Source organism: Clostridium sp. 1001275B_160808_H3 (genome assembly GCF_015550425.1).
In the GTDB taxonomy this organism is placed as follows: Bacteria; Bacillota; Clostridia; order Clostridiales; family Clostridiaceae; genus Clostridium.
Genome location: NZ_JADNAT010000002.1, coordinates 1 through 115343, shown reverse-complemented (window position 1 = coordinate 115343; position 115343 = coordinate 1). Strand labels below are relative to the sequence as shown.

The 115343-nt window shown below is 28.2% G+C and carries 102 protein-coding genes, 1 other RNA gene, 1 pseudogene and 2 other annotated features; of the genes and pseudogenes, 6 read left to right on the top strand and 98 right to left on the bottom strand.

What is annotated here, in order from left to right:
* Positions 1–150 precede the first annotated feature (150 nt).
* The 14 genes and pseudogenes from I2A75_RS02490 to fliB form a co-directional block, all read right to left on the bottom strand.
* Positions 151–1662, bottom strand: coding sequence for a response regulator (locus I2A75_RS02490; protein ID WP_195262891.1), 1512 nt, complete (start codon positions 1660–1662; stop codon positions 151–153).
* Positions 1663–1920: 258 nt separating this feature from the next.
* Positions 1921–2916 (bottom strand): oligopeptide/dipeptide ABC transporter ATP-binding protein, encoded by a 996-nt coding sequence (locus tag I2A75_RS02485; protein WP_195262890.1) that lies wholly within the window; start codon positions 2914–2916, stop codon positions 1921–1923.
* A gap of 3 nt (positions 2917–2919) precedes the next feature.
* Positions 2920–3897, bottom strand: a complete 978-nt coding sequence (locus I2A75_RS02480) for an ABC transporter ATP-binding protein (RefSeq protein ID WP_195263009.1) — start codon at positions 3895–3897, stop codon at positions 2920–2922.
* Entirely contained in the window at positions 3897–4853 is a 957-nt protein-coding gene (locus I2A75_RS02475; RefSeq protein WP_195262889.1) for an ABC transporter permease, read from the bottom strand. The genes I2A75_RS02480 and I2A75_RS02475 overlap by 1 nt, the downstream gene beginning before the upstream one ends.
* Before the next feature lie 26 nt (positions 4854–4879).
* Positions 4880–5869, bottom strand: a complete 990-nt coding sequence (locus I2A75_RS02470; protein WP_195262888.1) for an ABC transporter permease — start codon at positions 5867–5869, stop codon at positions 4880–4882.
* A 30-nt stretch (positions 5870–5899) separates the two neighbouring features.
* Positions 5900–7615 (bottom strand): ABC transporter substrate-binding protein, encoded by a 1716-nt coding sequence (locus tag I2A75_RS02465; protein WP_195262887.1) that lies wholly within the window; start codon positions 7613–7615, stop codon positions 5900–5902.
* Positions 7616–7807: 192 nt separating this feature from the next.
* On the bottom strand, positions 7808–8773 hold the full coding sequence (locus tag I2A75_RS02460; protein ID WP_195262886.1) for an alpha/beta hydrolase-fold protein: 966 nt from the start codon (positions 8771–8773) through the stop codon (positions 7808–7810).
* A gap of 52 nt (positions 8774–8825) precedes the next feature.
* A complete protein-coding gene (locus tag I2A75_RS02455; protein ID WP_195262885.1) occupies positions 8826–9266 on the bottom strand; it encodes a DUF3237 domain-containing protein in 441 nt (146 codons plus the stop codon).
* 17 nt (positions 9267–9283) lie between these two features.
* Entirely contained in the window at positions 9284–9490 is a 207-nt protein-coding gene (locus I2A75_RS02450) for a hypothetical protein (RefSeq protein ID WP_195262884.1), read from the bottom strand.
* Between the two features lie 400 nt (positions 9491–9890).
* On the bottom strand, positions 9891–11036 hold the full coding sequence (locus I2A75_RS02445; RefSeq protein ID WP_195262883.1) for a toxic anion resistance protein: 1146 nt from the start codon (positions 11034–11036) through the stop codon (positions 9891–9893).
* Positions 11037–11063: 27 nt separating this feature from the next.
* The gene (locus tag I2A75_RS02440; protein ID WP_195262882.1) at positions 11064–12224 is read right to left on the bottom strand and encodes a 5-bromo-4-chloroindolyl phosphate hydrolysis family protein; all 1161 of its coding nucleotides are present in this window, start codon (positions 12222–12224) and stop codon (positions 11064–11066) included.
* A 205-nt stretch (positions 12225–12429) separates the two neighbouring features.
* Positions 12430–12661 (bottom strand): annotated as a pseudogene (locus tag I2A75_RS02435) (NUDIX domain-containing protein).
* Positions 12662–12790: 129 nt separating this feature from the next.
* On the bottom strand, positions 12791–13105 hold the full coding sequence (locus I2A75_RS02430) for a nucleotide pyrophosphohydrolase (protein ID WP_195262881.1): 315 nt from the start codon (positions 13103–13105) through the stop codon (positions 12791–12793).
* A gap of 92 nt (positions 13106–13197) precedes the next feature.
* Positions 13198–14346, bottom strand: a complete 1149-nt coding sequence (gene fliB / locus I2A75_RS02425) for a flagellin lysine-N-methylase (RefSeq protein WP_195262880.1) — start codon at positions 14344–14346, stop codon at positions 13198–13200.
* 373 nt (positions 14347–14719) lie between these two features.
* Here fliB and I2A75_RS02420 point away from each other — a divergent pair, with 373 nt between their 5' ends.
* Positions 14720–15259, top strand: a complete 540-nt coding sequence (locus tag I2A75_RS02420; RefSeq protein WP_195262879.1) for a hypothetical protein — start codon at positions 14720–14722, stop codon at positions 15257–15259.
* Between the two features lie 155 nt (positions 15260–15414).
* Here the strand turns inward: I2A75_RS02420 and I2A75_RS02415 are convergent, their stop codons facing one another.
* From I2A75_RS02415 to I2A75_RS17910, 23 genes are all read right to left on the bottom strand, one after another.
* Positions 15415–17097 carry a GH3 auxin-responsive promoter family protein gene (locus tag I2A75_RS02415; protein ID WP_195262878.1) on the bottom strand — a complete coding sequence of 561 codons (1683 nt, stop codon included), beginning with the start codon at positions 17095–17097 and terminating at the stop codon, positions 15415–15417.
* A 293-nt stretch (positions 17098–17390) separates the two neighbouring features.
* Positions 17391–17876 carry an AmiS/UreI family transporter gene (locus I2A75_RS02410; RefSeq protein WP_195262877.1) on the bottom strand — a complete coding sequence of 162 codons (486 nt, stop codon included), beginning with the start codon at positions 17874–17876 and terminating at the stop codon, positions 17391–17393.
* Positions 17877–17897: 21 nt separating this feature from the next.
* Positions 17898–18731 (bottom strand): urease accessory protein UreD, encoded by an 834-nt coding sequence (locus tag I2A75_RS02405; protein WP_195262876.1) that lies wholly within the window; start codon positions 18729–18731, stop codon positions 17898–17900.
* Position 18732: 1 nt separating this feature from the next.
* The gene (gene ureG, locus I2A75_RS02400) at positions 18733–19347 is read right to left on the bottom strand and encodes an urease accessory protein UreG (protein ID WP_195262875.1); all 615 of its coding nucleotides are present in this window, start codon (positions 19345–19347) and stop codon (positions 18733–18735) included.
* Positions 19348–19398: 51 nt separating this feature from the next.
* The gene (locus I2A75_RS02395) at positions 19399–20124 is read right to left on the bottom strand and encodes an urease accessory protein UreF (protein WP_195262874.1); all 726 of its coding nucleotides are present in this window, start codon (positions 20122–20124) and stop codon (positions 19399–19401) included.
* Positions 20099–20551 (bottom strand): urease accessory protein UreE, encoded by a 453-nt coding sequence (locus I2A75_RS02390; RefSeq protein ID WP_195262873.1) that lies wholly within the window; start codon positions 20549–20551, stop codon positions 20099–20101. The genes I2A75_RS02395 and I2A75_RS02390 overlap by 26 nt, the downstream gene beginning before the upstream one ends.
* A gap of 70 nt (positions 20552–20621) precedes the next feature.
* Positions 20622–22337, bottom strand: coding sequence for an urease subunit alpha (ureC, locus tag I2A75_RS02385; protein ID WP_195262872.1), 1716 nt, complete (start codon positions 22335–22337; stop codon positions 20622–20624).
* Entirely contained in the window at positions 22337–22663 is a 327-nt protein-coding gene (gene ureB, locus I2A75_RS02380; protein WP_195262871.1) for an urease subunit beta, read from the bottom strand. The genes ureC and ureB overlap by 1 nt, the downstream gene beginning before the upstream one ends.
* Before the next feature lie 18 nt (positions 22664–22681).
* The gene (locus I2A75_RS02375; protein WP_195262870.1) at positions 22682–22984 is read right to left on the bottom strand and encodes an urease subunit gamma; all 303 of its coding nucleotides are present in this window, start codon (positions 22982–22984) and stop codon (positions 22682–22684) included.
* 210 nt (positions 22985–23194) lie between these two features.
* Positions 23195–23929, bottom strand: coding sequence for an ABC transporter ATP-binding protein (locus I2A75_RS02370; RefSeq protein WP_195262869.1), 735 nt, complete (start codon positions 23927–23929; stop codon positions 23195–23197).
* 33 nt (positions 23930–23962) lie between these two features.
* On the bottom strand, positions 23963–24691 hold the full coding sequence (locus I2A75_RS02365) for an energy-coupling factor transporter transmembrane component T (RefSeq protein WP_195262868.1): 729 nt from the start codon (positions 24689–24691) through the stop codon (positions 23963–23965).
* A 1-nt stretch (position 24692) separates the two neighbouring features.
* Positions 24693–25745 carry an energy-coupling factor ABC transporter permease gene (locus I2A75_RS02360; RefSeq protein WP_195262867.1) on the bottom strand — a complete coding sequence of 351 codons (1053 nt, stop codon included), beginning with the start codon at positions 25743–25745 and terminating at the stop codon, positions 24693–24695.
* 387 nt (positions 25746–26132) lie between these two features.
* Positions 26133–27719: a glycoside hydrolase family 43 protein gene (locus I2A75_RS02355; protein WP_195262866.1), complete on the bottom strand. Its 1587-nt coding sequence runs from the start codon at positions 27717–27719 to the stop codon at positions 26133–26135.
* 649 nt (positions 27720–28368) lie between these two features.
* Positions 28369–29307 (bottom strand): hypothetical protein, encoded by a 939-nt coding sequence (locus tag I2A75_RS02350; RefSeq protein ID WP_195262865.1) that lies wholly within the window; start codon positions 29305–29307, stop codon positions 28369–28371.
* 32 nt (positions 29308–29339) lie between these two features.
* Positions 29340–30518, bottom strand: a complete 1179-nt coding sequence (locus I2A75_RS02345) for a glycosyltransferase family 2 protein (protein ID WP_195262864.1) — start codon at positions 30516–30518, stop codon at positions 29340–29342.
* A 27-nt stretch (positions 30519–30545) separates the two neighbouring features.
* Positions 30546–31463: a hypothetical protein gene (locus I2A75_RS02340; RefSeq protein WP_195262863.1), complete on the bottom strand. Its 918-nt coding sequence runs from the start codon at positions 31461–31463 to the stop codon at positions 30546–30548.
* 3 nt (positions 31464–31466) lie between these two features.
* Positions 31467–32447: a GDP-mannose 4,6-dehydratase gene (locus I2A75_RS02335; RefSeq protein WP_195262862.1), complete on the bottom strand. Its 981-nt coding sequence runs from the start codon at positions 32445–32447 to the stop codon at positions 31467–31469.
* Positions 32441–33205: a glucose-1-phosphate cytidylyltransferase gene (gene rfbF, locus I2A75_RS02330; RefSeq protein ID WP_195262861.1), complete on the bottom strand. Its 765-nt coding sequence runs from the start codon at positions 33203–33205 to the stop codon at positions 32441–32443. The genes I2A75_RS02335 and rfbF overlap by 7 nt, the downstream gene beginning before the upstream one ends.
* Before the next feature lie 20 nt (positions 33206–33225).
* Entirely contained in the window at positions 33226–33456 is a 231-nt protein-coding gene (locus tag I2A75_RS02325; protein ID WP_195262860.1) for a hypothetical protein, read from the bottom strand.
* 339 nt (positions 33457–33795) lie between these two features.
* Positions 33796–34455 (bottom strand): 4Fe-4S binding protein, encoded by a 660-nt coding sequence (locus I2A75_RS02320; protein WP_195262859.1) that lies wholly within the window; start codon positions 34453–34455, stop codon positions 33796–33798.
* Positions 34456–34799: 344 nt separating this feature from the next.
* Positions 34800–36653, bottom strand: coding sequence for an ABC transporter ATP-binding protein (locus I2A75_RS02315; protein ID WP_195262858.1), 1854 nt, complete (start codon positions 36651–36653; stop codon positions 34800–34802).
* A 2-nt stretch (positions 36654–36655) separates the two neighbouring features.
* Positions 36656–38374 (bottom strand): ABC transporter ATP-binding protein, encoded by a 1719-nt coding sequence (locus I2A75_RS02310; RefSeq protein WP_195262857.1) that lies wholly within the window; start codon positions 38372–38374, stop codon positions 36656–36658.
* A 294-nt stretch (positions 38375–38668) separates the two neighbouring features.
* On the bottom strand, positions 38669–39538 hold the full coding sequence (locus I2A75_RS17910) for a nucleotidyltransferase domain-containing protein (protein ID WP_243241954.1): 870 nt from the start codon (positions 39536–39538) through the stop codon (positions 38669–38671).
* Positions 39539–40263: 725 nt separating this feature from the next.
* On the opposite strand from I2A75_RS17910, the gene I2A75_RS02295 reads away from it, so the two are divergent.
* Entirely contained in the window at positions 40264–40662 is a 399-nt protein-coding gene (locus I2A75_RS02295) for an LAGLIDADG family homing endonuclease (protein ID WP_195262856.1), read from the top strand.
* 314 nt (positions 40663–40976) lie between these two features.
* Here I2A75_RS02295 and ssrA read toward each other — a convergent pair.
* From ssrA to I2A75_RS02280, 3 genes are all read right to left on the bottom strand, one after another.
* Positions 40977–41318: a transfer-messenger RNA gene (gene ssrA, locus I2A75_RS02290) on the bottom strand.
* A 412-nt stretch (positions 41319–41730) separates the two neighbouring features.
* Positions 41731–41895, bottom strand: a complete 165-nt coding sequence (locus I2A75_RS02285) for a hypothetical protein (RefSeq protein ID WP_195262855.1) — start codon at positions 41893–41895, stop codon at positions 41731–41733.
* A gap of 3 nt (positions 41896–41898) precedes the next feature.
* Complete coding sequence (locus I2A75_RS02280) at positions 41899–42885, bottom strand: Gfo/Idh/MocA family oxidoreductase (protein WP_195262854.1); 987 nt, start codon at positions 42883–42885, stop codon at positions 41899–41901.
* A gap of 398 nt (positions 42886–43283) precedes the next feature.
* Between I2A75_RS02280 and I2A75_RS02275 the strand changes: the two genes are divergently transcribed.
* A complete protein-coding gene (locus I2A75_RS02275; RefSeq protein ID WP_195262853.1) occupies positions 43284–44549 on the top strand; it encodes an amidase domain-containing protein in 1266 nt (421 codons plus the stop codon).
* Between the two features lie 92 nt (positions 44550–44641).
* Here I2A75_RS02275 and I2A75_RS02270 read toward each other — a convergent pair whose 3' ends face one another.
* The 37 genes from I2A75_RS02270 to I2A75_RS02090 form a co-directional block, all read right to left on the bottom strand.
* Entirely contained in the window at positions 44642–45040 is a 399-nt protein-coding gene (locus tag I2A75_RS02270) for an Rrf2 family transcriptional regulator (RefSeq protein ID WP_195262852.1), read from the bottom strand.
* A 320-nt stretch (positions 45041–45360) separates the two neighbouring features.
* On the bottom strand, positions 45361–46749 hold the full coding sequence (gltA, locus tag I2A75_RS02265) for an NADPH-dependent glutamate synthase (RefSeq protein WP_195262851.1): 1389 nt from the start codon (positions 46747–46749) through the stop codon (positions 45361–45363).
* A 2-nt stretch (positions 46750–46751) separates the two neighbouring features.
* Positions 46752–47639: a sulfide/dihydroorotate dehydrogenase-like FAD/NAD-binding protein gene (locus I2A75_RS02260; protein WP_195262850.1), complete on the bottom strand. Its 888-nt coding sequence runs from the start codon at positions 47637–47639 to the stop codon at positions 46752–46754.
* A gap of 270 nt (positions 47640–47909) precedes the next feature.
* Positions 47910–49076: an iron-containing alcohol dehydrogenase gene (locus tag I2A75_RS02255; protein ID WP_195262849.1), complete on the bottom strand. Its 1167-nt coding sequence runs from the start codon at positions 49074–49076 to the stop codon at positions 47910–47912.
* Between the two features lie 361 nt (positions 49077–49437).
* Entirely contained in the window at positions 49438–51339 is a 1902-nt protein-coding gene (locus tag I2A75_RS02250; protein ID WP_195262848.1) for a sigma 54-interacting transcriptional regulator, read from the bottom strand.
* 150 nt (positions 51340–51489) lie between these two features.
* Positions 51490–51960 (bottom strand): SsrA-binding protein SmpB, encoded by a 471-nt coding sequence (gene smpB, locus I2A75_RS02245; RefSeq protein ID WP_195262847.1) that lies wholly within the window; start codon positions 51958–51960, stop codon positions 51490–51492.
* A gap of 220 nt (positions 51961–52180) precedes the next feature.
* Positions 52181–54418: a ribonuclease R gene (gene rnr, locus I2A75_RS02240; protein ID WP_195262846.1), complete on the bottom strand. Its 2238-nt coding sequence runs from the start codon at positions 54416–54418 to the stop codon at positions 52181–52183.
* 580 nt (positions 54419–54998) lie between these two features.
* The gene (locus tag I2A75_RS02235) at positions 54999–55376 is read right to left on the bottom strand and encodes a PH domain-containing protein (RefSeq protein WP_195262845.1); all 378 of its coding nucleotides are present in this window, start codon (positions 55374–55376) and stop codon (positions 54999–55001) included.
* A gap of 76 nt (positions 55377–55452) precedes the next feature.
* Positions 55453–55683, bottom strand: coding sequence for a preprotein translocase subunit SecG (gene secG, locus I2A75_RS02230; protein WP_195262844.1), 231 nt, complete (start codon positions 55681–55683; stop codon positions 55453–55455).
* 164 nt (positions 55684–55847) lie between these two features.
* On the bottom strand, positions 55848–57143 hold the full coding sequence (gene eno, locus I2A75_RS02225; RefSeq protein ID WP_195262843.1) for a phosphopyruvate hydratase: 1296 nt from the start codon (positions 57141–57143) through the stop codon (positions 55848–55850).
* Positions 57144–57476: 333 nt separating this feature from the next.
* Positions 57477–58691: a multiple monosaccharide ABC transporter permease gene (gene mmsB, locus I2A75_RS02220; protein WP_195262842.1), complete on the bottom strand. Its 1215-nt coding sequence runs from the start codon at positions 58689–58691 to the stop codon at positions 57477–57479.
* Entirely contained in the window at positions 58692–60227 is a 1536-nt protein-coding gene (mmsA, locus tag I2A75_RS02215; RefSeq protein WP_195262841.1) for a multiple monosaccharide ABC transporter ATP-binding protein, read from the bottom strand. It abuts the gene before it with no gap.
* A 110-nt stretch (positions 60228–60337) separates the two neighbouring features.
* Positions 60338–61441, bottom strand: coding sequence for a multiple monosaccharide ABC transporter substrate-binding protein (gene chvE / locus I2A75_RS02210; protein ID WP_195262840.1), 1104 nt, complete (start codon positions 61439–61441; stop codon positions 60338–60340).
* A 177-nt stretch (positions 61442–61618) separates the two neighbouring features.
* On the bottom strand, positions 61619–62869 hold the full coding sequence (locus I2A75_RS02205; RefSeq protein WP_195262839.1) for a response regulator: 1251 nt from the start codon (positions 62867–62869) through the stop codon (positions 61619–61621).
* 2 nt (positions 62870–62871) lie between these two features.
* A complete protein-coding gene (locus I2A75_RS02200) occupies positions 62872–64338 on the bottom strand; it encodes a histidine kinase (protein WP_195262838.1) in 1467 nt (488 codons plus the stop codon).
* 19 nt (positions 64339–64357) lie between these two features.
* The gene (locus tag I2A75_RS02195) at positions 64358–65314 is read right to left on the bottom strand and encodes a substrate-binding domain-containing protein (RefSeq protein ID WP_195262837.1); all 957 of its coding nucleotides are present in this window, start codon (positions 65312–65314) and stop codon (positions 64358–64360) included.
* Positions 65315–65452: 138 nt separating this feature from the next.
* A complete protein-coding gene (locus I2A75_RS02190; protein WP_195262836.1) occupies positions 65453–66043 on the bottom strand; it encodes a protein kinase in 591 nt (196 codons plus the stop codon).
* 191 nt (positions 66044–66234) lie between these two features.
* Positions 66235–67062, bottom strand: a complete 828-nt coding sequence (locus tag I2A75_RS02185; RefSeq protein ID WP_195262835.1) for a cysteine ABC transporter substrate-binding protein — start codon at positions 67060–67062, stop codon at positions 66235–66237.
* 21 nt (positions 67063–67083) lie between these two features.
* Positions 67084–67830 carry an amino acid ABC transporter ATP-binding protein gene (locus I2A75_RS02180; RefSeq protein WP_279325020.1) on the bottom strand — a complete coding sequence of 249 codons (747 nt, stop codon included), beginning with the start codon at positions 67828–67830 and terminating at the stop codon, positions 67084–67086.
* 10 nt (positions 67831–67840) lie between these two features.
* The gene (locus I2A75_RS02175; protein WP_195262834.1) at positions 67841–68515 is read right to left on the bottom strand and encodes an amino acid ABC transporter permease; all 675 of its coding nucleotides are present in this window, start codon (positions 68513–68515) and stop codon (positions 67841–67843) included.
* Positions 68496–69161 (bottom strand): amino acid ABC transporter permease, encoded by a 666-nt coding sequence (locus I2A75_RS02170; protein WP_195262833.1) that lies wholly within the window; start codon positions 69159–69161, stop codon positions 68496–68498. The genes I2A75_RS02175 and I2A75_RS02170 overlap by 20 nt, the downstream gene beginning before the upstream one ends.
* Positions 69162–69319: 158 nt before the next feature.
* Positions 69320–69533, bottom strand: a binding site (T-box leader).
* 311 nt (positions 69534–69844) lie between these two features.
* Complete coding sequence (locus I2A75_RS02165; protein WP_195262832.1) at positions 69845–70711, bottom strand: DegV family protein; 867 nt, start codon at positions 70709–70711, stop codon at positions 69845–69847.
* 265 nt (positions 70712–70976) lie between these two features.
* Positions 70977–72365 (bottom strand): hypothetical protein, encoded by a 1389-nt coding sequence (locus tag I2A75_RS02160; RefSeq protein ID WP_195262831.1) that lies wholly within the window; start codon positions 72363–72365, stop codon positions 70977–70979.
* Positions 72366–72778: 413 nt separating this feature from the next.
* The gene (gene gpmI / locus I2A75_RS02155) at positions 72779–74305 is read right to left on the bottom strand and encodes a 2,3-bisphosphoglycerate-independent phosphoglycerate mutase (RefSeq protein ID WP_097033113.1); all 1527 of its coding nucleotides are present in this window, start codon (positions 74303–74305) and stop codon (positions 72779–72781) included.
* Between the two features lie 311 nt (positions 74306–74616).
* On the bottom strand, positions 74617–75363 hold the full coding sequence (tpiA, locus tag I2A75_RS02150) for a triose-phosphate isomerase (RefSeq protein WP_097033114.1): 747 nt from the start codon (positions 75361–75363) through the stop codon (positions 74617–74619).
* A 241-nt stretch (positions 75364–75604) separates the two neighbouring features.
* Positions 75605–76783, bottom strand: coding sequence for a phosphoglycerate kinase (locus I2A75_RS02145; RefSeq protein ID WP_142418739.1), 1179 nt, complete (start codon positions 76781–76783; stop codon positions 75605–75607).
* A gap of 181 nt (positions 76784–76964) precedes the next feature.
* Complete coding sequence (gap, locus tag I2A75_RS02140; RefSeq protein ID WP_195262830.1) at positions 76965–77963, bottom strand: type I glyceraldehyde-3-phosphate dehydrogenase; 999 nt, start codon at positions 77961–77963, stop codon at positions 76965–76967.
* Between the two features lie 46 nt (positions 77964–78009).
* Positions 78010–79053, bottom strand: a complete 1044-nt coding sequence (locus I2A75_RS02135) for a sugar-binding domain-containing protein (protein WP_195262829.1) — start codon at positions 79051–79053, stop codon at positions 78010–78012.
* Between the two features lie 376 nt (positions 79054–79429).
* On the bottom strand, positions 79430–80812 hold the full coding sequence (rpoN, locus tag I2A75_RS02130) for an RNA polymerase factor sigma-54 (RefSeq protein WP_195262828.1): 1383 nt from the start codon (positions 80810–80812) through the stop codon (positions 79430–79432).
* A 122-nt stretch (positions 80813–80934) separates the two neighbouring features.
* On the bottom strand, positions 80935–81987 hold the full coding sequence (locus I2A75_RS02125; RefSeq protein WP_195262827.1) for a BMP family ABC transporter substrate-binding protein: 1053 nt from the start codon (positions 81985–81987) through the stop codon (positions 80935–80937).
* 230 nt (positions 81988–82217) lie between these two features.
* Complete coding sequence (locus tag I2A75_RS02120) at positions 82218–83054, bottom strand: DegV family protein (RefSeq protein WP_195262826.1); 837 nt, start codon at positions 83052–83054, stop codon at positions 82218–82220.
* Positions 83055–83071: 17 nt separating this feature from the next.
* Positions 83072–83533 carry a tRNA (cytidine(34)-2'-O)-methyltransferase gene (locus I2A75_RS02115; RefSeq protein WP_195262825.1) on the bottom strand — a complete coding sequence of 154 codons (462 nt, stop codon included), beginning with the start codon at positions 83531–83533 and terminating at the stop codon, positions 83072–83074.
* Between the two features lie 280 nt (positions 83534–83813).
* A complete protein-coding gene (locus tag I2A75_RS02110) occupies positions 83814–84650 on the bottom strand; it encodes a Cof-type HAD-IIB family hydrolase (RefSeq protein ID WP_195262824.1) in 837 nt (278 codons plus the stop codon).
* Positions 84651–84807: 157 nt separating this feature from the next.
* Positions 84808–86289: a VanW family protein gene (locus I2A75_RS02105; protein WP_347707744.1), complete on the bottom strand. Its 1482-nt coding sequence runs from the start codon at positions 86287–86289 to the stop codon at positions 84808–84810.
* 272 nt (positions 86290–86561) lie between these two features.
* A complete protein-coding gene (locus tag I2A75_RS02100; protein ID WP_195262822.1) occupies positions 86562–87503 on the bottom strand; it encodes a glycoside hydrolase family 25 protein in 942 nt (313 codons plus the stop codon).
* Between the two features lie 68 nt (positions 87504–87571).
* Positions 87572–89137 (bottom strand): ATP-binding protein, encoded by a 1566-nt coding sequence (locus I2A75_RS02095; protein ID WP_195262821.1) that lies wholly within the window; start codon positions 89135–89137, stop codon positions 87572–87574.
* Positions 89127–89840, bottom strand: coding sequence for a response regulator transcription factor (locus tag I2A75_RS02090; protein WP_195262820.1), 714 nt, complete (start codon positions 89838–89840; stop codon positions 89127–89129). Before I2A75_RS02090 ends, I2A75_RS02095 begins: the two co-directional genes overlap by 11 nt.
* Positions 89841–90473: 633 nt before the next feature.
* On the opposite strand from I2A75_RS02090, the gene I2A75_RS02085 reads away from it, so the two are divergent.
* Positions 90474–91517: an IS1 family transposase gene (locus tag I2A75_RS02085; RefSeq protein WP_195262819.1), complete on the top strand. Its 1044-nt coding sequence runs from the start codon at positions 90474–90476 to the stop codon at positions 91515–91517.
* Between the two features lie 444 nt (positions 91518–91961).
* On the opposite strand, the gene I2A75_RS02080 is transcribed toward I2A75_RS02085, so the two are convergent.
* From I2A75_RS02080 to I2A75_RS02030, 11 genes are all read right to left on the bottom strand, one after another.
* A complete protein-coding gene (locus tag I2A75_RS02080) occupies positions 91962–92348 on the bottom strand; it encodes a BlaI/MecI/CopY family transcriptional regulator (protein ID WP_195262818.1) in 387 nt (128 codons plus the stop codon).
* 421 nt (positions 92349–92769) lie between these two features.
* Complete coding sequence (locus I2A75_RS02075) at positions 92770–94869, bottom strand: sodium-translocating pyrophosphatase (protein ID WP_195262817.1); 2100 nt, start codon at positions 94867–94869, stop codon at positions 92770–92772.
* A 352-nt stretch (positions 94870–95221) separates the two neighbouring features.
* On the bottom strand, positions 95222–96121 hold the full coding sequence (locus I2A75_RS02070; RefSeq protein ID WP_195262816.1) for a D-alanine--D-alanine ligase: 900 nt from the start codon (positions 96119–96121) through the stop codon (positions 95222–95224).
* Positions 96122–96503: 382 nt separating this feature from the next.
* Complete coding sequence (gene nth / locus I2A75_RS02065; RefSeq protein ID WP_195262815.1) at positions 96504–97172, bottom strand: endonuclease III; 669 nt, start codon at positions 97170–97172, stop codon at positions 96504–96506.
* 8 nt (positions 97173–97180) lie between these two features.
* Positions 97181–97885: a lysophospholipid acyltransferase family protein gene (locus I2A75_RS02060; protein ID WP_195262814.1), complete on the bottom strand. Its 705-nt coding sequence runs from the start codon at positions 97883–97885 to the stop codon at positions 97181–97183.
* A 34-nt stretch (positions 97886–97919) separates the two neighbouring features.
* Positions 97920–98909, bottom strand: a complete 990-nt coding sequence (queG, locus tag I2A75_RS02055) for a tRNA epoxyqueuosine(34) reductase QueG (RefSeq protein WP_195262813.1) — start codon at positions 98907–98909, stop codon at positions 97920–97922.
* 207 nt (positions 98910–99116) lie between these two features.
* Complete coding sequence (epsC, locus tag I2A75_RS02050) at positions 99117–99701, bottom strand: serine O-acetyltransferase EpsC (RefSeq protein WP_195262812.1); 585 nt, start codon at positions 99699–99701, stop codon at positions 99117–99119.
* A 41-nt stretch (positions 99702–99742) separates the two neighbouring features.
* The gene (gene cysK / locus I2A75_RS02045; protein ID WP_195262811.1) at positions 99743–100651 is read right to left on the bottom strand and encodes a cysteine synthase A; all 909 of its coding nucleotides are present in this window, start codon (positions 100649–100651) and stop codon (positions 99743–99745) included.
* 116 nt (positions 100652–100767) lie between these two features.
* Positions 100768–100999, bottom strand: a binding site (T-box leader).
* Between the two features lie 74 nt (positions 101000–101073).
* Positions 101074–102330 carry a CBS domain-containing protein gene (locus tag I2A75_RS02040; RefSeq protein ID WP_195262810.1) on the bottom strand — a complete coding sequence of 419 codons (1257 nt, stop codon included), beginning with the start codon at positions 102328–102330 and terminating at the stop codon, positions 101074–101076.
* Positions 102331–102728: 398 nt separating this feature from the next.
* On the bottom strand, positions 102729–103067 hold the full coding sequence (locus I2A75_RS17905) for a hypothetical protein (RefSeq protein ID WP_243241950.1): 339 nt from the start codon (positions 103065–103067) through the stop codon (positions 102729–102731).
* Positions 103068–103444: 377 nt separating this feature from the next.
* Positions 103445–104326, bottom strand: a complete 882-nt coding sequence (locus I2A75_RS02030) for a YegS/Rv2252/BmrU family lipid kinase (RefSeq protein WP_195262808.1) — start codon at positions 104324–104326, stop codon at positions 103445–103447.
* A gap of 261 nt (positions 104327–104587) precedes the next feature.
* Here I2A75_RS02030 and pssA point away from each other — a divergent pair, with 261 nt between their 5' ends.
* Positions 104588–105109: a CDP-diacylglycerol--serine O-phosphatidyltransferase gene (gene pssA / locus I2A75_RS02025; protein ID WP_195262807.1), complete on the top strand. Its 522-nt coding sequence runs from the start codon at positions 104588–104590 to the stop codon at positions 105107–105109.
* A 60-nt stretch (positions 105110–105169) separates the two neighbouring features.
* Here the strand turns inward: pssA and I2A75_RS02020 are convergent, their stop codons facing one another.
* The 6 genes from I2A75_RS02020 to I2A75_RS01995 all read right to left on the bottom strand — a co-directional run bounded on the left by I2A75_RS02020 (position 105170) and on the right by I2A75_RS01995 (position 111792).
* Positions 105170–105520, bottom strand: a complete 351-nt coding sequence (locus tag I2A75_RS02020; RefSeq protein ID WP_195262806.1) for a hypothetical protein — start codon at positions 105518–105520, stop codon at positions 105170–105172.
* A gap of 45 nt (positions 105521–105565) precedes the next feature.
* The gene (locus I2A75_RS02015; RefSeq protein ID WP_195262805.1) at positions 105566–106597 is read right to left on the bottom strand and encodes a hypothetical protein; all 1032 of its coding nucleotides are present in this window, start codon (positions 106595–106597) and stop codon (positions 105566–105568) included.
* An 11-nt stretch (positions 106598–106608) separates the two neighbouring features.
* Positions 106609–107151: a rubrerythrin family protein gene (locus tag I2A75_RS02010; RefSeq protein ID WP_195262804.1), complete on the bottom strand. Its 543-nt coding sequence runs from the start codon at positions 107149–107151 to the stop codon at positions 106609–106611.
* Between the two features lie 164 nt (positions 107152–107315).
* Positions 107316–108686 carry a SpoVR family protein gene (locus I2A75_RS02005; protein WP_195262803.1) on the bottom strand — a complete coding sequence of 457 codons (1371 nt, stop codon included), beginning with the start codon at positions 108684–108686 and terminating at the stop codon, positions 107316–107318.
* Positions 108687–108688: 2 nt separating this feature from the next.
* Entirely contained in the window at positions 108689–109864 is a 1176-nt protein-coding gene (gene yhbH / locus I2A75_RS02000) for a sporulation protein YhbH (RefSeq protein WP_195262802.1), read from the bottom strand.
* Between the two features lie 5 nt (positions 109865–109869).
* Complete coding sequence (locus I2A75_RS01995) at positions 109870–111792, bottom strand: PrkA family serine protein kinase (protein WP_195262801.1); 1923 nt, start codon at positions 111790–111792, stop codon at positions 109870–109872.
* Positions 111793–112206: 414 nt separating this feature from the next.
* On the opposite strand from I2A75_RS01995, the gene I2A75_RS18075 reads away from it, so the two are divergent.
* Positions 112207–112332, top strand: a complete 126-nt coding sequence (locus I2A75_RS18075; protein ID WP_257446478.1) for a hypothetical protein — start codon at positions 112207–112209, stop codon at positions 112330–112332.
* A 176-nt stretch (positions 112333–112508) separates the two neighbouring features.
* On the opposite strand, the gene I2A75_RS01990 is transcribed toward I2A75_RS18075, so the two are convergent.
* From I2A75_RS01990 to I2A75_RS01975, 4 genes are read right to left on the bottom strand one after another with little or no spacing between them, the layout of a single operon-like run.
* Positions 112509–113069, bottom strand: a complete 561-nt coding sequence (locus tag I2A75_RS01990; protein ID WP_195262800.1) for a hypothetical protein — start codon at positions 113067–113069, stop codon at positions 112509–112511.
* Positions 113070–113081: 12 nt separating this feature from the next.
* On the bottom strand, positions 113082–113792 hold the full coding sequence (locus I2A75_RS01985; protein WP_195262799.1) for an ABC-2 transporter permease: 711 nt from the start codon (positions 113790–113792) through the stop codon (positions 113082–113084).
* Positions 113792–114625, bottom strand: coding sequence for an ABC transporter ATP-binding protein (locus tag I2A75_RS01980; RefSeq protein WP_195262798.1), 834 nt, complete (start codon positions 114623–114625; stop codon positions 113792–113794). The genes I2A75_RS01985 and I2A75_RS01980 overlap by 1 nt, the downstream gene beginning before the upstream one ends.
* A 1-nt stretch (position 114626) precedes the next feature.
* Positions 114627–115001: a GntR family transcriptional regulator gene (locus I2A75_RS01975; protein ID WP_195262797.1), complete on the bottom strand. Its 375-nt coding sequence runs from the start codon at positions 114999–115001 to the stop codon at positions 114627–114629.
* Positions 115002–115343: the final 342 nt, after the last annotated feature.

Sequence of the window (115343 nt, the reverse complement as noted above, 5' to 3'; positions counted from 1 at the left end):
TCACATAGTTCACAATATATAGTAAACGATTAAATAAAACATTGTACAACCTAATGGTTTAATTATTCAAACTAGTATTTCAAATAATAAAACATGATATTCAAACTGATTCTTGTAATTTATTATATAAATATTTCGGCATTGTTGTAGTTACTTTATCTTCTTATAATTTAAAGGACTTATACCTACATACTTTTTAAATTTATAATAAAAATAATCAATATTTTTATAACCTACCTTTTCACATACTTCATATACCTTCAATTTATCCTCAACAAGTAATTTTTTAGCTTGTTCTATTCTCACATTATCTAAATAAGTATTAAAATTTTTACCTGTAGTATCTTTAAATAATTTGCCTAAGTAAGAGCTGTTATAATTAAATATTTCTGCTAAATCCTCTAATTTTAAATCTCTATAATATTTGCTATCTACATATTTGATTATTCTTTTAATACCTTTACCCTTAAAGTTACTTGCTACATATTTTGAAATATTCAAAAATTTATCTATTAAAAACTTAATAACTTCATTTAAGCTATTCTTACTATAGATTTCTTCAATAATTATTTTATTATCCATATCTAATGGTTCTTTTACATTATAGTTTGATATAATATTATCTTTTAATTGAATATAGTAAGTAGTTAGTAAAGCCTTTATTTGTTCTTCTTTATAATTCTTTTCTAATATAATTTTTTCTAGTAATAAAAAGCTTTTCTTTATCTCCTCTACTTCACCTATTTCTATATAGCTATATAAATTATTAATTATTTGTTCTTCAGTAATTGAGGTATTAATAGTATTTTTTATCTTATCCTTATAAATAATGCCTTGATTAAGGTATAAATACTTCTTATTCATTAACTCTTTAGCACTTTCATATGAATGATTAATTTTATTAATATTACTAACTTCTTCTCCTATTGTAATAAAAAGATTTTCTTTCATCTCTTTTTCAATTTGTATTTTCATTTTTTTTAATAATGAATAAATCGATTCAATACTTTTGTCATAAAATATTATCGCAACTCTATTTTTAACTCTAAAAACATTAGTATTATTGCCACTTAAATTTTCTTCAACTGACTCTTTTAAATCAATTATATCATCATTATCAAATTTATTTTTATCATTAGATATTAATGCTACATATAAGCTTTTATTATTTATAGAATTTAAGATTTCCCTTGCTTCTTCTAAATAATTATTTAAGCAGAGCCTTACTAAAGCGTATTCTTTTATCAATTCAAGTTTTCTTCCAATATTTGTATTTATATTTATTTTATAAAAAATTTCTTTTCTTACTTCATTAACTACCTCAAGTAGCTCATCTTTATCTATTGGCTTTAATAAATAAGATTTTGCTCCATATCTCATAGCATTTTTTACGTAATTAAATTCAGAATACTCACTTACTATTATAAATTTTCCTAAAAACCCTTTTTTCTTTACATCTCTTATAATATCTAAGCCTGATTTTCCATACATTTTTATATCCATTAATATTAAATCTGGCTTTAAATCACAAATCTTTTCATAAGTATCATAACCATCAGTACCTTCTCCACATATAGTAAATCCACATTCATTCCAGTTAATAATATTTTTTAATTCTTTTCTTACATATGGTTCATCATCTGCTATAAGTACCTTTAGCATCTTATTCTCCCCCTCTTATTGCTGGTAAAATAATAACACCTTTGCTCATAAAACCTATCTCATTATCTTACATATTAATATTATATAACATCCAATATTACCATAAAATATAAATTATATAAAAATATTCAATTACTTTTCTGAATAATTAGTGTAAGCTATTTTGCTAATAAATAAATCCCAGAGTCTATCCTCTAGGATTTATGGAAAATAATTTTTATTCTAACAAAAAAATTTCATAAGAAACCATTTTCAAAACTAACCATGGATACATCTAATAAATTGTCCAGGCTCCACTTCTCTAGCTTCTGGACATTCACTTGCGCAAATTTCCTTTGCTTCTGGACATCTAGTTCTAAATGGGCATCCCTTACTTTCAGGAGTCCACTGTCTTATTTCTGTATCTTTATCTCTTATAACTGGTAAATCAATCACTCCTTCTCTTTCAGGATCTGGAGCTGCTGCTACAAGAAGCCTAGTATATGGATGCTTTGGATTGCAAATTACTTTATCTACATCTCCCCATTCAACCATATGCCCCGCATATAATACTATTATTCTATCTGCAAAATATCTTGCTGTAGCAATATCATGAGTAATATATACAAAAGATTTTTTCATTTCTTTTTTTAGTTTATTTAATAAGTTTAAAACTCCAAGTCTTATGGATACATCAAGCATTGAAGTCGGTTCATCTGCAAAAATCACATCAGCTCCCACTGCTAGTACTCTTGCAATATAAGCTCTTTGCTTTTGCCCACCAGAAAGTTGATGTGGAAATTTTTCACCTTGATCCTTAGGTGGAGTTAATCCAACCATTGTTAGATATTCATCCATCTTTTTATACATTGTCTCTTCATCAGAAGGATGATAAAGCTCTAAAGGCCTTTTAAGATGATAATATATATTGTGTAATGGATTTAAAGATGAAAAAGGATCTTGGAAAATCATTTGAGCCTTTTGTCTATAATTTTTAAACTTTTCACCTTTTAATTCATGAATATTTTCCTTTTCAAAAAACATTTTTCCAGAACTTGGTTCATAGAATTTCATTGCAATTCTACATAATGTAGACTTTCCACAACCTGATTCTCCAACTATTGCTAAAGACTCTCCAGGATATAAATCAAAAGATATATCATTTAAAGCACGGATAGTACTTTTCTTTGAAAAGAAGCTTTTTTTAGCAACTTTAAAATCCATTGTAACATTTTTTACACTAAATATTGGTTTTACTAATTTTTGTTCTTCCATATCTTATCCTATCTCCTTTACCAATTCTAATGGATTGTGACAGAAGAAGAATTCATCATCTTTTGAACTTCTTTTTGGTTCTTCTTCAAAGCATATTTTAGTTGCTTTAAAACATCTGTCTTGGAATCTACATCCTTTAGGAATACAACTTAAATTTAATGGTGAACCAGGAATTCCTTCCATGTATTCTATTTCACCTTGCAATGAAGGGAATGAATTCTTTAATCCATAAGCATATGGATGTTGTGGATTCTTTAATATCTTCTTTGAAGATGCTTGTTCAACAATTTCCCCTGCATACATTATTGCTACTGTATCACAGAATTCCATCATTAAACTAATATCATGAGTAATAAATAAAATTGAAAAATTAAATTTTTCCTTTAACTCATATATTTTTTGTAGTATTTCTCTTTGAACTACGGTGTCTAATGCTGTAGTAGGTTCATCTAATATAAGAAGCCTTGGTTTTAAAGCCAATGCCATGGCAATTACAGCACGCTGTCTCATTCCACCTGAAAATTGATGTGGATAATCTCCTAAACGATTAGCTGGAATTCCTACCACTTCTAGAAGCTCTTCTGCCATCTTTCTTGCTTTTTTCTTATTTTTAGTTATTCCATGGGTTTTATAAAGTTCAAAAAACTGATTTTCAAGAGTAACTACTGGATTTAAACAGTTCATAGCTGATTGGAACACCATACTTATTTTATTCCATCTAAAATCTTGCAATTGATTTTCTGATAAGGATAAAATATCTTTTCCATCCATTTTTATTTTTCCACCAGTGATAAGTGCTGGAGGTCTATGCAATCTCATTAATGAATAGGCAATAGTACTTTTACCACAACCTGATTCTCCTGCAAGTCCTAAACTTTTTCCTTCTTCAATAACAAAACTTACATTATCTACTGCTCTTATATGTCCTCTTTCTGTTATATAATCAACACAAAGATTTTCAACCTCAAGTATTGCTCCCATCACTTAAGCCCTCCTTCACAAGTAGTAATTCCTGAGAACCCTTTCTTTAATAATCTTTCTTGATTCTTCTTTTCTTTATAGTATTTTCTCATAATCCTTTGAGCTCTTAATTTTGGATTAGATACCTCATCAATAGAGAAATTAATTAGTGTGAGTCCAGCTCCAAATAATATTACAAATACACTTGGTCCAAGTATCTCCCACCATACACCACTATTTAAAGCACCAGTACTTTGGGCATTATTTAACATTTGTCCCCAGGTTACTGACATTCTATCTCCAAAACCTATAAATTCAATAAAAGACTGTGCCATAATAGCGTATATTACAGTTCCTATAAAGCCTGAAGTTATCATGGATAACATATTAGGCATTATTTCAACAAATAATATACGAATTTTAGATTCCCCTAAAGTTTCAGCCGATTTCACAAACTCTCTATTTCTTAAACTCATAGTTTGTGCTCTATAAACACGAGCTCCCCAAGGCCAAGAAGTAACACCTATAATAATTCCAATTGCTAGAGGAGAAATTTTCCCTATCATTGAAGCTATTATTAATAGTAATACTGTTTGTGGAATAACCATAATTATATTTATTGTAGTTGTGATACTATTATCTACTACCCCACCAAAATAACCTGCAGTAATTCCAACTATTAAACTTAAAACAACCGCAATTGCCCCTGCAAAAATTCCAACTGATATGGATACTCTTCCACCATATAAAGTTTGAGCCCATACATCTTTACCTGCTTGTGTGGTTCCAAGAATATGGTCAGATGATGGAGCTACACGCCATAATCCATCAAATGTTTGCATAGGTTCATATGGTGTAAATAAGTTCGCTCCAAGAGTTAATATTAATACAATAAATATTAAAACCACTCCAACAGTAGTTTTAGGAGACTCCTTCAAAAAATTAACTATTTTAGAATTAAATAATTTCTTTACCATATTGCAACCTCATACCTTCCTTATAATTATTCTCCTGATTGTCTTCTAATTCTTGGATCAAGAAGAAAAACACTCATATCTGCAATAAAATTAGCTGACAGCATCAAAATAGTAGTCATAAGTAAAATACCCTGCATTAATGGATAGTCTCTACCATTAATAGCCTGAATCATTAACTTTCCTAATCCTGGATAGTTAAATATATTCTCAATAAGTAGTTGCCCACCAAGTAAAAATCCAACTGACATTGCAAATGAAGTTACTACTGGTAACATAGCATTTCTTGCACAGTATTTAAACATAATCTTTTTATCAGGAACGCCTTTTGCAACTCCCATCACTATATAATCTTCACCTAATTGATTTATCATATTAGCCCTCATACCCATTATTCCACCAAAACCACTTAAAATAATAGCAGTTACTGGCAAGAAGGCATGATAGGAAACATCCTTAATATATTCAAAACCTTTGGCATATAATAATGGAGTTACTGCATACCCCTTAGGGAAAACTCCAGTATAAGCCAATGTATAACTTAGAGTTAATGCAATAATTACAGCAGGAATATTTGCCATAATTTGTCCACCAACTGTTAACGTTGTATCTAATCTACTTCCTCTTCTCCATGCAACAAATATACCTAAAGCCGTATTAATAATAAATGATAATATTAATGCTGTTCCACATAAAAATATTGTCCATCCTAATGGTCTTTTTATTACCTCAGTAACAGGATATAGGTTATTTGTAAAGGAAACTCCCCAATCACCTTTTAATATATCAACAAAGTTTCTAAAATAAGTTACTATTAAAGGCTCATTGCTATTAATTCCAAACATTTTTTCAATAGCTTGTATAGTGGCTGGATCTACTTTACCACCTTGTTGTGCAAGCTCTCCTAATCTCATTTGGACTGGGTCTCCTGGCATAAGACGAGGAAGAAAGAAGTTTAGCGTAAATGCTCCAATAAATGCCATAAAATAAAACCATAATCGTTTTAAAATATATTTCATCTTTCTCCTCCTCTAATATTAATTAATAATTTATTTTACTGGCTCTAATTCCATTAATTGTAGTATTTTAGAGTCATGTATGCAGTTAGCTGGGTCTGGACCTTTACCTTCTTCTGTTGTCCAACCTGTAAATCTAGCATCACTATAAACATTCCACTTACCATTGAATAATATTGGTACACTAATCATATTTTCAGCAAAGAATTTTTCAATTGTTTCAATTATTTCAGCTTGTCTTTCTTCCGTTGCTATTGGTAACTCTTCTATTAAAGCTGTCATTTCATCATTTTTATAATTATTTTGACAAGTTGACCACCAAGTACTTGTTAAGAATCTTGATTGATCACCAATTGTGTCAAAGTAATACTTCCATATATTTGTATTTTGTCCATAAGCTGTATACAACATATCAAAGTCACCAGTTCCCCATGCTTCAGTAACAACTCCAAGCTCTTTAGGTGCATTTGTAGCATTTATACCAATTTTTTGTAAATCTTCTGCAACTATTTGTGCTCCTGCGTTCCAATCTGCCCAACCTGCTGGTGAAATTATTTCAAATTTAATTGGAGTTCCATCTGGATTTTCTCTGAATTTATCTCCATCTTTATCTACAAAACCTGCTTTATCAAGAATTTTTTCTGCTTCAGTTAAATCAAATTTAGTATATGGATCTGAAAGTGCTTTTGCTTCTTTATTTATATAAGATGACAACATTGATGGTAATCCAGTAACTGATGGTACCTCATCACTTAAGTAACCAAATGCTGCAGAATCATTAATAGTTTTTCTATCAGTTGCTAAAGATACAGCTTTTCTAAAATCTACTGATTCAAAAGCTTTCTTATTATTTTCATTTTTAGTCATATAGTTAAAGCTTAATCTTAAACCATCATTTTTGCCGTACCAATATTTTTTATGAGCATCACCTTTTACATAAGTGTTTTCAATATCTGGAATCATAATATAAGCCCAGTCAATATTTCCTTCTTCTAATAATGCTAAGGCAGCATCATTTCCATCAAATTGTGGTATTCTTAATTCATCTACTTTTAAATCATCAGCCTTCCAATAATTTTTGTTTCTTCCCAAAACAACCATTTCAGGAGTAAAATCTTTAACTTCTGAGAAAGATCCTGTAACGACTGGATTTTCTACTACTGCTGTTGCTGGATCTGAAATTTTAGAGAATATATGCTCTGGAACCATCCAAGTTTGTGTAAATATATCTTTTCTATTAAACACATTAGGCTTTGAAACTACAATTTTAACTGTATAATCATCTACCTTTTCAACTGATTGTAACTTTGGATTATCTCCGTTCCAATTACCACTTGTATCTATCTCTGGTTTATCTTTTGAATAAGTGTATGTGAATACAACGTCATCAGCATTGAAGTCTTCTCCATCACTCCACTTAACATCTTTTCTTAATTTTACTATAAGAGTTTTGTTATCTTCTTCACTTTTAATATCTTCAGCTAACCACATTACTTCTTTTCCACCATTATTTGCATCAAAAATAACTAATGGCTCGTACATAAATCCTTGAATAAATTGAGTTGGCTTATTGTATGGATTAAAGTTTCTTACCCATCCTTGTGAAGATTCCGCTAAAGTTGTTAATACTACTGGTTTTTCATTTTCTCCACCTTTGCCATTATCTCCTCCACTTGATTTACAGCCTATTAATAGTCCTGTAGCAACAACCACTGTACAAATAAGGCTAATGATTTTTTTGACTTTCATACTCTCATCCCCCTAAATATTTTTGTAATTAACTTTTATGATATTTAATAATTTATCAGTATACCTTTACATTGAATTCGTTTTAAATCGTTTTCAAGAGGTACTACTATGATAAATTTTATATCAAAACTATTTATAAAAACACCCTAGAGATTCTAGATATTTTCCTATATAGATTCTAGATATTTTATATTAATTAAATAAATCAGGAAGTATATTATAAATAAATTGGTTAATCCAATGCCAATTATGTATGCCACCATGACCCACAATAAAATAAAAATTTCCTTCTTTCAAATCTGATGAATAAATAAAACTATCCTTTAATTCTCTCATAGCATCTATTTGAGGCTTCATATTAGGATAAGCAATATCCAAATCTCCTGAAGCGCAAAGTAAATAATAGCCCTTTGGAGCATAGCCAGAATCTTTTGCAACTTTTGCTAAGTATTCAGCTGTTTCTTTTGCCATATTACCTTCAGCTTTTTGAGCTAATGCCCAGCAGTCACCACTTAATGGTATAAAATATTTAAAATAATCTAGACAGTTTATAAATGCATACCAAGTAGTAACTGAACCCATAGAAAATCCACCAAAAGCTCTATGTTCACGCGACGCCTTCAAGTCCTCTTTATTAGCTGATGATGTATAAGTATTATATTTAGTTTCTACAAATGGAATCAGATCATTAATCAATTCATTATGAAAATATTTAGTTTCAATTATAGGAAGTGAATGATCAATTGTTTCAACATGACAAAGTTCTTCATCATTTTTCAAATCATTTTTAACACCATAAAATGTAGGTGTAACTACAATAAGAGGTTTAATATCACAATTAGCAATCATATTATCTAATATATTCTTTAACTCTGTATTTTTACCAGGCCCTCCAAATAGTAAATTCTCATCTTCTCCACCACCATGCATTAGATATAGAACATTATATTTTTTATTCTTATCTGTAGCTTCATATTCATATGGAAGATACAGATTCAAGTGTTTAATATTATTACTCTTTTCTAAGTCTTCTACCTTATACTCTAACCTTTCTATAGTCCCCTGTTTTTTATTCTCAATTCTATATTCCTCTGGAAGAATTTTAAAATCCTTATCCTTTAATGAATCTTTTATTATTTCATAATAATCATTACCCATACAAATTTCCCCTCATTATATTTTTTTGCTTATAATATCCTTTATAATTTATTTATCTAAGTTTATATACCTTTATTGACACAATACTTTTTTCAAAAAAATTTACATCCAATGAAGCAACAAATACCCCAGTATTCAAATAGCTGTAATTACTATTTTCATCAACTTTAAATTTAGGTACAGTCTTAATAATTTTCCCCCTCGCCATATCATCTAGATAGCCTTCATTTTCAACAGATATAAATATATTATCCTCGGTTTCAATTGTATATTTAGCAAAAGCATGTGATAAAGTTTCACTTTTTCTTGTATTCCAATCTGCACCACCAGGTAATACTTTACCCATTACAAATACTCCATCATTATTTAAACATTTAAAAGTTCCTCCTGTAATTGGAATAATATTAAGATATCCATTTAATCCATTACCTACAGTCATAGAATTAGTAATTTCAACCTCTAATTCCATAGCTAAATCAGCCTCTAAAAACATTTTTAATTCCTCCCCTTTTATTTATAATTATATATAAAAAATATAAACATTAATTTAAAGCCTTTACTTAATGTTCCTATTACTTTATAATACTTCTCTTCTTCACATACTGATTCTTTAACATAATTTCTTGTTTCCTCTTTTGAAAGTTTTGAGTAATCTCGCTTTTTACCAATCCCATCCGAGTATTTGTATTCGTTGTCATTTTTAATGATAATAGACATAACTTCATTACATTATACTGAAGAAATTATATTTACAGAAATCCCACCCGTAAATCCCCCTATTTTTTTACATTTTATTGCCATCACTCGAGTGAATCCCCCGTTAAATGTACATATTTCATAAACTCAACCCTTTATTATTAAATTTTGAAATACTTTAATTATATTCTTCAGTTTATAATTTAACAATCATAATAAAACATTTATTTCCTACTATTATATTTATAACCAATGAAATGCTAAATAGAAAGCTACCACCACTATATTCCTATGCCTTGTAAATAAAAAAGAGAAAGTGCAAATCCTACCTGAATTTATACTTTCTCGCTACTGAATTTTTTTTATTTTATTATAGATCTTAAAATTTTCAAAAACTTTTTCACTTAATTTTCTAACTACATTAATATTTAAAATCTAAAAGTTTATTTTTTAATTGATCCTCAATATTTTTTAATTCTAACTCAGCTTCTCTACGCTTTTGGCGTCCTTCTGTTTGTATATTAAGTATTTCGTCAAGAGTTGAAATTAATGATTCATTAGTCATTTTAAGAGTATCAATATCAACAATTCCTCTTTCTGCTGCTTTGGCTGTTTCTATAGTTGAAGTTTTCAATATTTCTGCATTTTTACGTAAAAGTTCATTTGTCATATTCGTTACTTCACTTTGAACCTTTGCAGCATTAGTAGAATGAGCAACTCCAAGAGCTAAAACTATTTGACTTTTCCAAAGTGGAATAGTGTTTACAATTGTTGATTGTATTTTTTCAGACATTAATGAGTCATTATTTTGAATCAAACGAATTTGAGGAGCCATCTGAAGAGAAATCATTTTTGTTAATTCTAAATCATGAATTTTCTTTTCAAAGCGATTGCAAAGTGAAATAAAGTCATTTACTTCTTGAGCATCCTGAGGAAGACCACTATTTTTTGCTTTTTCTTGTAGTTTAGGCAGCTCTTCTTTTTCCAATATTTGAAGCTTCTTTTTTCCAGCTAATATATACATAGAAAGTTCTTTAAAATATACTTTATTTATTTCATACATCTTATCTAGCATAGCAATATCTTTTAAAAGCTGTATTTGATGCTTTTCAAGGACATTACACATTTTATTTATATTATCCTCTACCTTATCATATTTTACTTTCATTTGATTAATCTTATCTTTGCCTTTTTTAAAGAAACCTAAAATACCTTTTTTCTCTTCTGACTCTTCAAAGTTCTTTAACTCAAGAACTACATTGGAAAGCATATCTCCAACTTCCCCTAAATCTTTAGTTTTCACATTATTTAATGCTGTTTCAGAAAAATCAGAAATTTTCTTTTGGGCTCCTACTCCATATTGTAAGATAGAATTTGAGTTATTTATTTCTATCTTCTCTACAAATTGATCTACCATCCTTTTTTCTTCTTCTGTTAAATTGATATCCTCAATTATTTTTTCTTCTACTTTTTCTTCCTTTACTTGCACATCAAGAGCTTCATCTTGAAATGCTTCAAATGTCAATTCTGGTTTTATACTAATAGGTTCCTTAAATTCATCACTCATTTTAAATTCCTCCCTTTTACTTTAAGCTTATTTCTTAAAATCTTCCTCTGTTAACCCCTCTTGTTTAAATAAAGTCTTAAGAACAGATATATCTGTAGAAATATCTAAAACAACATCTTCATATAAATCATCTAATAAATTTTCAAAAGCAGTTTCTATAATATCTATGCTTTTTTCAATTTCTACTTTAGCATTTTTAATATTTTCACCTTGAACTAATTGATTGCTTAAATCTTTATAAGAGTTAATAAGTTTAATTGTAATAGGAAGATAATGATTTATAAATTTATTAACTTCTTGAATCTTCTTAGGATTTTTTTCAACATAATTAAGAATCTCATTTGCAATGTTTTGTAATTTATCAAGCTTTATGGCTATTTCCTCTTTATAAAGCACATTCCTTGTATTTTTTATTTGTTCAATATATTTTCTTCCCATTTCAATTGTAGAATTTAATTCTTCTTGTTCTGAATCATCTATATTCTTATTTAATTCTTCTTTTTTATTTAATTCTTCTTTAGCTATTTGCTGTTTTTTTAGATTTAAATAATCTCCATAAACATCATCATTTAACATAAGATAAGTTTCTTCTTCATCGATATGCCCTTCTAAAAACATACCTAAATTAATCATCTTCTCTAAATCCTTAATAACAAAGGATTCTTTTTCTTTTGCAAATCTAGCTAAATCTTTAATTAAGCAATAACTATTATCTTCAATAAATCTTACATACTTTTTAAATCTTCTAAGTCTTTTCCTTATATTTATTCCTCTTAATAATAACACTAGGCTTATTGCAAAGAATATAAATATAACTGTAAATCCAACAAAAGCATCGGTTATAACCTTAGTAAAAAAGGACATAAATATTAAACACATCAATACTAAAAATCCAAAAATTAAGCTTCCTATTAATCCAAAGATAGTATAAATAATTCCTGATACAGTTCCAGCTGGCCTTTTGCTAATATATGCTGATATATCATTTTTAGGCTTTTTATTTAAAACTCTATATTTACTTTCTACTTTGTCATTATATTCTTTTAGCTTTGATTTAAATTCATTTAAAGTGTCCTCTGTTTTATTACTAATATCCTTTTTTAAATTGACAAAATCTATAGCATCAAGTGCACTTTTTACTGTAGATACAATTTGGTCTTCTAAATCAGAAAAATCCTTCCTATCCATGGTCTTGCCTCCTGATTATTTTATTATAATTAAGATAAATTCGTAGTTATATTATTCATTTCTTTATTATAATATTTTAGATTTATTATATCTTATTATTAAAACAATTACAATTTACAACAATTGTATATTGTTATAAATATTAAAATAAAAAACTATACTAGCATATAAGTACTATCATAGATTTTTCCCTAATAATATTAACTTAATAAACTCCTACTAGCATTTCAACTACCTCCACATCTGCTGGAACCCAATTTTGTGATGATAATTCTTCTTTTATTTCTCGTATTAATGCTTCTTCTTGTGATTCCCCATTTTCTATCTTTCCACCTGGGAATTCCCACATATCTTTAAACTCACCATAGCTTCTGTGCGTTATAAATATCTTATCTTCTTTTTTTTATTATTGCTGCAACAACTTCTATTACCTTCATATCTTCCATTTCCTCTTATAAATATTTGTAGTTACCACAAATTTAATTATGATAACTACATTTTACTTTAAATAATTTTCAAATAACACAAGTAAATATTATACTAAGTTACCATCTAGACCCTACAAATTAAAGTTCCGTGTACTTTTTACTTGTTCCCTTAGCTTTTTCTACTGGGTATTTCTTTTCATTTTTATCCATTTTTCTATTCATTATGTCTTCTATATCAACCCCTAATGAATCCGCCATATGTAAGCAATAAATCATAACATCTGCTAATTCTTCACATACTTCTTCTTTATTGTGATTATCATCCCAAAGAAAATGCTCCAATAATTCTCCTGATTCAATGCTTATTGCCTTTGCTAAATTAGCTGGTGTATGAAATTGTGACCATTCTCTATCATCTCTAAATTTTCTTATCCTTTTTCTTATTTCTTCCAATTATATTATCTCCCTTCTTAACCTTTGTGTACTATTTTTTTTACTTATATAAAATTAAGATTTTCTTTGATAACTTTTTTAATTATTTCTATTTAAATTACAACTAATGAATATATATAATCAAATTCCAATATTTCACTTCCAAAAATATCTAATAAAAATTCTATTACTGCATCAGAGTTATTACCTATAATCCTTGAAAAAATTACAATATAATCTTTTACATCTTGGCTACTAATATTTTCTTTTATATTAATACAATATCTTAAAAATATAGCATGCCTTATAAATAAATATTCCAATATAATCATTTCAAAAGAAATAATCATTTCTTCTAAATCTTCACTAACACAACTACTAAAAACTTTTGATACAATACAGTTTTCAATTAATTTATCATATTCTTTAAATAAACCCTTAAAGTCATTCCAATCCTTAAAAATCTTTTCTATATTAGTTTCTTTAGTAAATTTATAAATATCATTTAGCGCTTCTTTGAAAATAGAAACATTTCTATAGTTTTCTATTATATCTATAAATAATGAATTTATTTCTTTCAAATATTTTATACTTTCTTTATTTTCATAGTCTTTAATTTTATTTAATTCTTCTTTTATATAATTTCTAGATTTATATTTATCTAAAAACTCTATTAAATTATCATAAGTTAAATCATCACTATCAAACATATTAAAAAGCATATTATAGGAAAGGATAAGCTTATCTTCTATTCTTATTTCATCTTTTTGAATTATATTAACTAAACTCTCTCTTATTTTTAAGCATCCCAAATCTTCAACATAAGATAGGGAATCATTAGACTCTATATACGTCTTTTCTTTCATATCACTAATTATGTTAACTACCTCAGGACAAGAGCAAGATAAAGTAAGCTCTCTCACATCTTCAAATTCATTTTCTATTCTAGGAAAGTTCTTGCAAGTTAAAGATAAATTTTCATCACCATGATTTATAACTATATTACATAGCCCTTCATTGCTTAATAAAGGACATGCTCCCTTTGTTTCCTTCTTAATTAAATAGCTATTTTCTCCATTGCTTTTTATAAACCTTACATTATCTAAAAGATAATTAAGATCATCTTTTTCTCTCCACTTATTATAAGTGTTAGTATCTACATTTATATCCCACCCCTTACAACAAGTGAACCTACATTTATCTGCTGTACACTTAAATTTTTCATATTCTTTTATCTTCAAAATATTTTCTATTTTCTTCATATAATAACTCCAAATTCAAATTTAGTTTTGATGTATTTATTGTAATAGACTTCTTTTAACTTTATTGCTTTAAGAGCTCTCTCCTTTGTTTGATTTCTTCCTGCTATTTATAATTTTAAATGTATTTTATACATAATTAATTGCTAAGCTCAGCAATATCACCTAAAAATTTATTAATGTAATCTCCTCCCAATAAGTATTTTAATATTATATCATTTATTCATTGTCTTATGCTAATCTGTGATACACATACAAATTTAATATCATATTCATATATATTATTTAATCTTCTATGAAAGATAATATTATTAATCTAGTACTTTTTATTAGATATTTAATATAATAAATATAATCACTTTTATTGAGGTAAAATATGAATTTTAATGGTTGGGGAAATTTTGAAGATTTATTAAGATCTTGTGGTTATAATAATAACAATAACAATAATACTAACAATGACAATAATACTAACAATAACAATAATAATACTACTGGATGTAATGATATACCACCAGGTCCATTCCAAACTCTTCCACCAGAACTTTTTGCAATAATAGGTGAAATAATTGGTAATATAATCGCTGGAAATATTCCTTTTAATATTCAAAATCTTATTGGAAACTGGTTAGAATTAGTTGGTCAAGTTATTTTAGTATTTAATGCTCAACAACAATATTTCGAATCAGGGCCAGGTAGATATTATGACCCAAAAAATTATAATATTAGTAATCCTTTTTGTAGTAATAATTCTACAAGCACAAATGGAAATACTTCAAGCACATCAGCTTCTTCTAGTACTAATAGTTCAAACAGTAATGATATTAACATATCTAAAATAGAAAAATTAGAAAAGCAAATAGAAGAATTAACAAAAGAATTAACTGAAATCAAAACTTTATTAAAAGAAAAATAAGAGGAAGTATCATTTATTTTGGTACATCCTCTTATTGATAATTTATAATTATTAAAAATAATTTTATTTAAAGATACCTTAACCTAAAACAATCTCTAAAGTCCTTATTTAAAATATCTATGCAAAATATGAAATAACTTTATACTATCAGCATTCTAATAATGTAGTTTACTACCTTCAATAATATTCAAAACATTTTTGTTTGTGGTAGTTACTCTTGGTATCTTAATTTGATTTTTTGAAATCCCCTTCATAAATAAAAATTCCTTTACCTTATTAAATGTTCCATCTTCAAGTATTATTACCTTTGGTTTAGCTAGTCCACTTTTTCCTCTAAATCTCTTATAAGCTAAATTGCAATTTTTTAGCTCCTCATCTAAAGTTATCTCAATATTTCTAACTAACTCCTTTGTAACATTCCCCTTGATTTCAAAGTAAAATTGATACCTACCAGGAGTTCTTGAATTATCAGCAACTGTAGTATAATCTATTAAATTAAGTTTAAGCTTATTTTTTGTATTTCTTATTGCAGATGTTAAATGCTCTTCAGTTGTTTTTTCTGACACCATGTTTAATACTTGATTTCTTCTATATAAAAATTCTATTTCAGGTGAATTATTATAGAATCCAACTACCTTAACAACATCACCTAACCTATATCTATAAAGACCTGTATAAGTTGTAATAACAAGTTCATAGCTTTTTCCTATTTCTAATTCATCTGTACAAAATGTCATTGGGTTACTTTCATTTAGTTCTTCTGATGAAATAAATTCATAAAAAACAGTGTCTGGTATTATTACATATCTTATATATTCAACATATGGATTTATACCTATAATTCCTTCTGATGCTGCATAACAAGGTGAGTGTATTGGAATTGAGCCTGAATAATAATTAACCATCTCATCATAAATTGTAAAATTAGCTCCTGTAACTGCTGCTATATATTGTAGCTCTGGCCAAACTCTTTTGCAAATTCCCTTAAATCCCTTTTTAAATTCCTTTTCTAATTCATCTGCCCTGCTAGCATTTGGAGATAAATATTTATTTAATGCTTTTCTAGTTTCTTCATCAATATTTAATGTTTTGCTTACTCTCCCTTTACGAATATCTCTTACTAATCTATCAGAATTTTTTTCCATGACCCTTAATAAATCTAATATGTTCGAAATAAAAATTCCAGATATATATAATAGCTTTTTCTCCATTAATCCAAAAAGTACATGTAAATAAAGTGATACTTCCTTATCTTTAATTTTCATAACTTCATAAGGTGATGTATATAAATATGGCAAAAAACTTTTCATGCCATTTATACCACCTGAAGTTGCTGAACAAATGGGTATTCCCCCATCAGTATAAGTATTCATAACTACATCTGCAATCATTAATCCCCTACCATAATTCCAGTTTTCTTTAAAATTATTATAAGAAAATCTAGTTATCAATAATGCCATATATTTTGCAGCTTTCATTCTACTGGACTTTGTAACTGGAATTAATTTTTGTTTACCTGTAGTTCCTGAAGTATTCCCGAAATACTCAACATTCTGTGTTGTTAATATATTTTTTTCACCATTAGCCATACGTTCAATATAATTATCATAATATGAATAGTCAGTTAAAGGGACTTCTTTCTTAAAATCACTTACAGAAAGTATATTTTTAAATTCAAATTTGTCCCCTATTTCACTACTAGCATTTTTAGATAAAATATCAAACAACAAGTCATTATTAACTTTCTTAAAGTTTTTAGTTTCTTTAATAAATTTTCTTTCTACGACTCCTCCACAACCAATAATTGTCCTATAAAGCACCTTACTTATTATGGACATATTTATACACATCCTATTATAGTTTTGCATAAGTATTATATGAAATCCACTTAAAAATGTTAATAAAGTACTTATTTTATTCTTTAGCTAATAGTTAATAATCTTAATTGTACAGAAAAGCTTATAATTTCTTATATAAAAATAAATAATCTTTCACAATACATTTCTATATTGTGAAAGATTATTTAATACAATCAGTTAATATAATTATATAATATGCTCATTTTTATATAAATTAAATATATTTTTAATTTATCACGCATATATTCAGAAAATTCAATATTACATTAGAATTACCACCTCTCAACAAGCATCAAAAATCCAGGTATCCAAGCAGTTATAATTCCTTCAAATATAGCTAAATATGGGACAAACTTTCCAAGATTTTTCTTTAGAATTATTTCTATAAAGGCTGTAGCCCAAAGTATGCCCCATAATATCCATATAGTCCCCATTCTCCAATCTAAATCTTGTGTAAAACTTAGATATGCACATGATATAGTATTTATAGCTACAAATAAGCTATACCAACCATAAGGTCTTTTATCCAATTTAAATATACCGTTTATACCTATAAATAAATATGTAAACCCAAATAATAATCCTGTCCCTACTGCATAGTAATCTTCCTGTATTACATTTACAGTATCAATTACTACTGCTAAAGCACCTGTAAATATATTCATTACAGCAGCTGATTTTTCATCTATATTGTATAATCTGCTTATACCATTATTTATTAGAACTATTCCTACATATAATAATACTATTCCTAACATATGTTTTCACAACCTATCTTATTAATATTTACGTATAGATAATTCTCTAGAATTTAAAAATTTCTTCCTTATATAGTTATGACATAACTTTATTGCACTTTCTATATTTTGGGTCAAGTTACCCAATACTCTTAATACAAAACCTTTTACTTCAAGTTCTGATATACCAAAGCAAATTGGTAAATTTAAATTTTTGATGTCATTTCTTAATTCTTCAATAATTTCCACATTAATATTTTTATTTATTACAAGTAATGTTCCAAAATTTTGATATCCTTCAAAAAAGCCTAATTTGGTAACATCATCTTCTCTTGGATTTACTAATAAATTATCTAATAGAACCATTTTATTATTTACATATACATTTGTTTTTAACTGTGCATTACTATATTGAAATGGGTTTCCTTCTTTTGACCATCCAGACGTAATTCCATCACTATATATAAGTGTTGCACTTTCATCCATATAAATATTATTTACTTGCTTATAAATTGCATTCTTATATAGTATTACACTATCTGTTATATATTCTAATATGCTGTTTTTCTCTAAATTTATTAGAGTTTCTTGTTCAGTTTTCTTTCCATTTACACATTTATATACTTTTGTAGATGATTGTGTTGTTATAATTGATCTTGAATCTTCCTTTAGATTAATGCTATATTTATACTTTTCACCTTCAACATATCCACCTCCAAGACCAACTATAAAATAAGTTGAAATCTTCTCACTATCAAGATGAATAGTTGGGGATACTTTTATTAGACCATCAAATTTTTTTTCACTTATAACAGTATTTTCATTCTTTTTCTCTAATACTATTTCAAATTCTCCAGCATACTTACTGCTATTCATATTAGTTAATTCCTTCTAATAAACAATTCTTTTTAATCCAAGATAGAACTTCATTTACACCTTCATCCTTTTTTAAATTAGTAAATATAAATGTATTTTCTTTTCTAAATGTTAGCGTATCTTTTCTCATAACTTCTAAATCTGCTCCAACATAAGGAGCTAAATCTATCTTATTAATGATAAATAAATCACTCTTTATCATTCCCTGCCCTGCTTTTCTTGGAATCTTTTCACCTTGTGCTACATCGATAATATAAATAGAGAAATCAACTAAATCTGGACTAAATGTTGCTGCTAAATTATCTCCACCACTTTCCAAAAAAATAATCTCTAAGTCATTAAATCTACTCTTCATTTCTTCTATAGCCTCAAAATTCATAGATGCATCTTCTCTTATTGCTGTGTGTGGACACCCTCCTGTCTCTACTCCAATAACTCTATCTTCAGTTAACACAGAATTCTTTACTAAAAATTTAGCATCTTCCTTTGTATAAATATCATTGGTGATAACTGCACAATTATATTCATCTTTCATTAATCTAGTTAATCTTTCTATTAACAAAGTTTTTCCACTTCCAACAGGCCCCCCGACCCCTATTATTACTGTTTTTTTCATAAAGCTCACCCTTTCATATATAATCGATTTTAATTATTTAATTTGCATATTTTAAGACATAAATAATCTAAACTCCAGTACTTCATGATTTATTTGTGCTAATTCAATGCCTGGAGTACTTGCACCAAAAAAGCTATAATCTAAACTTTTAATCTTTTCATATAAAACTTTAAAATTCTCACTGCACTTTTTAAGAATTATCTGACCATCTTTTTGTCCTATGGGTATAGCCCTAACACCATTTTGAATAAGTGTTGAAATTGTACTATACATATGGAAACTTATAGCTTCCTCTTTTGAAAAATTCAAAGTATACATAAGTAATCCAAACACTATAGCTGGATGCCCAAAAGCTTGCTTTATATTAATTTTTTCTTCATATGCTTTTAAAATATCACTATCATATAACTCAAGAAGAAGTTTAATCATTCTGCTTGCTACAAGTTTTGAAGCATTCCTAGTTTCTTTAGCTATGCTTTGAACTGTAATCATTCTATCAAGTTCTAAAATCTTTTCTAATTCATTTTTATTTAAATATTCATATAACATCCTAATTGCTAATCCATCATTATAAATAAATACATTATTTAAAAACATATCAATGTATTCTTTCAAACTTTCTGTACTATTAATCTTATTATTTCTTAAATAACTTTCCATACCATATGAATGATTAAAAGAACCTATAGGGAAGCTAGAATCACATATTTGTATAACTCGCAGTATATTTATAATATTATTTTCATTATTTTTAGTGTTTGTGTGCAAATTCAACATGTCTAAACGCCTTTTTCAAAGTTATATTTTCTCTTGAGTAATTAATATTATCTCTTTTTAATTCTTCTTCTACTAACCTGTCATATTGGATTATCATTTTATCATCCTCAAATTGTGCTTGGAGATGCCTATTTCCTAAAGCATGTGCTATTATTCCCATTTCATTTATAGTTCTTGGCTTAATAAGCAAAACATCTTCACTATTAATTTTCACAACTATCAGCTTCTTATCTACATTATAAAGAATATCACCATTTGTTAGCTTTTCACTATTTTTTAATGTTATTCCATATTCTCTATTATGATCTGAAGTTACTCTTAGAATTCTTTTAAGCATGTCTTCACTATTTAAATATATTGTTTCAACATGATATCCATTTAAATTATCTATTTGATTAATATTTCCTATTACCTCATCAAAGATCATTTCTCTATCCCTCCTATAGAATGCCATAGCATACTGTAAAACTAGTAATGCAAAATGAATAATGTAAAATTTAAAATAAGAAGTATCTTTGTGCTAATGGTAGCTCTTTTGCTGGTTCACAAGTTATTAACTCTCCATCTACAGTAACATCATAAGTTTCTGGATCAACCCCAAGTTTTGGAGTAGCATTATTTAATTTCATGTCTTTCTTTGTTAAATTTCTTATTCCTCCTACTGGTAATACTAACTTTTGCAATCCTAATTCTTCTTTTATGCCATGTTCGTATGCGTATTTGGAAACAAAAGTTGCAGAAGTTGGATATTTTGCTTTTCCATATGAGCCAAAACAATCTCTATAATATTCTGGCTGACATGTTGGAATAGATGCATTAGCTTCTCCTATTATTGATTTATTTACCATACCGCCTTTGATTACTAGATGTGGTTTTACACCAAAGAATTGTGTATCCCAAACTACTAAATCTGCCATTTTCCCTACTTCTACAGAACCTACATATTTTGATATTCCTTGTGCTAAAGCTGGATTTATAGTATATTTTGCAACATATCTTCTAACTCTATTATTATCATTTTCTCCGGAGTCTCCTTCTAATATGCCTCTTTGCATTTTCATCTTACTTGCAGTTTGCCATGTTCTAGTAATAACTTCACCTATTCTTCCCATAGCCATTGAGTCAGAACTCATAATACTAAATACACCCATATCTTGTAATATATCTTCTGCTGCAATTGTTTGCCTTCTTATTCTAGAATCTGCAAATGCTATATCTTCTGGAACTTTAGGATCTAAGTGATGACATACCATCAACATATCTAAATGTTCTGCAATTGTATTTATAGTAAAAGGCTTAGTTGGATTAGTTGATGCTGGTATTACATTAAGTTTAGAAGCTACTTTTAATAAATCTGGTGCATGACCACCGCCTGCTCCTTCAGTATGATATGTATGAATGGTTCTTCCTGCAAATGCTTCAATTGTATGCTCTACAAATCCACCTTCGTTTAATGTATCAGAATGTATTGCAACTTGAATATCATATTCATCTGCTGTTTTTAGTGAATAATCTATTGCTGATCTTGTTGCTCCCCAGTCTTCATGAACCTTAAGCCCACAGGCACCTGCCTCAATCTGCTCTGCTGTAACTTTCATATTTGCTCCACTACCTTTTCCTAAGAAGCCAAGATTTATAGGAAATGCTTCTGAGGATTCTAACATACGATGAATAGACCATTTTCCTGGTGTTGAAGTAACAGCATTAGTTCCATCAACTGGGCCAGTCCCTCCCCCTATAAGTGTTGTTATCCCACCCTCTAATGCAGCGCTAACAATATCTGGATTTATATAATGCACATGGGTATCTATCCCCCCTGCAGTTATTATTCTTCCCTCTCCAGCTAATGCTTCTGTACTTGGTGCTACTATAAAATCTACATCATCCATAGTATAAGGATTTCCACCCTTACCAATAGCTAAAATCTTTCCATCACGGATACCAATATCAGCCTTATATATTCCTGTATAATCTATAACAGTAGCTCCTGTAATGATTAGATCTGCAACCATAGGATTTTCTCTGCTTTCAATTGCATTTTGGCCCATTCCATCTCTTAATACCTTACCACCTCCAAATTTGCATTCATCTCCATATCCTGTATAGTCTTTTTCAATTTCAATAATTAAATCTGTGTCCCCTAGCCTTATTTTATCTCCTTTTGTTGGTCCAAATAATTCTACATAACGATGTCTATCTATTTCAAAACTCATTACTCTTTACAACTCCTTCCATCTAAATATCCATCAACTAAGTTACGTAAACCATAAACTCTTCTAACTCCACCAATATCTATTAAATTTATTTCCTTTTTATCTCCTGGTTCAAATCTAACTGCAGTCCCTGATGGAATATCTAATCTCTTTCCATAAGCTTTTTCCCTATCAAATTTTAAAAAATCATTTACTTCATAAAAATGATAGTGAGAACCTATTTGCACAGGTCTATCTCCAGTATTCACCACCTCAAGCTTTATTGCCTCTTTTCCTTTGTTATATTCTATAGTTCCTTCTTTTATAATTAATTCTCCTGGTGTCAATTATATCCGTCTCCTTTCTTAACGTATTGGATCATGTACTGTAATTAATTTAGTCCCATCAGGAAATGTCGCTTCGACTTGAACTACCTGAATCATTTCAGATATGCCTTCCATTACATCACTCTTGCTTAAAATTTTTGTACCATAATCCATTAAATCTTTTACTTCCCTGCCTTCTCTAGCAGCTTCTAAGAGCTCATCAGTAATTAGCGCTACAGATTCAGGATGGTTTAATTTTAAACCTTTCTTTTTTCTTCTCCTTGCAACATCTGCTGCAACAACAATCATAAGTTTTTCTCTTTCTCTATCTGTTAAATACAATTCATTTTCCTCCTTTTTTATATTACTTTGGCAAGTATTATCTATTATTTGTAGTTTTCAAATAAAGATACCTAATTTTAGAAGAAATAAGTAAATATTATGAACCTTTAATTATATTTTTTTGTAAATTCCTAGTAAAAAAGTACTGTTAAATATATTTATCAAGTAAGATTTTGTATAAATATATTTAACAGTACTTTTTTATTATATTTATTTTTTTATTAGTGATAATGGAAGCTCTAAATTACTTTCCTCCATAATTTTCTCATTACTAAGTATTGAATATGAAGATCCTTCTTGTATAATCTCCCCATTGCTAAATACTAAAACTCTATCACATACATCTAGTATCATATCTAAATCATGGCTGGCAATAACTATTGTTTCTTTTAAATCTGTTATTAAATTTATAACTGTTCGTCTAGACTTTGGATCTAGTGATGCTGTTACTTCATCCATCAAAATTATCTCAGGATTCATAACTATAATTCCTGCTATTGCTACAACCTTTTTTTCTCCACCTGATAATTTATATATCTGCTTATTTCTTAACCTTTCAATTTTAATTTCTTCTAATATCTTATCTATTTTTAAGTTTATATTCTCTTCATCTAATTTTCCGCTTCTAAGGCCAAATGCAATATCATTATATACAGTATTCATGAAAAGCTGATTATCTGACTCCTGAAATACAAAACCTACTTTTTTTCTTATTTCCTTTAAATTTTTTTTATTAAGCAAAATATCATTTACAATAATTCTTCCATTTTCTGCTGTTAAGATACCTATAAGTAATTTTAGCATAGTAGATTTTCCAGCGCCATTTGCACCTATAATTCCAAGTTTTTCTCCTTCTCTTACGTAAAAAGATACGTCCTTTATAGCTCTATATCCATCTGGATATTTGTAATTAATATTATCTACTTCTATTACTTTTTTGTTCATAAATCCTCCAAAATTAATATTCTGATCTTATTATTATAGAAAGATTAAAATTACTGCAAATGTAATTAAATATAAAAAATCCATATATCCTACTCTTTTATTAATATTAATGTATAAATCGTCCTCAAATCCTCTAAGCTTCATTGCTTCATATACTTTTTCTGATTTATCTATAGTTTTTAAAAGCATTTGCCCTATTATCTGCCCAAAATCTTTTATAGTCATAGATTTTTCTCCTAGAGTCCTTAATTCATAAGCAGATTTCACTCTATAACACTCCTCCATCATCAAAATTATATATCTATACAACATTAATATCTGCATTATTAGAATGTTAGGTATTTTTAGTTTTTTAAGTCCAGATGCTAAATTGTTAATTCCAGTAGTTACTATTAAAAGGAGTGCACCTACTAAAGTGAAAGTACATTTAAATAGAAGTAATACTGAAAAATAAATCTCTGAATAAGAAAAATCTATAATTATATTAATTATTGAAAGTCCAAATATAATAGGTAAAACAAACAATATTTTTTTGAAAATAAATTTTACTGGTACTTTCCCAAATATAAATAATATTAGAGGATATAACACTATACATATAATATCTGATATTATAAATTGATTTATAGAAAGTACTTTTATTACATAAATGATAGTGACTATAATTTTTATAGATGAATCTATTTTATGAATCATTGTACACTTATCCCCTAATTCATCTACCTTTCTAATGTTAGATATAGCTTTACTAATATCATCCATCTTATTTCTCCTCAAATTTATCTTCTATCTCATTTACCTCACCATTAATAGCATATGATTTTTTTTCTCTTGTTGAAATATAGGCTATTAATACTATAATTCCTGTTGTAATAGCAACTCCGACAACTCCAGATATTACTTTTCCTATAATTTCTTCAGTTGCAGATAGATTATCAGAGTTAAATCCATAGTCTAATAAAAACGCTGTTTTATTTTGTACATCTAATGCCTTTTCATAAATATAACCACTAACACTTAATTCTTCACTACCTGAAGTTTTTAAAATAGACCATTCAAGCCCATCTGGATGTGATGATGCTAAAAGTGAAATTCCTCCTCCAACAACTAATGCAACTGCTAGAATAATTGAAATTAATTCTTTCTTGGTCATTTTATAAATCTTTGTTGTAGCTGCTTTTTCCAAGATATCTGGCCTATTTTGATATAAAAAATTAAGAACTATTCCTGTCACTATTCCTTCTACTATACCAATAGCTAAATGTATAGGCTGCATAAAAAAAAGAAATACTTGAAATGGCAATTTAGTTACACCTGAGGCTAATGTTTCTAATACAACTGAAAATGCACCAAATTGTAATCCAAAAACCGCTCCTAAAATTGATGCTAGCATAATTCTTTTCTTAGTATAATTTTTACAAATTGTATTTTTATAAATAAGCTTATATCCTATAAAACAACCGAAAAAACCAATGTTTATAATATTGCATCCTAAAGCCAAAAGACCTCCATCACCAAAAAACAAAGATTGAACTATTAGTATGGATGTAAGTGATAAAAATCCAGCTTCTGGTCCTAAAATTGCTGCAAGCAGAACTCCACCTGAAATATGTCCACTCGAGCCTGTGCCAGGTATTGAAAAATTAACCATTTGAGCTGCAAATACAAAAGCTCCTACTACCCCCATTAGTGGTATTTTATTTTGAATATCTTCATCTTTCCTTATTTTATTAACTGAATAAGCTGTAACTCCAGCTGCTGCAACTAACATTGCAGAGCCAACGCTCGGAGTTACTAATACATCTGCCATATGCATTTTTATTCCCCCTGAATATTCTCATTAAAATATACTTATTCATTTTTACTATTTTATATGCAAATTATCAATTTATAAATGGGCTTCCAACAGTATATTTTTTGCAGCTTATTGCAATGAATTAAAAAATCTTGTAGTTACTGTATTTCTTAATAAAGTAACTACATTTATCTACTCAATAATAATTATTTATATAATACCTCTATCATTAGTCCAGTCTTACATATTATGAAAAAAACTTTGTGGACTCTAATTTTTTTTATATTATTTGAATTATACTTTATGTAAAATTTTTAAGATAAAAAAAGAAGAAATTCCAACAACTATTGAAACTCCTTCTTCCAGTTCTTATTCTATTGATTATTCAATTTAAGTCCTAAATTTTACTTAATAAATAAATCCCCAATGATCAATATTAAACAACTGACTATTTTCGTTTCCAACAAACTTAAAGAAAACATTATGAACACCACTAGCATTTGTTATACCGCACCACATATCCTTCCATTGTTGGGTACCACCTGTAGAACTTACATTAAGAGTACCAATAATCGGTCCACTTAAACTATCTAAATGTATTTCTATTTTTCCACCTACCGTTGATGCAATGTTTGCTGTAAATGATTTAGCTCCACTTCCCAAATCAACATTTGATAAAGCAATCCAATCTCCATTATTTATGTTAGTAACATTTAAATTAATACTACTTACCATACTTCCAGGTGATTGGCATTTTTCAGTTGAAACACCATTGCTCCATGCAATAGTTTCTGCCTCTATCCTTCTATATGGATAAAGATTAGCAACTTGAGCTACACCTTTCATATCTGCTTGAACAGTATTTATAAGTCCACTTGCATTATGTTCAAGCTTATTTATATGAGGGGAACGATATCCCTTTACTATTCCCATTGCCTTTCCAAGAGTTTGAGCATGGTATGTTACATACCATTGATTCTTAAAATTAAAAACAGAATGATGATTGTTGCCACCTACTCCAAAATATGATGATGGATTCTTAAGAAAAGTACCTTTATAAGTAAATGGGCCCATAGGATTATCACTTATCATATAGCCTATTTCCCCCATAGGAGGTGTTCCAGATGGGTGTGTTCCTGAAAAATTAGAACAATATGAATAATAGTATTTACCATTATATTTGTGTATGCCTGAATCTTCAAACATAAATGGAGCATCAATTACAGATGCACTTCCAACAGTATTAATCATATCACTACTTAATTGTATTACTCTACCTGTCTTTGGATTTGCAATTTGACTCTGTGTAGGATTACTACCACCTGGTATTCCTCCACCAAAATATAAATATCCAACTCCATTATCATCTATTAAAACTGCTGGATCAAAAAGCCATACAACACCGCTAACGCCTGGAGTACTATTCGTAATTATAGGTTTTCCAATCGGGTCAGTCCAAGGTCCAATTGGTGAATCTGATGTAAGTACACCAATACCGCCTCCATTATTAGCAAAATACATAAAAAATTTTTCTTTTCCATTTATAACCTTGTGTGTAACAGCTGGTGCCCAAGAATTATTTGCCCATTTAGCTGCTCCAGTTGATCCAGCTACATTAATTTCACCATGGTCTGTCCAATTCACCATATCATCAGATGATATACAAGTTATTGTTTTAATATAACTATAACTATTATTAATAATATTTCCTGAACTATCATATTCAAAAGCATCACTACTCATGTATACATATACTCTATCGTTATAAACCATAGCATATGGATCTGCTCCAAATTTTTGTGTAATAAGAGGATTAGAAGATCCTGGAATCTTTGCAAGTGCATTTGTACTAGTTATTGTTGAGATAGTGGTAGCTGTAGTATCTATATTAGTGTTAGTTGTTTTACCTGTATTAGCTTTTACTATATTAGTATTTATTCCAACACTAAATGCTAATGCTAAAATCAATAAAGGGCCTCTGTGTTTTTTTAACATTTTTATTTCCCCCTGCATAATGTTTTTTCATTTCATAATTTTTCACTTTAATATTGTTGATATATACACTACTATTAATATATAACTTATGACATCCACATTTGAAATCGTAAACATTTTTACGATTCAGATTTTATATAACACCTCCTATTATAATTATTAAATTCTTAATATACAGGATAATTATTATAACTTTAGCTCATTAATGTTGTTCTTATATACTCCAATAAAATTATTAGTTCCCTTAATTATACTATTATATAAAATGTAATTAAGGTGCTTATTAAGAAACCTCAAAATAACATTATCACAAATGGAATATTTTTACAATACGTTTTATTTCTTCTTCAACTATTATTATCAATGAATATTATAAATATAATATTCATTGGTGCCTATTCCTTAATTTCACTACTATTACAAAATAACTTTTTGAGCTTTTCATCAAAAATCCCATGTCATATGATTTTTCAATTAGTTGAGTATATGATGTTGTACTTTTTTAATTTTCCATCATTTATTATTATATAATTTTCAGATATATCTACTATAAAAATAACCGTCTGTAAATGGCTACTTAATCCACCTACAGACGATTAGTATATTTATTAGTACAATTTTAAATTTTATTTTTCCTAATTTATATTAATTATATTTTATAGTTATTCAAATTCACAATATCAGCCTTGTCAACAAATCCTTCATTAAACCATGGAAATTCTTTAATTACATTTTTTATTGATTGTGATAGCCATCTAATATAAGGATCATATATATAATTTATTAAGTTCTCATCCTCTATATGATAATAAGGACATAAGTCAAATTCTCTTGATCCTAATAACAATACACCAGAAAAATGGTAAAATAATAAAGGTGAATCATCTACATAAACAACATTATTCTTTTTTGAAACTTTATAATTTTTTATATTCCACAATGCAACATTTGCTCCAATAGAGTTTATTATATGCACATTTTTAAATATACTTGACCAATCTTCTACATATCTTTGATCTCCAAAAGTTTTATTAGCTACATCATATTCAACAGTACATTTCTTTAAACACCTATCCCCCCAAAGCCTAACTGCTGCTTTTGCTTCATCATTATTTTTAAATCCTACAAATCCTGTATTATATAATCCGCTTAATTCATAAAAGTGTTTAAACTCTTCTGAATTTCTATGCTCTGTCAAAAAAATTGATGCATTATGATTCTCATTAAAAATATAAGCTATATCCGAAAAGAAGAATAAATCCGAATCTACATGTGCATAATATTTCGCATTGTCATATTTATTAATAACATAATATAAAAAAATAGGCTTTAGAGTCCAGCAATATTCATGGAATATTCTATTAGACTTAGCTATTGCTAAATCATAATTATTTTCTTCTACATCCTTTAGTTGTATTAAAACAATGTTTTTGAAACCTATTTTATTTAATATATGGTAAACAGAATCATTCATACATAGAATAAATAACTTAAAATCACTACAAGAGTTTTCTAAAGAAACATACATTGGTATTAATTTAAATAAATTTGATTCCGATAGAATCATTGATAAATGATATTTACTCATATTTTCCCTCCTCTTCAGTACATTTTTAGAATTTAATAAGAAACATTATAAACATCTCTTATTAATGCTAGCATAGCTTCTGTAAAATATTTAATTCCAAATATATCTCTTAAAATTTTAACTTCCATAATTAACTTGTTTACATCAATATCTATAGTTGGCATAACTTTACTTATATCTGTAACACCTTCTATAACGTAGCGTCGCCTACATGTCTGAAGTAATTCTAAAAATATATCTAACAAAGGCCTAAAATAGCTTATAGCTGACATATTATTTATATCTATAGTTAATTCATTAAAATCATATTCATTAATTGATGTTAAACCAGACGTACAAACTAATATTACATCTAAAAAATAATTATTATTGTATTTTTTACATATATAATTTATATTTTCGCGACCTTCAACTATATTAATATTTGTAGGATGTTCTTGGTGAACACTTAATATATTTTTATCAAATATAAATTTACTCCCAGATTTATATAACCTTATTCCTAAGTCATAGTCTTCAAATCCGTATCCAACTATATTTTCATCAAACATTCCTACTTCTATTACTCTATTTCTTTCTGCCGAAGCATTATTAGTTATAAAAAATCTCCATGGTAGATGATAGTCTTTCAATTCTTCATTGTGATTTTTCAATATATTTTTTAGCCCTCTCATAAATTCTGCATCTAAATCAAAAGATTTATTTATATAACTCCCATCAATTATTGATTCAACATCTATTAATGGAGATTTATCTATAATATCAGGCTTTTCATCTTGTTTAGGCACAGTTTCAGCTAAATAATTCTTAATATTTGAATCTAATTCTTTATAATAAAAAGTAAAAATTCTCTTCCACGGTATTCCGCATACAACTATATCTTTTTCTTCATGATTTTTTAAATGCCTAGTTATAAAATCTCTACTAGCTATCATGTCACTATCATGAAATATTAGAATATCACCAACTGCTCTTCTTATCCCTTCATTTCTTCCACGAGCTATTCCTCTATTTTTTTCAAGTCTCACAAACTTAAAGTCAAATTTAGCTTTAAAACTTTGTAACATTTCTAGAGTATTATCATTAGATCCATTATCGACTACAATAACTTCAAAAATATTGAAGTCACAATCTTGATTATTTAAGGATATAAGATTGTAATATAATCGCTCTTTAGAATTATATGCTGGTATTATAACACTTGCTTTCATATCTTTCTTTTCCTTCCTTAATCCTTTCTAGTTATCATCAATAGCATTAATAGTAATATATTCCTTAAAATTTGGATCTATCTTTTCAACATCATCAATAATTTTCACCAGTTCTCTTTTGTATATTGAGTAAATAAACGGTATATTCACTCTATCTTGTTCATGAACCTGCCTAATATCATATTTACTAATTATTCTAAAACCACTAAAGTGATAAAATATCAATTTGTTATTATTCACCAATACATTGTCATTTGAAACTGTAAAATTATATTTTGAATAATTCCAATGTCCAATATTAACTCCTTGAGTTGTTATTTCGTAAACATTATTAAACATAAATGGCATATCATCAAGATATTTTTGATCCCCAAATTTATTATCTTGAGGATTCGAAGTACAACTATCTACACACATTTTATCCCACCAATTAACACACTCTAACCCATCAATATCCCTTTTAAAGCTAATAAACCCTGAGTTAAAATTTCCAGTAAGAGATTGCATAGTTTGATTAAACTCTTTAGAATACATAGGCAAAAATATTTCTCCACTAGATAGTAGAACAGAAGCATATTGTTGATTTTCAAATATCACATTAGGATTTTGATAAAAGAATAAATCTGAGTCTATATAAGTTACTCTTTGAATTGATTCGTCTAAAGTAAATATATACTTTATAAAACCAGGCTTTAATGTCCAACAATATTGATTTAATTTCCTTGAAGATTTTATTGCTAACAAATCTTCTCTATTCAATTCATCAATTGTTACTAACACTATTTTATCTATATTAATCTCCTTAAGAAATTCATAGCATTTTTCATCTGCACAAAGGATATATACTTTAAAATTATCCATATTTTTATATAAAGATAAAAAACATGCAATTGCCTGAATTAATCTAGTCCTTGATACAACCATACAAAAAACACTTTCTTGCATTATTTATATCTCCTTTTTAAAGAAATCCTTATACCATTCTACAGTTTTGCTTAGCCCCTCATCAATCGTATACTTTGGACTCCATCCTAATACAGTTCTTGCTTTCTTTGCAGATAAATATTGATGTATTATTTCATTACTTCCTTGATTTAATATTATAGGCTTCATACTACTTCCCATAATTTTCAATATTTTATTAACTAGTTCTAAAACTGTTAATTGTATTTCATTACTAAAATTAAAAGCTTGTCCTCCTAAGTTTAGCTCTACAACTTTTTCAGCTAAATTAATATATGCGTCTACAGCATCTTCTATATAAAAATAATCTCGAATAAAACTTCCATCACTTCTTATTACTGGAGCTTCATTATTTAATATAGATTGTATGCTTTGTGGAATAATTCTATTAAAGTTTAAGTCTCCACCACCATAAAGGTTTCCACATCTTGTAATACATACTGGTAAATTATAAGTTTCATAATAAGTTTGAGCAATTAAATCTGCACAACTTTTTGAAACATCATAAGGGTGCTTTCCTTGAAGTGGCATATTTTCATCATATGGAAGTTTTTCTTGGTCACCATAAGCTTTATCACTGGATGCTACTATTATTTGTTTAATTAATGGACTTTTTCTTGCAGCCTCAAGTATATTCCAAGTTCCTTCTATATTAGATTTAAAAGTTCCGAGTGGATTTCTATTTGCAACTCCAACGATTGCCTGAGCAGCCAAATGAAATACTGTATCTATTTCATATTCTCCAAGTATCCTTTCTATTAATAGATAATCTTCTAAATCACCATGTACGACATTAACCTTTTTATATTCCTCTCCAATATATATATTTGATTGTGGTATATAGTCTCTTACTAATATTGTTACATTACACCCATAATTTACTAATTTTTTAACTAAGTAACTTCCTAAAAATCCAGTACCACCAGTTATAAAAACATTTTTATTATTCCAAAACTTATTTACCATATTTTCCATACTCCTTTTCCTTCGTTCCAAATTTTATTTACATTATTTATATCATTTAAAGTGTCCATAGCAGTCCAAAAACCATTATGAATATATACTGCAAGTTCATTATCTTCAACTAATTTTTTTAATGGATCTTGTTCTAAAACACATGTTGTATCATTTTCTAAATAGTCAAATATTTCTGGCTCAAAAACAAAAAATCCACCATTTATTATTCCATCAATGTTCTTTTTTTCGTCGAAAGATTTAGCTAATCCATCTTCCACAGTTAAAATTCCATATTGGCTTTTCTTATATATTCCTGTAACTGTTGCTATTTTCCCCTGCTCTTTATGAAATTTTAATAATTCATCTATATTTATATCCGCTAATCCATCTCCATAAGTTAACATGAATGTTTCATTTCCAATATATTTTTGAGCCCTTTTTAACCTTCCACCTGTCATAGTTTCAATACCTGTATCAATGAAGCTTATCCTCCATGGCTCTGGTTCAGAATATATATTAATATCCCCACTTTTCATATCTAAAAGAAAACTTCTAGTTTTCCATGAATAATCTATAAAATATTCTTTTATTTTTTCCCCTTTATAGCCTAATAAAAAAATAAAATCATTAAATTCATAATGACTATATATCTTCATTATATGCCATACTATGGGCATACCCCCAACCTCACATAAAGGTTTAGGCGTATTCATTGTTAACTGACTCATTCTAATTCCTTTTCCTCCAGCAAGTATAACAACTTTCATCTTTTGCCCTCCATTATTTTTTAATTCGTTTTGTTATTTCTTAAATCTAGTATTGAATCAAGGTCTGAATATCCGCAATGTTTGTATTCGTCGTATAAAATTATAACTATCAAAATAATTACACACCTATCATACAAATTCGAAGTAGCTATCTCATGACTTATATTTATAATATTTTTATCTTTGATAAACTCATTAATTTCATGTTCTAACTTTTTTGCACTTGTACCTTTTAATATCTTTACTTTCATTTTAATTACCTATCCCTTACCGGTTTCATAATATATATTATTCATAAACATTTATTGTGACACTGATTTTGCTATCTTACATCTAAATATGCACATCTCTCTAAGATCAAAATTATAAAATTTCTTAATAAATACAGATAATATAAGAAGATATTAAAATAATTAATCAACTTTTCTAATGTCTAGAATATACTTAATATTTCTTTTTTACTGAATTTTAACTTAAACAAAAAAACACCTATGTAATCGCATTTTACATAGGCGTTTTTAGGTACTAAACTCTTAAAGACAAGAAAAATATCTAAGATATGTTTTTTTTTAAGAATCCTGTGACTATCCCTAATTAAGTTTTATATAACCTATAGATTTTTTAGGACATTTATTTACACACTTGCCACATTGTATACAATCATAGTAAGTTATACTTTCCCCTTTATATTCATGAACATTTATTCCCATAGGACATGTTTTTGTACATAACTTACATGATACACAAGCATCATTAATGCTTAATAAAATATTTTTATTCTGCTTATTTCTAAATTTTGATATAAACGCAGCTATACTTCCCATTGGGCAAAAATTACACCATGCTCTTTCATTGTAAAATGGAGCTAATATTAGTCCTATAATAGTTGTTATTACTATAAGTCTGTATATTACGAATCCCATTCCATATAAATTTCCCCAGTTTTTTATCATACCAGTAGTGAATACAGTAAGCATTAGTGCTATAGCAACTAGCCTGAAATATGCTGATTTAATAAATTTAGTAACTTTCTTTTTATTACTAAACTTAGATACTACATTGTCATAAAAACTTCCCCTAGGACATAAATTTCCACACCAAAATCTACCTTTAATTATAGCTACTATTATAGGTGCAACCATACAAATCGATGCAATCAATCCAATTCTAAAATCAAATATACCCAAAACTAAAAAAGCTATTAGAATTACATACGACCACTTTTTCCAAATTTTAAATAAACTGCTCATGCATATCCCCCTTAAATTTATTTATGACAGTTTTACTATTTAATTATACAGATTAATATATATCCTTCTGTGACTTTATTACATATCCATTTAGATACATTCATTACTTTCTACGTATCTAATGGCGAAGGGGCTTCTAGCTTACTACTAGCTATAATATATTTTTTACAATAGCACTTTTATCTTTTCCTATTAAATAAAGAATTTCTTCTATATTTTTAGCTATTATAGTGTACGGATACTTATATAGCAAATAAGCAATCCTATCAATAAATAATAAAAAGTTAGAAACTCTATTTTATATAAAGTTTCTAACTTCTTACTTCTAATTCTCCCTATATAATTTATTCATTCTCTACATTTAACTTTCCCATCTGGCTCATTACCATTTCGAAGTAATATCCTTTCTTCTCCATCAAGGTCTTATGATTTCCACTTTCAAGTATTTTGCCATTACCAATAACCATAATATTATCAGCATCTATAATGGTAGAAAGTCTATGAGCAATTAAAAAACTAGTTCTATTTTTCATTAATCGAACTAAAGCATTTTGAATCTCCTTCTCTGTCTTAGTATCAACACTGCTGGTTGCCTCATCTAAAATAAGAATTGGACTATCACACAAAACAGCTCTAGCAATGGATATAAGCTGGCGCTGTCCCTGACTTAAATTATCAGTTGATCCAGAAACCATGGTATTATATCCCTTTGGCAATTTACTTATAAACTCATGTGCATGAGCTATTTTAGCAGCATTAATCACCTCTTCATCAGATGCAGAACTTTGAGAATATCTTATATTATCCATAATTGTTCCTGTAAATAAACATGTATCTTGAAGTACTACAGAGAAGCATTTTCTAAGGCTGTCTCTTTTTAAATTTGTTATTGGCTCATTATCTATAAGAATTTCTCCACTGTCACTGTCATAAAAGCGTGTAAGAAGATTAACTATAGTTGTTTTACCTGAACCTGTTTCTCCAACTAATGCCACAGTTTCTCCAGCCTTAACCTTAAAACTAATATTCTTTAAGATAGGAGTAGATTTATCATAGGAAAAGCATACATCCCTAAACTCTACATCTCCCTTTGGATCTTCAATCTCTATTGCTCCTTCTATATCTTCTTTTTCCTCTATAGTATCTAAAACTTCAAAAACCCTTTCAGCTCCAGCAAGGGCTGATTGTATTGTATTAAACATTCCAGCTACGGAGTTTAAAGGCTGGGCAAACTGCTTTGAATAGCTTAAAAAGCTAACAACAGTACCTACAGCTAATCCGTATCCTACAGATAGTATTCCTCCAACAATGGAAACTACAGTAAATATAAAATTATTTATAACATTCATTAAAGGCATCATATAACCAGACCATATTTGAGCCTTATTACTACTTTCATAAAGATTCTCATTAATTTCTTTAAAGTTCTCTAAAATATCCTTTTGCTTTCCAAAAGCCTTAACCATTTTTAATCCTAAAATATTTTCTTCAATAACTCCATTTAAAGCACCAAGGCTTTGTTGCTGAGCTAAGAAATACACTCTACTTCTAGATGCAATTGTTTTAGTTAATAAAACTACCAAGGGAACGCATAAAAGCACAACTAAAGTAAGCTGAATATTTAAGTTAATCATTACTAAAAATGAACCAACCAAAGTTAAAATACTTGATATAAGCTGTGTAGTGGTTTGAGCTATTGTAGAGCTAATATTATCTACATCATTAGTAATTCTGCTCATAGTATCACCATGGGATCTGGTATCATAAAATTCTAAAGGTAGACGTTGCATCTTATTAAAAAATTCACTTCTTAAAGCATGAACTAGTTTTTGAGATACTTTAAGCATAATTACTCCATTGATACTTGAAATAATTAAATTAGATAACTGAAGAACTGCTATAACCATTAAAAGTGTTAGAAACATACTACTATCTACAGTTCTAGTGTTGATGTCAAGATAGTTAAAGGTCTTTCCAACAAAGTAAGGAATACTAACAGTTATTAAGGAAGCTATAGTTGTTAGAATCATGGCTAATAATATTGTTTTACCCCACCTCATATATATTTTTACAATCCTTCTTAATGTTCCTTTAGCATTTTTAGGCTTTGCCTTTGGAGCAAATCTGCTTGGTCCACCACCGCCTACTCTTCCCATTGAAGGCATTTGAATTTCTTGTTTCTTATATATTTGTCCCATTATTATGCCTCCTTACTACTTTCCATTTGAGTTCTATAAATATCTTTATAAATAGGGCAACTTTTCATAAGGTCCTCATGAGTTCCAAATCCAACCCTCTCCCCATTATCCATAACAAGTATCTTATCTGAGAACATAGCAGTCCCACAACGCTGTGTAATAGTAATAACAGTTCTATTATCTTCCAAGGAATTAAGATTATCTCTAACTCTAGCTTCAGTAACTGCATCTAAAGCACTTGTTGCATCATCTAAAATAATAATTTTAGAACCCTTAATAATTCCACGTGCAATAGAAATTCTTTGCTTTTGCCCTCCTGATAAGTTAACTCCTCCTCCACCTAAAAGAGTATTAAAGCCATCTGACATATTCTCTATAAAAGAAGCTTCTGCTCTTTCGGATGCAAATTTGACTTCTTTATTAGAGGCATTCTTATTACCCCATTTAATATTTTCACTAATTGATCCTGAAAATAACATAGGCTTTTGAGGAACAATAGCAATATTATCTCTAAGAGTATCTACTCTTATATCTTTAATATTCTTTCCATTAATTAATATACTTCCTTCATTAACATCATAAAACCTTAATAATAGCCATGCTATTGTGGACTTTCCACTACCTGTAGGTCCTATTATTGCAAGGTTTTCTCCAGGCTTTAATGAAAAAGATAAATCTTTAATAGCAGGCAAACCGCTTCCATTAGGATAAGCAAAGGTAACATCTTTAAATTCCACTTCTCCATTTAATTCTGAATCTTCTCCAATAGAAGGGAAATCCTCTTCACAATTTAAAATCTCTTCAATACGAGCAGTAGATGCTTTTGTTCTAACAAAGGTATTAAATATATTAGTTATCATTATTAAAGATGTAAGAATTTGAGCCATATAAATTGTAAATGCTGTTATATCTCCAGGATTTACAAGGTTTAAGGAAAAAAGCTTACTTCCAACAAATAGTATAAGTACAGTTCCAATACCAACAATAAAGGTCATAAGAGGTGATGTTAAGGTTATAATTATCTGAGAAGAAATCCCCTTCTCCATTAAATTATCGTTGGTTTCCCCAAACTTCTCCTGTTCTTTATCATAGGTTCCAAAGGCCTTGACTAATCTAACACCAATAAGATACTCCTGCACAACTGAGTTTACCTTGTCCATAGCCTTTTGAAGTTTATAAAAACGTGAGTAACTAAGTTTCATGCTAATAACTATAAGAATACCAACTAGAGCAACAACTCCATAAATAACTAAAGAAAGCTTGAAATTAAGAATACTTGCAAGAATAATACTTCCTATGCATGTTATTGGAGCTTTTAGGAAAATACGCATGATTCCATTTATAAATTGAACAACCTGAGAAGTATCATTAGTCATACGAGTAATAAGGGAACCACTTTCAATTTTATCAGCTCCATTTTCCGAAAAGTGTAATATCTTTTCAAATAAATCATATCTTAAATCTGCACCAACTCTTTGAGAAACCTTAGATGCAAGAATGTTTCTGGTTATAGCAAAGCAAGCCCCAAGAACTGTAACCATAAGCATTAAAGCCCCCCAGTAATAAACACTTGAAAGACTTCCTCCATCTATTCCTGAATTAATTATATTAGACATAAGGGTTGGTCCAAGCAAATCACATATTGCCTCCAGGGCTACACAAGTAACAGCAGTTAAAAAAGGAATTTTATATTTTTTGATATATTTATTATATAAATTCACTACTTCATCTCCTTTTTTATTTAATACTTTATATTTTATTTTATATTATACTCCTTAATTTATTCCTTAGGTTAAAACTGCTAGGAAAAATGTTCCTAACATATTCGTATAAATAGTTCTAACAAAGAAAAAATACCCATAACATATTCACATAAATCCATATTTCTCATCAGCAACCTCTAAAGTTATTATTGTATTAAACCCATCTATATGTACTTCTTCAATATTTGAAAGATTAGTAATTTCCTTTTAAAAAATAATAAGCTAGTAGCACTCTTCAAAGCGCCACTAGCTCTATTTTTCTTTATATCTTAAAATAACTTTATCTTTACTTGCCTCTAAAAATATATTTAAATAAGCCAGCTTTTTAAAGCAAAATTCCTCTATTAACTTCTCACTTTCTTCTCTTAAATAATAATCATGAGTATATCTATTTCTTAATTTAACAGCCATCACAAGATAACTCTTGAGCTTTTCATCAAAAAATCCCATATCATATGATTTTTCTATTAGTTGACTAGATGATGTTGTACTTTTTAATTTCCCACCATTTATTATTATATGACTTTCACACATATCTACTATATACTCAGAGAAATCTTGAAAAAATGCAAACATTGCTCTTTTTATAATTCTACTATTACTTTTATTATACTCATTTATAGCTTCTTTAAGATCTTCTAAGTTATCATATGCACTTTGATATTTTTCTAAAAATTTTTCTTTTTTATACCTATCGTAAGACTCATCGAAAATACTTCCAAAATAACTATATTGTTCGTCTATTCTTAAAGTTCTCTCTAAATTTTCGTTATTTCTTACAGATTTTAAGACATAATGATTAAAGTCATACCATCTTTCTTCATCTAAAATATATTTATTATCACTATCTACTGCAATACGTGCATATTTATTTGAAAAGTCATTAAACAATAAGAAAGTTAAATGTATTTTATTATATTTATAAAAATCAGTAGCTATTTCTTTTATTCCATCTTCTATATTAAAGGTATCTAAAAAAGTAACATTAGGCTTAGTAACAGCTATTAAATCAATATCACTTCTATCCTTAATCCAATCCTCAGTACCATAACTTCCAAATTCACATAAGGCTACAATTTCTCTATACTTACTTAATTTTTTAATAAATTCTAATTTATCCATATAGAAACTCCTTATATTTATAATTTTAGTGATATTATATACTAAACAGTTATGTTATTAAACATAAAACTCTATAGAAATCTTAAGTTTAAAGCAATAATCCTTTTTACGGATGCTAAACATCATATTATATGCTCAATTTAAAATACTTCTTTTCTTATATATATTATCAATAAGTTTTAATTCATCATCAACCATTTATGCCCCCTTCCTATTAATACCGGTACATAATCTTATACGTAAAAAGTTTAAAAATAGTTTTAAATATTCTTATATTAATTATAGATTATTTTTTATTAGCTTTATATATTAAGTAAAATAAGACCTATAAGTTGAGTAATTTCTTAACTTATAGGTCTTAAACTTCTCTTGTTAAAATCTAATCTTAGCATTCTAATTTAATAACTTCAATTATTCTTTAAACTACTTTAATATCTACTGAAACATAATTCTTTATGATACTTCAACTAAATATCATATATGTACATTTTATATTCAATTTTATAAATGATTTTGTAGTTACCATATTTTTAGGTGAAGTAACTACATTTATCTATTAAATAGTAATAGACAGGACTGATTTGATTTATTTCCATCCAAACATATTATGCCCTACGTAATCCTCTAAAAATATATTGAGATATTTTTCGTAATTAGCATAATCTTTTTCACTAATAATCACAAACTATCATTATAAAGATATTAGTTTTAAAAAAGGTGATTTTATGACTGAAACGGAAAAAGCCTATATTGCTGGAATTATTGATGGTGAAGGTAGTATAATGCTACAAAGAATACATAAGAATGAACACCCATCCCCTTGTGTATCAATTGCTTCAACGACATTAGAGTTATTGGAATGGGTAAAAAACACTGTAGGAAAAGGAAGAATTATTTCTAAGAAAAATTATAATATAGAAAAACATAAAGATTGCTATGGTTATATTTTAAGAAGAAATGATGCTATTCAATTACTAAATGATATATATCCATATTTAATAATTAACACTAAGAAAAAAAGAGATAAATTAATTATAAGTACTTATAAATCTATTACTCCTAGAAATGGGTACTATACTGATGAGATGCTAATTGCGAAAGAGGAGTTTATGGGGATAAAGTAAACCTCCACGATGTTGGTATCGTGGAGGTTTTCATGGTGGAGACGAGGGGTCATGTGCATCCATAATTTCTTAATGGCACTGACTATATCTTAGTGTATAAATCTTATACACTCTTGGCGTCTTATAGAAGCTCAGTATAGTTTATGTCTTCTATCCTAGTATTCCATAGCTTTCGCTTTAGGAACCTATAAGTCGATACGAGGCTGTTGAATTTCTTCACATACCTCTCGGTATTGCCGGCAACATTACTTGCTACGGGTTCACCGATAAAGCCAAGTTATCACTTATGAATCACTTCAAAAGGCGACTCATCTTACGAATCGAACCCCTGTCCGAAAGCAGACCAGCCTGACTTTCTACGAGCGTAGTTTGTGACTAAAATTTCGGTCCTTAGTTCGCTCACAAACAAACTCCTAATTCCCTAGCTTCATGAATACCCCTTTAGCTCAAAGCTTTGCTAAACTTCGTTTCCCACTTTTATGACACCAGTGATCCAGAGCGTGGGCACCCTGGGCTGATGAGCGGCTATATTAAGCTGCTAATGCAAAATTGTCTTCTGCGTTTATCTTTAATGCATACTTTATTATCGAGGTGACATGCTTGCCTCGGCTCGCTTATCAAACCCATCTTACCCCCGTCGAAGCCAAAACGTCCCCAGGTTAAGAATTAGTTTAACGCGAAATATTCAATTTTGACTACGTGTAAATTATATATTATATAGATTTCTATGTCAACTTAGATTTAATCCTTACTTTCCACAATTTTCTTTTAAAAATTAAAAAATAATAACTATCTTATTAATTTTTCTTCATTAACAAGAGCAGCTAATATTTAATGAAAATTAAAGTTTATTACTAATCTAAATTTAACTTTATATAATACACAATTTCTACATACTTATATTATAACAAATTCAACTTAATTTAAACCTAATCTTATTAGCATTAAGTGAAAAAGCTTCTTATATTGCTATTTTTATAATTAATTTCTTAATAAAAAGTAGTTATATATAAGTTTGCTTGTTTTGTAACTAGTTTCTAAAGAATATGCTTCATTGTAATAGCAAACCTATATAAATACTATTCCCATTGTCCTAGTAATTTCAATTTTTTTCATATAAGGAAATTGATTATCAAATTCTTCTACCTTTTCTGGAGCTAGATTTCCAAATACTTTTGATTGAAAAAATTTTCCTTGTACATCTTTAAGTCCATATGGTATTAATTTTTTCATTCTTTAATTATTATCTGCCGGATAACTCACTCCAATTTGCTTTCTAGCTTCTTCAATAACATCAACTACATTTCTAGAAACTTCTAATGAATTAATCTTAGATTCTCTTTCTCCATTTTTAATTAAGTTAATAAACTCTTCTACTTCATAGCACATATTTGCTTCTTTATGTTCTAATGTTAAATTTTCTTCTCTACCATCTCTATATATTATTTTCACATTATCAAATGAATTAATTCTATCAATTATAATGCTACCCTCTTCCCCTTGGATTTCTGATGGAAGATATGAATTGCTTATTTTAGAGTATATTACAACTCCCTCCATATCATCATAACCAAAGACTACGCTGCCTTCTCCATCAACTCCAGTTTCTAGCATTATTCCATTTGCCTTTACCGTATTTGGCTTTCCAAAAAGATTAACCATTGGTGCTATACAATAGACTCCTATGTCCATAATAGCTCCATTTGATAATTCCTTCTTAAAAGCATTTAACACTTCTCCAGCCTTATATTTATCATATCTTGAAGAGTATTGACAGTAGCTTGCAAAATACTTTCTAACCTTACCAATCTTATGTAGGTTATCTTTAATAACTCTAAAGTTTGGAAGTAACGTAGTTTTCATTGCCTCCATTAAGACAACATCATTTTCCTTTGCTGCTTTTATCATTGCATCAGCTTCCTTTGTGTTTGAAGCAAAAGCCTTTTCTCCAAGCACGTGCTTTTTATGATTTAAAAATAATATAGCTTGCTCAGCATGCAAAGAATTAGGTGAAGCTATATACACAGCATCAATTAAATCACTCTTAGCCATTTCCTCTAAATCAGTAAATATATTTTCTATATTAAACTTATCTGCAAACTCCCTTGCTCTTTCCTCTGTTCTTGAATAAACAGCAGATATATTTACACCTTCAACTTCCCTTGCTCCAGCTATTAACCATTCAGTAATAAAATTAGTTCCTATAACACCTATATTAATCATTAACTATCCCTCCAACTCATTTGTACCATTTATTTACTCATTTCAATTATATATTATATTCCTAATATTTTCTATCAAGACTTATACAATCAATTCTTTCCCTTCTCACTTTTCATAATTCAGCTTATCTAAATTATCTCCCTAATTATCCATTGTCCATTATCAATTGTATTTCAGCCCTATTTTCTACAATTAAACAAAGGTGAATTATTTCCTCAATTTTTTACTTTTTCACTCTTTTACTTTTTCACTCTTTCACTTTTTAATTTCTCCTCATATTTTTATTTTAACTGCACATACTACTATTATTAATTCTTGCATTTTTAATATGTATTATTTAAAAATATGAAAAAGCTTGATTGTACTTAAATATGGTCAATACTAGGGAGGTTTTTTATATGCGTAATATCTTTAAAGATAAAAATAAAAAAAAGATATTCAAAGCAAGTAGTTATTTTTTATTTTCAATTTTTCTTATAACTAATTTTTTGTTTTTTATTTCTAAGACCTCAAACTCATCTTTTGTTCCTTCTGTATTTTTTAGTGAAGTTTATGAAGGTGAACCAATTGCACATGCCGGTACTTTTATAACTGATAGTGATGAAAATTTAGAAACTTCTATAATTTCATTTTTAAATGAGTTATATACTACTCGTAACAAGTCTTTTACTACTGGTAATGTCGAAGAACTTTATAAGTTTTATGATACTGCTCAAACATTTAGTAGCTACTCATTAAAGCATGAATTTAAAAGAATTGCTTTTTTAAGAGATTGGGCAAGTGAAAGAAATGTAAGTTTTAAGAATATACAGTCTACCCCTAAAATTACATCTATAAAGGAAAAGGATAATACATATGATTTAACTTTAAGTGAAGAATATAAATTTGATTACATATACAATAATGATCCTGAAAATGTTAATAGTTTTGGTGTTTCTTTAATACATACATTAGAACTAAAAAAGTTTGGAAACTCATTTATAGTTACTAAAGATTATTATCAAGATTGCTTTGAAGGTGGCCTTGGTAAATATGATTTTGATTTAACTGAAAAGAATATTCCATTAACTAGATTTAAAGCTTATAATTTAAACTTTAAAATTAATCCTACACCTGAAAATAGTTCTACTTATAATAGAGAAGCTGCTGTAGATTATGCTGATAAATACTCTGGAATATCTTTTGCAACTAACTTAGATAGCAAATATAATTCAAATTATTACATCTATGTTGCTGGATCTGGAAATTGTACTAATTTTATATCTCAATGCTTATCTGATGGCCTTGAAGGTGGAGGAATGCCTCAAGATAAAGATTGGTCTTATAAATTTAATGAATCTAAAGGAGTAATGGCAAGTGAAACTTGGGTTAACTCAGAAAAGCTTTTAGATTACCTTTTATCTAGCAATAAAGCATTTATATTATTTTCTGGGTCTTTTGATGAAATCTTAGATAGTATGTCTAAGTCAAGTAATGAAATAAAATTAGGTGATTTAGTCATATATAAGCAAGGTGATTATATTGAGCATAGTGCTATAATCACAGGATTTGATAATTCTGGGTATCCTTTAGTTAATTCTAATTCTATTGATAAATATAAAGTCCCTTTTGATTTAGGTTGGAGTAATGATAATTCTGAATTTTACATAGTATCCCTAAAATAAATTATTAAAATAAAAATAGGCTATAGTTATTTTTACTTATAGCCTATTTTTAACTATATAACTTTAAATACTGAATTTTATACCTTTAGACTTTAGTTAAGTAAGTCTTGTAGTGTATATCTTGAGAACTCATGAAGAAATGCATTTAAAGATTCATTCATTATCCCTTTTAGCTTACATCCTGAACTTATAAATGGACAACAATCTTCCTTGTTGAAACATTGTGCAATATTTAAGTTATCTTCTGTTATACGGATAACTTCACCTAAATTTATATCTTGAGGCTCTAAGCCTAATTTTAATCCACCAGTTCTACCTTTCATAGATATAACTAAATCTGTCTTAGCAAGCTTGTGTATTATTTTCTTTAAATGATGTTCTGAAATCTCTAATTTTTTTGCTAATTCTTCTACAGTGCATAGCTTGTCTGTATTTTCAGCTAGGTATACTAAGGCTCTAAATGAGTAATCAGTAAATTTTGATAAGTACATAATAATTCCTCTCTTTCGTATGATTATTGCCATAACTTAATTTATAATTGCTAGTAACTTTTATATGTATATTAAAATTAAACATTCTATATTTATACAATATCTAAACTTTATTCTTAATTTTATATAAAATTTACTCTACTGATATTATACTATATACTTACCTAAAATTACTCTAAAAGATAGACAATATTTACAATTAATTTACAAAATTGATTTCTTATTAATAATTAGAAGATTAAATATACAAAAAAAGAGTTATTTCTAACCATTTAAGCTACAATTTAAAGTAGTAGCAGGTTAAAAATAACTCTATAACATTATTTACTTAAATATTCATCAATAGCTTCTGCAGCAGTTTTACCTGCTCCCATTGCTAAAATAACAGTTGCAGCTCCTGTTACTGCATCTCCACCAGCATAAACTCCTTCTTTAGTTGTTAGTCCATGCTCATCTGCTATTATACATTTCCACTTATTAGTTTCAAGACCCTTTGTTGTTGATGATATAAGTGGATTTGGTGAAGTTCCAAGTGACATTATTACAGTATCAACATCCATAACATATTCTGAATCAGCTTTAACTACTGGCTTTCTTCTACCTGATTCATCTGGCTCTCCAAGTTCCATTTGAACACATTTCATTCCCTTTACCCAGCCATTTTCATCTACTAAAATTTCTGTTGGGTTAGTTAAAATATCAAAGATTACACCTTCTTCTTTAGCATGGTGTACTTCTTCAACTCTTGCTGGAAGCTCTGATTCACTTCTTCTATAAACAATGTGAGTTTCTGATCCTAATCTTAAAGCAGTTCTTGCAGCATCCATAGCAACGTTTCCTCCACCTACTACAGCTACTTTCTTTCCCACTTTAACTGGTGTATGATATTCTTCTTTAAATGCCTTCATTAAGTTTACTCTTGTTAAGAATTCATTTGCAGATAAAACTCCATTTGCATTTTCTCCTGGAATACCCATAAACTTAGGAAGACCAGCTCCTGAACCTATAAACACTGCATCAAACTTTTCATCTTCCATAAGCTCATCTATAGTAATAGTTCTTCCTACTATAACATTAGTTTCAATCTTTACTCCAAGCTTCTTTATGTTTTCAATTTCAGCTTTTACTACATCATCCTTAGGTAGTCTAAATTCAGGAATTCCATAAACTAAAACTCCACCTGGTTCATGTAAAGCTTCAAATATAGTTACATCATATCCTTTTTTAGCTAACTCTCCTGCACAAGTTAATCCAGCAGGACCACTACCTATAACAGCTACTTTTTTATTTTTATCTTCTTCTCTTTCTGCTAATTCTATATTATGTGTTCTTGACCAGTCTGCTATAAATCTTTCTAGCTTACCTATTGAAACTGGTTCCCCTTTAATTCCTAATACACATTTACCTTCACATTGACTTTCTTGCGGACATACTCTACCACAAACAGCTGGCAATGCACTATATTTTGCAACTTCTTTAGCTGCCTTTTCAAATTCTCCATTTTTTATATATGCTATGAATTCTGGAATATTTATTGATACTGGACATCCATCAACACATTTTGGATTTTTACAAGTTAAACATCTATTTGCTTCTTTTATTGCTTCTTCATCTATATATCCTAAGCACACTTCTTCAAAGTTTTTTGCTCTTACTTCTGGAGCTTGTTCTGAAACAGGTACTCTTTTCATTCTATCTTGCATATTCATAACTATTCCACCTTGCATCCACAACCACCATGATTATGAGTGTCCCCTTCCTCGATTTTTAGTTGAGCTCTTCCTTCTTCAGTCTTATACATTCCTTGTCTTCTCATTGATTCATCAAAATCAACTAGGTGTCCATCGAACTCTGGACCATCTACACATGCAAATTTCACTTTTCCACCTACAGTAACTCTACATGCTCCACACATTCCAGTTCCATCTACCATTATTGGATTCAAGCTCACTGTTGTAGGTATATTTAATTCCTTAGTTAGCATTGACATAAATTTCATCATTATCATAGGTCCAATTACTATTGCATGATCATATTTATTTCCCTTTTCTTCAATTAAGTACTTTAAACAATCTGTTACTCTACCATTAAATCCATATGTTCCATCATCTGTTGATATATATAAATTGCCTGAAACTTTTCTCATTTCATCTTCTAATATTAATAAGTCCTTTGTTCTACTTCCAACTATTACATCACAAGCAATACCATTTTCATGCATCCATTTAACTTGCGGATATACAGGTGCTGCCCCTACACCACCAGCTATAAATATTATATTCTTTCTTTTAAGCTCTTCTAGGTCTTCATGTATAAACTCACTTGGTTGTCCTAAAGGTCCAACGAAGTCACTAACATAATCTCCTTCTTCAAAACTAGCTAATTCTTTTGTCTCTCTTCCTACAGCTTGAAATACTATAGTAACAGTTTCATTAACCTTATCATAGTCAGCTATTGTTAGAGGAATTCTCTCCCCTTTTTCGTTATTTTTAATAATTATAAATTGTCCTGGCTTAGCAGACTTAGCAACTCTTGGTGCTTCTATATCCATAAGATATATGTTGTCAGTAAGTTCTCTTTTTTTCACTATCTTATACATGATTGTTCCCCCCTGGCTTATTTTCATATCAATCTTATATTATCATTTTTCGAATATTCATACAATTAGTAAATGTAAATATTATTCTTTACTACTAAATATTGCTTTTTAGATTTCCTTATTTTTATTATTACTCTATTTTTATTTATCAACTTATTTTTATCTAATTATTTATCTACTTTTTCAAATTAAGGTTACCTCAAAAAGAAAATAATTTCTGTTTAAGATAACCTTAAAATCAATCTATTATTTTAGAAGACTTAAAGTCTTTTAGAAATTAACCTTAGTTCCATAATAAGTGCATTCAAATAATTTAGCCATTGTTGCATCATCAATTTCTCTTGGATTAGATCCAGTACAAGCATCTAAAACTGCATTGTGAGAAATAAATTCTAGATTATCTTTAAAGTCTTCTTCTGTTACTCCATATTCCCTAAGTGTATGTGGAATATTTAATTGTGTGTTTAAATCATTGATCATTTCTATTAATGCATCTGTTAATTCTGCATTATTTTTGCCTTCTAATTTTAATGCTTTAGCTATATCTGCATATCTATCTTCACAATTAACTCTGTTATATTGAATTACATATGGTAAGAAGATTGCATTTGCACATCCATGAGGAATATGGAATACTGCTCCTGTCTTATGAGCCATTGAGTGAACTATTCCAAGTAGTGCATTAGAAAACGCCATTCCTGCTAAACATTGAGCTTCATGCATTAAGTTTCTAGCTTCTTTATTTCCATTATATGAAGCAACTAAGTTCTCTCTAACCATTTCAATAGCCTTCATTGCTAATGGGTCTGAGAAGTTTGATCTTAATGATGCAGTATAAGCTTCGATAGCATGAGTTAATGCATCCATTCCAGTATGTGCTACAAGTTTAGATGGCATAGTTTGTGCAAGATCAGGATCTACTATGGCAATATCCGGAGTTATATTAAAGTCTGCTAGAGGATATTTAATTTTTGCCTTGTAATCTGTTATAACGGAAAATGCTGTTACTTCTGTAGCTGTGCCACTTGTTGATGGGATTGCTACAAATTTAGCTTTTTGTCTAAGCTCTGGTAATCCAAATGGAACAACTGCTTGCTCAAATGTAAAGTCTGGATATTCATAGAAAATCCACATTGCTTTTGCAGCATCTATTGGTGATCCTCCGCCCATTGCAACGATCCAATCTGGTTCAAATCTTCTCATTGCTTCTGCTCCACTCATAACAGTTTCTACTGATGGATCTGGTTCAACTCCCTCAAAAAGTTCAACTTCCATTCCAGCTTCCTTTAAATATGTTTCAACTTTATCTAAGAATCCAAAGCGCTTCATTGAGCCTCCACCAACTACAACAAATGCCTTCTTTCCTTCTAATGTCTTTAATACCTCTAAAGATCCTTCCCCATGATATAAATCTCTTGGTAATGTAAAACGTGCCATAATAAACCTCCTAAAAGTTATATAATTTATTTCTTACTTATTTACATAAATATAATAAGCAAAAATCATGCCAAGTGTTTATAATTTAACAATATTGTTAAATCATTCACCTTCCTGTAAATACTATGCACGCTTTAAAATAAATATGTCCTAAAATAAATCAGTTTAAATATTTTTTACTGCTCTACTTTAGGACACCGTCTTATTATCTTACGTTTTAAAATAAATTGAGAATAAACATAATTATATGTATTAATTCTTCATTTAATTATTTGAAGTAGCAAAATATAAGTTGGCTAAGATAAATAGAATATGATTATGGAACATATCTAGTTATCTTAGCCTTTACATTAGCAATTTATTAGTTAATATTAATATTGTATTTTTTAACTTTAAGGTAAAGTGTATTTCTGCTTATTCCCAATACTTTCGCTGTTTTAGTCATATTATATTTATTATGCTCTATAGCATTTCTTATAGTTACTTTTTCAATTTCCTCTAAATTAAAGCATTTTTCCTTTTCTCCGTCAAAAACAATATCTTTGCTATCTATATCTAATATTTCATTTCTTTTTTCTTCTGATTCTTCTAATATATCATCTGATAACTCACCATTTAAATTAACTATATTTTCTATACAGTTTTCTAATTGTCTTATATTCCCTGGCCAATTATATCCAAGTAACCTATTAAATAATTCCTTAGTTATTTCAGGAATTTCTTTTTCTAATTCTATTGATTTCATGCTAAGGAAATATTCAATAAGCTTTCTTATATCCCCTTTTCTTTCTCTAAGAGGTGGTAATTTTATTGGAATTACACATAATCTATAATATAAATCTTCTCTAAAAGTTCCTTTTTTAACTTCTTTCTTTAAATCTTTATTTGTTGCAGCTATCACTCTAATATCTACAGGAATTTCCATGCTTCCTCCAAGTCTAGCAACTCTCCCTTCTTGAAGAACTCTAAGTAGTTTCACTTGCATATCCAATGGCATTTCACCTATTTCATCTAAAAATAATGTTCCACCATTAGCAATTTCAATTTTTCCTATCTTTCCGCCTTTTTTTCCTCCAGTGAAAGTTCCATCTTCATATCCAAAAAGTTCACTTTCAATTATATTAGCAGGTATGGCTCCACAATTTATAGCTATAAATTTATTATTTTTTCTTATACTATAATTATGAATAGATTGCGCTAGTATTTCCTTGCCTGTCCCACTTTCTCCATTAATTAATACCGTTGAAGGACTATTAGCTATAATCTTACAATTTGTTATAACATTTTTTATAGCATCACTTTCTCCTATAATATCATTGAAAGTAAAAAATGCCCCTGTAAAATTACTTTCTTTATTTTTTTCTTTTATCTTTGTTAATGTTGCTACAATCCCTATTATTTTTTCATTACATTTGATTCCTTTAAGAATAATTTCAGTCTTATATTTGCTTGCATGACTTAGCTTTATTTCTTTTGTTATAGTTTCACTATTCTTTGATATTCTGCTTACTATGTTTTTAAAATTGGGGATAATATGATTTATGTCTTCATTAATTAGGTTTTGATTTCTTTTATCTAAAATATTTAATCCTAATTCATTTATGTTTATTATTTTTCCATGTATGTCAATAATCATTATTCCTTTATCAACATTTTCTATAACAGTTTTCATATAATTATAGGTTTGATTTAAGATATAATTAGTTTTTATTCTGTAAAGTTCGTTTTCTATTGCTGTAACTCCAAAAATAACTAATCCTAAGGTGTGAGGGTGTTTCATATTACTTTTACCTGTTAAATTTAAAGTTCCTATTATTTCCCCTTTACTATTATGAATAGGTGCTGCAGAGCAAGTCAGGCTTTGAAATATAGTGGCATAATGCTCATTTGCAGTTATTTGAATACATCTATTTTCTGTTATAGCTGTCCCCATTGCATTAGTACCTATATTTTTCTCATCCATATAGGCTCCAACTTTTAAATTTAACTTTTCAAGTTCATCCTTTATTGAATCAGCTCCCCTTATATAAAGTATGCATCCATTATTGTCTGTTAAAATTATGATAAAGTCATTATCTTCTACAGACTCAACTACCATATCTATATAGGGTTTTGATATTTCTATTAATTCTTTATTTATCTCTAGTACTTTTTTAAGCGCTTCTCCATTTAACATGGTTCTTGAATGATTGCTACTTTTTTCAACTCCGTAATCTTCACTTCTTTTATGCGAGTTTTCGATTAATAAACTTTTATTATACATAACTCTATACCTCTTAACCATTGTTTTACTTTAATCTTTATACCGTATAATATAAGTTTACTATTAGATTGATAAATTTTCTACAAAATAATATGACTATAATTGTATTTTTATAAAAAATTACAATTATAGTCATTAAAATTTGATTTTTTAGTATCTTGTAGAGTTCTTTAATTGTCTTTCTATATCTCTCTTATGAGCTTTTTCTAACATAGAATCTCTCTTATCATAATTCTTTTTACCTCTACACAATCCAAGTGCAACCTTTACCTTACCATCTTTTAAATATAATGATAATGGTATTAAAGTAAATCCTTGTTGTGCTACAAGTCCTGCAAATCTTGATATTTGCTCCTTATGAAGTAAAAGCTTTCTTTCCCTTAATGGATCAACATTAAATATATTTCCTTGTTCATAAGGACTTATGTGCATACCTTTTATAGTAATTTCACCATTTTCTACATCTGCGTAAGATTCTTTTAAATTACATTTTCCTGCTCTTATTGATTTAACTTCAGTTCCAACTAAAGCTATTCCAGCCTCTATGGTTTCTTCTACAAAATAATCGTGCCTAGCTTTTCTATTTTCAGCTAATGTATTACTATTTTTCTTCCTTACCATATTCTCACCACTCATTTTATTTTTCTTTTAGTATAACAAAATAGTAAAAAAATGTGAACATTTTTTTAATGGATAATTGATAATGCTCAATTGACAATTAAGGAAAAAAACCCTAAATATTTTTAAAATAAAGGTGCTGCACACCAATTTAAGTTTTGCTGTTCAAAACATCCTTAATTCTCCATTATCACTTGTCAATTATAAATCGCTTGGCAATTTATTACAGTTCTTCACTATCTTCATTATCATCTTCATTAACTAGTTCATTTTTTATTTCATCTTTTGCTTCTTGAATTTTTTCACTAAGCTTTTCACTAGGTACTATTTCTTCCTTAGGTTGTTCTTCTTCAATTAAATCAAAATAGACTTCTCTGTTGTCTATATCAACTCTAGTACATTTAACTTTGATTTCATCACCTAGTCTATAAACCTTTTTAGTTCTTTCACCGATTAAGCATAAATGGGCTTCATCATAAATATAGTAATCATCATCTAAAGCTGTTATATGAATTAATCCCTCTATTGTATTTGGTAATTCTGCAAATAAACCAAAGGATGTAACTGAAGATATAATAGCTGTAAATTCTTCTCCAATTCTTTCTTGCATATATTCTGCTTTCTTTAAATCATCAACTTCTCTTTCTGCTTCTTGAGCTAATCTTTCCATTTCTGATGATTGTTTTGATGCTATTTCAACTATATTAGTTAATCTTCCTGCTCTCTTTTCATCTATCTTTCCATTTAATTGTTCTTTTATAATCCTATGGATTTGTAAATCTGGATATCTTCTTATTGGTGATGTAAAGTGGCAATAATACTTAGCTGCAAGACCAAAGTGTCCTACACATTCTGGTGAGTATTTAGCTTGCATCATTGAACGTAATAAAAGAGTACTTACTACTGTTTCTTCCTTTTTACCTTTTACTTTTTCTAATATATCTTGAAGAGCTCTTGGATGAGCTTCTTGACCCCATCTTACAATATAACCTAAGTTATATACAAACTCTTTAAACTTTTCTAACTTTTCTTCATCTGGCTCTTCGTGAATTCTATATACAAATGGTAAATTAGTCCAGAACATATGCTCAGCTATTGTTTCATTACATACAAGCATGAATTCTTCTATTATTCTATTTGCAATAGCTCTGTCATAAGGCTTAATATCTACTGGTTTACCTAAGTCATTTAATATAATTTTTGATTCTTCAAAGTTAAAGTCAATAGCGCCTCTTTTCATTCTCTTTTCACGAAGAATGTTGCATAACTCTTCCATAGCCTTAAAATCATCCACTAAGTAATCATATCTTTTAATAAGTTCTTCATCATTATTTTCTAAAATCTTTGTTACATCTGTATATGTCATTCTTTCACTAGTTTTTATAATTGTTTCTTCTATTTCATGTTGAATTACTTTTCCACTCTTATCAATAACCATAAAGCAGCTTAAAGCTAATCTATCTACTTTAGGATTTAATGAACAAATACCATTTGATAACTTCTTAGGTAACATTGGAATTACTCTATCTATTAAATATACTGAAGTACCTCTTTTTAAAGCTTCTTTGTCTAAAGGATTCTTTTCTCTTACATAATGAGATACGTCTGCAATGTGAACTCCTAATCTAAATTTACCATTATCAAGTCTTTCTATTGAAACAGCATCATCTAAGTCCTTAGCATCTTCTCCATCTATTGTTACCATTCTTAAATTTCTAAGATCTTTTCTTCTTGCATATTCCTTAGAATCTATTTCTTCTTCAATGTTTTCTGCATAATTTAGAACCTTTTCTGGGAACTCTTCTGGTAATCCATACTTCTTAATTATTGTAAGAATATCTAACCCCTTATCTCCCTTTTTACCTAAAACTTCTTTTACTATACCTTCAGGACTTCTTCTTTTATCTGCCCATTTAACTATTTCACAAATTACTACATCTCCATCTTGTGCTCCATTTCTATCTTTTTTAGATATAAAGATATCTTGATTTAATCTTGTATCTTCTGGAACAACAAATCCGAAGTTTCTACTATCTTCATATACCCCTATAATTTTAGTATTAGATCTTTCTAAAACTTCTCTTACTTCTCCTTCTCTCTTTTTACCATTTAAATCTTCTCTTGTTATTTGAACTAACACCTTATCTCCATTCATAGCACCACTCATAGATGAACTTGGTATGAAAACATCTTTTTCTCCCTCAGTATCTGGAAGTAAGAATCCAAATCCTTTTTGATGCACTTGTAACTTACCAGTTATTAAACCAAGTCTTTCAGGCACACCAAACTTATCTTTCTTTGTCCTAACAATTAGGCCTTCCCTTTCCATTGATTTTAGAACTTTCTTAAAAGATTTATATTCATCAGGATTTATATCAAATACAGCAACCAACTCTTGAATATCCATTGGTCTGTATGCTTCCTCTCTCATAAAACTTAATAACGTCTGTTTAATTCCCATATATACGTTTCCTCCATATAATTCAATTTATTTAAAAATCTATTTCTAATCTGATTTTATAAGTAAGTTATACATTTATTATATGTATAATTTAAAATCTATATCATTTGTAAAATAAAATAATATATCATTAATTCTTGGCTATTTGTAAATTAATCTACAGTCAGATCCATTTTATAATTCACCCTAGATGAATTATTTGCTAATTCTTTCATTATTAATTATTTTACCCTTAACTTCTTCATCCTTCTCTAGTTTATCCATCTTCCCTTGATATTACACACTTCCGAAACACTTTTATTAATTTCACCCATTTTCCTATTAGGGTTTTATTTACCAATTTATATTTAATCAAAAAAACAGACAATCAACAACCCCATTGTCAATTGTCCACACCAATTACCAACTATTAATTATTCCTTCACTTTTCCATATAATTCATTTTGCTTAAATTATCTATTATGAATTAACATTCTACTCATTTGTAAATTTATTCTACAAACAGCTGACTTTCCATAATTTAACGCAAGCGAATTATTTCCTAAACTTTTTTCATTTTTCATTCTTTCACTTATCCCATTTATCTTAAGCAATATTCAGCTAATACAGTTTGTAACTCATAAATATTTAAGCTGCTGTTGAACTGCTTTTCTATTGGAAGGGCTGTTCCAGAAATCCATATTTTTAATTCTGCATCTAAGTCAAAATGTCCAGCAGTCTCAATGCTAAAATGAGTTATTGATTTATATGGGATTGAATGATATTCTGTTTTCTTTCCAGTAACACCTTGCTTATCAACTAAAATAAGTCTTTTATTTGTGAAAATAAACGTATCTCTTACTAGTTTATAAGCTTTCTCTATAGTTTCTGATGATGCTAATATTTTTCCATATTCTTTTTTTAAAGCTTCTAAATTAACTTCTGAGGCATTTCCCATTAATCCATTAAATATACCCATAAAAACACTCCCTTTATTTTAAGATAAAATAGTATAAAAGAGCTACCTATTATAAAAAGCAGCTCTTGTTATAACATTATATTAAGTTTAATACTACTGTATTCACAGCAAATAAAGTCATTGTTACAATTGTTACTTTTAATAGCATAGCTTCCTTTGTTCTAGCTTTATTCTTTGAAAAGAAAGTTTCATTTTTACTTCCTTGAATAAGTCCACTTAATGCATCTGTTTTACTTGGTTGTAATAATACTGATATTATGATTGCTAACCCTAAGATCACTTCTAATACTAATAAAACATCTTTCATTCTTATACCTCCCATGATTACTCAAAACGGTCATATTTACATAACTTTATATTATCATATTAAATGCTACATTACAAGTCAATAGTTACAAAATTATCCCTTACAATCCCTTATAAAAATAAGGATAAGATTATAAAATCTTATCCTTATTTATTAAAATTTAATTATTTCTTGATGTTGAAGAATGCTTTTCTTCCTCTGTATTCAGCTACATCGTCTAATTCTTCTTCAATTCTTATTAATTGGTTGTACTTAGCAACTCTTTCAGATCTTGCAGGAGCACCAGTCTTGATTTGACCAGCGTTAACAGCTACAACTAAATCAGCAATTGTAGTATCTTCTGTTTCACCAGATCTGTGAGAAATAACTGCTGTATAACCAGCTCTGTTAGCCATTTCGATAGCATTTAAAGTTTCTGTTAAAGTACCGATTTGGTTTAACTTGATTAGGATTGAGTTACCAACTCCCATGTCGATTCCTCTTTCTAATCTTTCAGTGTTAGTAACGAATAAGTCATCACCAACTAATTGAACTTTCTTACCTAATCTTTCAGTTATTAGCTTCCAACCTTCCCAGTCTTCTTCAGCCATACCATCTTCGATTGAGATAATTGGGTATTTGTTAACCCAGTTTTCTAAGAAGTCAACCATTTCAGCTGCAGTTAAAGTTTTTCCTTCATGTTCTAATACATACTTTCCATCTTTGTAGTATTCTGATGAAGCAGCATCGATAGCGATGAACATATCTTCTCCAGCTTTGTAACCAGCTTTAGTTATAGCTTCTATAATAACTTCAATAGCTTCTTCGTTTGACTTAAGGTTTGGAGCAAATCCACCTTCATCACCGATAGCTGTTGAATATCCTTTATCATGTAAAGTTTTCTTTAATGTATGATAAACTTCAGCACACATCTTTAATGCATCGCTAAATGTTTTAGCTCCAACTGGCATAACCATGAATTCTTGTAAATCAACTGAGTTATCAGCATGTGATCCACCATTAATTATGTTCATCATAGGTACTGGTAAAACTTTTGCATTTACTCCACCTACATATTGGTATAATGGTAAATCTAATGATTTTGCAGCTGCATTAGCAACAGCAAGTGAAACACCTAATATAGCGTTAGCACCTAATTTTGCTTTGTTTGGAGTTCCATCTAATTCGATAAGCATTTTATCTATATATGGTTGATCATATACGTTGCATCCAATTAATTCTTCTGCAATTGTATCATTTACGTTTTGAACAGCCTTTAAAACACCTTTTCCTAGGTAGTTATCTTTATCTCCATCTCTTAATTCAACTGCTTCATACATACCAGTTGATGCTCCTGATGGAACTGCTGCTCTTCCTACAGTACCATCTTCTAAGTATACTTCAACTTCTACTGTAGGGAAACATCTTGAGTCAAGAATTTGTCTTGCTACAACGTCTACTATTTCACAATAATTTTTCATTACTTTTTCCTCCTTATATTTGAAATGTATAATTTCTTTCGCCTATATCCATACCTTTATATTATTTCTTATGAGTAATAATTTATTCATAAAAAGATATACATCTAGATTTTTCTGAAAGAAATAACATTTTTTAGCAAATAATAATCATTATCACATTTTCAATATCATTATACCACTTTGACCATAATTTTCAATATTTATTTGTGGCTGTAATCATTTAAAAGGAATTTTTTTATTATAATATTTATGATAAGTGTTACAAATTAAAAAAAGCTCAGAATATCTAAGCTTTTTATTTATATGGTTTGGATAATTTTATAATTATAGATCTTAAATTTTTGCTTTCCTCTTGCTAAATACATCAAATGCTACTGCTAATAAAAGTACTAAACCCTTTATAGCCATTTGCATATCACTACCTACACCTAAAATTGACATACCATTATTTAAAACACCCATAACTAATGCGCCAACTATAGCTCCAATAACTGTACCTATACCACCATAAGCTGATGCACCTCCAATATAACATGCAGCTATTGCATCTAATTCGAAGTTTAGTCCAGATTGAGGTGAGGCAGCATTCAATCTTGATGTGAAACTTATAGCAGCTATTGCAGAAAGTACAGCCATATTAACATATACTAAGAATAAAACTTTATTAGTATTTATTCCTGAAAGTTTCGCTGATTTTTCATTTCCACCCATAGCATAAAGATATCTTCCTGGTATCGTTTTAGAAGTAATTATAGTATAAAGAAATACTAAAATGCCTATAATTGCAAACATTATTGGAATTCCTTTATATACAGCAAGCCAATAAGTTACTAACATAGTTGCTGATACTATTAATATAATCTTAGCTATGCATAATGGTAATGGAAGAACATCAAAATTATATTTTTCTCTTTCAGCTCTGTTTTTAAATTCTATATATACATATATAATAGAAACTAATATACCTACAATAATAGTTGTAATATTTATATTACTGTTTTTAAATATATCTGGAAAAAATCCTCCACTTATAGCTTGGAATGACTTTGGAAATGGACTTAATGTTAATCCTTGAAGCATCTTTACAGTCAATCCTCGAAATAACAACATTCCTGAAAGTGTTACAATAAATGCTGGTATTCTAATATATGCTATCCAAAATCCTTGCCATATTCCTATTAATAATCCTACAGCTAAACAAATTAATATTGCTGGGAATAACGCCATTTTATTGTTAATAATAAGTATACCAGCAAGTGCACCAATAAAGGCAACTATAGACCCAACCGAAAGGTCTATATTCCCACTAGATACTATACATAATGTCATACCAATCGATAAAATAAAAACATAACTGTTTTGAAGAATCAAATTAGTTACATTCATAGGTACTAAAAGTATTCCTTTTGTTAAAATTTGAAATAAAACTATAATTACAACTAATGCTATAAGCATTGTATATTGTCTTACATTGTCTTTAAATATTGTCTTTAATGATTCCCCTAAAGTTTGCTTGACTTTTAATTCTACATTTTTATCTAATTGCATTTAAACTACCTCCTTATTACTATCCATTATGCATTTCATTATAATTTCTTGAGATGCTTCACTAACTGGCAATTCTCCAACAATTCTTCCAGAATTCATTATATATACTCTATCGCATATACCTAATATTTCAGGAAGCTCTGATGAAATTACTAAGATAGATTTTCCGGAGTCCGCTAAGTCATTTATTATTTTATATATTTCATACTTTGCTCCTACATCTATTCCTCTTGTTGGTTCATCTAATATTAATATATCTGGATCAGTAAATATCCATTTACTTAAAACAACTTTTTGCTGATTACCACCAGACAAATTTCCAGCCTTTTGTATTATTGAAGGAGATTTAATATTAAGTTTTTCTCTAAAATTTTCTGTTACTCCTATTTCTTCATTATCATTTATAAATTGCATTTTACTAAGCTTTTTAATTTTTGCTATTGATATATTATTTTTTATACTATCAATTAAATTAAGTCCTGCTGTCTTACGATCTTCTGTTACATAAGCTAGCCCTGAATCTATAGCATCTCTAATATTATTTAACTTAATTTCTTTTCCATTTTTGATTATAGTTCCGCTTATATTTCTGCCATAAGCCTTTCCAAAAATACTCATAGCAAACTCAGTTCTTCCAGCTCCCATTAATCCTGATAGCCCAACTATTTCTCCTTTTTTTATGTCTAGATTCACATCCTTAATAATCCTTCTACCATCTATAATAGGATCATAAACATTCCAATTCTTAACTTCAAAAATAACTTCTCCTATATTAGATTCGTGACTAGGATATCTATTAGTAAGTTCTCTTCCAACCATACATTTAATAATGTCATTCTCGTCAATACTTCCATCATTCTTCATTGATTGTATAGTTGATCCATCTCTAAGAATTGTTATATTATCTGCTACTCTTAAAAGTTCATTTAGCTTATGAGAAATTAAAATACATGTAATTCCATCTTTCTTTAATTCTAATAAAAGTTGAAGTAGACTTTCTGAATCCTTATCATTTAATGCAGCTGTAGGCTCATCAAGAATTAATAGTTTAACATCTTTTGCTAAAGCTTTTGCCACTTCTACTAGTTGCTGCTTACCAACACCAATATTTTTAATTTTTGTATGAACATTTTCTTCTAATTTAACTCTTGCTAACATTTTTAATGCCTCTATATCTGTTTGTCTCCAATTTATCATTAGCCCATTTGCTCTTTCATTACCAAGAAATATATTCTCTGATATAGACAACTCGGGTATCAATGCTAATTCTTGATGGATTATAACTATCCCTTTTTTTTCACTATCTTTTATATTATTAAACTTACATAATTCCTCATTAAAAATTATATCTCCACTATATGTTCCATAATTGTATATTCCACTAAGTACATTCATAAGAGTTGACTTTCCAGCGCCATTTTCTCCAATTAGTGCATGTATTTCTCCTTCTGTTACTTTAAGATTTACATTATCTAAAGCTTTAACACCTGGAAAAGTTTTTGTTATATTCTTCATTTCTAAAATGACTTTTTTCATCTACTCTCCTCCCCTCTATCTCCATTTTCCATTAATATATTGCTATAGCTGAAATATAAATTACATTCAGCTATAGCTAATAAATTTATTTCAGGATATGAATTTATTTTTTACTTTAAATCGGACTCTTGATAATATCCACTATCAATTAAAGTTGCTTTATAATTGTCTACAGTAACACTTACAGGGTCACAAAGGAATGATGGAACTACTTTTGCACCGTTATCATATGTTTTTGTATCATTTACTTCTGCTTCTTTTCCATCAACTAAAGCATTTACCATTTCAACAACTTTTTTAGCAAGTGTTCTTGTATCTTTAAATACAGACATAGATTGTTGCTTATTTATCATTGCTATTACATTTGGTTTATCACAGTCTTGTCCAGTCAATATTGGATAAGGCTTATCTGCTGAACCATAACCAGCATTTTGAAGAGACGCAACAACGCCTATAGCAACGCTATCATTTGATGATAAAATTGCATCTAACTTTTTACCACTAGCATAATTAGCAGTAATTATATTATCCATTCTTGCTTGTGCCTTTGCTGAGTCCCAGCTTTGAGTTGCTACTTCTGTAAATTCCTTTTGTCCACTTGGAACTACTAATTTACCGCTATCTATATAAGGTTTTAATATACTCATTGCTCCATTAAAGAAAAAAGTTGCATTGTTATCATCTGGAGCACCAGCAAATAATTCAATATTAAAAGGTCCATTTGAATTTTTTAAATCTAATTTTTCCTCTATATATTCGCCCTGAGTAACCCCTACTTTAAAATTATCAAAAGTAGCATAATAATCTACATTTTCAGATTGCATAATTAATCTGTCATATGCTATTACCTTTATATCATTATCAGCTGCTTTACTTAATACATCAGTTAATGCAGAACCATCAATAGATGCTATTACTAAAATATTGCATCCCTTTGTTATCATATTTTCTATTTGTTGAACTTGAGTATTTACATCGTTATTTGCATATTGTAAATCGACCTTATACCCTTTTCCTTCAAGTTCTGATTTCATATTAGATCCATCTTGATTCCATCTTTGAAGAGATTGTGTAGGCATTGCAACACCTATTAAGGATTCTTTTTTATTACCTTCATTAGTATTATCACTACTTTGTGATTTTGATGTACAACCTATAGCAAAGGACATTAAAGCTGCAGTTAAGCCTAATGCAATGATTTTTTTAATCTTCATTTTTTGACTCCCCCTATAATTTATTTTTAATTTATCACATAACCATCTTAGCCTTTGTATACGTTTAACTCAATGTAATTACTTGCCTTTTCACTTGATAAACTTGCTATAAATTATGCAAATTTTTACTATAAAAAAACAAAAAAATACTATAAGAATAATCCTATAGTATTTTTATTATTTAAATTTATATTCTGTTGGTGAATATCCTTCATATTTTTTAAATACTTTACTAAAATAATTAGGATCACTATATCCTACCTCATACCCTATTTCCTTAATACTCATTTCATTGTTATTTAATAATTCCTTTGCCTTTTTTATCCTCAATGAATTTATATAGTCAGATAAATTACATCCTATAAACTCCTTAAAATTTCTACTAAAATAGCAAGAACTCAAATTAAAATTTTTAGCAATGCTTTCAAGACTTAACTCTTCTTTTATATTGCTTATAATATATTCCTCAACCTTTCTAAAAAGCTTAACTTTATCATTATCATTACTTTTATCTTTATCATAGTTAATAATATTATTAATATGGATTATATCATTTCCAATATTAGAATTAACAGCTCTATTAGCTTCTTCATAAGATTTACTCATATAATTAATTCCGCTATAACAATTTCCAATTCCTATTTTTATTGAAACATTAAAATGTCTATCTACTTCTCTTTTTATATCATTAGCTATTTTTATATTTGCTATTGTTTCTTCATATGCATTAAAATATCTTTCAGTTTGAATAAAATAAACTAAATCTTCCGTAAACCTGTATGTTCCTATTACTTTATACTTTAGCTTTAAAAATTCGGTTACATATTCCCATATTTTTCTCTTTAAGATATTATCATAGTTACTTGCTAATATTTTTATAATAATCGAAAAAGCACTATCTAAATTCAAGTTCAGATAACTTATATACATATTACAATCAATCCCATCTAGTGTATTATTTATAATATTGTAACTTAATTCATTTTCAAGTACTCCAATCAAATTATTAATTTTTTCTTCGTTCTCTATATCATTTTTTCTTTTAGCTTTTTCTTTTTCTACAGTTTCTATTGCATCATTAATTTTTTTTATTAACTCCATTCTGATAAAAGGCTTCAATAAATATTCCTTTACATTTAATTTAACAGCTTCCACTGCAAAATCAAAGTAATCATATGCTGTTAACATAATAAAATAAGTATTAACTGCTGTCTTTTTTATTTCTTCAATTGCTTTAATACCATTTATCCCTGGCATTTTAATATCCATTATTACTATTTCTGGTCTAATTTGTTCTGCAATTTCAATTGCCTCTCTTCCATTTTTTGCTTGTGCTATAGTGAGTTTCTCTTTAAAATTTTCTTCTATAAGATTTACTATAGAGTCTCTTTCATACTTTTCGTCATCAGCGATAAGAATTTTTAACATGATTATTTCAACCCCTCAATTGGAATATTCAAAAATACTTTTGTGCCTTCTCCTTCTTTGCTGCTTATATAAAACATATCATTTCTACCGTATAATATTTCTAATCTACTAACTACACTTTTGATGCCTAGCCCTGTTGTATGACCTGTATGTTGTCTTTCCCTATCTCCAAAACGTATTTCATTTAATGATTCTTTATCTATTCCACATCCATTATCCTCAATAATAACCTTATATTGCTCTGGTTCATTATATATTTTAATACTAATATATCCCCCCTCTTCCTTAGGTTCTATTCCATGAATAAATGCATTTTCTACAAAAGGCTGTAAAGTCATCCCTGGGACTAATATATCTCCTATGTAACAATTTATATCTAAATTGAAAACTAATCTATCATCATACCTTACTTTCTGAATAAATATATACTGCTTGACCACGTTTATTTCATCTTCTAAAGTTGCATTTCTCTCCATCATACTTAAACTATATCTAAGTATCCCCGATACAGCTGTTATTAGCTCCTCTGTTTTATATGCACCTTCACTTATAGCTATTTGATTTATACAATTTAAAGTATTAAATAGAAAATGTGGATTTATTTGTGATTGTAATACCTTCAATTGTGATAATTTTAATGCATTTTCATATTTTAATATTTTTACTTCATCATCCCTTAGCTTCGCTTCTAGCTTAGCATTTTCTTTAAGTGACTTTATATACCCTTTTAAATCTATTATCATTTTATCAAAAGCTTTATATAAAATATCAATTTCATATATCTCTGTATCTTCAGCTTTAATTCTATTAAAATTACCATTTGATACGTTCTTAGCTGAATCAACTAATATCTGAAGTTTATTTAATATGTCTTTTATAAAAAGTATTGTGTAAACTGCGCTTATAAATATGGTTATTGTTATAAACAAACTTAAAAGCCTATATAATTCTGCTTCTTTTTTCTTACTGTCATTATATATAATATTATTTGTTTTTATATAACTTTCATTTAGTTTTGCAATAAATGAATTACAATAAGATAATGTATCTCTAGTCGACATATAGTTATTATAATATGCGTCAATAGCTCCTTGATTATCAAATAACTCTATAGTTTTATCTCCTTCTGTTTTGTAACTCTTAATTGTATTAAGCAAATCTCTTAATATATATCTACTTTCTATATCAGAGCTAGCTTTCAATGATTCAATTTTACTTATAGCCTTAGATATATTATTTTCATATATCTTTTTAGATTCCTTATCACTTGTTTGAAAGTGCTCATTAAAATAATTAAATGATTCATTTAAAAGATTTTTTATATCATTAGCTGTATTTAATTTATACAACATAATGCTATAATTCTTATTTATTTTCTTACTAATAATTAATGATATTACATTACTAGTTACCAAAGGTATGATTATAATTATTACAAATACTATTATTTTACTCCTTAGACTTTTCATTTTATTGATTTCTCCCTGATTAATCATAATCATTTATATTTCTATCATTAATTACTTCAACATCAATTAATTGAAGTTCTTTAACTTTATTACCTTCTAATATATTCACTATAGTATTAACAGCTTCTTCTCCCATAATATAAGGATTCTGTGCAACTGTAGCACTTATTGTTCCATCTCTTATTAATTCTAATGTTTCAGGCAATGCATCAAAGCATATTATTTTAACAATTCCCACCAATCCCATGCTCTTAACAACTTTAGCCGCACCTATTCCATCCTGTGCCGAAGTACAAAATATAGCTTTAATGTCTTGATTATCAGTTAATATTTTTTTGGCTGCTAATTCTGCTTGTAATAAATATGAATCTGAAGACTCAATATTTGTGATATCTAAGTTAGAATTTTCTTTAATATATTCTGTAAATCCTGTAACTCTTTCAACTTGATTTTTAACTTCCATACCACCTAATATTATTCCAATATTCCCCTCTGTTCCTACTTGTCTAATCATCTCTTTTGCTCCAACTTTGCCTGCATTAACATTATCTGTTCCAACATAGGATAAACGTTTACTTTTTTCAGCATCAGAATCTATAGTAACAATAGGTATATTATTATCTATTATTTTATTAATAATTGAATTATAACTATTTCCATCTTGAACATATGTTATTATTCCGCTAACATTAGATGCATATGCCATATTAATAAGCCTTATCCCCTCTTCTACACTAGCATAATCAGGTCCTTGAAATTCAACTATAATATTTTTATCTTCTGCAGCTTTTTCTGCACCCTTTTTTATATCCTGCCAATATGGGTTTGAATATACATGTGAAATTAATACTATTTTATTCTTTAGTTCCTCATCATAATTCTCTTGCTCTTTTAATATATCCTTCACACCGAAAACTAAAGCAAAAAAAATACTCATAAAAATAAAGTATCTAGCCAACCTAAAAAATTTCCTCATATAAACTTCCACCTAAAAGTAATAATTTATATATTTTATATAAATATTATAACATAACCAACTTATTGAATAATACTCCTTGTAATCAAAAAATATATCCCCCATCAAGAGCAAAAAAGAGCCTGTCTAGACTCTTTTTTACTCTAATTCACCATTTTGTAAGTATTGCTTATATTTCTTTTCCCACTCTCTTGCAACTTTTTTATCAATTAATCTAATATCCTCTAAAAAACTTTCCAACACTCCAATTTTATCAAGTCCCTTCATTAGATGCCTTGGATAATGTACCTTTCTTTTATAACATTGCTTTGGATCTATAACCATAACCTTATTATCACTTGTTATGTAAATATCTCTACATCTAGCATCTAATTTAGTGAATTTAAGTCTTTTAAATTCTTCTATTAAATAATATAGATTTTCTGAAATTTCATAATTAAAGCCTTTCTTCTTGATGTAATGGTCTAACCTATGTCCTTCAACCTTATCTCTTACTATATAAAACTTACCTAAATTATATACCCTTGGAAAATATTTAGACCTACTTACTTTTTTAAGTATCTCCCCTTCTTCCTTACAACATTTTGCTTCTTGAAATATCTTTACTGCTTTATTACCGGGTAACTCATAAACAATACCATTATGACCTTCACCAAGAAAAACGGCTTCCTTAAAAAGCTCTTCAGTTTCAGCATCAAAATCTGCTGAATAAGAATAAGTCCTAGCCATATAACTCTCCCATAAAAATATTATTATTATATATTATTACTTATACGTAGATATTATCACAAGTTTCTGCTTTTATTTATAAAGAAAAAGTTTCTTTCACTATTTTACTTCTCCACATTAATTAAATAACAAATATAAATTGGCAAGGATAAATGGAACATATCAATTTATCTTTGCCGTTATATTCATATTTAATTAAATATTACTGTTTCTGGTTTTACAGTATCTCCGTATATTGGTGCTAGAGTTGTATCATAAGCTTCCTTAAAAAATCCTTCTTTAGTAAGCTCATCTATTTCTTTATTAAGCCATTCTAATAACTCTGTGTCTCCTTTTTTAACAGCTGGTGCTATTGCATCCTCTTCGCCTAAACTTGAAATATAAGTATCATAACCTTCATTTTCTCTTGCCCAAGCAAATAATAAAGTATTGTCGTGTGCTAATGCAGCACCTCTTCCATCCTTTAATGCAGCAAATGTTTCAGTATTTTGTTCAAATTTAACTAGTTCAATATCAGGATAGTTTTTTGTAAAATAGCTTTCAGCTGTAGTTCCCTTATTAACTAATAGTTTCTTTCCCTTTAGGTCATCTACTGATTTTATTGGTGCCCCATCTGGTGAAACTACTCCTAATGAAACTTTCATATATGGAGTTGCAAAATCTACTTTTTCTTTTCTTTCTGCTGTAACTGTAAAGTTAGCTAAGATTATATCAACTTTATTTGATTGTAAGTATTCTACTCTGTTTGCTGCTTCAACTAATACAAATTCAACTTTACTTTCATCTCCTAATAAATCCTTAGCCAATCTTTTTGCTAAATAAACATCATAACCTTGGTTTGCTCCTTTTTCATCCACAAAGCCAAATGGTGGCTTATCACTAAATACTCCAATTCTTATTTTTCCTACCTTTTTAATTGCATCTATTGATGACTTACTCTCTTCTGATTTACTTCCACATCCAACTAATGCCCCCAATGCTATTACTAATGTTAAAATTAATGATAAAAGTTTTTTCATTTTTACCTGCCCCTTCCTTTTTTATTTATATAAATCAAATGATGATAAAAAGCTTTTTGCTCTTTCAGTTTTTGGATTTTCAAAAAATTCTTTTGGAGAAGATTCTTCTACTATTTTCCCTTCCTCCATAAACACAATTTTATCTGCCACATGTTTTGCAAATTCTAATTCATGAGTAACTACAACCATAGTCATTCCATTTTGTGCAAGTTCTAATAATACCATTAAAACTTCTCTAACCATTTCTGGATCTAATGCTGCTGTAACTTCATCAAAAAGCATTATCTCCGGATTCATGCACAAAGCTCTAACTATTGCAATTCTCTGTTTTTGACCTCCTGAAAGTTCTCTTGGATATGCATATTTTCTATTAAATAATCCTACTCTTTTTAAAAGTTCATCAGCTTGTTTTTCAACCTCTTCTTTACTTCTATTTTGAGCCTTAGTCGGCCCAAGCAAAATATTATTTATAACATTCATATGAGGAAATAATTCATAGCTTTGAAACACCATTCCTATTGTTCCTCTTACCTTCTCAAATTCTACCTCTTTACCTAAAATCCCATAATTGTTTAAGATGATTTCTCCTCCAGATATATCTTCTAAGCCATTTAAGCATCTTAAAAATGTACTTTTACCACAACCTGAAGGTCCCAAAATTACTACTACTTCGCCTTTTTTAACTTCTAAGTCTATCCCTTTTAATGCTTCTATTTCTCCATATTTTTTCTTTATATTTTTTACATTAAGCAATATTTCTTCACTCATAAAATCCCCCCTAGTTTAGTTTTTTCTCTAATGCCTTTGCTCCCAATGATATTGGGAAACAAATTAAAAAGTATATTATAAGCAATAGTCCATAAATCCAAAAAGATGCTAGTGGCTCTGTTAAGACTGTTCTTTCTATAATTTGCTGTCCAACTTTTACTAAATCAACTGCACCTATTAAAGTCATTAATGTTGTAGTTTTAATCATTCTAGTGCTTAAATTAATAATACCTGGCAGAACTCTTCTAATACTAATTGGAATAATAATGTACTTATAAGTTTGTATCTTATTCAAAGATAATGCCTTTGATGATTCATAATATATTTTAGGAATAGAAGTAATTGCCCCTCTTACTAGATCTCCAATTTCTGCTGTTCCCCATAAAGTAAAAACAATATATCCAACTATTGCAGATTCTAAATGAACATTTAAAAATGTAGGTACTCCAAAGTAAAAAATAAATAACCACACCATTAATGGAATTATTCTTATACTCTCTAAATATATAGTTGATATTACCTTTACAAACTTTCTTTTACTTGTCATAATTATTCCAAATATAACTCCTAATATAGTTGATAAAACAACAGATACAATAGCTACATTTAATGTTACCAATAACCCCTCCATGAGTCTTTTCATGTTATCTATATTAAAAATTATATTACCTGCCAAATTCTCCATATCTTAACCTCCTCTCTAATATCCTACTGATTATTGAAATAGGAAGTAATATTATAAGATAAAATATCACAACTAATATTAATGCTTCATTTGTTTTATAGTACATTCCTATAACATCCTTAGTAACAAACATAAGCTCTGCAACAGCTATTGACCCTATAATAGATGTTTCTTTTACTAAGAAGATACAATTAGCTACTATGGATGGAATTGATATAGAAACGCTCATTGGCATCACTATATATGTTAAAATCTGTGTTTTCCTTAAGCCTAAAGCTTGTCCACTTTCTATTTGTGCTTTGGCAACTGCATCTATTCCACCTCTAAAGGATTCTGCCATATAAGCTCCACCTAAAAATGATAAACCTATTACTCCACAAGTAAATCCACTTAAGGTTACTCCTATCTTAGTTAATCCATAATAAAGAAAAAATACTTGTATTAATAATGGTGTATTTCTTGAAAACTCTATATATCCTTTTGATATTATATTTAGCAATTTTATATTAAAATATCTAGCCACTTCTATTATTAATCCAATTAGAATGGACAATATAATCGATATGATTGCTAATTTTATAGTAACGATTGTTGCCTGAAAAAAATGTGGTAAACTACTGATAATAAAATTGAAATCTAACTCCATAAAATCCCCCTAAATCTTATAACTCAATATGCACTTTCTAAACGATAAAGCAACTTAAACATATTAAAACCTTAACCCTATCAAAATTTATATTAAATTTAAATATAATATTCTTAATGTAATTTATATAAATAAAAAACTTCCTCCCTTACAACTTTATAAGAGACGAAGTCATACTCCGCGGTTCCACTCTAATTGAACATAGTTCCACCTTAAAAATTCGCTATAAACGGCGATCCGTTAAAATACTACTTATATTTCACATTTTAAACTCCGAAGTGCAATTCATATATTACTTTGCTAAAGGATCTCAGCAATTCCTTCTCTCTGTAAGCATTATTAATATACTACTTTCTTCATCTTAGCTTTTCCTACTATTCCGATATGTTTAATTAAATTATACCCTCTTGGTTTTATTTGTCAATACGTATTATTTATTTCTACCATTTTATTTTTAACATTTTACCCCATTATTTTTTGTTTCTATATTTTTATTACTAATATTTTATTTCAATGTATGTTTATATAATTAAATTGTTCACGTGTATAGAATAAAAATTATAAAAAGCTATTTAAAGAAAAACTTTTTATAACTTAAACCCAAAATAAAAGAGCTGCCAAAAGGCAACTCTTTATTTTAAATTAATTGTTTTTATGGGATTAAAAATAAATCGATTAATCTTTTATCTTTTATTTCCTATAAATACTACTCCTAGAGTTCCTGGTCCACCATGAGTCCCTATTACTGCACCTATAGAATTAATGATAATATCTTTAACCTTAACTTCATCAAGTATCATTCTTTTTACATCTTCAGCATCTTCTAAACAATCTGCATGACATATAAATACTACTTGATCTTCCGGGTTTATTGCTTTTTCTTTTAATTGCTGAACTAAAGATTTTAAAGCTTTCTTTCTTCCCTTTATTTTATCTCCTGGTATAACTTTTCCATCATCATCTATTTTTAAAGTTGGTTTTATTCCAAGTAATCCTCCTACTGCTGCTACTGTACCTGAAATTCGTCCACCTCTTTTTAAGTGATTTAAATCATCTACAGTAATTGCATGAATAACTTTCTTTTTAATAGATTCTATATACTCTACAATTTTATTAATATCTATATTATTTTTTATCATTTCATTTGCTTTATAAACTAAAGAACCTTCCCCAAGAGATACACTTAATGAATCAATAACTTTTATATTCGCCTCTGGATATTCTTCTAAAATCATTTCTTTAGCAGTATACGCACTATTATAAGTTCCACTTAGTGCCGAAGATAATCCTATATAAATTATCGACTCTCCTTGCTCTACATACTTCTTAAATACTTCTAAAAAAGTTCCAACATTTACTTGAGTCGTAGATGGCATTGCACCTTCTTTTATCATTTTATAAAAATCTTGGTGCTTTAAAGTTTGTCCTAGATCATCAGGTATAAATTCTCCATTTATATTAACCATAAGTGGTACTACTTCTATATTGTTTTGTTTAATATAATCTAAAGGCAAATCACATGCTGAATCAGTTATAAGTCTAACTTTCATAATATTCAACTCCTACAATTACTTTCGTTTTAGTAATTGATATTATACATTCAAATTTTTTCATTGTCAAATCCTTTGAATATCAAAATATTCTATAGATATATATTACCTTTATTGTCAACCCAAAAGTAAGTCAGTAAAGGATGATATACATCTCTAATATACTAAACAATATAATTCGTTAGCCCTTAAATTTGCAAATTTCTTATGTATTTTAAATTAAATAAACTATGCATACATAATAACAATAATTAATAAAAATTTTTTAATTACTAAACAGTTCCTTACTTAGATTAGTGCTAAAATTCGTCCCATGTTGTCTTAACTTATTACTAAACATTATAATTTTCTTTTCTGGTTCAGTATAAGGAATTCTAAAAGTATGATTATAATGCATATAATTTACTATATTTGTTCCAGCTAAAGATTCTTGAGTAATATCTATTTTATAGAAAATATACCCTCTTTGTTTTTTAGATTTATAAGGATAATTTATAGCACCTGTAATTTTTTCTTCTTGCCTTTCATCTCCAAATATATCCCTACTTGTAACCATTCCACCATTTAACCTAGGTATTTCAGCTGAATAATTAACCCCATCTTTTTCATATAATAATCTTCCATTTATAACTTTTAAAGGTCTTGTGTTACTTATATCAAAACCATCTTGCCAATAAGGTCCTTCTTCCCCCCAGTTAAAATATTCAATTGCATACATTTCATTACCATAAAGTTCAAAAAATATAGTTGTTACTTGAACATCAATTCCAAAATCATTTAAAATAGAATTAAATTTTAAATCTTCACTAAAAGTTTCAATATTTATTAAATTTTTAAGTTTACTAATATCCTCGTCTTCTATATCCTTAACAATTTCTATTGGGACTCCTTTATCAATCAGCGTATTTCTAAATCCAAATTCCTTAACAGAAATAACCTCACTTGAATCTAGACTAATATGATTAGAAAATACACAACAAACTCCAACTACAAAAGTAGAAAATAGCATATATGTATAAGTAAGCTTTTTCTTATTAAGTATTTCAATCTTCCTCGAATCTATGTAAATAATAGCTTCAATGTCGTAACTTAATTTATATAAGGATTTAAATATATAAAAGTAATAAATAATTATTGGAATAGATATAACCCAAATTTGTCCTAATTCTGTTAATGCACAAATAATAATTACAATTCTCCAAATAATTATCCTTAAAATAATATCTTTTTTTAAGATAACTCCTGATTCCTGAAAAATTTTCTTTAAACCTAATCTAAAAATAACAAGAAAACTTAATTGAAAAACTGTAGATACAAATGCTAATATACCAATACCTTTAACGTTAACATTTAATGGTGTATTTAAATATATCAAATTTAACACTCGAAATATCATATTTATTATGGAAAAGATCCAAGCTAAGTTAAGAGATTTATTTTCCTTTCGCAAGTTGTGAAATCCAATATATAAAAGTACTGCTCCTATACACGGTAAAATATATTGTAAATAAAAAAAATCAAAAGTAATTAAAGTAAACATGAAGCCAATTGTAATATTTTTCATAGATTCATACCAGAAGCTTTTTAAATTTGATTCTTCTAAAACTATTGATTCACCCTTAAAATATTGCTCTATAAATTTCGTTTTTCCCATCTCCTTTATTTCTAAATTTCATGATTAATATAATTCCAAATAGTATTCTTTTAAAATCTATCACTCAAAATTAATTATATCATATTTATACCAAATATTGTTTTATTATCCAGATAACTTACTTATTTATATTTAATTATGTATAAATTTAAATTGTTTTTGCTAATAGAAATTTAGAATGCAGGGATACTTTCATATAATAATTAATAATGGAAAATATCATAGAGCTTTTAAAAGATATGGTTGCAAAAATTAACGTAACTGATTCAATAATTGATTCCACCTTAAGACTACCTACTGAAGAAATACCTTTTTATCGCTTTGATAACACTCTATAAATTTGACTTCTTAAATTTTAACAAAAGTAAAAGGACACTCCTTTATAGTGAGTGTCCTTTTACTTTTTATTCTTATTACTTATTTACTATTAAACATTCTCCAGTCATTTCTTCTGGTTTTGAAAGACCCATTTCATTTAACATAGTAGGAGCTATATCTGCTAGCTTACCTTCTTTTAATGTTCTTCCTTCAGTTCTGTTTGAAACCCAAATGAATGGAACTGGATCTGTAGTATGTGCTGTAAATGGATTTCCTGTTGAGAAATCTATCATAGTTTCTGCATTACCGTGGTCAGCAGTTATAAATAAAGTTCCGTCTTTTTCTAGAATCTTATTTGCAACCTTTCCTAAGCATTCATCTACAACTTCAATAGCTTTTACAGCTGCTTCCATTACTCCTGTATGTCCAACCATATCTGGGTTAGCATAGTTTAGAATAATCATATCATACTTATCTTCATTAATTCTATTAATTAATTCTTCTGTTACTTCATAAGCACTCATTTCTGGTTTTAAGTCATAAGTAGCAACCTTAGGTGATGCTATAAGAGCTCTATCTTCACCTGGATTTTCCTTTTCAACTCCACCATTAAAGAAAAATGTAACGTGAGCATATTTTTCTGTTTCTGCAATTCTTAATTGATTTAAGCCATGATTTGAAACATATTCTCCTAAAGTATTGTTGATGCTTTCTGGTCTATATGCAACATTAACTCCTTCTAAAGTTTTATCATATTGAGTCATTGTTACAAATGTTAAGTTTAAAGTTTCTCTCTTAAATCCTGCAAACTCTTTATCATTTATTGCTCTAGTTATTTCTCTAGCTCTATCTGGTCTAAAGTTAAAGAATATTACTGAATCTCCATTTTTAATCATTCCATTTGAATCTACAACAGCAGGTAATACAAACTCATCTGTTTTATTATCGTGGTATGATTTTTCTATTGCTTCTACTGCTGAAGCTGCAATTTCACCTTTTCCAAGTACCATTGCATTGTAAGCAAGTTCAACTCTTTCCCATCTGTTATCTCTATCCATTGCATAGTATCTTCCTGCAACAGTAGCTATCTTACCTACACCAATTTCCTTCATGTAGTTTTCTAGTTCTATTATAAAATCTTTTCCTGATGATGGTGGAACGTCTCTTCCATCCATGAAGCAGTGAACATATACATTTTGTAATCCAGCTTCTTTAGCTAGCTTTAATAATCCTTTTAAGTGATCTATATGTGAGTGAACTCCACCATCTGATAATAATCCCATTAAGTGAAGTGCTGCATTATTTTCTTTAGCATTGTTAACAGCAAGAGTTAATGCATCATTTTTGAAGAATCCACCTTCACTAATTTCTTTAGTTATTCTAGTTAATTCTTGGTATATAATTCTTCCTGCACCTATATTTAAATGACCAACTTCTGAGTTACCCATTTGTCCATCTGGTAATCCAACATATAATCCACTAGCTTGTAATTGAGTGTGTGGATATTTTTCCATTAATCCACTAAAGTTTGGTTTATTAGCTGCTTCAACAGCATTTCCATCTGACTTTGGAGCTATTCCAAAGCCATCTAATATCATTAACATTACAGGTTTCTTCGCCATAATTCCCTCCAAATTTTTATCAAAATCTATATTTGACAATATTCTAATATTATCTTTCTTAATTTATATCTATATTATACTATAATTAGTGACTTTAAACAATAAAAGCACCGACTAGGTAAACCTTTGCAGAAAATTATTTTAATCCGTAAAAAGCATGTTTTAGTAAATTTTCTAAAAATTTTAAATATAAGCTTCCATTACTAGTATTCACTATGTATTTATTATTTTTATACCAGCCTATATAATGTTTTTATTAATTTTATAATAAAAATACGTAAGTAGAAAAACCACTTACGTATTTAACATTATTAGTAATTAACTATTTGTGAGAAGTCAGCAGCTACTAAGCTAGCTCCACCAACTAAAGCACCATCTATGTCAGACATAGCCATTTGATCTTTAATTGTGTTTGGCTTAACTGATCCACCGTATTGGATTCTTACTTTGTCAGCAACTTCTTTACCAAACATTTCAGCAACAACGCTTCTGATAGCCATTATTGTTTCATTAGCTTGCTCATTAGTAGCAGTTTTACCTGTTCCTATTGCCCATATTGGTTCGTAAGCAATAACTACTTTTTCTGCTAATTCATTTGATAAACCTTCTAAATCAGCTTTAATTTGAGCTCCAACAACTTCATTAGTTGTTCCATTTTCTCTTTGCTCTAAAGATTCTCCACAGCAAAGTATTGGAGTTAAGTTATGAGCAAATGCAGCTTTAACTTTCTTGTTTAAAGCTTCATCAGTTTCATTGAAGTATTCTCTTCTTTCACTATGTCCTAAAACAACATAGCTAACTCCCATAGCTTCTAACATTCCTGGAGCAACTTCACCTGTGAAAGCTCCTTTTTCTTCAAAGTGCATGTTTTGAGCAGCAACCTTAATGTTTGATCCTTCTACTGCTTTTAAAACAGCATCTAAGCAAACAAAAGTAGGACAAACTACTACGTCACAAGTAGCATCTTTTACTAATGGTTTTAATTCTTCTATAACTTTTACAGCTTCTGCTGGAGTGTAGTGCATCTTCCAGTTTCCTGCTATTATCGCTTTTCTCATTTAAATCACCTCATATTATAATTAATAATTGCTAATGAATAATTGATAATTATAAAAATTATTCAACAAAGTTGAATAATAAAAATTTAAATCCATAACTCCACCTAAGTGGAGTTATTTCATTAATTATGCATTATCCATTATACATTGTTCATTTAACAAATATTTCTGTTTAATGAAGCTCCTCCTCAGATTCCTTCGGATGAGTAAGTTCGCTTTACTAAATCAAAGATTTAGAAGCTTATTTATTATTAAGTGCTTCTATTCCTGGTAATGCTTTTCCTTCTAAGAATTCTAATGAAGCTCCACCACCTGTTGAAATGTGAGTCATCTTGTCTCCGAATCCTAAGATATTAACAGCTGCAGCTGAGTCTCCTCCACCGATAACTGTTGTAGCATCTGCATCAGCCATAGCTTTAGCAACTGCAATTGTTCCTTTGTTGAAGTTTTCAAATTCGAATACTCCCATTGGTCCGTTCCATATAACTGTTTTAGCATCTTTAATTGCATCAGCATATAAAGTTTCTGTTTTTGGTCCGATATCTAATCCCATGTTTCCTGCTGGAATGTTTTGATCTTCTGTAACTACTGGTTCAACATCTTTGAATTCTGCAGCAACTCTGTGGTCAACTGGTAATAAGAATTTAACTCCTTTTGAAGCTGCCTTTTCGATCATTTCTTTAGCATATTCAACTCTATCAGCTTCTACTAATGATGATCCTACTTCATATCCTTGAGCTTTTAAGAATGTGTAAGCCATTCCACCACCGATGATTAATGTATCAACTTTTTCTAATAAGTTGTTGATAACAGCTATCTTATCTGAAACCTTAGCTCCACCTAATATAGCAACGAATGGTCTAACTGGATTGTTTACTGCTTCTCCTAAGAATTTTAATTCTTTTTGAATTAAGTATCCACATACAGCTGTATCTAAGAATTCAGTAACACCAACTGTTGAACAGTGAGCTCTGTGAGCTGTACCAAATGCATCATTTACAAATATGTCAGCTAATGAAGCTAATTCTTTTGAGAATTCTTCAACGTTCTTAGTTTCTTCTTTTCTGCATCTTGTATTTTCTAATAATACAACATCTCCATCTTTCATTTCTGCAACAGCAGCTCTAGCATTTGCTCCTACAACTTCTTCGTCTCTTGCAAAAACTACTTCTTTATCTAGCATTTCGCTTAATCTCTTAGCAACTGGAGCTAATGACTTTGATGCATCTTTTCCTAAGTGTGAGCAAAGTATAACTCTAGCTCCATTATTAACTAAATATTTGATTGTTGGTAGTGCACCATTTAATCTATTTTCATCAGTTATAACGCCATCTTTTAGTGGCACATTGAAGTCACATCTTACTAAAACCTTTTTACCTTTAACGTCTATATCTTCGATAGTTTTCTTATTAAAGCTCATTGATTTCACCTCTTAAATTTATTTTGATTAATCTATACAAAACTTATAAATATAAATTTAAATATAAACTTAAATATAAACTTATAATTTTTGCTTAATTTAAAATTGGCCTGGCCTCATAGATTTTCTATAAAACCAGACCAATAATTATATTTCTTTAATTATACATTTAACTATTTAATTATCTAGTTACGAAGTATTTTAAAGTTCTGATTAATTGGTTAGTGTATGACATTTCATTGTCGTACCAAGCAGCAACTTTAACTAATTGCTCATCTCCAACTGTCATAACCTTAGTTTGAGTTGCATCGAATAATGAACCGTAAGTGATTCCGATTACGTCTGATGAAACTATTTCATCTTCAGTGTAACCAAATGATTCGTTAGCAGCAGCAGCCATAGCAGCGTTGATTTCTTCTACAGTTACTTTCTTGTCTAAAGTTACAACTAATTCAGTTAATGAACCTGTAGTAACTGGAACTCTTTGAGCACCACCATCTAATTTTCCTTTTAATTCTGGAATAACTAAACCAATTGCTTTAGCAGCTCCAGTTGAGTTTGGAACGATGTTAGCAGCAGCAGCTCTACCTCTTCTTAAATCGCCTTTTCCGTGAGGACCATCTAATGTGTTTTGGTCGTTAGTGTAAGCGTGGATTGTAGTCATGAATCCTTTTTGAACGCCAAACTTGTCGTTTAATACTTTAGCCATTGGAGCTAAGCAGTTTGTAGTACATGAAGCACCTGAAATAACTGTTTCAGTACCATCTAATATATCATTATTTACGTTGTAAACAACAGTCTTGATGTCTCCAGTTGCAGGAGCTGAAATAACAACCTTCTTAGCACCAGCTTCTAAGTGTAAACCAGCTTTTTCTTGAGAAGTGAAGAATCCAGTACATTCTAAAACTACGTCAACGTTTAATTCTTTCCATGGTAAGTCAGCAGGATTTCTTTCAGCTGTAACTTTTATTTCTTTTCCGTTAACAACGAAAGCTCCTTCTTTAACTTCGATTTCTCCGTTGAATCTTCCTTGTGAAGAGTCATATTTAAATAAGTGAGCTAAAGTCTTAGCATCAGTTAAATCGTTGATTGCTACCACGTTAAATTCTGGGTTTGCGATCATTAATCTTAATGCTAATCTTCCTATTCTTCCAAAACCATTAATTGCTACATTTACCATTTGCAATTACCTCCTAAAAATAGTTATATTTAAAATTTTAAAAATTTTAAGCTTGTTTAGTGTGTTCCTTAATAAATTCTACAATTTTTCTACCAGCTGCTTCGTCTGTTATTAATACTGCATTTTGATTTTTCATCATTGTTGCAATAATAGCATCAACTTTATTTTCCCCAGCAGCAACTGCAATATGTGTGTTAATTTTTCTTGCTTCATTAATATTTATTCCAATTGAAGTATTTTCTGAAACTACTTTGGAATCTTTGTTAAAGTAACAACCAAACGCTTCACCCACAGCTCCTAGAGATTTTAGTTTATTAAACTCTTCTTCTGAAACATCTCTTTTTTCTGCCATAACTAAAGCATCACCAATACCATAAATTAATATATCAGCTTTATGGATATTATCTATAACTTCTTTTATTTCCTTTTCCTTTAGTAAAGTATCCAAAAGTTCTAAACTAAGGTTTTCAGGAAGATGAAGCAATTTATAAGCACCATTTAACTTTTTTGCTAAGGATGCAGCTAATGTACTAGCCTGTATTTCAACTTTTCTTCCCATACCGCCTCTTGCTGGAACTACGAGAATATTTGAAACATTATTTATCTTAGGTAATGCCTCCACAAACTCTTTTATAGTATTTCCCCCAGTTATAGCTATTATATTATCATCTTTAATAATTGATTTTAGATAATTAGCTGTAGCTTTACCAAGTTCTTTTAAAATTATTTCGTTTGTTTCTACATCACCTGGAACAATTATTACATCTCTTAACCCAAGGAAGGACTTTATGTTTTCCTCGATATCTGATAAACCTTTTATTTCATGTATAAAATCTTTAAGCTTATCCACTATTTCTTGTCCCTCTTCAGTAACTGTCATTCCTGGAGTATTAATCTCTATCAAATTTTGTGATTTTAAAAAACTTATTTCAGTTCTTACGATTCTTTCTCCAAGATCTAACTGATTGGCTAAAACACGTCTTCCGATAGGCTGATTGTAATATATAGTCCTAAGAATACTATATCTTTTCTCTAGGACTTCTACAAGTTCAGGAACTATTTTTTTCTGTAAAGACAATATTTCCTGCACTTCCAACCCTCCTTTGGTCTAAAAAGGTCCCACATATAATTTATATGTCCCACATTTATTATTATAAAACACTTCTATGAATTTTAAAAGTACTTTCTTCAAACTTTTCTAAAAGTTTTACAAGTTTTTAGCATTACAGCTTCATATATCCTATAAAAGCCAGCATATGTAAGTTTGCCTTTTCCATCACTACTTTACCTAAAAAGTCAGTTCGAACTACACATATGATATTAAAAACTTAATTGATAAGTTAAGAAAAGAACTTATAATAGAAATGCCAACTTTCATTTCTACTATATTTAATATAAATAGCTATCATCTCTATTATAAATTCCCCTTTTTAATTCTTTTTTATTCTATTTTTATAATACTCTTTTCATTCTATTCTTTTTCTTTTGCTTGATGATTTTATCCCCATTTCTTCCCTATATTTTGCTACTGTTCTTCTAGATATATTTAAATTTTTCTTATTTAATTCTTCACATATTATTTGATCTGACAAAGGTTTTTTCTTATCCTCATCACCTATCATTTCTTTTATTTGTTTTTTTATATTAACAACAGCAACATCTTCACCATTACCTTTAGATTGACTTAAACCTGTTGTAAATAAATCTTTTATTTTTACAGTTCCAAGGCTTGTTAATATATATTTGTCTTTTATTGCTCTACTTACTGTTGATTCATGAATTCCAAGGTCTTCAGCCATTTCTTTCATCGTCATTGGCTTTAAATATTTTTGTCCCTTATCAAAATACTCTTTTTGCTTCTCCACAGTTTTTTCTAATATTCTAAGTAAAGTACTCTTTCTTTGTTCTATACTTTTTATTAAAAACATAGCACTATTTAATTTTTCTTTTACATAGTTTTCCGTATTTTTATCTTCCTTATTATTTAAGATATCTTTATATATATTACTTATTGATAATCTTGGTATAACGCCATCATTCATAATAACAAAATATTGTCCGTCTATATTTCTAATAGCCGCATCTGGTATTATAAACTTAACCTCATCTCCTGTATAAAATCCCCTAGAAGGCTTTGGCTCTAACCCCTTAATTATATCCCCTAAATCTTGAGCTTCTTTGGGAGTTATTTTCAAATTTTTAGCTATTGTATTAAATTTATTATCCGCTATTAAATCTAGATATTCATCTATTATTATCTCTAAGTTGTCATCTAATATTCCCATTTTTATTAGCTGTATCTTCAGACATTCCCTAAGATCCCTAGCCCCTATGCCATCTGGCTCTAAATCTTGAAGTATATCTAATGACTCCTGTCCTAAATCAATTGATATATTCAATTCTTTACATATATCTTCTAGAGGCATGTCCAAATATCCTCTTGCATCAATATTCTCAATCATATATGATACTATTGCCTTTTTCAATTCATCCTCATCTATCTCAAGTAATTGCTCCTGCAAATACTCTGTTAATGACTCTTTTTGTGATATAAAATTAAAAGGCGATACATCTTCATCCTTATTATAGTCTCCATAACTTTGAGAGCCATAATTATCGAATTCTAGGTATTTTATCATTTCCTTGTAATCTATTTTATCTTCGTAATCCTTTTCTTCTTGAACAAAATCAAAATCACCTTCTAGTATTGGATTTTCCACAAACTCATTTTCTATATATTCTCTTAAATCATAAGTTGACATTTGTAAAAGCTTTATAGATAACTGCATTTGTTGGGTCATTATTAATTTTTGCTCTTGTGTGAGATTTAAATTAAAGTCTAATTTCATAAAGTACACCTTCATTTCTAAAACTATAAACTATAAACTATAACTTTTACTTAATATACTAGTATTAATGATAACACTCTTTAATACTAGTATATACTGTAAGTAAACGTTATATCAAGTGGTTATTGTACTCTAAATTCTAAGACTTCTTCTTTTATCTTTGGAATTTCAATCTTTTCTTTGATTACTTCACTTTTATAGTTATTGACTAAATTAATTGTTTCTTTATCTAATATTGACTCATTCATAATTATTTCAATTGTATTCTCTTTTAAGCCCTCATTTATTTTGTTTATTTCTCCGCTCTTAAACATGCCATCATTTGCTTCTGATATACTTTTATAAAGAATATCATCAAATCTAATTACTAAAGATGCAAGTATATTATCCTTATAATCACTATAAACCTCTTGTGCATTCATACCGCTGTTAATTACATACTTCCCTTTTTCTTTAGCGGCTTTAAAAACTCCTTCAGAAGCTCTACCTGCGGCTGTTAAAATAACTTCACAACCCTTATCATAAAGTTCTATTGCCTGTTCATATGCTAAATCAACATTTGCACAATCTTCAACGTATTTTACATTTTCTTCTGATAATAATTTTGATAATGCTTTTGGATTAGTAACTTTAATCCCTGCCATATAACCTGATAATAATAACTTATTTGGTTCATTATCCTTAATAGCTATATATCCAACATCTTTATTACTGCTTCTCTTTCCTGCTATTGCCCCTACTAAAAATCCGCCCTCTTCATATTTAAAATCTACATTTTGGACATTACTTTCTCTTATCTTATTAGTAGTAACTATGAACCTTTTATTTCTATAGTTTGTTGCAGCTTCATTAACTACATTTTTAAACTCTTCACCAACTACAATTATTAAATCATTACTTTTAACTGCTTTTATAAATTGCTTTTGAAAACTTTCTTCATCATCTCTGTCTATTTCTATGATAGTTAATTTAATGCTATCTTCTATAATAGATTTATTTATTCCTTCTAACCCTAACTGATTAAGCCCCTTATCTTCTAAACATCCTTTATTAATAACATAAGCTACTTTCAGTCTATCTAAATCTATTACGTGACTATTAAGCACTCCACAACTTACAAGCATACTAATTAGACATATACTTAGAGTTAGTAAAAATAGTCTTTGTTTATTCACTGTAACCACCTTCCTTTTTACTTTAGGTTACCCAAATAAATATATAAAAATTCAGTTTGTCTTTTTTACAAAATAAAAAAGATAAAGAATTTACTCTTTATCTTTTTAGTCTTATTATAAAAGTTATTTATTATAAAAGTTATTTATTCTAAAAAATTTATTTATTATTCCATATATTTAGTTTGTACTCTTATTTTATATCTTTTAAGTTATTCAAAACTATTTAAAACTTATTTGCTTATAAAAAATAGACCACTTACTCTTGTACCAGAATGTATTCCAACTGCACAACCTGGTTTTGTTTCAATATATTTTATATTGTTATCCTCTAAATATTTTTTAAGTTCACCCTTCATTTCTGGGCTTTCTATTTCGATTAATATAACTGGCTCATTTTTATCTGGATTGCTTGATTCATAATCTGATATTATCTTCTTTAATGCTTTTTTATTACCTCTTACCTTATCTTTTGCAGTCATCATTCCATCTTCGAACCCAATTATTACTCTAAGTCCTAATGCTGTTCCAATAACACCAGCAGTCTTTGATATTCTTCCACCTCTAACTAGGTTTTCTAAGGATTCAAAGCATAATGATGCATTCATTTTAGGTATCATTTTTATTATTTCTTCCTTTATAGCTTCTGCGCTATATCCTTTATCTCTAAGCTCACAAGCCTTCAAAACAAAGAAACCTTGAGCAGATGTTATAACTTGTGTATCCACTATAACTATATCATCAGATTCAATCATATCTTTTGCAATACATGCTGAATTATATGTTCCACTCATATTAGATGACATAAGGATTGTTAAAACTTTATAACCTTCATCTAAATACTTTCTAAAGATTTCTTCAAATCTAACCGGAGTAATTTGTGCTGTAGTTGGAAGTATTTGTTCACTTTGTATTTTTTCTTGCATTTGTTCTAAATTAATTTCTTCTCTATCAATATAACTTTTATCACCAAAATTAATTAAAACTGGTATAACTTCTATATTATTTTGTTTAATTAACTCTTCTGGAAGATCTAAGCAACTATCTGTTAATATTTTTATCTTTTCCACTTCTATTCCCCCTAAATTTATTTCATTTCAGGAAAACCAATTTGCCTTAAAGCTTCGTATGCAACAATTGCAACTGTATTTGAAAGATTTAAACTTCTTGTACTCGTTTTGATCATTGGCACTCTTATTCCTTCATGATTGTTATGTACTTCTTCTGGAACACCTGAAGATTCTCTTCCAAACATTATAAAATCCCCTTCTTTAAATGAAGCTTCATCATAATGTACCCCACCATGAGTTGTAGCTAAAAATATTCTTTCATTTCCATATTTGTTCATAAAATCTTCATAGCTTTCATGCATTTCAAGCTTTAATTCACTCCAATAATCTAATCCAGCACGCTTTACTTGTTTATCATCTATTTTAAAGCCCATAGGTTTAATTAAATGTAGTGTTGAATTTGTTAAAACACAGGTTCTTGCAATATTACCTGTATTTTGTGGTATTTCTGGTTGGTATAAAACTATATTTAAATTCAATTTTCTTACCTCCGATTAAAAAAGCAAGATGAAATCATCTTACTTTAGTAAAACTATATAAAAAATGATACTATATGAATCTTGATTAGTCAAAACATTTAGCATTTATTAACATAATATTATTTTATATTATAAAAATAATATTCCTATTAAGTATTTTTTGATTTCGAATCAAGTAAATATTCTATTGTCTTTTCTTTCAAAGTTGTTTTTTTATTTTATAAAAGTAATGTTATCTAATGATTAATATCTAATTGAAAATTTTTTAATACTTAAAAATCTAAAGTTTAAAGAATTTTTTTATAGCTTTTTCAACACCATTTTCAATATTAGTATCAGTAATATAATCTGCTAATTTTTTTACTGGTTCTATTGCATTACCCATTGCTATTCCAATTCCAGCATACTCAAGCATAGATAAATCATTTTCATTATCTCCAATACATATAATTTCTTCTCTTTTAAAACCGTAATAATTTGCTAAAGCTTTTACAGCATTACCTTTAGATGCACCTTTACTATTAATTTCAACGCTTCTTTTCCCTGAGCCGTAATATACTATACTATTTAAACTATTTAGATGGTTTTTAACTTTTTCAATCTTCTCTGGTTTTGTTGAAAAAGCTATACATTTAGTTATTTTCCCATGATTTTTTCTAAAAAACTTTTTCCACTTTTCTATATTATTGATAACATAATAATTTATTTTTAAATTATCATACCCTATTTGTTTTGTCATATATAATTTAGTTCCAAGCTCTGTAATCCTATTACTACAATATATACTATCTAAAGTATAAAAATGAAAATGCATCTTCATTTTATATAGCATTTCAACTAGCCTAATACACTCTTCTGTTTCAATTGGTTTTTCATATATAACTTTATTTGTATTTTTCTCCCTAACAATAGCTCCGTTAGCTGCAATAACAGGTGATTCAACTCCTAAAAGATGTGAATAATATGCTGCATTGTTATAAATTCTCCCTGTAGTTACTACTATTTCTACACCCTTTTCATGAATTTCTTTTATTACTTTTTTGCTTTCTTCGGATATTTTTTTCCCTTTACCTAGTAAAGTTCCATCCATATCAATACAAACCATTTTGTATTCCATAAAATACTCCTTTATTCACATTTTCATATTATTATAATATCATTATGCTAGATTTTCGACAATAAACTTATAGTCTTTCTAACATTTATTATTCTATTTAACTAAAAAAATTATAAAAAAATAGAATGGTTAATATATCCATTCTATTTTATATCTATTATTGATTTGGTTTTTTCTCTTCAGTAGAAGTTTGTGGTTTCTCTTCTGTTTTATTAGTTGAATTTTGAGGAGTTTCTTTCTTTTTAGTTCCTCTTTTTATAACTGTATTGGTTGTTAAATAAACATCTGTAGCTATAAACTCTCTATCCACTTCAACACCATTTTCATATGTTATTTGATAAGAGCTTGCCTTATAACCTGGCATTCCATGTGATACAACTTTTTCAGTACCTTCTTCCATAGTTGGATCATCTTCATACTTAACTTCTGGATTGTATTTTTCATGAACTTCATTTACAAGCTCATAAGTTTTTCCACCCATAGCTTCTACATTACCATATATGTTAAATGATACTGTTCCTCCAGCTACATATCCTTGAATGTAAACTGGAAAATCATATGAATTCTTGAATTTATAGTCTATAACACCATTTGCAACTGTTGCATCTAATCCAGGTTCTGAATAAGAAACAGTTAAGGAATGATTCATTCTTTCTGTTGATCTTAAATTTGCTCTCATTGCTGCTCTATAAAGAGTTGTTGATACTTGACATATTCCTCCACCGTAGTCTGGAACAATTTCATTTCCAATATATGTATTAGCTTTTTCATATCCTTTATCTGGGGTTGTATCTCCAATTAATGCATTGTAGCTAAACTCTTCTCCTGGCATTACTACCGTTCCATTTACAATTTGAGCTGCAATTTGCATATTTTTAACCCTACCATCTCCAGTATCTTTATAACTACTACTATAACCGCTTATTTTTCCAGTTACTTTATTTAAATCTTCTGCTTTTACTTTTGCTTGTTCTTCTTTTAGCTCAAATGTTAATTCAACAGTATTAGTTGGATCTCCATTAATATTTTCAACTAGTTTATTATGAAGCTCTTCTTCGTCTATCTTCTTTCCAACAACTTCTGATGTAACCACTATGTTTCCTGAATTTATTTCTATAGTAGCATCTTTCGGAGCTACATTTACTTCAGTTTTAACCTTTTCTTCAAAAGCCTTTAAACTTTCTTCATCATATGTAATCTTAGCTTCTATGTTAATATCATCATCATTTTTAATTAGTGAATTTTTACTAAACATTCCACCATCTTTCCCATAATTAAAAGCTTCCTCTGCTATTGATTCTATGTCATATTTAGGCTTTATTTCACTATAAGCTAACTCTAACTTCTTATCACCAACCAAAATATCTAACTTCTTGTCCATAATAAGATTTGATAATTTTTCGTTTAAAGAGTTTGTAGCTTCTTCTTTACTTAATCCACCTAACTCAACACCATATACAGCAATCCCCGGATAAACCTTATTCTCCCATGCTGCTACTCTATTATTTACTGAAAAAATATAACTTATAATTCCTACTATAATTATTATTGCTATAGCTATTGCAGCTATTACTGTATTTTTATATTTGGGAGATATAGTCTTTTTTAAATTATTTTTTTGTTCCTCCAACTGCCCCACTCCTTTCTAAATAAGCATAACAAAAATTACGAAAATATTATTATTCCCTATAATTATAATACTACTATATCATTAATATTATGTTATATTCTACAGTTTATTTTAATATATTTATATGAATAAAATAATTAACTTTAATTAAGTACTTAATAAAAAAATTCATGATTTTTTGTCAATCAAATATAAAATAATTAAAGCTTATAATATTATAATTACCTTTAATATTATAAGCTCTATAATTAGTATTATTTTAATGTTTTAATGTAAATATTTTAGACAGTAACTCTACTTCTAATTCTAGATGTTTCTCCATCATAATCAAAAGCTTCTATAGTTATATTTACAGGAGAAGTTGTTTTAACAGGTAATTCAGATAATCTTATTTCAAAACTTGTATCATTTTTTCCTACTGTTCCAATCCAATAGCCATTCTCAAAAATATTATATCCCAATAAATCAGCATCATCATTTCTTCTCCATGAAACCTTTAATAATCCACCTTCCTTGACAGCTCTTAAATCTCTTACCTGTCTCGGTTGCATAAGTAAATCTAAATTATCAGGACCCCAATTGGCATCAACAGGATTTCCAACACCATTAACTACTTGACCTTCACTAAATTGCCATATTCTCCATCTCGTCCATCCACCTAAATTTGGAGGATATGGTGGATTAACTGGAACATTTGTATACATCGCTATCCATAAAGGCATATTTTTTAGTGGTTGTGTTCCATTAGGTAATTTAAAGTCATTATATAGCTCTATAAAAAAAGCTCCTGTATATAACATTAATCTTCTTCTAGTTTTTCTCTCGAACCTTTTTCTAAATCTATCTACCCAATCAATTAATGCTTTTGTACTTATTTTATTATCTATTGGTGCTTCAACATCTACTACTGGAAATAAATCTCCGTAATCTTTTTCTCCAAACCCTTCCTGTAATATGTCTATGAACTCGTCACATTGAGAATCTGCAGTAGTTAAATCATATGAAGGTAAAGCATAGTGATATGCTCCTACTGGTATTCCATAATCTCTAGCAGCTTTAGCGAATTCTAAGAATCTCCTATCAACTCTAAATCTTCCCGATCCTGAACCTGATGCTCTTAGATATAAAAAATCTATTGTTCTTGCTAGAGTTTGAAAATTAACCTCTTGTGTATATTCATTTATGTCTATTCCAAATCTACTATTAGGATTTTTATTTTGCATTTTTCCTCCAAGAAAAATATTCTCTATATTAGTTTATTACGATTTTTCTTAAAGGTTACTTTTATTTATTATCTAATTACTTTTAACTTTATAAAGAAACTTATCTCATTACCAACACATTCGGCCCATATACTACCATTATGAAGTTCTACTATATTTTTAGAAATAGCAAGGCCAAGACCACTTCCTTTGGTATTAGAATTTCTAGCTTCATCTACTCTATAAAATCTATCAAATAGTCTCTCCACTTTTTCTTTTGGTATATGTTCTCCTCTATTTTTTATAGTAATGTTTACAAATCCATTATTTTCATATGCAGATACTATTACACTTCCTGGCTTAAAAGAATATTTAATGGCATTTGAAAATAGATTTTCAAAGACTCTAACCATTTTCCCGGCATCTATTTCTACCATACATTTTTCATCTACAAACTTTTTAACTACTTCTATTTCATTTTCTTCAAATACAGGAATATACTCTTCTATTATTTGAGATAAGAATTCAACTATATTTACTTTGTTTTTTCCCAAAACTATTCCTTTATTGTTGAGTTTTGTATATTCAAATAAATCTTCTATTAATTCCTTAAGTTGATTAGATTTATTAAATGCTATATTCAAATACTCCTTCATCATATTTTCATCTTCATATTTTCCATCTTTGACAAGTCCTATATATCCCATTACAGATGTTAAAGGAGTTCTTAAATCATGTGAAACATTTGTTATAAGCTCACTTTTAGTCTTTTCAGCTCTTCTTTCCGCATCAATTCTATTTTCTATTTCCGATGCCATATTATTTATATTTTCAGCTAATTTCTTTATTTCATCTTTTCCCTTTTCTTCTATCCTATATGATAAATCTCCATTCGATATAATTCTTACACCTGACGCTATTTCTTCTATATACTTCATTTTCTTATTTGTTATTATAATAAATATTGATATAAACATAATAACTGATAACACAAGCGCCAAAAATGAATTTTCATCCACATAATAGTCATATGATATATAAGGAGTAGGTATCTTTGAGTATATTAGATAAGCCCTGTCCGCTCCTATATTTACTGGATAAAGAAATACTCGTTCGCTTCCATCTTCTGCTACAGAATTGCTTTTATCTATGATTGCATATATATCTAATTTTTCTTGAAATTCACCATTGACCTTAAATAATATTTTCCCATCTAAATCAGTCAAGTAAATTTTAGCTTTACCATCATTGTATCTGTTTAATAATTCTTTTATTTGTTCTTCTTCTTTAAGACCCTCTATTTTATATCCATATTCTCCACTTAATTCCTTTGCAATAGAATTAGCATGTGACTGAACTTCTCCAATATCATATTCAAGATTAGTTATTGTTTTATTTTTCGATAAGACATTGTTAGCAAATCCATAAAACATAAAAGCAGCTAAAAAACATATTGCAAAAACAAGCATTAATTCAAATCGTATACTCTTTTCTATTCTTATATAAATCCACTCTAAAACCTCTCTAATTTTAACTCCTAGTATTGAATTATAAAGTTTACAAAAAATCTTTAAGATTAAGTTTCTTATTCCCTTTATAAGACCAACTCTTTCTTTCTTAACTTTCTCTTTTTTAGACTTCTTCTTACCTATCAATTTTATAGCCTACCCCCCATACAGTCTTTATGAATTTCGGCTTTCTTGGATCCTCTTCTATCTTTTCTCTTACCTTCCTTATATGAACCATAACTGTATTATCAGACTGCATAAACTCTTGTTTCCAAACGCTGTTATATATATTTTCAATACTAAATACTTTTCCTCTATTTTCACCAAGTAGAACTAATATATCAAATTCTGTTGGGGTAAGTTTTATTTCTTCACCATCTTTAAAAACTTCATGAGTTTCTAGATTTATACTTATCTCATCAATCTCTAATACATTGTCTTGTTTAACTATTAATTCTTCCTTAGTGGATGTATTATTAAACCTCTTATATCTCCTTAGTTGTGATTTTACCCTAGCTACTAATTCTAATGGATTAAATGGTTTCGTTAAATAATCATCCGCTCCAGTATTTAACCCTAATATCTTATCCATATCCTCAGACTTTGCAGATAACATTATTATAGGCATTTCTCTTTCTTCTCTTATTTTCAAACAAGCTTCAATACCATTTACCTTCGGCATCATTATATCTAAAATTATTAAATCCACTTCATTATTTGAAAGGATATCTAACGCTTCTTTACCATTTTCAGCCTTTATTGTATCGTATCCCTCACCCTTTAAATATATATCTATTAAATCTCTAATTTCCTTTTCATCGTCAACTATTAATATTTTCTCTTTGCTCAAAAAAATCCACTCCTCTCTACTTCTAAAATTAGTTTACCATAAAAGAAGAATTCTTTTAATTTCTGCTCTCACTATTTATCTATATTGTAGCGAAAATATCTTAATTTTAAACTTTATAATTTCTTAAAAAAACCTTAATATATCGGTATCCATTAGGAGTAGTTTGGAAACTTATCGATACGCTTTCATTTAAATAAATCAATCACTAAGCCAATTAATAAAAGAATACATATACTTATTAACGAAAAAATATATCAACTGATAAATAAATCATTAATTAAATACTAAATTAATTTATTAAGTGAATTTATTTCTAAAAAATATATAATGATAATTTTCAATAAGATTCCTTCAAACAATTTTGAAAATTAATACCTAATTACATGTGTAAATTCTATTTTCTATTAATTACTTGATACTTCATATTCAAACATTCAATAACACGTATATCATTCTTGTTACTATAGTAATCTGTTTTAAAAAATTGTTGTTTTTTAAAATTAAATTCAAAAAGTATAATATTCTTTGATTAAAGTCTGGATTTTATGTAGAAAATTTAAATAAATAAATTATATGTATATTTATTAATAAATCAGTTCAACTAATCTCATTATAATTAAAGGAGAGAAAAATATGAAAGTATCATCATCACTATGTAGTTATGCTAATTGTGAAATTAATAGTAAATTTAAACAAGTAGATCTGTATCTTAACGAATTATCTATTATTGATATTTTAAAAGATAAAGAAATAAGAACTTGTCCTAATTGTAATTCTAATAACTTTATAAAATATGGCAAATACAGGGGACTACAAAGATTTAAATGCCTCAATAAGAATTGTGGTAAAACTTTTTCTAAAAAAACAAATTCCATGTTCAGTAATTCGAAGAAGCCATTGGATCTTTGGTTAAAATATTTAATTCTCATGAACAATGAATTTTCTCTTAGAAAGTGCTCCGCTATTTTAGGAATCAATTTAGCTACTTCTTTTTATTGGAGACATAAATTCTTAATTACTCAAACATCAAATAACTATAATATATTAAAAAATTATGTAGAAATTAGTAAAATAATTATTAAAGAAAACTTTAAGGGAGATAGAAAAGCTAGATACTATAATAAAGAAAATATCTTTATAGCTTGTGCAATGGATAGTAATAAATCACTCATTTCTAAAGCAATTAGTAGAAGATCTATCTCTTTAGAAGCCATAAATAAAAACTTCTCTCAAAACCTAGATAAATCTTCAGTTATATCTGCTTATAATGACAGGTACTTTGATATTTATGCAAAAAAACATAATGATACAATCCTTCCGCTATCATCAAAAGTTATTTTAAAAGTTATTAACCAATTAGCCTCAAATAATCTAACACCTTCAAATATTGTGTCAATAAAAAATATAAATAAAAAATTACCTTCTAACAGCATTTTTATACATACATTTTCTTTAAATATAAAAAAGTGGTTAGTAAGGTTTAGAGGTGTTGCTACTAAGTATTTGGAAAATTATTTGAATTGGCATATACTCGATTTTAAGAATGATTATAAAACTTATTCACTAAATCAAATTTTACTATTTAAAAACTTATCCTTTAAATCAACTTATATAAAAACCAAAAACTTTTCTGACTTCAAATTAATATATCAATATAATTCAACAGGCAATTATTAAATTTTTCCCAATCTCACTATAACTATCTGCTTTAAATATTTTATAAAATCATGTATTTTAAATACTAATTCTTGTGCAAATAAACTCTATATTAAGACATTAATTAAAGAGAGTTCTTGATTTAATAAAAAAAGAACCCTAATAATATATAGTAGAAATTTTCAAATTAATATTGTTAAATAGCACTTTTTAGATTTTAAAAATACTTAAACAAAAACTTTACTTGTTTTAACAACAATTTTTTAAAACACATTCATATAGTTTATTTAACTGTGAGCAACTCTTTATATATGCAATAGCCTTTCTTATTAAATTAAAACAAAAAAATAATTGATTTTTTATATGATACTTGAATATTAGTCTTAATCCTAAGATTAAAACTACTAATAAGCTTACAACTAAAGATATCACTAAAATATAATCAAATATTTTAAGATAATCTATTTAGTTTTCCTCCGATATAATTTTTTCGTTTAATATATTTCTTAACTCATTTATATCTTCTTTAGTTAGATTATCTGCTTTCACAAAGCTTAGTATCATTTCATTCAATGATCCATTAAATACCTTTTTTATAAATGAATTGCTTTCCTCTTTAATACACTCTTCTTCTGATACAAGTGGAAAATAGAAATATTCCTTTCCAAGTTTTTTAAAGCTTATAGCATCTTTGTTTAACAATCTACTTATAAGACTTTTTACAGTTGTGTTTTTCCAAGATTGTTTGCCTTTAAGATTTTCAATAATCTCACTTGATGTTGCTTCTCCTAAAACCCATATTATTTTCATAACTTCCCATTCTGCATCAGATATTTTAGGTAATTTCCCCATAAACCTCTCCCCCATCTTTAATTACATTCGTAATTTATAATTTAAGTTTACGAATGTAATCCTTAACTGTCAATATATAACTGTAAATATATAACTGTAAATATATAACTGTAAATATCTTATTAATATTATTTTCATATTTGGACCCATATAAATTTTAACATTATATGGCCTTAAATATTATGTAACTTATAAATATTATATTACTTTTAATATTCCCTAGTTTTTAATATTCCACAGCTTTTCAAAATTCTCTAGATTTAAAAAATTATAGAATTATTTAGATATTATTAATCCTTAAATAGATTAATTAATACTACCTAAATCTCTATAAATATTAATCAAAATAAAAAAGCGCTAACTAAGATTAATTTTTCTTGGTTAGCGTTTCTTTAAACTTGAAATAGAAATAATAATAAATCTAAAGCATTCCAAATGCTAGTACTAAAGCACCAAATACTATTGATACCATAGACATAAGCTTAATTAATATATTTATTGATGGTCCTGTAGTGTCTTTAAATGGATCACCTACTGTATCTCCTACCACAGCAGCTTTATGACAATCTGATCCTTTACCACCTAAAACTCCTGATTCTATATATTTTTTTGCATTATCCCATGCTCCACCTGAATTTGACATCATTATTGCAACTGCAAAACCAGTAACTGTGGAACCTGCTAGTAATCCTGCAACACCATTTGGTCCTAATAATAATCCAACTACAAGAGGTGTAACGATAGCTATTATAGCTATTGTTACAAGTTCTTTTTGAGCTGATTTTGTACAAATATCAACGCAAGAAGCATAATCCGGTTCTGATTTTCCATCCATAAGCCCAGGTATTTCTTTAAATTGTCTTCTTACTTCTACTACTATTTTAGAAGCGGCTCGACCAACCGCATCCATTGTCTTTGAAGAAAATAAAAATGTAACCATTCCTCCAATAAATAATCCTATAAGAACTTGGGGATTTAATATAGATAAATTAAATTCAAAGTTATAAGCTCCACTTTTCACCATGTTTTCAATAGAGTCCTTATATGCTGCTATAAATGCAAGGGCAGTAAGAGCTGCTGAGCCTATAGCAAAACCTTTTCCTGTTGCTGCTGTTGTATTTCCTAGTGAATCTAATGCATCTGTCCTTCTTCTAACCTCAGGGGCTTGATTTGACATTTCAGCAATTCCTCCTGCATTATCTGCAATTGGACCATAGGCATCAGTTGCTAGAGTTATTCCTAAGGTCGATAACATACCTACTGCTGAAATGGCTATACCATATAACCCCAAGTTAAAATCATTTGATCCACCTGACAATTTGAAGCTTATTAAAACTGATATAGAAACTATAATTACTGGAATTGCAGTTGATATCATTCCTAATGATAATCCACCTATTATAGTAGTTGCTGGTCCAGTTTTAGTCATATCAGCTAATTTTTTTGTTGGGCTATAGTTATCCGAAGTATAGTATTCTGTAAAAAATCCTATTAATATTCCAGCTATAAGACCTGATAGTATACTAAAATAAATTCCTATATTTTCAGATCCTAATACAGTTTTAACTATAAAAAATGATCCTACAGCTACAATAATTGATGATATATACACACCTCTTCTTAAAGCACTTAAAAGATTCTTCTGAGTTGCATCTTCTTTTGCCTTAACAAAAAATGTAGAAAAAATAGATGCTAATACGCCTAAAGTTGCAACTAATAAAGGAACCGCTACCCCCTTGGTGGATAAACCTGCCGCTACTGCTAAAGCACATGATGAAACTAGTGAACCTACATAAGATTCATATAAATCTGCTCCCATACCAGCAACATCACCTACATTATCACCTACATTATCTGCTATTACTGCTGGATTTCTTGGATCGTCCTCAGGAATTCCTATTTCAACTTTTCCAACTAAATCAGCTCCAACATCAGCTGCCTTAGTAAATATTCCTCCACCAACTCTTGCAAATAGAGCCATAGAAGAAGCTCCAATACCAAATGTTAGTATATTTGTTGTAATTTGAACTACACGTTCTGCTTCAACTAAATCTCTATAATACCAATCCAAGAAAAAATAACCAACGCCTATATAAAGTAATCCTAGAGAAACAACTACTATTCCAATTACAGACCCACTTTTGAAAGCAATCTTCAATGCTCCATTTAAACTTTTTTTAGCTGCAGTAGTTGTCCTTGCATTTGCATTTGTTGCAACCTTCATTCCAATAAATCCACTAAGTCCTGATAAAAATCCTCCAATAACAAAAGAAAAAGGTACAAATATTGATACATAATCAAAAAGGCTCAAAACTAAAAAGATAATAAACATTAATATAAAGAATATAGCTACCCCTTTATATTGCCTTGTCAGATATGCATTAGCTCCCTTTCTAATTTTAATTGATATGCTTTTTACCTTTCCTTCTCCTTCATCTTCTTTTAGTATTGTGTATGCTTGATAAGCTGCAAAGATTAAACCTAAGACAGATCCAAGTAAAACTAAGAAAATGAAATTCATTATAATTCCTCCTATTTTATTAATATAGATATATTAACTTCACTTTATTATACGTTTCAAACTTCTGGAAAATACTCAAATTAAATATAAATTTGATATAAATATTATCCTTATTATCATTTATATTAATAAAAAAGCTAATATATAAATTTTCCTCCTCAACCACTTTTCTCAAGATTGATACAACATTGTATAATTCTATACTTCCATACATAAAAAAATAGGTATGATTATTTTTACAAATCATACCTATCTATATATTTTATATTTTGTCTCTATCTTTTATAGTTTACCTATATATTTTATACTTAAGAAATTTATATTTTGATATTTTACACATATATTGAATTTTTTATTTCTTCAATGAATGTTCTATTATCATATCTATAAATTCAGAATAGCTTATTCCTTTTTCTCCTGCACTTTGAGGGAAAAGACTAGTTGCTGTCATTCCTGGTAAAGTATTAACTTCTAGTACATATGGAACTCCTTCTTCTGTAATTATCATATCAATTCTAGAATATACAGAACATTTTAACGCTTTATATGTGCTAAGTGCCATCTTTTCTACTTCAGTGTGAATATCTTTTTCTAAGTTTATTGCGTAATGCTCAGCTCCATTAGCAGAATACTTTTGCTCATAATCATAGAAATCAGTTTTAGCCTTTATAGCAAGTACTGGGAACATTTCATTTTCAAATACAGGACAAGTTATTTCATCACCTTTTATAAATTCTTCGATCATAACTTCATTGTCCCACTTTAAACCTTCTATAACTGCATTTTCAACATCTTCTTTTTTTGTTATTTTAAATGTTGCAACACTTGATCCTCCATTAGTTGGCTTTATAAATACTGGATATCCCATTTCTTCTATTGCAGCATAATCAATTTCTTCTACTGATCTAACATTTAACCATCTTGCAGTTCTTATTCCATTTGCTTTTAAGATAGTTTTTGTTAAATCCTTATCCATGCATAATGAACTGCTTAATGTATTACAACCTGAATATGGTATTCCTAAAGTTTCTAATACTGCTTGAACTGTACCATCTTCTCCAAACTTTCCATGTAAGGCTAATAATGCAAAATCTATATCTTTTACCTTTTCTATTACATCTTCCTTTTTATCTATAACAACTGGAATAACTTCATACTTTTCCTTGTTTATATGTTGCATAATAGAGTTACCACTATTTAATGATACTTCTCTTTCTGAAGATATTCCACCCATTAAAACTCCAACTCTCATAACAAGTCCTCCATTTTACTATAAAATTTACTGATTTAAATCTTTAATTATTATATCACTATACAGTCTATGATTAAAGTAATAATAGTAAACTAAAAATAAAAATTCCATTCCATTGCTTACGAATAGTAATTCTATCATAGTAGACTATAAGTATCCTCCTCCTAATAGAATTATATTAAAATTCAAAGTTACTATAACCACCTAAAGCATAAAAGAGATGTAAAACAACTAAATTTTACATCTCTTTTATTATTACTTTTATTATTAATTGAATGATTATTATTCTAAATATATTTATGTAGAAACTTTATAATTATTTTCATAAATTTATTTTTTGATTCTTTTTAATTTAAAACTCAATTTAGCTTCATAACTATTCTTACTTACTTTTTTTTGAGTCTTTCTTTTTAATTTCTTTTTTCTTAACTTCTTTATAATACTTACATTGTTTTGTTAAGTTACAAATCTCACATTTTGGATTTCTAGCAATACAACATCTTCTTCCATGGAAAATTAATAAATGATGGGCTAAACTCCATTCTTTTTTAGGAAGTTCTTTTTGTAGTTGCTTTTCTACTTCTAATACATTATCAGAATCAGCAAGTCCTAATCTATTTGAAACTCTAAATACATGAGTATCAACAGCTATGGATGGAACTCCAAAAGCATTTGATAATACTACATTTGCAGTTTTTCTACCTGCTCCTGCCAATGAAGTTATTCCTTCCATAGTATTTGGCACTTCTCCATTAAACTTTTCTTTAAGTTGATTACACATCATTATTAGATTTTTTGCTTTACTTCTATATAATCCAATTTGTTTTATTCTTTCTTCTAGTTCCTCCACTGTAAGAGTTAAAAAAGCATCTAAATCTGGATAATCCCTAAACAAAGTTTCAGTTACTTCATTTACTTTTTTATCAGTTGTTTGAGCTGAAAGTATAGTAGCAACTAAAAGTTGAAATGCAGATTCATGATTTAATTCACACTTTGCATCTGGATAATCATCCTTTAATGTTTCTAATATTACTTTTGTTCTTTGCTTCATAAAATCACCTATTTATATATCCCTCTATATTTTTCAGGTAGCAAGTTTGCAATAGACTTCATTATATATATCATGGATCTTTCATCAAATTCGTGCTTATCTTCATCTTTTTCTTTTACAGGTAATGTTATAGGGTCTCCAATTTTAATACTTACATCCGCATAATTAAATTTTTCTCCACCCATATCACCATCTTTATTTATAGGCAAAAGAATTTCAGTTCCATGCATACCAATTGGTATAATTTTAGCCTTTGTCATTCTTGCTATTAATAGTATTCCTTTTTTTCCTTCAATCATAGATCCAGTTCTACTTCTTGTTCCTTCTGGGAAAATAACTAAATTTTCTCCTCCTCTAACAAGCTTAACTATCTTTGTAATAGCCTCTTTATCTGCTGAGTTAGGTTTAATACCCACATTCTTAATCATAGCCGTTCCTAGTCTAGTTACAGGATCATTTGAAAGTTTTACTCCTGCAACAAATGTTGGATCATACTTTTCTCTAAGTACTTTATCCAATATTAAACCATCAGCATTACTCAAATGATTACATATAAATATTTTAGGACCATTTGCCTTTTCAATATTTTCAAATCCCTCTATTTTAATATTTGCATATTTTTTAAAATATTTGTTTACAATAACTTTTGTTATCTTCACTACTACTGATTCTGGTAATATGTTTATTACCTTTACTAATGTTGGTGATAACATTAATCTCCCTCACTTCCTATTGTTATATGTAATATTATATTTTATTACTATTTAAAAGTCTATCAACATAATCTTTTAAATAGGGAGAATCAGTTTTTATATCACTTATATCCCCATTATTATGCCTAATTTTAATTAAAGCATTCCTTTTCAAAACATTTTTTCCTCTCCATCCACAAGATGTATTTAGAAATGTTTCTTTAAATTCTCTAGTATTTATACTAGCTAACTCAACTGCATTTTCCTTATTCATAAACTCAAAAGGATAAAAATCACTTATATTTGAAAAACCTTTATCTTCATTATAAGGACAACAGTTTTGACAACTATCACAGCCAAAAACTCTTCCCTTTAATAATTTTATATGCTTATCTTCTAAATCCTTTTTTTGAGTAAAATATGAAACGCATATATTGCTATTTTTCTTATAAGCATTTATAGACTTACTAGGACAGCTTTTGTAGCAGTTAACACATTCTCCACATTCTTTAAAAAGAGAAATTTCATTAAAATTTCTTTCATCATCACAATTTATTTCTAAATCAGCTATTATTTCTCCTAAAAATACATAAGAACCATACTTTTCAGTAATAATCATATTGTTCTTACCTATAAATCCAACCCCTGCTAAATATGCTATATATCTTTCTGGTAAAAAATTGCTATCAACAAATGAACTTGCTTTTCCACCAAGCACCTCTATGTATTCACATATTTTACTTAAATATGACTTTACTACTTTATGATAATCTTTTCCTCTTGTATAAACTGAAAAACCATTATCAACATAATTTATATCATGAAGATAAGGGAAAGCTATTGATATAATAGTTTTCCCTTCATTCATATAATTAAAAGGATTTATCCTCTTTTCAATATCTTTTTCTTCAAACTCATTTTCAAGACCTTGTTTTCTTCTTTCATAAAAGAAATCCTTAAGTTCTGTAAACTCCCTACATCTTATAAATCCTAAAGTATCTAGTCCTAATGAGTTACAATAATTAATTATATCTTCTTTTATCATAACTAACCTCTATATAAGTAACATTATATATTACTTCTATATAAGTAATATATAATGTTACTTATATATTACTTATATGAAATATTAATTATACTCTCTTTTTTATAATCTACTTTATTTATATAATATCTAACTCCTTCGATAATTAAATTATCTCCTGTAGTCAGTATCACCTATAATAATTAATCTCTATATAACAATAACATTCTATATAATCATGTTATTATATATTGTCTTTTTATTTCCATCTTCATCTACTACTTCAATTATATCATTAATATTTTTAATTATATTTCTTCCTGCGCAACCAACAACAGTGGCTTTTTCAGGAACTTCCTTTAAAACTACAGTATTTGCTCCAACTCTAGATCCCTTTTTCAAAGTTATTGGACCTAGTACCTTTGCTCCAGCCCCAATTATTACATCATCTTCTACAGTTGGATGTCTCTTACCTTTTTCTTTTCCAGTACCACCTAAAGTTACTCCATGATATATTGTAACATTGTTTCCTATTTCACTTGTTTCCCCAATTACTACTCCCATCCCATGATCTATAAATAAGCCTTTTCCAATTATAGCTCCTGGATGGATTTCTATTCCAGTAAAAAATCTAGCTAATTGCGATAATAGTCTAGCACAAAAAAATCTTTTATGCTTATATAAAAAATGTGCAATTCTATATGCAATTAAAGCATGAATACATGGATATAATAAAAGTACTTCTACCTTACTTCTTGCAGCTGGGTCTTTTTCTAATATATTATTTATGTCATATCTTAAATTTTTAAACACAGCTATTTTCCTCCCTTTGTTAAAATTACTTATTACTAATTTTAATCGTAAATCCCCATAGATATATATTTTTCTCCACCATCAGGTGCTATCACTAAGACTTTTTTACCCTTTCCAAGTCTTTTAGCTTCTTGAAGTGCTACAAATATAGCCGCTCCTGATGATATGCCTAGTAATATTCCTTCTTTTTCTGCAAACTCTTTTGTCATCTTAAATGCATCTTCATCTGAAACCTTTATTACTTCATCTATACATTTAGGATTATATATTTCTGGTATAAATCCTGAGCCTAGTCCTTGTATGTTATGGGCCCCTGCTCTTCCTCCACTTAATACTGGTGATTTAAGTGGCTCTACTGCAATAACTTTAATTTTTTTCATCTTCTCTTTTAGTTTATTTCCTACTCCTGTAACAGTTCCACCAGTTCCTACCCCTGCAACAAATGCATCTAAATCATTTATTTCTGAACAAATTTCTTCTGCTGTAGTTTCATAGTGTTTTGTTGAATTTGCTAAATTTTCAAATTGTTGAGGCATAAAATAATTATCTTTCTTTGCAAGCTCTTTTGCCTTTTCTATTGCCCCATTCATTCCTTCTGCTCCATCAGTTAATATAAGTTCTGCTCCATAAGCTTTTATTAAATCTCTTCTTTCTTTGCTCATGCTATCTGGCATTACAATTATAACTTTATATCCTTTTATCCTTCCAATCATAGCTAAAGCTATGCCTGTATTTCCACTTGTTGGCTCTACAATTACTGAACCTTCTTTTAATAATCCCTCTTTTTCAGCCTTTTCGATCATTCCTAAAGCTGCTCTATCTTTGACACTTCCACCTGGATTATATTTTTCTAATTTAACATAAACTTCTGCACTATCCTCATCAACTAGTTTATTCAATTTTAGTATAGGTGTTCTTCCCACTAAATCTAATACGCTATTATATATCATATTTTCCTCCTGTTATTTAAACCAATAATCAAACTATATATTTAATTCACTATATAGTTTATTCTAATATATTAATCTATAATTTATTATAAATTAAAAACTTCGTCTCTAAATAATATAGAGACGAAGTTAGCTCCGTGGTTCCACTCTAATTAGACTAATAAATTAATCTCACTCATAAATGCAAATTAGTGCATTATCATTATAACGGATGATACCGGAAAGTTCTACTTATTTCAAACCTCAACTCCAAAGTGCACTTCATATAAATTGTAGGTAAAAAGATCTCATCCTTCTTTTCTCTCTGTAACCTTCCTCTATACTACTCTTCTTTTTCATAGTCTTTAATTCTGAGTATTTTAGTAAGTTTTATATTTTCATTATATTCTTAAAGCTTTAATTGTCAACCCACTATAATCTTTCTATTTTATCTTTTTCTTCCAAACTGGATATAAAATTTCATCTATTAAATCATGAGTGTTGACAGCTCCTATTAATTTATCTTCTTCATCAATTACTGGTATAGCTAATAAATCATATTTAGCTGCAATTTCTATTGCTTCATCTATATTAACATCATGCCTAATTACATTAATATTTTCATTCATTATATCTTTAACTTTAACATTTGGTTTATTTAATATTAAATCTATTTGACTTATATCTCCTAGTATTCTATCTTCTTCATCTGTAATATAAATCCTATAAAGCTCATCTTCTTCAAGTTCTTCCATTTCCCTTAATATATCAATTATTTCACCAACAGTTATATCTAAGTTAAACGAAATAAAATCTGTACTCATTATACTACCAACAGCTTCATCTTCATAGCTTAATAATTCCTTAACTTCATCTGCATCTTCTTTTTCTAAATTTACTAGGATCTTTTCTCTTTCCTCATCATCTAGTTCATCTAGAATATCTGCAATTTCATCATTTGGCATATTTTCTAGAAGTTCAGCTGCTTTTGTTTCACTTAAGTCTTTTATAATACTTCCCTTATATTCAGGTTCAATTTCTTCTAATGTATCTGCTGCTAAATCTTCATCTAGTGATTCAAAAATTTGCTTTCTTGAGCTTGCATCTAAGTTTTCTAATATATCTGCTAAATCTGCTGGATGAAGAGTTGAAAGCTTTTTATATGGTACTGCTATTTTCAAATTATTATCTACCATTTCTAGTGACTCAACATCATCCCACATTAAAACCCTATCTTCATAGTCTTTTCTAAGCATCTTATAAATAAAGCTACCAAACTTTGCACAATTCGCTCTTCTAAATCTTGCCATAGGACCAGTTTCAACAGCTATTACCCTATATTCTCCTGCAATTTCAGCTATTCTTAAATCATCAACCCTAACTACTTGCTTGCCATTAATATCTACTATTTTTTTATCTAGTAAATGTTCTGATAAAAGGTAAGAATATGTTCTTGGGAGTATTTCTTTGCTGCCTCTTGTAACTATTTTTATCCTATTGTCTTGTTGATAAAAATTAATACTCCTAAACTCATAGTGAAAAGTATATCCATCTCTTTTGACTTTATAGCCAATTACCCTTGGATATCCATCCTCAGTAGTTACATAAATATCTTTAAGTTCTCCAAGGCTTTCATCAAACTCGTCATACATCTTTCTTCCTAAGATATTTGTATATAGAAATACTGATAGTTTCTTCATATCTTTTCCTCCTCACTTTTAGAGGAGTAGACAATGAATTAACTATAACAAGATTAATTTATAATGAAGTCCATCTCCTCTAAAACTTTAATATTCAATTTTGATAAGTTACTACTCTGAGGGACACCCTCCATTTTAAATTCACCCCTTATTTATTTAGAATAAATATTATTTTATTTTATTATACATATAATCTCCAATACTATATTATATTAAAATACCCCAAAAAGGCAACCTTTTTAAGAATGTAAAATATAAAATGAATAGTTAAAAATTATCTGTATTTTCATTCTTTAAATTTAAAATTCAAATAAAAAAAACTGATGACACTTTGCCATCAGCATAAAAAAGGAGTTGTTACATAACTTCTGCAACAACTCCTTTACTTTATTAACTATTTATTTAAATGTAAATATAGATTTAAGTAAACAAAATAATATTAATACTTCACCAATTATTGGATAAGGATATATACTTACCCCTCCTAATAACAAAATATATTCTACTATATATAAAAATAAACTTACTAGCAGCAGTCTCATACCAACTTTATTACAAAATGGCTTATCCAAATTAATTAATATAAACACTGCTAAAGAAGCTAATATAATTAAATATATTAAAATTGGTATCATTCCATTTTCTAAAGAAATAATAAATCCAAAATTATTAGTTATACTTATACTAAATTTATATGTATATACTAATACAACATATAGTAAACCTAAGATTATCATAAAAATATAATTTCTATTAAACTTTAACTTTTCATTTCTTAAAAAAATATACAAAGCTGAAAGTATAATTAAAGGAATACTAAAGTAATTAAGCAGGACATAGTATTTCAAAAAATATATTATTCCTTGCTTTTCTATGATTACTCCACATAATAAAACTAAGCATCTTAATATTAATGGCATTAATGAGATACTTACAAATAATTTAATCTTTTTGGGTGATAAATCTATATTCTTTTTTTCTAGATATAAAATAAATGTAATTATAAATAACAAAAGACATAAATAGCTAAACTCTAACAATTGTTACTCCTACCTTTTTATATTACTGCTACTTATAATTATTAAAAAAAATTTCATTTTATTCTAGTTTTATGCTATTTTACACCTAAAATTTTTAATCCACCTTTTATACATTTTATATGAAGTGGAAACTCTGGCCCTTTTTCTCCATCAATATCTGTTCCGATATCTTCGTGAGATTCAATATATAAATTATTTGTTTTAAAATAAATAACATTATCTGAATCTAAATGCTCACCTTTTAGTACTTTCACAAATAGAGGTATTAATTCTATTATTGGTATGGCCTTAAATATTATAACATCAAGCTGTCCATCTGTTGCATCTGCTCTTGTAGCTAATTTAAAATTACCTGCTGTTTGACCATTAAATACTAACATGAAGTACATTTTACCTTCATAATCCATTTCATCTGATTTGATTTTTATATCAAGCTTTCTAAAGTTCGGTAATTCTTCTAGTCCCTTCAAATAATATGCAAGTTTACCTATTGTATTTTTTAAATTTACATCTGTTTTTTGTGAAACATCTGTAAATAAGCCTGTACTTGCTACATTTACAAAATACTTATCGTTTATACTTCCTAAATCTACTGCTGTAACTTCAGAAGATAATATTTGTCTGCATGCTTTTGAAACATCTGAAGGCATTCCTAAAAATTTACCAAAATCGTTAGCTGTTCCAACTGGCAATATTCCTATTGGAACTGAAACACCGCACTTAGTCATTGCATTGACTACATTGTCTATTGTTCCATCTCCACCAGCGATTAAAACGTAATAGTAGTTATTTTCCTTAAAATCATTAAAAGCATTTATAACATCCACTTCTTTATCTATTCTATATGGGACAATCGTGTATCCTGCTTCTTGGTGTATTTTTATAACCTTATCTAGCTGATCTAATATTAGGTTTTCTCCTGAGTATGGGTTATAAATAAATTTTACCTTTTTCACATTACCCCTCCTAGGTTAATTTTATATTATATTCCAATTATAAAAACTCTATAATTCCATACAATAAGTATATATAGTATATTACTATATTTTACATATAAATCAAATTAAATATTAGCCGGATTTCTTAATTTTATCTTAATAATTAAATTAATCTTTAAATATCTTATATTTAATAGAAATCTATGATATAATATTGCATTGATAATAAAGCATAAAAGAAATAAAAATCGTTATGTTTTAAAAACCAGGAGTGATTTTATGAAAAAAAGTTGTATTCCAAATGTTTTTACATTTATTAATTTATCATGTGGCATAATATCTATTTTATACACTTTTGAAAAAAATTATTTATTTGCCTGCTTCTTTATAATAATAGCAGCACTTGTAGATAGATATGACGGAAGAGTAGCAAGATGGTTAAATGTTTCTAGTGAACTAGGAAAAGAGTTAGATTCACTAGCTGATTTAGTTTCCTTCGGAGTTGCACCATCTATACTTACATTCTTAATGTATGATTTAGCAAAAGTAGGACCAGCTGGAATAATAGGTACTGCTGTATTATTAGCTTTCCCTATATGTGGAGCTTACAGATTGGCTAGGTATAATACTTCCACATTTGATGGAGTTTTTACTGGAATTCCTATAACTATTGCAGGAAGTTTTATGGCTGTTTTTGTATTTTTTACACTAAACCATAGATTAACTCCATGGATTCCAATTATACTTTTAATGGTAGGTTCTTATCTTATGGTAAGTACATTTAAATTAAAGAAACTTTAGTCACAAAGATAGTAAAAACAAAAAAGCTATTTCAATTAATATTGGAATAGCTTTACTTTTTTACTCTTCATCTTCTCTTTCTGAATTATCAAAATCTAATTCATAATCTATTTCTGTTAATATATTATCTTTATTTGTTTTTTCATCTATATATTGTTTCTTTATCTTACAATACTTTGTATATGAACCACTACATTCCTCTAGTGTTTTTATTATTTCATCTATTATATCACCTAGCTCATCTGCTCTTTCTACAGCATCTTTTACATGACTTTTCTTGGCTTCTGATATATTATTTAATTCATTTGCCCCACCAATTAATAGCCTATAAGAGTTGACCATAGAGCTAAGTAAATTAGTCAAATTATTAATTTCGTTATATTGATTTTTAATTAAATCTCTGTATGGCAATTAACCACCCCGCATTATAATACATCTGATTATAACTTCACGTACCTATTGTAAATCTTCATTACCTTCTATAATTTTATTTTCTTCTTCAACATTATTTTCTGCCTCAATATTATTATCTTCTTCAGCTTTGTTTTCAGTGATTGTTGTATCTCTTTCTTCTATATTGATATTTTTTTCTTCAATTTCACTTTCTTTTATAAAATTGTTATTTCCAATTTCATTTTCACTTTCTTTTATAAGGTTATTATCTACTATGAAATTATTATTTTCTATGAACTTAGTATCAATAGATTCATTATCTATTAACCTATTCTTCTTTATTACTCTTACAAATTGATTTTCTTCTATAAATCGACTATTTTGTATTTCTTGAACAAATTCATTATCTATAGTATTATACATATCTGAATCATGAGCAAAGCTCTCTTTTAATTCTTTATCATTTTTGCAAAATTCTTCTTTATTTATTAATTTACAATTCAAATTTTTTATCTGCTCTTTTAATATGTCCTTTGCATCATTAACTACTTCATTAATTGTTTTTTCAATAGAATCATAGTTCAAATTTTTACAATTTAATGATGCTAAATGTTGATTGTAGATATCTTCAATTTTTCCTATATAATAGTCTATCATTCCATCTATATCTGACTTTGATAAAGGTCTTCTTATATTTGAAATAACATTTTTATAGTTATTATATAATTCTCTAAACTTTCTAACGTATGAATTAAGTAATTTCAAACGCTCTCTTTCACTCATATCAAGACAGCCTGCTTCTCTGAGTTCTTCCATATATCTCATGAATCCTTTTATATAATTTGCAATTTGTTCTTCTATGATTTCTTCCTCTATATTTTTTAATTCACTTTTTAGAACTTCTTCGATTTCTCCTCTAGAATTTCTAGATATACTATATTCTATATCAGCTAACTTTGCTCTACTATTTGGGACACTAAAATCACTTGTCTTTCTTTCTGTATCATATTCCATTGAATCTGTTTCGAAATTATATCTAAACTCTTCACTAAATAATACTGGTACAAAAAACTCCTTAGGTATTGATATAAACATAACTTACCTCCTTAAACATTTGTAATTTTACAATATGGTTTAAAGTAAGCTCTTGGATATTTGCATAAAGGACAAACTAAAGGTGCTTCCTCACCTTCATGAATATATCCACAATTCATACATACCCATAATGAGCCTTTTGGACCTCTAAACATAGTTCCGTCTTCAAGCTTATCATAAAGTGCTTTAAATCTTTTAGCATGATTTTCTTCTGTTTCAGCTAATTCTTTATAAAAATCTGCTATTTCATTAAACCCCTCACTTCTTGCATCTTCCTCAAACTTTTTATATGAATTTTCATATTCATCTGATTCACCTAAAATACAATCTAATAGATTATCTTTAGTGCAACCTATCCTTTTCAAAAATGTTCCAAATACTTCTCTTGCATGAGCTAATTCATTTCCTGAAGTTTCATCAAATATTTCCCCAACCCATTGATATCCATCTAATCTTGCTTTTTCAGCATATAAGGTATATTTAGTTCTTGCTCTAGATTCTCCAGCAAAGGTCTTGTAAAGATTTTGTTCTGTTTTACTTCCCTTAAACTCCATTATAATCTCCTAAAAATTTATACACTTATACATTATGCATTTAATTATTTAAATGTGAACTTAAGTTATAAATTGCAAATATAAAGGCGAAGATAAATAAAATATGTGGTAAATTCATATCTTCTATCTTCGCTCTTTCTTTATTTTAAATATAACTATTTTAGCTAATTAATAAAAATCTTTCTATCTTCATTGCAAATTATTTCTATTTGCTTACCTTCTTTAGTTTTTGTTATTAAAGTTACCTTGCGCCCCCAAAGATCTTGAACATATTTTAGAGTTTCTTTAGCATATGACATTTCAAGTTCTCTTCCATCGAAGAAATGCTCTAATGTTAAAGTTAAGTCTCTTCTATTTAAATTAGTTACTCTAATGTATGGAATTGATGCAACTCCACAAGTATCTGCAAGATAATCTCTTATTTCTTTCCAGCCTATTTCATCTGGAACCTCTTCAACTACATATTCAAAGCTCTTTTTAGCATACTGAAATAAGTTTAGTTCTTCACATAATTCTCTTGTTAGATATCTTCTTAAGAAAGAGCTATCTCTTTCTGTTTTTCTAACTTCGAATATTTTTTCTCTACCAAATCTTTTTTCAATATCTTGAAAAACCTTAAATCCTAAATAATATGGATTAAGTCCGCCAACTATAGGTGCTACAACATCATTGTGTCTTTTTAAGAATTCAAAATGTAGTCCATCATCTAGATCTAATTCTTTCAATATATTATAATGCCAAAAACTTGCCCAACCTTCATTCATTATTTTGGTTTCAATTTGAGGCATAAAATATTGAGTTTCTCTCTTTACTATTCTTAATATATTCTTTTCCCATTCTTCTAAAGCACTATATTTTATTATAAAACCTAAAACATCATCACAAGGCTCTACTGGTATCTTTGATACATCTGGAAATGGTATTTCATCATTTTCATCTAAAATACCTCTATTTTCTTTTTTAGAATAGTAATCAGCAATTAAACTTTCTTTTATTTCATCGCCACTTAATTCTTTTACCCCAACTACTCTAGGTATTTGATATCTAATTGCATGTGCTGCATTCAGTATTTTTTCAACCCTTTCGTAGCCTATACTTGGATCATTTATATATCCTCTAACTATCTCCGCATCTAGCTTAAACATTTCTAATGCACCTTTAGCATTAGTTCCTTCTACAAACATTCTATTATTTGCAAAGAAATCATTATGACCATATACATGAGCCATAGTTAATATTTGTAAAAGTAGTGTATTTTCTCTCATTAAATATGCAAGACAAGGATTTGTATTTATTACCATTTCATATGGTAATCCAGTCATATTTAATGAATACAATGTTTTATTTTTATCATATGCTTTACCATAACTCCAGTGAGGGTATTTAGAAGGCATACCAACATATGCCTCATACCCCAACATTTCATTAAAGCCTATTATTTCAAATTCTTGCGGATAAAAGTTAAGTCCTACTTCTCTTGCTTTTTTTTCTATAATTTCATTCCACTTCTCTAAAGTGCTAACATCGTATTCCATAATTATTCCTCCCTGAGCTCTTTAGATAACATGACTTTCAATGCATCCCATAAATCCTTCTTTTCCTTAACAATTACAGAAACGAAATTTTTACAACTTATCTCTTTATTGAATCTATAATACATTGTTGTTGAATAAGTGGATGGTAATAATTCTGCATATCCAAACATATTGCTTATTTTGCATAATTCCTTTACAGATTTCATTGCCCTTTCATTATCTTCGCTCCAGTTGTCTCCGTCACTAGCATATATAGGATAGATATTCCACATTTCTGGTGGATACTTTTCCTTAATTAAATCTAAAGCTGTATTAAGTCCACTTGAAATGTAAGTTCCACCTGATTCTGCTTTATGGAAGAATTCAAACTCATTTACCCTCTTTGCAGTAGTAGTATGAGATATAAATTCAAAAGCTATATTATTATATTTTCTTTTTATGAATCTAGATAAAACAAAGAACAATGATCTAGCCAAATATTTTTTGCTACTATCCATAGACCCTGATACGTCCATGATAAATAGCATTACTGCATTACTTTCTTTTTTAGGTTTCTTCTTAACTCTATAATATCTAAGGTCTTCTTCTCTAAAAGGAAATCTTTCTATATCATTATCTAAACCTACTTCTTGTAATGCCCTCTTTTTGCCTTGTTTTCTTTGTAGTTTTGCTACAACTGTCTTTTTCTTTGCAAGTCTTGGATTTATTCCATATCTTTGATAACCACGCTTTCTGCCTGCACTTTCTGTTATTATTTCAGAGTATTTCTTTCTATCCAAATGAGGTAATTCTAGATCCTCAATGATATAATCCATAAGCTCTTCCATGGTTATTTCTGTTTCGTAAATATCATCTCCTGGAGAGTTACCAGCACCTTGATTTCCACTTTTTCCTGATTTAGGGCTTCCATCAGATATTTTATCTCCTCTTCTTTCTTCCCCAACTCCAGTGGCAACCCCTTTATTATTTCTTCCAAATACAAATTGATATTCTTTTATTCCTCTAATTGGAATCTTAAATTTTTTATTTTTACTTTCTCCAATTATACTTTCTTCTGAAAGAATATCCCCCAAATTTTCTTTTATAGATTTTTCAACTAATTGTCTATGTCTTCTTCTATCTTCTATTGATCTATCATGCTCTAATGGATTATCTGCATTGTCTCTAAAGATTGCCATTGTTATCAATCCTTCCACAAGTTGTTTGCAGCATATTTTAATATTACATCACAGCAATGTAAGCAATATCCATTATTTTGCATTTCTTCAACCATAGAATTGTATTTTTCAGCTTGTTCTGTATCTCTAACTCTAGATTTAGTTATAATTCTTGAAAGATCCTTAACAGATGCCATAAGTTTCTTTTCAATAGCTTCTTTTAAAGGCTCATATGAAGTATAATCTATCTTGCTTCCATTTCTAACTAAGTAGAACATGTATGAAGTAACATCTGCTCTAAAGCCTTTGCATGAGTTTTCTGAAACTCCAATTTGTTCTTCTATACTTCTCATAAAGTCTTCATCTGGATTTAACTCTTCTCCAGTTGATGTATCCTTAATCTTAGTCTTATTAACAAATGCTTCAGCATTATCTATATAATTATCAAATAAGCTTTCAGCTTGTTCTCTAAAGGAATGAATAAATGCCTTTGTAATTTCTTTTTCAAGAATCTTATTATATTCTTTTCTAATTGTATCTTGTACAAATCCAAGATATTTCTTCTTATCTTCAGCTGCTATATCCATTTCCTTAACTGATTTTATAATACTTTCCATTATACTTAATGGGTTGATGCAGTTATATTCTGAACTTGAAAGGGCATTATCAATTGCCTTAATTATAAATCTAGTACTTATACCCTTCATACCTTCATATGAGCCTGCTTCTTCTCTTAATTCATTTATATCAATTCTCTTAGTACTTCCCTTTTCAACTATTTCTTCACCATTGTAGATCTTAAGTTTTGTTATAGGATCTACCTTTGCTGATGGAGTTAATCTTGAAAGGATGGCAAACATAGCTGCAACTTCTATTGTATGAGGAGCTATGTGAGCATTAAAGTTACTCTTTTTTAAAATCTTTTCATATATTTTTACTTCTTCATCAAGCTCTAAGCAATATGGAACTTCTATTTTTACAATTCTATCTAGGATAGCTTCATTTGTATGATCTGATTTAAACTTGTTCCATTCAGCTTCATTTGAGTGAGCTATTATAAGTCCATCAAAGTAAATCATAGATCCCTTACCTGGTGATGGAATTGATTTTTCTTGTGTTGCTGTGATTATTGTATGAAGATATTCAACGTCATTTTTGAATACTTCTATAAATTCAACTAATCCTCTATTACCAACGTTAAATGCTCCGTTTAAAGAGAATATTCTTGGGTCATCTTCTGGATACATATCCATTTTTGAAATATCTATTGATCCAGTTAAAATTGAAGTATCTTGGTTATTTGGATCTACTGGTGGAACAACACCAATTCCCTTTCTTGATCTAATAGAGAATCCTTTTGTTTCAACTGGGAACTTTTCATATTCTCCATTAAATTCATTCATAAGTCTATACTTACAAACTGGACATAAATCTCCTTCTATTTTTACACCTAATAATTCTTCAAATTTTGGTCTTAAATGTTTAGGTATTAAATGTAGAGGTTCTTCATGCATCGGACAACCTTTTATAGTATAAATAGGATCACATTCAACAAGCGCTTTTTTCAAAGCTTCTACTAATGATGATTTACCTGCCCCAACTGGACCAACTAAGTATAATACTTGTCTAGCTTCTTCTCCATTCATTGATGCTGAATGGAAGTAATTAATTAACTTCATAATTACCTTGTCAATTCCAAAGAAATCATCCTTAAAGAAACCATACTTTCTTATTGAGTCATTTCCATATATTTTTTTTACCTTAGGGTTTTCTTCGCCCTTTAGTACTTCTACTCCCTTACTAACAACCATATCATAAATTCGCTTATGTGAAAGCTTAGCTATATCTGGGTTTTGTTTTATTATTTCTAAATAATCTAAGAATGTTCCTTCAAATTTTTCTTTGTTTCTACTTTCTCTATCACTTTTTATAAATTCTTCGAAGTTCATTTACTTCCCCCCCTTTTTACTAAAATATATTCACCACTATACTTTATATATGACAAAATATTTTAGATGACCTTTTTATTTGTTTTACCAATTTACTTATTATTTAATCTTACGCATATTAATTCTATGCATGATAATCTTATACATATACATATAAATTTTGAAAAAATAAATATATTTTGATATAAAGAATAATTAATAAAAAACTGATAATAATAAAACTTATATGAATCTTACTCATAAAAGTGAACTAATTTGTATAAATATTTTTATTAAAAAGTAAAATTTGTTAATTTAATATTTATCATCATTGATATATTAATAACAATTATTAATTAGTAACTTTTATTGATAAATTGATTATAATATAGTATAATAGTAACAAATAAAAGAACATTTAAAGGGGTGTTATACATGGAAGGAATAGCATGCATGCTAAGCAAAAAGTGTAGAAGAGAAAAATCAGAAGAAATAGTTAAAAATATGAATGATGAACAAAAAACTTATGAAGAAATTTATGAAAAAGTAAGTAGTAAATAATTAAATTTTATTATACCTAGCTCATCATTGAGCGACTAATTGAGAATTTAAAAGGACAATTTTTGTATATTAAATGATCTCATATAGAAAAAGTAGAGAATGTGATTTCTCTACTTTTTACATTTTTCTTGACCCTAAGGGGCTATGCATCTAGGGACAGATTTCTTTCAAATTATTTATTCTATTGTAAATGGCATTGACGAGTTATCTATAAATTCAGTTGAACTATCAAATTTAACCTTTCCAATCAAGGAATTTGATTTAGGCTTATATTTATAATATTCTAAATTATATGATACCCTCATTCTATTAGTATCAAAAATCTTATTATCAAAATTTAATCCTTTTGGAATATCGAATACATATTCTTTCTTTCCTTCCTTATCTAGAAAAGGACTATAATCTATATTGCTCTCTTCATTACCATCAAAGTACTCTCTTTCACTAAAATCATAACCTATAAATATAGGGTTAGAATTTATCAAATTATTATTACTAAACTGTAATTTAACATCTCTTAAGCTTCCATAATATTTACTATTATTTTTAAAGCTAACTTTTATTTTATAAACTTCATCTTCCTCCTCAAATCCTGAGTACGCTATACTTAATTTAGGAACATCAATAAATCCATCATAATATTCTTTTCTATCTCCTAACATAAACTTGAATCCGAAAAATGAAATAAATAAAAATATACAAATTCCTAAGCTTATTTTTATAAATCTTACGTTCATATATGCCCCTCCTTAATCTATATCACAATTTATATATATTTTTAATGATATATATATTGAAAATAAAAATATAAAGACTAATATGAATAATAATAAAAACATATATATCTCTCTTGATCTAGATGCTAAATCATGAGTTACTAGATTCAAATGTTTAAATGAAAACACTGCTATTTTATTAGAAACGTTCATAAGGAAATTATCTCGCATCCCATAGTTTGGACTGATCAAATGATATTTAAAAGTAAATATATATGAAGTAATCAATATTAAAAACGGTCCAATATTTCTTGCTAATTTATATCCAAACTTGAATATAATCGGTATAATTATAGAAAAGCTGACCATAATACTAGAAAAACTAGCAACCACATCTTGTAATACCATTAATCTTGAAGAAATTAATATGTTATTTGTTCCAAAACAAATGTACATTAATAAATTAGATAAAAATAATATTAAAAGTACTAACATATATTTTGAATAAACTATATCTTCTCTTCTAGTTGGAAAGCTTAGTATATAGCCCTCACAGCTATTTAAACTATCATAATAAAAACTATTCATCACTACTATATAAGTAATAGCTATAGGAAGATAAGTAGGAAAATAATCAGATAATATACCTAATAATAACCAAACTAGTACTATAGTAATTATTGCAGCTTTTAATGATCTAACCTTTAGACCCACTAATAAATCTTTTTGTATAAGCTTAAACATTACTTCTCCCCCTTTATATAGTGAAACATTATATCCTCTAAGGTTGGAATACTTATATTTTCATTATCCAAACCTTTTTCATTTATAAATAAACCTTCCATGTAGTACTTTGTTTCCTTTGTAGAAATAAAATTTAATTTACTTTCTTCAAGTTCTTCCTTTGATCCCCTAAAAATTCTGTATATTTCCTTTATAGACTCCATGTCTTGTGAGAAAATTAACTTTCCTTTGTTAATAAAAGTTATATAATCTGCTATTCCATCTAAATCTGAAGTTATATGAGTAGAAATAATAACACTTCTATTACCATCTTCTATTGCTTCTTGAAGTAGTTTTAAAATATCTTTTCTTATAATAGGATCTAACCCAGCTGTAGGCTCGTCTAATATTAAAAGTTTTGCATCATGAGATAACGCATTAGCTATCATAAGCTTAATAGCTTCACCTTTTGAAAGTTCTCCAATATATAATTTTTTATGAATTCCAAATCTTCTTAAGTAAGAATCAAAGAGATTTGAATCAAATTTAGAATAAGACTTACTAACTATTTTCTTAAAATCTTTGACATTTAAATGACCATAAAAATTTAAATTATCAAAAACAAAACCAATATTATCTTTAACATACACCTCTTCTTTAAAAATATCTTTATCAAATATTTTAATTTCTCCTTTATCAGCTTTAATTAACCCAAGAAGCATTTTAATTAAAGTTGTTTTCCCTGAACCATTAGGTCCAATTAATCCCATGATAAATCCTTCGTCTAACTCAAAAGAAATATTATCAAGCTTAAATTTTCCTCTCTCTTTGCTTACATTCTCTACCCTAATCATACTATTCTCCTTCATACAACAAATCTATCATGTTATAAATATCTTTCTTATCTAGCTTTATAGCTCTTGCTATTTTCATAATATCTTCTAACTTCTCTTCAATTTCCTTAAGCTTTTCCTCATAAATAAGCTCTTTATTAAAATAGGATACATAGCATCCCTTTCCCCCAACTGTTTCAATAAAACCTTGATTTTCTAGTTCTTCATAAGCTCTTTTAGTTGTAATAACACTTATATTTAAATCTTTAGCTAAGGATCTTATAGAAGGCAACTTTTCATTAGGCTCTAATGTTCCATTTATAATTTCCTCTTTTATCGAATTAACTATCTGCTCATATATTGGAAACTTAGATGAATTACTAATTAATATTTTCATTTTTCACCTCAAATAACTATAATTACTGTATATGTATACTATATACAGTATGCACATAAAAAGTCAACTATATATTGCACTTTTTACCAAATATATTTGTATAATGCATATATAAATGATAGATACTTTTTTATTATTTATTCACAATCATATATCTAAATAAAAACATGTCCTATTCTAAATAACTAAAGGAAGTCGTGAAACGCGACTCCCTTTAAAATCCTTATAGTCCTGTTTTTATAAATTTTGCAAGGGGCTCGCGAAATAAACTGATACCTATAGACTAGACACTTAAATAAAAGGGTTTATGGCTATAGGTATTTTTTATATAATTAAATAAAT

Excerpts from the sequence above, each read along its gene's own strand:
- I2A75_RS02490 (WP_195262891.1), bottom strand. The coding sequence starts at position 1,662 with ATGCTAAAGGTACTTATAGCAGATGATGAACCATATGTAAGAAAAGAA.
- I2A75_RS02485 (WP_195262890.1), bottom strand. The coding sequence starts at position 2,916 with ATGGAAGAACAAAAATTAGTAAAACCAATATTTAGTGTAAAAAATGTT.
- I2A75_RS02480 (WP_195263009.1), bottom strand. The coding sequence starts at position 3,897 with ATGGGAGCAATACTTGAGGTTGAAAATCTTTGTGTTGATTATATAACA.
- I2A75_RS02475 (WP_195262889.1), bottom strand. The coding sequence starts at position 4,853 with ATGGTAAAGAAATTATTTAATTCTAAAATAGTTAATTTTTTGAAGGAG.
- I2A75_RS02470 (WP_195262888.1), bottom strand. The coding sequence starts at position 5,869 with ATGAAATATATTTTAAAACGATTATGGTTTTATTTTATGGCATTTATT.
- I2A75_RS02465 (WP_195262887.1), bottom strand. The coding sequence starts at position 7,615 with ATGAAAGTCAAAAAAATCATTAGCCTTATTTGTACAGTGGTTGTTGCT.
- I2A75_RS02460 (WP_195262886.1), bottom strand. The coding sequence starts at position 8,773 with ATGGGTAATGATTATTATGAAATAATAAAAGATTCATTAAAGGATAAG.
- I2A75_RS02455 (WP_195262885.1), bottom strand. The coding sequence starts at position 9,266 with ATGTTTTTAGAGGCTGATTTAGCTATGGAATTAGAGGTTGAAATTACT.
- I2A75_RS02450 (WP_195262884.1), bottom strand. The coding sequence starts at position 9,490 with ATGTCTATTATCATTAAAAATGACAACGAATACAAATACTCGGATGGG.
- I2A75_RS02445 (WP_195262883.1), bottom strand. The coding sequence starts at position 11,036 with ATGAGTGATGAATTTAAGGAACCTATTAGTATAAAACCAGAATTGACA.
- I2A75_RS02440 (WP_195262882.1), bottom strand. The coding sequence starts at position 12,224 with ATGGATAGGAAGGATTTTTCTGATTTAGAAGACCAAATTGTATCTACA.
- fliB (WP_195262880.1), bottom strand. The coding sequence starts at position 14,346 with ATGAAGAAAATAGAAAATATTTTGAAGATAAAAGAATATGAAAAATTT.
- I2A75_RS02420 (WP_195262879.1), top strand. The coding sequence starts at position 14,720 with ATGAATTTTAATGGTTGGGGAAATTTTGAAGATTTATTAAGATCTTGT.
- I2A75_RS02415 (WP_195262878.1), bottom strand. The coding sequence starts at position 17,097 with ATGTCCATAATAAGTAAGGTGCTTTATAGGACAATTATTGGTTGTGGA.
- I2A75_RS02410 (WP_195262877.1), bottom strand. The coding sequence starts at position 17,876 with ATGTTAGGAATAGTATTATTATATGTAGGAATAGTTCTAATAAATAAT.
- I2A75_RS02405 (WP_195262876.1), bottom strand. The coding sequence starts at position 18,731 with ATGAATAGCAGTAAGTATGCTGGAGAATTTGAAATAGTATTAGAGAAA.
- ureG (WP_195262875.1), bottom strand. The coding sequence starts at position 19,347 with ATGAAAAAAACAGTAATAATAGGGGTCGGGGGGCCTGTTGGAAGTGGA.
- I2A75_RS02395 (WP_195262874.1), bottom strand. The coding sequence starts at position 20,124 with ATGTTGAATTTGCACACAAACACTAAAAATAATGAAAATAATATTATA.
- I2A75_RS02390 (WP_195262873.1), bottom strand. The coding sequence starts at position 20,551 with ATGATCTTTGATGAGGTAATAGGAAATATTAATCAAATAGATAATTTA.
- ureC (WP_195262872.1), bottom strand. The coding sequence starts at position 22,337 with ATGAGTTTTGAAATAGATAGACATCGTTATGTAGAATTATTTGGACCA.
- I2A75_RS02370 (WP_195262869.1), bottom strand. The coding sequence starts at position 23,929 with ATGAACAAAAAAGTAATAGAAGTAGATAATATTAATTACAAATATCCA.
- I2A75_RS02365 (WP_195262868.1), bottom strand. The coding sequence starts at position 24,691 with ATGGATGATATTAGTAAAGCTATATCTAACATTAGAAAGGTAGATGAA.
- I2A75_RS02360 (WP_195262867.1), bottom strand. The coding sequence starts at position 25,745 with ATGCATATGGCAGATGTATTAGTAACTCCGAGCGTTGGCTCTGCAATG.
- I2A75_RS02355 (WP_195262866.1), bottom strand. The coding sequence starts at position 27,719 with ATGTTAAAAAAACACAGAGGCCCTTTATTGATTTTAGCATTAGCATTT.
- I2A75_RS02350 (WP_195262865.1), bottom strand. The coding sequence starts at position 29,307 with ATGAGTAAATATCATTTATCAATGATTCTATCGGAATCAAATTTATTT.
- I2A75_RS02345 (WP_195262864.1), bottom strand. The coding sequence starts at position 30,518 with ATGAAAGCAAGTGTTATAATACCAGCATATAATTCTAAAGAGCGATTA.
- I2A75_RS02340 (WP_195262863.1), bottom strand. The coding sequence starts at position 31,463 with ATGCAAGAAAGTGTTTTTTGTATGGTTGTATCAAGGACTAGATTAATT.
- I2A75_RS02335 (WP_195262862.1), bottom strand. The coding sequence starts at position 32,447 with ATGGTAAATAAGTTTTGGAATAATAAAAATGTTTTTATAACTGGTGGT.
- rfbF (WP_195262861.1), bottom strand. The coding sequence starts at position 33,205 with ATGAAAGTTGTTATACTTGCTGGAGGAAAAGGAATTAGAATGAGTCAG.
- I2A75_RS02325 (WP_195262860.1), bottom strand. The coding sequence starts at position 33,456 with ATGAAAGTAAAGATATTAAAAGGTACAAGTGCAAAAAAGTTAGAACAT.
- I2A75_RS02320 (WP_195262859.1), bottom strand. The coding sequence starts at position 34,455 with ATGAGCAGTTTATTTAAAATTTGGAAAAAGTGGTCGTATGTAATTCTA.
- I2A75_RS02315 (WP_195262858.1), bottom strand. The coding sequence starts at position 36,653 with ATGGGACAAATATATAAGAAACAAGAAATTCAAATGCCTTCAATGGGA.
- I2A75_RS17910 (WP_243241954.1), bottom strand. The coding sequence starts at position 39,538 with ATGGATAAATTAGAATTTATTAAAAAATTAAGTAAGTATAGAGAAATT.
- I2A75_RS02295 (WP_195262856.1), top strand. The coding sequence starts at position 40,264 with ATGACTGAAACGGAAAAAGCCTATATTGCTGGAATTATTGATGGTGAA.
- I2A75_RS02285 (WP_195262855.1), bottom strand. The coding sequence starts at position 41,895 with ATGAAAAAATTAATACCATATGGACTTAAAGATGTACAAGGAAAATTT.
- I2A75_RS02280 (WP_195262854.1), bottom strand. The coding sequence starts at position 42,885 with ATGATTAATATAGGTGTTATAGGAACTAATTTTATTACTGAATGGTTA.
- I2A75_RS02275 (WP_195262853.1), top strand. The coding sequence starts at position 43,284 with ATGCGTAATATCTTTAAAGATAAAAATAAAAAAAAGATATTCAAAGCA.
- I2A75_RS02270 (WP_195262852.1), bottom strand. The coding sequence starts at position 45,040 with ATGTACTTATCAAAATTTACTGATTACTCATTTAGAGCCTTAGTATAC.
- gltA (WP_195262851.1), bottom strand. The coding sequence starts at position 46,749 with ATGAATATGCAAGATAGAATGAAAAGAGTACCTGTTTCAGAACAAGCT.
- I2A75_RS02260 (WP_195262850.1), bottom strand. The coding sequence starts at position 47,639 with ATGTATAAGATAGTGAAAAAAAGAGAACTTACTGACAACATATATCTT.
- I2A75_RS02255 (WP_195262849.1), bottom strand. The coding sequence starts at position 49,076 with ATGGCACGTTTTACATTACCAAGAGATTTATATCATGGGGAAGGATCT.
- I2A75_RS02250 (WP_195262848.1), bottom strand. The coding sequence starts at position 51,339 with ATGTATAATAAAAGTTTATTAATCGAAAACTCGCATAAAAGAAGTGAA.
- smpB (WP_195262847.1), bottom strand. The coding sequence starts at position 51,960 with ATGGTAAGGAAGAAAAATAGTAATACATTAGCTGAAAATAGAAAAGCT.
- rnr (WP_195262846.1), bottom strand. The coding sequence starts at position 54,418 with ATGGGAATTAAACAGACGTTATTAAGTTTTATGAGAGAGGAAGCATAC.
- I2A75_RS02235 (WP_195262845.1), bottom strand. The coding sequence starts at position 55,376 with ATGGGTATATTTAATGGATTAATGGGAAATGCCTCAGAAGTTAATTTA.
- secG (WP_195262844.1), bottom strand. The coding sequence starts at position 55,683 with ATGAAAGATGTTTTATTAGTATTAGAAGTGATCTTAGGGTTAGCAATC.
- eno (WP_195262843.1), bottom strand. The coding sequence starts at position 57,143 with ATGAAAAATTATTGTGAAATAGTAGACGTTGTAGCAAGACAAATTCTT.
- mmsB (WP_195262842.1), bottom strand. The coding sequence starts at position 58,691 with ATGCAATTAGATAAAAATGTAGAATTAAAAGTCAAGCAAACTTTAGGG.
- mmsA (WP_195262841.1), bottom strand. The coding sequence starts at position 60,227 with ATGAAAAAAGTCATTTTAGAAATGAAGAATATAACAAAAACTTTTCCA.
- chvE (WP_195262840.1), bottom strand. The coding sequence starts at position 61,441 with ATGAAGATTAAAAAAATCATTGCATTAGGCTTAACTGCAGCTTTAATG.
- I2A75_RS02205 (WP_195262839.1), bottom strand. The coding sequence starts at position 62,869 with ATGTTAAAAATTCTTATCGCTGATGACGAAAAGTATGAAAGAGACTCT.
- I2A75_RS02200 (WP_195262838.1), bottom strand. The coding sequence starts at position 64,338 with ATGAAAAGTCTAAGGAGTAAAATAATAGTATTTGTAATAATTATAATC.
- I2A75_RS02195 (WP_195262837.1), bottom strand. The coding sequence starts at position 65,314 with ATGAGGAAATTTTTTAGGTTGGCTAGATACTTTATTTTTATGAGTATT.
- I2A75_RS02190 (WP_195262836.1), bottom strand. The coding sequence starts at position 66,043 with ATGGCTAGGACTTATTCTTATTCAGCAGATTTTGATGCTGAAACTGAA.
- I2A75_RS02185 (WP_195262835.1), bottom strand. The coding sequence starts at position 67,062 with ATGAAAAAACTTTTATCATTAATTTTAACATTAGTAATAGCATTGGGG.
- I2A75_RS02180 (WP_279325020.1), bottom strand. The coding sequence starts at position 67,830 with ATGAGTGAAGAAATATTGCTTAATGTAAAAAATATAAAGAAAAAATAT.
- I2A75_RS02175 (WP_195262834.1), bottom strand. The coding sequence starts at position 68,515 with ATGGAGAATTTGGCAGGTAATATAATTTTTAATATAGATAACATGAAA.
- I2A75_RS02170 (WP_195262833.1), bottom strand. The coding sequence starts at position 69,161 with ATGGAGTTAGATTTCAATTTTATTATCAGTAGTTTACCACATTTTTTT.
- I2A75_RS02165 (WP_195262832.1), bottom strand. The coding sequence starts at position 70,711 with ATGAAAGTTAGACTTATAACTGATTCAGCATGTGATTTGCCTTTAGAT.
- I2A75_RS02160 (WP_195262831.1), bottom strand. The coding sequence starts at position 72,365 with ATGGGAAAAACGAAATTTATAGAGCAATATTTTAAGGGTGAATCAATA.
- gpmI (WP_097033113.1), bottom strand. The coding sequence starts at position 74,305 with ATGGCGAAGAAACCTGTAATGTTAATGATATTAGATGGCTTTGGAATA.
- tpiA (WP_097033114.1), bottom strand. The coding sequence starts at position 75,363 with ATGAGAAAAGCGATAATAGCAGGAAACTGGAAGATGCACTACACTCCA.
- I2A75_RS02145 (WP_142418739.1), bottom strand. The coding sequence starts at position 76,783 with ATGAGCTTTAATAAGAAAACTATCGAAGATATAGACGTTAAAGGTAAA.
- gap (WP_195262830.1), bottom strand. The coding sequence starts at position 77,963 with ATGGTAAATGTAGCAATTAATGGTTTTGGAAGAATAGGAAGATTAGCA.
- rpoN (WP_195262828.1), bottom strand. The coding sequence starts at position 80,812 with ATGAAATTAGACTTTAATTTAAATCTCACACAAGAGCAAAAATTAATA.
- I2A75_RS02110 (WP_195262824.1), bottom strand. The coding sequence starts at position 84,650 with ATGGAATACAAAATGGTTTGTATTGATATGGATGGAACTTTACTAGGT.
- I2A75_RS02100 (WP_195262822.1), bottom strand. The coding sequence starts at position 87,503 with ATGCAAAATAAAAATCCTAATAGTAGATTTGGAATAGACATAAATGAA.
- I2A75_RS02085 (WP_195262819.1), top strand. The coding sequence starts at position 90,474 with ATGAAAGTATCATCATCACTATGTAGTTATGCTAATTGTGAAATTAAT.
- I2A75_RS02080 (WP_195262818.1), bottom strand. The coding sequence starts at position 92,348 with ATGGGGAAATTACCTAAAATATCTGATGCAGAATGGGAAGTTATGAAA.
- I2A75_RS02075 (WP_195262817.1), bottom strand. The coding sequence starts at position 94,869 with ATGAATTTCATTTTCTTAGTTTTACTTGGATCTGTCTTAGGTTTAATC.
- I2A75_RS02070 (WP_195262816.1), bottom strand. The coding sequence starts at position 96,121 with ATGAGAGTTGGAGTTTTAATGGGTGGAATATCTTCAGAAAGAGAAGTA.
- nth (WP_195262815.1), bottom strand. The coding sequence starts at position 97,172 with ATGAAGCAAAGAACAAAAGTAATATTAGAAACATTAAAGGATGATTAT.
- I2A75_RS02060 (WP_195262814.1), bottom strand. The coding sequence starts at position 97,885 with ATGTTATCACCAACATTAGTAAAGGTAATAAACATATTACCAGAATCA.
- queG (WP_195262813.1), bottom strand. The coding sequence starts at position 98,909 with ATGATAAAAGAAGATATAATTAATTATTGTAACTCATTAGGACTAGAT.
- cysK (WP_195262811.1), bottom strand. The coding sequence starts at position 100,651 with ATGATATATAATAGCGTATTAGATTTAGTGGGAAGAACACCTATACTA.
- I2A75_RS02040 (WP_195262810.1), bottom strand. The coding sequence starts at position 102,330 with ATGAAGAAACTATCAGTATTTCTATATACAAATATCTTAGGAAGAAAG.
- I2A75_RS17905 (WP_243241950.1), bottom strand. The coding sequence starts at position 103,067 with ATGATAATCTTAGGTTTACTATATGTTGTATTAGTATATACATATAAA.
- pssA (WP_195262807.1), top strand. The coding sequence starts at position 104,588 with ATGAAAAAAAGTTGTATTCCAAATGTTTTTACATTTATTAATTTATCA.
- I2A75_RS02015 (WP_195262805.1), bottom strand. The coding sequence starts at position 106,597 with ATGTTTATATCAATACCTAAGGAGTTTTTTGTACCAGTATTATTTAGT.
- I2A75_RS02010 (WP_195262804.1), bottom strand. The coding sequence starts at position 107,151 with ATGGAGTTTAAGGGAAGTAAAACAGAACAAAATCTTTACAAGACCTTT.
- I2A75_RS02005 (WP_195262803.1), bottom strand. The coding sequence starts at position 108,686 with ATGGAATACGATGTTAGCACTTTAGAGAAGTGGAATGAAATTATAGAA.
- yhbH (WP_195262802.1), bottom strand. The coding sequence starts at position 109,864 with ATGGCAATCTTTAGAGACAATGCAGATAATCCATTAGAGCATGATAGA.
- I2A75_RS01995 (WP_195262801.1), bottom strand. The coding sequence starts at position 111,792 with ATGAACTTCGAAGAATTTATAAAAAGTGATAGAGAAAGTAGAAACAAA.
- I2A75_RS18075 (WP_257446478.1), top strand. The coding sequence starts at position 112,207 with ATGGAAGGAATAGCATGCATGCTAAGCAAAAAGTGTAGAAGAGAAAAA.
- I2A75_RS01990 (WP_195262800.1), bottom strand. The coding sequence starts at position 113,069 with ATGAACGTAAGATTTATAAAAATAAGCTTAGGAATTTGTATATTTTTA.
- I2A75_RS01985 (WP_195262799.1), bottom strand. The coding sequence starts at position 113,792 with ATGTTTAAGCTTATACAAAAAGATTTATTAGTGGGTCTAAAGGTTAGA.
- I2A75_RS01980 (WP_195262798.1), bottom strand. The coding sequence starts at position 114,625 with ATGATTAGGGTAGAGAATGTAAGCAAAGAGAGAGGAAAATTTAAGCTT.
- I2A75_RS01975 (WP_195262797.1), bottom strand. The coding sequence starts at position 115,001 with ATGAAAATATTAATTAGTAATTCATCTAAGTTTCCAATATATGAGCAG.